A 113552-nucleotide genomic window follows, 5' to 3' on the forward strand; every position below is an offset into this window, starting at 1 on the left:
TCGCCTTGGCGGCCGGTCAGGACGGCGGCCTTCAGATGCAGGGCGCCGCGCACGGCTTGCGTGGCGACCTCGCCGTCGTCGTCCAGGTCTCGAAGCGCCTGCTCCACGAGCCGAACGCCGCGGTCATGGCGTGCCGCGTCGGCCATCAACTGGGCGCGGTTCCATCGCTCGATGGCGACCTCTCTCGGATCGCCGGACTGCGAAGCGGCTGCCGCCATACGGGACAGACCGAGCCGGGCGAGGTCATTGAACCCGATTCGATGAGTGACGACATAGACGGTCCGGCAGACCTCGGAAAGCACCCAGTGGGCGCGCTCCCGGTCGCGACCGGGGGTGTCATGCACCAGGACGAGGTGATTGGCCTCCGCGATCAAAGCCGGTAGATCCTGTCCGATCTGGACGAATCGGCCCTGCGCGCGTCTTTCGATCAGGTCATGGAGTTCTGTTTCCAATATGGGCAGCGGTCGCGGCGGCGGATCGTCCTCCGAAGGGTGGACATCCCAGCCGTCGAGCGCGACGGCGATAGGGGCTAGCAGCCTGTCCAACTGGTCCTTCTGAAGCATGTGAATGTAAGGCTGCCCGCGCAGCGTGGCCATGTCCACGCCGAGGGCACGGGCGACCGCCGCGAGGATGGGTTCGCTGGGGTACCGGTCACCGCTCTCGATTCGCGAGAGCATCGACGGGGAGACATGCGCACGTTTCCCGAGGTCCCTGAGCGAATATCCACGCAACGCACGCAGCTCAGCGATACGCCCACCAATGCCCTCGTGCTCACGCTTGCCCTGATTTGCCTCGTACATAGGCCTCACCCTCGCCAGGAAGCATCGAGGACTTCAGGCTACGGTGTGCGGCTTTCTCCCTGCCATGAACGGGTAATTACTTCTGCGGGCGGTGGCAGCACGTTCACGACTTCTACCTTGAGATCACGACTCAGAGGGACCTTCTCGTGGACGATCTACGCCAGCACATCCGCGAGATCGTCGAACGCTAGGCGATTGCTTCAGCCACAAGGAGATCTCAAATGGCGCGTATCGGTATAACCGGCCACATGAATCTGAGTCGTCATTCAACGGACCTGGTATATGAGGCTATATGTGCACACCTACGCGTCGCAAAAGGCGAGGTCGTAGGCGTGTCCTGCCTGGCCCGCGGCGCGGATTCCCTTTTCGCCGCAGCGGTCGTCGAGCTGGGGGGAAGCCTGCGGGCGAGGCTGGGTTGTCGGCCAGGATCCGGGCGCGCTCGTGCAGCTGGGCGTAGCTGATGCGCTGACCTCGGCCACGACGGCGGTCCGGTCCGGGTGCTGGCGTACCTGCTCCAGGAAGGGGGCGTGCAGGAGCTGGTCGCCGCCGAGCGCCGGTGGCAGCTGCGGCGGACAGGCGTTCGTAGACCTCTGCAACCCTACTCAGCGGGAGGCGCTGCAGCATGCGAGGCGTCTTCTCTGTGAGTACCCTGACAGGAGAGGTGACGAGGCCGGCCGCGTGCGAGCGCCGTCTCGTTCGGCCGAGGCGAGCTGTCTGGCTGGCGACGAGCACCAGAATGGATGACATGAGCGCCCTCGCAACTTCGCGGCGCCTCCTCGCGCGCGATGTCCTTCGCGCGGCCGTGACGACTGGGCTCACGGTCGTGCTCGTCATGGTGGGGGCGTTCTCGCTGTCCGGGTCGGGCGACCGGGTGACCGACGTGCTCGCTTCGTGGTGGCCTGTGCTCCTCGTCCTCGTGCTGCAGGGCGTCGCGCTGGTCTGGTCGACGAGGGCTCCCGCGGTCGTACTCGTGATCGTGGCCGTGACACCGTTCTGCACCGCGTTCCTCGATGTCGCACAGATCTCCACCGTGACGATGATTCCGATCATGGTGGCCGCGTACCTGGTCGGCACACGGAGCGATGGGGCACCGCGGCGAGGCGGCGTTCTCGCCGCCGCTGTCGCCGTGACCGCGACGGCGCTCATCGACGCCCTGCAGTCGATGCCGCCGTTGTTCGCCGTGCTCACCTCGATCGCGCAGCTTCTCCTCGTGCTCGGCGTGCCCCTGGTGATCGCGTTCGTCGTCGTCGCGCGCCGGCGCCTGGTGATCGCGCTCCGTGCCGAGAAGGAGGCGCTCGAGCGGATGCAAGAGGCCCTTCTGCAGACCGCGATCGCTCAGGAGCGCGCCGGGATCGCACGGGAGTTGCACGACATCGCCGCGCATCACATGTCAGGGATCGCGCTCATGTGCGCCGCCGTCGAGCGCCAGGTCGACACCGAGCCCGATGCGGCCAAGGCCGGCCTGCGGCAGATCAGAACGCAGAGTCGGCTCGTGCTCGGTGACCTCCGGCAGGTGGTCGGCCTGCTTCGCGGGGGCGCTGAGCGCGGCGTCGAAACCCACCGGATCGACGCCGTCCGAGACCTCGTCGCCACCAGCACGGCGGACGGTGAATCGGTGGATCTTCGCGTCACGACGCGATCCAAGCACACAGCTGTCGGAGACGATCTCGGCCCGCTCGCCCACCTCGCGGGCTACCGGATGGTGCAGGAGTCGCTCGCGAACGCCGCGCGTCACGCGCCCGGCGCCCGGCGCGAGGTGCATGTCGATGACACCGCACCGGCGTCGCTGCTGATCACCGTGCGTAACGGTCCCGCAGCGCATGCCCCCGACCCTGAACCGACCGAGGGCTTCGGCCTGCGCGGGATGCTCGAGCGGGCGGAACTCGTACACGGCGTGCTGCAGTACGGACCGACGCCGGAAGGTGGGTGGCAGGTGTCGTTGCGGCTCCCGCGCGCCGAGCCGACCGAAACGCGAGAGGCACCATGATCCGCGTCCTGATCGCCGACGACCAGCCCCTCGTGAGGGCGGGGCTCGCGGCGCTCCTGAACACCGAGCCCGATATCGACGTCGTCGGCATCGCCGCCGACGGGGACGAGGCGCTGCGCCTGGCCGCCGAGCTACGGCCCGATGTGGCTTGCCTCGACATCAGGATGCCGAGACGTGACGGCATCCGGGTCGCGCAGGCGCTGTGCGGTGCCGAGGCGGTGGAGCCGATCCCGGTCCTGGTGCTCACCACCTTCGACCTGGACGAGTACGTGTTCGGTGCGTTGGAAGCAGGAGTCTCCGGATTCCTGTTGAAGGACGCCGATGCCGAGCAGATCGTCGGCGCGGTGCGGAGCGTCTCGCGAGGACAGGGCGTGATCGACACGATGCTCACCCGCCGTGTAATCCGCGAGTTCGCCGAGCGTCGTCGGCTGCAGCCGGTGACGGCCGACCGCGCAGACAGCCTGCTGACGGCCCGCGAGGGTGAGATCCTTCTGCTTCTCGCTCAGGGCATGTCGAACGAGGAGATCGCCGCCGAGTCGCATGTCGAGGTCTCCACGGTGAAATCCCACCTGGCGCGCATGCTCCCCAAGATCGGGGTGCGCTCACGGCTCCAGGCGGTCGTGTGGGCGTATCAGAACCGCATCGTCCGGGTGCCCGACAGTGATAACCCCGCACCTGCATCGAAAGACGCAAGGCCGTGATTTCGTCCTAAAGCCGCTCGTCTCGGTGAGATGCGATTTCTAGCATCGACGGCGGTGGGAGACGCCCACTGTTCGAACATGTGGAGATCGTGATGTCCGACCGCATCGGCGCAAGGCGCCAGGACGCCGTGAATCGGGACGCCACCGAGTTCACCGCCGAGAGCGCACCGCGCGAGTGGACGGCGTCCGCCCGCTCGATGCCGCGCAGGCAGCAGATCACGGGTATCGCGCTGTACTGCCTCATCGCCTTCGGGCTCTGCTGGCTGGTCTGCCTACCGCTCTGGACAGGCCCTGGTCTCTCCGACCCGGCTCTCCTGACGATCTGCGGAGGGATCGCCATGTTCACGCCGGCGCTCTCCGCCATTCTGATCGTCCGTTTGGTCGAGCGTCGATCGTGGCGTCGCGGGAAGTCGCAGATCTCGCGTCCCGACGGTCACGCTCCGGAGCGCGACACCGTGCTCGCGAGTCTCGGCCTGCGGATGAACGGCGGCTTGGTCCGACTTCTCGGCGCGCTCGCCATCGGCATGGTCGCGCCCGTCATCCTGCTGGTGGCGTCCCAGCTGCTCGCGGGTGTTCTCGGCACCTTCGATCTCGACCTCACCTTGCGGCAGGCCGCAGCCGACCTGGGACTCCCGGCAGGCACCTCGCTCCCGCAGACCTGGCTAGCCTTCGGTGGCAAGCTGCTGACGGCGATGGTACTCGGCGGCGCGATCAACCTGATCCTCGCTCTCGGGGAGGAGCTCGGGTGGCGCGGCTACCTCATGCCCCGGATTGAGCAGCTGTGGGGACTCCCGGCCGCCATCGTCGCCGGGGGCGTGCTGTGGGGGCTCTGGCATGCACCGTTGATTCTTCTTGGCTACAACTACCCCGATGCGGTGCCGTGGGCCGGGCAACTCGCGATGATCGCAGCATGCATCGGGGTAGGAGGCTTCCTCTACTGGCTGACCATTCGCTTCGGCTCCCTGTGGCCGGCGGCGCTCGCCCACGGGGTGAACAACGCTACATCCGCGCTGATCATGACCTCACTGCTGGCCCCTGGGGCGACGATCGACACCGTGAACGGCTCAGCCATGGGCCGGCCTGGATGGATCGTCTACGGCACGGTGGTCCTCGTCGGGTTCGCGCTCATCCGCCATCGACGTCGTGCCCTCGTCACCGGTCACTGACCCCGAACCCCAGCCGGTGCTTCTCGGAGCGGATGACCACCAGCGGGTGGCCGTCCTCGTGGGCCGTGCGGTCGTACCAGAAGCCGTCGCGGCTGAGCGGGCCGTCGCGACCGCCGCCCCAGTTGGGCGGGACGAGGTGGAACAGGGTGTCGATTCCCCAGTAGACGATCGGAGTGTCGCTCTCGTCCTGGATGGCCCTGGCCAGGGTTGTCTTGCCCGAACTCGACGTCCCGTTGAGGAAGATGACCCGGCCGGCGTGTGCGGCGTTCGGCATGCCGGCCACTGTATCCACGACGGCACTCACCTGCCTTGAGACAGGCGGCGGCACCTCCTTGCCTCTACCTCGGGATCCTTCCGGCCCCTGGAGAGGACGGCTGACGATCCGGGCAGGCAGCCGTTCAAGTGTTTCGCCCAGTAGATCCCCAGTCACATGCAAGTGGGCGTTTCTAGGTTTCTCTCATGCAGCCGCCGGGCCGTTCGAGAGCCTGCGGCGCCGGTCCTCTGAGGGAGGGCCGGGGAGTGAGGCCGCGATCACGCGGCGGGGAGGAACGATCATGTCGAAGATCACTATTGACGACCTGCCTTTCGAGGGTGCGGAGCTCGGCGACGCCGAGCTGGTTCAGGTGGCGGGCGGCGCGAGGCCGGAGAAGCACTGGGAGGCCAGCGCCTGGACCCTGAACGACGTGCCCTACGAGTGGTGGCTGATCTGATCTAGCGAGCGGGCATCCGGATGCCCATGGCGCGGTGGGAGGCGAGAAGCGTCCCACCGCGCCGTCAGGGCGGACCAAGTGCCGCGTTTCGGGCGGGGTGCACCGCGCGCTGTCAACAGACCAGCAGCGCGATCAAAGAAGACGGACGCGAGCGGCGCGCGTTCAGGGTGGGCTGGGTAGTGGGGTTTCGAGGCGGGGCCGAGAAGTGATAATGATCATGAGTTCGCGCGGGGACGGGGCCGCCGAGAGGGTGCTGGGGGCGCTGCGGCGGCGTGGGGCCTATCTGGTGGGTTCGGACGAGCCCTCGGGCGGCGGGACGCCGGGTTCGAAGGCCGGTGGGGCGCCGGGTTCGAAGGCCGGCGGGGCGCCGGTGCTGTGGTGGGACAACGGCGACTACCCCGCGCGCAGCCGGATCACCGCGTCGTTCACCGGCGGCGAGCGCCGGCTGCTCCTGGACACCGATACGGGCACCATCGACCTGTCCCAGATCACCGCGGTGTGGCGCAGCAGGCCGAGCGGCCCGCAGGCGGCCGGCACCGTCACCGAGCCGAGCCAGCGCGCGCACGTCAAGCTCCAGGCGGAGGTCATGCTGGACGGGGTGTGGAGCCTGCTGAACGCCCGCTGGCTCCCCGGGCGCCGCGCGGACGAGCTGCGCGCCCACAACAAGATCTTCCACCTGGCCCGCGCGATCGACCTGGGCTTCTCCGTGCCCGACACGACGTACACCAACGACCCCGCACACCTCGTGGACGCGTACGAGTCGGCGGCCGGGCGGCTGGTCGCCAAGCAGATCGCCTCCGACCGGTTCCAGATCGACGGCGCCCAGCACCGCGCGTACACGACCGTGGTCACCCGCCGTCACCTGACCTCCCGGCACCGGCTGCGGCACGAGCCGGTCATCCTGCAGCCGTACGTCCCGAAGGCCGTCGAACTGCGGGTGATCGTCGTGGGGGAGCGGGTGCTCGCCGCGGAGATCGACGCGTCGGCCTCCAGGGCGGCCAGGGACGACTGGCGGCACTACGACAACGACCGTGTCCGGTACGGCCCGCACGACCTGCCCGCCGAGGTGGCGAGGCGCTGCGCCCGGCTGGTCGCCGACGTCGGCCTCACCTACGCCGCCCTCGACTTCATCGTGACGCCCGGCGGCGAGTACGTGTTCCTGGAGCTGAACTCCAACGGTGCGTGGGGGTTCGTCGAACTCTGGGCAGGGCTGCCGGTCAGCGACGCGATCGCCGACTGGCTCATGGACGGAGAGAAGCCGTGACCGATTTCGCCGAGGCCCTGGAATCCGGGGCCGACCTGTTGCTCTCGCTGCCCCGCCGCCGCTCCGGCGTCGCCGCCGCACGCCGCGCGGCGGACGAGTGGGCCGCGCGGCACCCGCGGACCCGGGCGCGGCTGCTCGTCGACCAGCGCCCGGGAACGCCCGTGGTGGACTACGACCTGCTGCTCGACCATCCGGGCGGCGGCACGGTCGCGCTGACCGCTCCGCCCGAGGACGGGGTGCCCTGGCTGATCGACCACTCGACGCACTGGGCCGCCGGGTACCTGGTCAGCGTGGACGACGTGCACGTGTCGGTGCCCCAGGCTCTGACCATGCTGCGCTCGCTGTCCCGGCGGGACGCCTCGCCGTACGAGGACATCGTCGACCAGTGCCTGCTGTCCGCGGCGGCGTCCGAGGACGGCGCGCCGCTGAGCGCGGCGGAACTCCAGGCGACGGCGGACGAGTTCCGCCGCGGCCGTGACCTTCGCGACCGCGCGTCGACGCTGGCCTGGATGGCCGAGGCGGGTATGTCCGGCGAGCATTTCGAGGCGTACATCGCGGGGATCGCCCGCCGCCGCCGGTTCCGCCGTGACAAGGAGGCCGAGCTGGCGCCGGGCCATCTGGCCGCGCACCCGGGAGATTTCGCCCGCGTCAAGGCCGTCTGGGTCACCGGCGCGAACAAGACGATCGCCGACACCGCGGACGAACTGCTCACGAGCCTCGCGCCGGGCGGGCTTCTCACCGGCCCCGTCTCGGACGCGCCGCTCTCCGGCCCCGCCTCGTTCGGTGAGGCGGTGGTGACCGTCGCGACCCGCTGGGAGAAGGATCTGCCCGAGGCCCTGCGCGGGACGCAGCCCGGCCAGGTCGTCGGGCCGGAGAAACTGTCCAGCGGCGGGTTCCTGACCGGCGCAGTCCTGTCCAGGACCCCCGCCGCCGGGGACCCCGAGACGCTTGACGCCGCCGGGCGCGCCGCGTTCGCCGTGTGGCTGGGGCAGCGCCGCGCCGCGGCCACGGTTGAATGGCACTGGTCGTGACCGGCACCGACCACACGCGCCCGATCCCACGGCCGCGTCCCCCACAGGGGGCACCGGTCGCGGGGAGGAGCGGCGTGTACCGGGAGGAGGCGCTGCGCAGCCGGGCGGCCTCCCGTGCCGCGGCCCCGGTGCCCGTGGTGATCAGCAGCCCCTCGTTCCTCGCGTTGTGGCTGGTGGTGGCCGCCGTCGTCGCGGGCGGGGCCGTGCTGACCGCCCTGGCGCTGAGGGCGGTTTCCTGATGATGCGCCGCCCCCCGGTCCTGTTGCAGAACACCGACACCGAGTGCGGCGCCGCCTGCCTGGCCATGGTGCTCTGCCACCATGGCCACCGCACGACCCTGCACCAGGTGGCCGAACGGCTCCAGGTCGGCAGAGACGGGCTGAGCGCCAAGGCCATCGTGGACGGCGCCCGTGACCACGGCCTCAAGGCGCGGGCCTTCTCTCTCGCGCCCGAGGACCTGGCGCGCGTGCCGCTTCCCGCGGTCGCGCACTGGGAGTTCAACCACTTCGTGGTGGTCGAACGCTGGTCGCCCGACCGGGTGGACATCGTCGACCCGGCGCGGGGCCGCCGCAGGCTCACCGCGGAGGAGTTCGGCGCCGGGTTCACCGGCGTGCTGCTGGTCTTCGAGCCCGGTGAGGGATTCCGCCGCGGCACGTCCTCGATGGCGAGCGCCTGGCGCCGCGAGTTCGTCCGCACCCTGTTCCGGCGCCGGCGCGGCCTGCTCGCACAGGTGATCGCGGCCTCGCTGCTGCTGCAACTGCTCGGGCTCGCCCTTCCGCTGTTCTCCGAGCTGCTGATCGACACCATCGTCCCGTCCCGGGCGGCCGAAGTGCTGTCCTTGCTGGGCGGGGCGGTGCTGCTGGCGGGGGCGGCGCAGTTCGTGATCGGTTACCTGAGGGCGGCGCTGCTGGTGGCGGTGCGGGCCCGGGCCGACCAGGAGCTCACCGAGAGCGTGGTCGGTCATCTGGTCGCGCTGCCGTACCGCTACTTCACCCGGCGCGGCAAGGGCGACCTGGTGACGCGCGCCGCGAGCGTCTCGACGCTGGGCGACATCCTGACCGGCCAGGTCGTGGCGGCGCTGCTGGACGGGCCGCTCGCCGTTGGGTACATCGTGCTCGTCTACCTCTACGACCCCGTCTTCGGGCTGGCGCTGACCGGTCTGGCCCTCCTCCAGACGCTCCTGCTGCTGGCCACCACCAGCCGGATGGCCGCGCTCACCCAGCAGGAACTCACTGCGCTGTCCGCGTCGCAGGGCAGCCTCATCCAGACGATCACCGGTATCGAGACGCTGAAGGCGTCGGGGGCCGAGCGGCAGGCGGTCGAGCAGTGGGCGGCCCACTTCGCCCGGCATCTCAACGCCGACGTGCGCACCGGCCTCACCCGGGGGCTCCTGGACTCCGCGTTGTCGGCGATCCGGGTGGTGGCACCGCTCGGGCTGCTGTGGCTCGGCGCCTGGCGGGTACTGGACGGTCAGCTCACCGTGGGCACGCTGATCGCGCTGAACGCCATCGCCGTCGGCGCCCTGACCCCGCTCGGCTCGCTGATGACCGGCCTGCAGAGCCTGCAGCAGGCGGGCGCGCACTTCGACCGGCTGTCGGACATCCTGGCCTCCGAGCCGGAACCGAGTGACGGCATCGAGGTGCTGCGGCTGCGCGGCGCGGTGGAACTGCGGGAGGTGGGGTTCCGGCACGACCCCCGCGGTCCGTGGACGGTGAGGGACGTCTCGGTCTCCGTCCGTCCGGGGCAGAAGGTCGCCCTGGTGGGTCCCTCGGGGTCGGGCAAGAGCACGCTGGCCAGGCTGCTGCTGGCGCTGCACACCCCGGTCACGGGCGAGATCCGCTACGACGGCGTCCCGGCGTCCGAGCTCAACCTGCGCACCCTGCGCCGCCAGTTCGGCGTGGTCACCCAGGATCCCGCCCTGTTCAACGGCTCGATCAGGGAGAACATCTCGCTGAACGACCCGGGTGCCTCCCTGGACCGGGTGGTCGCCGCGGCGCGGCTCGCCGCGCTCCACGACGAGATCGTGGACATGCCGATGGGGTACGAGACCATGCTCACCGACGGCGGCGGACTGTCCGGCGGCCAGCGGCAGCGGCTCGCCCTCGCTCGCGCCGTCCTGTCACGGCCGAAGGTGCTGCTGCTCGACGAGGCGACCAGCAACCTCGACAGCGCCACCGAGGCGGTCATCGAGGCCAACCTGAGCCGGCTCGTCCAGACCCGGATCGTCATCGCCCACCGGCTCAGCACGATCAGGGACGCCGACCTGATCCTCGTGGTCGACTCCGGCCGCATCGTCCAGCGCGGCACCCACGACGAACTGATGGCCATGGGCGGCACGTACGCCCGGCTCGTAGCCGCTCAGACCGTTCCGTCCGCGTGAGCCGCCGCGTTCTCCCTCTCCGAGCCGTACAACCTGGTGCCCTGCCTCGGCTCCACCCATGCCTTCGGCGGGTCGGGGTAGACGACGGAGGCGATCGCCCGGTTCGTACGTGAGCTGCCCGCCCGTGTTCGGCTGGGCTGAGGCGCTGCTCCTTCCCTTCGCGGAAGGGGTCCCAGGTGCCGGCGGGGGATGTCGTCACGTCCATGCACGCAGTTTCGCGCCCGAAGTGTCCCTCCGTCATGGGACACATGTCCCGAATATCCCAACCGCGCAGCGCCCGGTCATCGGAGTGGAGCCCGCAGATCGTCGCCGTCTTCACCCGTCCCGCAGCCGTCGCGGAGTCACCCATGTTCCTGCGTGTCGCGATCACCCTGCCGACCTTGGCCCTCTTCGCCGCGCCGATCACCGCCGGACTGTTGCCGTCCACGGCCACCGGTGATCCTTGCTCGACGCGCGCAGTTCCGCCGGCCTGATCGTCCCGTCTGTCGTCGTCCGGCCCGTCAGGGGAAGGCCCCGCCGGGCGACCGGCGGGGCCTTCGGTGGCCGACCTGCGGGGAGAACCCTCAATTGAACGGGTTGTCGTAGAACGCGGAATTAGTGTGGTACGTGCTGTTCGGGGGGTTGAAACGCACCCCGTCCACAGTGAGCGTCACGTTGTCGACGGTGCCGCCGGGCGTCACCTCGCCACCGATGAGGTAGGCCGTGTACGGGCACTGGGGGATGCTCACCGGGGTGCCGCCACCCGCGTACAACGTGGTTCGGGCGCCGCCGTTGACGGACGCGAACAGGCTGGGCCGGGTGTAGCTGGACTGCTGACACATCGCGATCGAGTAGCGGTACTTGGCGTTGCCGTCGTCGAACGCGATCGACCCGTACGCCCCGGACAGCTTGACGCCTTGCCCCCACACCTCGATGTTCACCGTCCGGTCGGGCCCATACGTGGCATGCGCCGGGGCGACCGCCACCACGAGCGCGGCGACCGTCATCAGAGCGATCGTGAGAACCCTTGAAAAACGTGCCACCAATTTCTCAGCCTCTCTGCGGCGGATGTCACTTGGACGCGATTATTTTGGTGGGCTTTCGGGCTGTCCAGTGGCCAAATATTGAAGAAAATGTAACTCCTATGGATTCAGGATGTTTCGGGTAGGACGCGTTTCGCGACGTCCGCGAACTCCGAGAGGCGGCCCATCGGGTGGGTGTCCACTGGTGGAGTTGCAGACACGGCTGGGCACCGAGCGCGCCCAGCGCCGCGAGCTGGAGGACACCCTGGCGCGCGAACGCCGGGCGCTGGAAGACCGGGTCAGCGCCCAGGGGAAGCACATGATCCATTCGTCTACGTAACGCCTAGACATTCTCAATGTTACGGACGTAACTTGGCCTCGTGACGATCGATACGAGCAGCGGCTGGATGCTGATCAGCGTGACGACCGCAGGAGCGGCCGGGACGTTGCGCGTGCAGGTATGGAGGAAGCTGCGCTCGCTGGGCGCCCTGTACCTGCAGCAGTCGGCCTGCCTGCTGCCCATCCGGCCAGAGGTGGAGCGCGAGGTGCGCCGGCTTGCCGATCGGGTGCGCCATCACGGTGGCAGCAGCCGGGTGCTGCGCATACAGCTCACCGAACAGGCCGAGGAGGATCAGGTGATCGCGGAGTTCAACGCGGCCCGGGACGCCGAGTACGCCGAGGTGCTGGAACGCCTGCCCGCCTTCCGGGAGGAGTTGGCGCGTGAGCGCGAGCGTGGCCGGACCAGCTATGCCGAGGTGGAGGAGTCGGAAGCCGACCTTGAACGATTTCGCTCCTGGTTGGGAAAGATCGCCGCCCGGGACTACTTCGCCGCACCGACCGGCGCGGCAGCGCGGGCCGCGGTCGCGGAGGCGGCTGCGGACCTGGCCGCCTTCGAGCAGGCCGCGCTGTCGGCCGAGATGCCGGCCAGGCCCGGCTCTGCGACGACCGTCGCGGACGAAAGCGGGCGGCTGTGACCGGCTGGTGGGGATGGGACCTGTTGATCGGGGTCGCAATCGCGCTGCTGGTCGCCTGGGGCGTACTGATCGCGGCGCTGGCGATCCTCCGTCCGCGTGGCGGGTTGCTACGCGAAGCGCTGCGTCTGCTGCCCGACGTGCTGCGCCTGATACGCCGCCTTGCCGCCGACCGCACGCTGCCGCGAGGGGTACGCGTGCGGCTCGGGCTACTGCTGATCTACCTGGCCACACCGTTCGATGTAGTGCCGGACTTCATCCCGGTCCTGGGGTACGCCGACGACGCCATCGTCGTCACCGCGGTGCTGCGTTCGGTGGTGCGCCGGTCCGGCCTGGAGGCCGTACGGCGGCATTGGCCCGGCACCGAGGACGGCTTCGCTGTGCTGTGTCGTCTCACCGGCCTGAGGTGACCTCGAAACCGCCTCACCTGCCCCGCTGCGTCGGCCAGGCGTGCGGCAGCGCCCGCGGGTCCCCGTGGTTCCCCTTGATCACTGCGGCATCGGGCACACAACGGGCACGGTCCTGATGGAACTATGCCGCACCAAGCGTCCGCACATAGTGAACCCCCGGCATGTCCTTGATCGACTCACCGATGGTCTTTATGGCCCGGCGGTCCGTCAGCTTGACATAAAACGACTCGGTCATCTCTTCCAGGGCGACAGTGGTCGCGTCCTCGGGTTCACGCTGAGTGAAGTGCTCGCGGACTTTCTTCCGATGAGCATGGTCCTCGAAGTAAATCTTTTCCACTCCGTCGATATCCCAGAGCCGGTCGACTATGGCCTGCTTCTGCGCCTCCGTCACGGACCGGTCGTGCACGCCAGTGCACACTAGTCCGGGACCAGGGGAGCAGAGGTCGATGGCCACATCCGCCTTGCCATCCCAGAAGTCCGGAACCACGGGGGCGACGTAGCGAACTCCAGGGATTGACACGACCTGCTCCGCCACGCGTGCGTAGTCGTCCCATCGACTTACCGTCCCGGCGAAATTCCCCGGAGCGGTGGCGGTAGCGAGATGCGGAGTACCGAGGCCGGTTCCGTCGAGGATCCGCGACGTCCACACCCCTTCGGGCTGCCCAACGGGAGGCATCTGCTCGAGCTCGCTTTGGGATAGAACGATGGTGGCGCTTCCTAGGAAGCGAATGGTGGTGACCCCGGTTATGGCTCGCAGGGCCGCCTCTATCCTGGTCGGGTTCCTCGCGGCCTCGTTGCCCGCCGGCGGGCAGGCGGGCCCGCCGATAATCAGCTCGTTGCATAGTCCCACAGCGAAACCGTGCTGCTCGGGCCATGGACCATCGGGGGGAGAAAGCGGCCTACGGGACAGGTCGCGAAGGTACCAGGCGCCGCCGCCGGACCCGCCCAGCAGCACAAGCACCGCTAGGCTCACGAGCAGTAGCCTGCGATGAGCGAAGACCCACGAGCGTAACCACGAATTCCGGGGAGCGTCGCTTCCGAACGATAACTCCTCGGCCTCGGACGATTCGGTTGGCGTGTTCACGCCCCCACTCTTCCGATCTTCCTCATCGCGGGTCAACTGCTCGTCAGCCCGATGAGTGCTGGTCCGCTACTGCGACAAAGCCCACCCAGGTCGGACCTCTGCTCAGCGCCCATATCCATAGATCAACTTCTCGTGGTTCCGTTCGGTGAACGGAGTTTGCGGTTAGCAGGCATACGCGGTCAGACTTGAACGGCTCTGGATCACCTTGGACTGCAACCCAAAGCATCCGCCAGGGAGGCCAGACCTTCTCATCCGTGCGGAAAGCCTCCTTTGACCAGAGTCCCGCAGCGGGTAACACTGCAGCGTGCACTCCCAGGAGCAAGCTATGCAGGTCGTCAACGAATTGAGCGGCCGGATTTACACGGCGTTGCGCGACGGTGGTCTCGATGCCGAACCCGTCGTCGAGCTGGCCTGCCTGCTGTATGAATGGGGCATACGCACGCCTGCTACCCGGGAACTCCTCGAACGCCCCACCGCCCACCTGACAGCGCAAGACCTGACCCGGCTGGGCGAGGATCCGTGACACCAACTTCGAGCCGACCTTCGCGCTCGAACCGAGTTTGTGGACGGCGCTGAAACAGGCGCTGAAGATGGTGTCGCGCGACATTCAGGCCACGGGAATCACCGGAACGCTCCGGCTGGTCATCCCCGACTGGGACCAGAGCGGTCAGGCGTGGGTGGAGTTTCAGGGCATTCACCACGGCAACGGCATTCGGCCCATCGCGGGAAGCGACCCTCAGTGGGCGCTCATGAGCGTCGCTGACGCCACCCAAGAAGTGATCATGGAGATGATCTGGAGAGTCTGGCCGGTCTGCTCCGCGCACGGTCTGGGCCTGCGCGCTGAGCTGGAACACGAGATGGCCGTTTGGCGATGCGCGGGCGCCGGAACGCATAGCGTCGCGCCAGTGGGTGAGTTACCTCCCGAACGACCTTAGCGATCTGCTGGTCGGTCACTTGTGCTCACCCTTGACGACTTAGGGTGATCAGCCACGCCCCCGGTGAGCCAGGGTGAGGAACGAATCCTGGATCTTCGACCGCCCCTGACCACATGCGCTGGCCGGCCACAGCATGGCGATCGTCGCGTTGCATGTGTGCGGCGGCGCATCCCTGGTCGGCGGGTGCGCGCGGTCGCTCTGAACGCCTCTGGACCACCCTGAACTGCAACCCAAACTGCAACCCGGATGCCCGACGATCGCCACGGCATCGCGTCTGGCCGGCATCGCATCGCGGCGCACAAAGATGCATGCGTACGGTAATTGATCAACTACTGTCCGTTGTGGCATGGTGCTTGAGTCTTGATCAACTCTTCTGGGAGGCAACCATGCTTGCTCGCCGTCTGCTGGCCGCCGCCGTCATCTCCGCCGCCCTGGGCGCGGTCACCCCTCTGCCAGCGCTGGCCGCTGATCACGAGCCCACCAGCCGCACCACCCTGGTCAATACCCCAATGTGCGTCGACGTCAGCAACAACCGTGGCAACGGCACCCTGATGTACCAGTGGCAGTGCGACAGCAACAACACCAACCAGAAGTTCGTCATCGAGGACGGCCTCATCAAGGTGGAAGACACCATCGGCAAGAGCCAGGTGATGTGTCTGGACTCCTCCAACGGCCGAACCAACGGCACCCGGGTCTACCAGTGGCAGTGCGTGAGTAACGCCAACCAGCTCTGGGTCATCAAGAGAAACCTGATCATCCTCAAGTCCACCCTCAACTCAGCCAACCAGCTATGCCTGGACGCCACCAACGGCCGCGGCAACGGCACCCAGGTGTACTTGTGGCAGTGCGACTTCAACAACACCAACCAGAAGTTCGTGATCAAAGACGGCCAGATCGTGATCAAGGACACCCTGTCCTGATCTCTGGCCACACCCGGCACCTTCCCGATCTACCGCAGGGCATCAGCGGCAGGCAGGACAGCGGGGCCCGGTTGCCCGGTGGGCCGGGACTGAGGAACGAAGCCCCGGCCCACCGATCGCCCCCAACCCCGTGTGATGGCCGGCCACAGCATGGTGATCGTCGTGCTGTATTTGTGCGGCGGCGCCTCCCTGCTGCTGTCACGCGGCAAGATCGACATGAGTATCCGCCAGCGTTTCGGCTGGTGGGGGAGGGGTGGGCCGCTAGGGACTCGAACCCTGAACCTACGGATTAAAGAAGACGATTCGATCAAGCTCCGAGGCTCTGACCTTGTGGTCCGGTGTCCATGGTGGTTCGCCAGAGCCCGTCGTCGTCCGCGGTCTTGGCTGTGGCTGTACAGCCAACTCAGCGAACAACCAGGGATGACCTAGCCGGTGGGTGAACATGCCGCCTTATTCGTAGATCGTGGCAGCTCCCAGGGCGTTAGCGAAGAATGACCACGTCGCGTCCTCGGGAGCAGGACGACCGGTGTTCCTGTAGTAGCCAGGGGATGAACTGATCCATGCGGCCAGTGCCTCGAGGAAACGGTCCAACCGGTCGTTCTCCCACGTAGCGCCGTTGATCAGCTCTCGCTGGAGTTCCTCCACGTAGCGGGCGAGATCTTCACGGGAGTTGACCGCTTCAGCCGCGTTAGGTGATTCCATGGATCCATGCTTGCAAAGACGCGCACCGCTCGCGCTCGACCTGCATCTTCCCAGGTCAGGTGGCTGATCGTGCTTCCCGTTATGCCCCTCCATTCCCTCTTGATCACCGTCCGATCGGGCACGCCACGGGCATGATCTAGGTTCCGTGGTGTAGCCACAGTTCGACGGCCTCGCGCATGGACAGCCTTGGATGGCCACCCGCCTTCTGGTTCGCCAACGCCTTCCTCGCGCCGACACCCAGGTGCTACTTGGTAGCACCAGATGGCACGCAGAGGTAGAGTTGATGAGTGAGCATTCCGGAGCCCGACCACTCCCATCAGATCTCCCAGCGTGATCTGCGCAACCGGTCAGCGGAGATCATGGATGGGCTGGAACGCGGAGAGCGGTACGCCGTCACACGCAACGGCCACCACATCGGCGATCTGGTCCCCATCCGCCGCCGACGCCGGGCTGTCTCACGGGCCGAGTTCGCCGTCGTGTCCCGCGGCATGCCTCGCCTTGACGACCGAAAGTACCGCGAGGACATGGATCACCATGTCAATGACGACCTCTACGACCCTTACGACCGCGCCTACAGCAGAGGCGAGTTCGCAGAGGACGGGGAATGACCCCCACCCAAGGGTTGCTCGACACCAACATCCTCATCCTCCGCGCCGGAATCGACCCCGACGAGCTACCCGACGAGATGATGATCAGCGCCATCACCACCGCAGAGCTGTCGGTCGGCGTGCTGGTGGCCACCGGGGCGCAGGAACTCGCCCAGCGGATGAAGATCCTTCAGGCCACCGAAGCCGAGTTCGACCCCCTGCCCTTCGACGACACCGCCGCCCGCGAGTACGGCCAACTGTGCACCGCCGTCATCGCCGCCGGCCGCAAACCCCGCCCCCGAACAGCGGACCTGATGATCGCCTGCGTGGCGATCGCGAACCGGCTCCCCCTGTATACCTGCAACCCGAAGGATTTCAAGGGCCTGGACCACCTGCTCACCGTGGTCCCGGTCACACGGCCACGGTGAGGCAACGTATGTCCTCTGCGACGCAGAGGGGAATCGTCGGCTACTCGTCTGATTCACTGAAGATCCTGATCAGTTGAGCAGTCGGGTTCACGCGCGTGCCGCAGCCAGCGGCGTTCGGAGGTGTAGCCGAGCAGTGCCGACGGCACCGCCAGCGTGACCAACTCGGCGTCGCTAAGGATCGGAGCGATCTCCGATGCCGACCTTCGGCCGCCAGGGAGCCGGCTGCGGGGTCCACGCCGCGCCACGCCGCAGGAATTGCACAATCAGGTCACGTACACGGCCAAGTAAGCTCGCATCCGCTACCGTCACCGCCATGCCCCTCGCCTTGATTCCCAGCCCTTCCGAGGGGGTCTGGCATCTCGGATTCATCCCGATCCGGGCCTACGCGTTGTGCTTCATCCTCGCGATCGTCTTCGGCATCTGGCTTAGCGAGCGCCGCTGGCGCGCCCGCGGTGGCGAGAAAGGCACGATCAGCGACATCGCGGTCCCTGGAGTGGTCTTCGGTCTGATCGGCGCTCGTCTCTACCACGTCATCACCGACTGGCAGACCTACTTCGGCCCGCGCGCGATCAAGGAGCCCTACCGGGCGCTGTTCATCTGGGAAGGCGGGCTCAGCATCTGGGGCGCGGTCGCCCTGGGAGGCATCGGCATGTGGCTGGCCTGCCGCCGCCGGGGACTGTCCCTCAGCGCCGTGGCCGACACGGTCGCGCCCAGCATCGCGTTCGGGCAGGCGATCGCCCGCTGGGGCAACTGGTTCAACCAGGAACTGTACGGCAGTCCGACCACGTTGCCGTGGGGCCTGGAGATCGACCAGGCGCACGGCGGCCAGTGGGGCGTGCTCTACCACCCGACGTTCCTGTACGAGTCGCTGTGGGACGCGGCGCTCGGTTTAGGACTGATCCTGGCCGGCAGGCGGTTCACGCTGCGCCACGGCCGCCTGTTCGCCCTCTACGTCGCCGGCTACACGTTCGGGCGGTTCTGGATCGAGGGGCTGCGGATCGACCCGGTTGGCGGGGTGGACCACGCGGTGACGTTCCTGGAGCTGCGGATCAACCAGTGGACCTCGATCGTGCTGTTCGTCGGCGCACTGGTCTATCTCTGGGTGACTCGTGACAAGGACACCGAAGAGATCGTGGTGCCGGCCTCGCACAAGCAGGACGGCGGGGAGACCGCCGATCTGGCGCATCCAGCCGACCCTGCCGACGCGAAGGAGGACACCCGCCGAGCTCCAGGAGGCTCTTGACGGCGCGGAGCCTGGTTCATCGCTGCTCCTGCGGCTGCACCGGCGCTTGGCCGGCACGACGTGGACCTCCTCTTGCTCACTGGATGCCGGTGCCGGATGAGCTCACTTCCTTGGACGCCGAGGCCAGGGGTCGGGCCGCGTCACCGGAAGCCAGACATGATAGTCACGTAGTTTTCACTCACCCTCGCCCCACAGTGATCGGCGAGGGTGAATCTTACGAGGTGGAGCCTAGGGGAGTCGAACCCCTGACTTCCTGCTTGCAAAGACGCATGCCGATCTTGCATGATCTGCAAAGACTCTGCTCGGCGTCGTGATCGCATTCCTTTTGACTCCCCACCGTTCCCTCTGTTTCCCGCCCTATCGGGCACTCGACGGGCACGGCAGTACCCTCGTTGGGACGGCCTCCGGCATTGCGCCGCGCCTCCCCGCATGGGTACGGCTTGGCGTGCCAAGCCGTAGGCGATCGGGCACGAGCCGGGGACGCTGGATAGCACCGGAGGCCGTCCTCACCTTGGCATGCGATCAAGCCCCACATCTCGCGCAAAGCGCGCGGCTCCCCCTGCCTGATCGTCCCGTCTGCCGTCGTCCCACCCGTCAGGGGAGCGGGCCAGGGCCAGGGGGTTGTGCTGTCTCCCCGGACCTGGCCTCGCTTTACGGGCGGTCCTCGATCAGCACGGGCTCTTCCGTCACGGTGATGGTGTCCCCCGGCCTGACCTGCACGGTGGCGCCGTCCAGCCGTCGAACGACGTGAGCATTCGGGCCCGCGGTGGTGTCGGCCGTCCCGGAGATCGCCCACCGGATCGTCGCGGTGTACTCCCGGTCGGGCTCGATCACGGTGAACTCGCACTGCCACACGTTCTCGGGGAGATTGATCGCCAGGCCGCGTCCGCACGATCGACTGTGGGCGTGAGCGAGCCACCGCTGCAGTTGCTCAACGGCCAGCGCGGCACGGGTCGGAGCGCCTCCCTCGGCCTGAAGGACGATGGGGATCTTGGTGCCGCCCCAGTTGTAGAAGTACATGCGCTCGAGGTTGACGTTCCGCGCCCACAGCCCGGTGAGGAAGAAGCGCACCGCGTAGTTTCGCGCCCTGGTCTCGTCCAGCGGTCGTTCCAGGGGGATCGAGTAGGTCGTGCCCGTGCTCCACAGGCGCGGCTGTATCCCTACCTCGTGCATCGTCCGATCGACCATGGTCGCGAGCTCCAGCATGCTCTCGGGCGGATCGGACGCGGTGCGTTGGTGCAGCTTGATCCCCGCGACGTCGCAGTGGTCGTACCCTCCCAGCTCGGCGAACCGCCGCAGCACACTTCGCCCCTCAGGCGTCCATAACTGCCCCATCCCCGGACAGACGACCGTGGCCTTGGGGTCGGCCTTTCTGATGATCACGCTGGCCCGTCGCGTCATCTCGACCAGCGTCTCGACGGTGCCGGCGTAGAAGCGGCGGTCGTTGCCGAGCACCCACAGCTCGTACGCCGCGATACGCCCGCGGTAACGCCCGACCAGGGCGCGCACGAACGCGTCCCAGTCGGCGAGGTCGTCGGGCGGTGCGGCCTTGGACCCGTCCGGGTACGGCGCTGCGGGACCCCCGGGGCTCGCCCACCCGGGTGTCCCGCCGAGCACGAACAGCACGGGCAGCCCGGCGTGGTGGGCGCCCGTGACGAGACGGTCGAGGACCGACCAGTCGTACTCACCGCGCTCGGGCTGGATCTGGGCCCAGCGGGTCTCGCTGTCCCACAGCCGCACGGCGCCGACCCGGAAGGCGGGCATGGTGCCGGTGGAACTGTTCATGGTGACGCCGAACAACGTGCGCGGCACAGGGGCTGGAGGCCTGGTCCAGGCGGGCCCGGTGATCCACTGCGGCTGCGCGGCCGGACGCGTGGGCGGGGGCGGTGTGCTGGCCGTGAGCACCGCCAAGCACACGATCGCCACCATCGTGCTCAGGAACGCGAGCCCTTGACGCGCCCCCGCCCACTTCGGCCACCGGGGCGCGGCGCCCGAACCGCCGACCTCGGTGACCCCCCAGCCGGGACCGATCTCGACGGTCTCGCCCCCACCGGTAACCGCCGTCTCCCCCACCGGAGGGGGCACGGAGACGACGAGCGTCTCCTCCGCGCGGGGCACCGCAGAGGTGATGGGCGGCTTCTCCGCGGCGGACACCAGCGAGGTGACGGCAGGATCCCGCGTGACGGTCGCCGATGCCGCGGCCGCGCCGCCTTCACCGACCGCGCCGCCCTCGCTCGATACGCCGCCCGGGCCGGTCGCGCCATCACTGCCCTGGCCGGATGCGTCGCTCACCGCGGGCGAGCCGGATGTCACGGCTTCGGCGCTCGGGGGCGCGGCCGCCTGGGCCCACAGCCCGTACAGCTCGTCCAGCTCCGCCTTGTCCGCGCCGCACGCCCTCGCGATGCGCTCGAGCGGGCCGTAGCTGTCAGGGACGATCTCGCCGCGGCAGTAGCGGTGGACCGTGGACCGGCTCATTCCGGTACGGCGCCCCAGAGCTTCGTACGTGCGCCCGCTACGCAGCTTCAACTCGGACAGCAACTCGGCCAGCCGCTCCGCTGACACTTGCCACCTCATCTCGCATCGGCCCGGAATGCGTGGAGTATCCCAGGACGACATGAACGACACACGTCAAAGCCTTGATCATTTCCCGCTGTCCCTGGACTGTCCCAACCCATTGCCAGAGCAACACGCGTGTTGCCGCTCTGTCTGGAGTCAGTCCGGGCCACGCCGCCGAAAGCCCTGGCGCAACGTGATCTCCGGCGACACCAGATGGCACAACCCCGACAGCCAGAAAGGGCAGACGGATGACCATCAGAAGACGCGTGATCCCCTCCGCGCTCCTCGTCCTCGGCGTGCTCGGCCGTGAAGGCGTGAACGCTTTCCTCGCCGATGGGAAGGCTGCGTTTCAGGAGGTCTTTCACTTTCACCTGCATGTGTTCCCCAGGTTCGAGGGGGATGGCTTCCGGATAGACGCCAACTGGGGCACCAGGGCGCGGAGTCTGCTCGATCAGGAATCTAAGGCGGTCCAGTCCGGCTTGGCAGCGCTGGGATTCCCCCCAGGGGACACGAGCACCACACGTGATCTGCCTGCCTGACATCAGCACTCTGCTCGGCGGTCACCACCGCAGCCCGTCGGACTGGGGCTGAGGTACGAAGTTCCAGGCCTCCGATCGTCCTCAACCAGGCCCGCCCTTATGCAATGCACGGAGCACTCTCGGAAACTCGTGATCATCTCGAAGTCGGAGGCTGCTCGAACAGCACCCGAAAGAAGGGAGCGGCGTGGCTGGGTGTCGACGCACGGCACCGCGACATCACAGGCTAATAGCCCTCAAGTCGCCCTCATTGGCTACCGTCGAAATATGACCCTTCACTGCTATGTCTGCCTGGGGCAGAAGCGAGCCAGCGAGGCGTACACGATTATGCGGGGGTACACATTCTGCCTCGATCACGTCCAGCAGGTCATGGCCGATAAGAGGACACGGCATCCCAGTCTCGACGACTCGGCGTTCCGCAGAGATCTCCAAAGACTCATGGAACTCGGCCAACCTGGCAGGGGCGGCGAACGGTGATCATTGCGCCGTTGATCGGCAAGCAGATCGACAGCGCGGCTTGGCTCGGTGCGGCGGTGCGGGCCGGTGGTTGTGATCCTGAGCGGTTGTGTGGGTGTTGCAGTACCCGCCCAGCCCCTGGTTCTCCCTCGTCCTCCTCGGAGCTGCCGATCCACAGGGCGAGGCCGCCGTGTCAAGGGTCAACGAAGTTGATCGCTAAGCGACGCCGAAGGCGCCCTTGTCTCGGCAGCCTCAACCGGGGCACTCGACCAGCGAGGAGGACGAGATCGTGCCATGCTCCACTTCCATGCGAGTATGTACACATGGCCGGCACAGCCTGCTCGCATGAAGGACTCGCATTGCTCGTGGGACGCGAAGTAAGTGCGGTCTCTTTTGTGCGTGACTCCGTGGAGCTGCATTTTGATGGCATGGTCCTGCGAGCACTCGCAGACCCTTTCGGTCTGTACGGATGCTCGGGTTGGCGGTTTCCCAAAGGAAATGCGCTTGTCGTCATGCGCTACTACATCGGCAAGGTGATCGACGAATACGAGCTGCTACCGGACAGGTTCCTTGCGGTGGACTCCGGTGAGCACCGGTTTGCCGTTCCATTGGACCCTGACTCCCGCAAAGGGCCGGAGGCCGCGCATCTCGTGATCCCTGAAGACGCCATCGAGGGCCGTCAACGCGCGTTGTGGATCTGGTAGACCAAACGCTACGGGGGTGCGCAGGATGGTGTCCTATGCCGTGTCTGCTCGACAAAAGATCCATCGCGATCAGCGCTGATGGTGAGCCTGTCGCGAATGCGTGCACTTCGTGCCGGGGCAAGGGTCGGCGCTACGTCCGGGCGCATCGCACGAACGGTACTGCTTGGCTGGATGGCGAGCCCGTGGCACTGCGCCGGGTCGAGTGCTTCGACTGCCACCCCGATCCCAGCGGCGAAGCGGCGTGACGAGCCTGATCTACATCCCCATCTGAGGAAGGGACGTCGGCGTCGTGGCGACCACCTACGAATCCACCGGACCTGTACTCGTGGCTGTACAGTCAGGCCAGGAGCCTGCCGCTGATCAAGGACCGGCTCAGCGACTCCATGGACGGCATTTACCTGCGCGACCGGAATACCGGCAGGCTGGGCAGCCCCAACGCCGACAAGATCACCGCGACCAACTATGCCCTGGAGAACCTCGCCATCGTGGAAGAGTTCACCGGCATCAGGGTCCGCACCGATACCCAAGAACACTGCACCACCTGACGCCGGACCAGCGCACAGGAGGAGACGCACCGCAGACGCCCCTGGCATCCGTCATGCTCTGGCTCCGCCGCTCTGCATCGTCAGGCGGACATCAGGGTGACCGGTCGTCCGGGAGCGGGGGAAACGAGCAGGTGGTCGAGACCGGCTTCGACGAAGGCGGTGTGCACGTCGGCCTGGGTCTCGGTGAAGTGGCTCCAGCCCTCGACATGGAGCGGCACGACGTGCCGGGCTTTCAGCAGGCGCGCGGCGATCACCATCTCGGCGGCGTTCAAGGTGAGCCGCTCGTCGATCATGGGGACGCGAACGGCACCGCCGAACAGCAGCGCGACGTCGATGGCCGGGAACCGCCCGGCGATGAGCTCCACGTACTCCAGCGAAGCGTTGTCCCCGCTGACGTAGATGGTGGGCGACCCGGCGCCGGTGAGCATGAAGCCGGTGACCTGACCGACGATGGGCTCGCATCCCGGCGGGCCGTGCAGGGCGGGAACGGCGGTGACGCGAACCGGGCCGACGTCGTGGTGTTCCCAGGGGCACAGGGGAGTGACGCCGGTATTCACGGCGGCCGCGGGTGTGCTCAGGGTCAGCGGCGCGGCGGCCATCGCCTCGCGGCCCAGCTTGTCCAGGTTGTCGGGATGCTGGTCGTGGCTGAGCAACACCAGGTCCACCTGGCCGATGTCGGCGGAGGAGAGGGCCGGGCCGATGGTCTTGGTGAGCGTGAGCGGCCCGACGGGGTGATCTCCCGGCGGATCGAAGGTCGGATCGGTGAGGATGCGCAGCCCGCCGAGTTCCAGGAGGGCCGTCGGGCCGCCGATCACGGTGATGGTGGTCGTCATGAGCAACTCCGTTTGCCGCGCGCCGTCGGGCATCGTGCGAACCACGTTAACCGAGCGGGACGCGAACCGTCTCCGGCTTGTCATGGCCGCCGCCGGGCGGCGGCCATGACAAGCCGTCTTCACCACACCGCGCTCGCCAGGTCTCAGGGACCGTCAGACGGGCAGTACCCGCAGGGCGGGATAGTTGACCGAGTTCAGGTACAACTTGTCGGTGCCGTGTTCCTTCTCCAGCTCCAGGACGAACCGATAGCGGTAGACCCCCGGCTTGGCGTCGCTCATCACCGCCCCGGCCCAGTAGTAGTAGACGGCGGTGTACTGGTCGCGCATCCGGTCGGGAGCGCCGTAGACCTTGAGTTCGGTCATGATCCGGCGCTCGGCGACATCGTCCTCGTCGCCCTTCTCGATGTCGAGGAAGACCAGGTTGTTGATCTTCGGCATCGGGGGCCAGGTGCCGTCCGGACGGCGGTGCATGTCGATCGGGCGGACGATCCAGTTGATCACCTGCCCCTGCTTGCAGATGGTCTCCAGATGGTCGCTGCCCTGCCCGACCCCGCCGACGCTGTTGTCCATCATGTAGAGGCAGCCGTCCAGGGACTTCGTCGCGGCGGCCTTCTCCATGTCGACGAGGGTCACCACGTTCAGCTGGACGGAGTTGAGCTGGCCGCGATCGGCGAAGTCCGTGGCCGTGTACGCCTGGGTCATCGGCCTTCCTTTCCTTCGTCGGCGGGACCGGTCAGGGCCGGCCGGGCGGTGGAGGTGAACGGCGTGCCGACGGTGCCGAGCAGGAAGGAGAGCCGGTACGGTACCGGTTTGGTCAGGTCCTGCTTGACCTCGGCGGACCAGAACACGATGTCGGTGCCGGGATACACCTTCCGCGTGGGCTCGGCGATCCGCGGGTCGATCTCGATTTCGGCGAGGGCCACGTAGGTCTCGCACTCCAGCGGGATCACGTTCCACAGCAGCGTGTCGCCCTTGCGTACCCGGCTGTGCAACTCGGGAGTGCCGAAACCGGAGGACCCGGCGGCCTTGTTGGTGTCGTAGAGGTAGAGGTTGTCGTCCAGGTTCTCCGACGCCAGCGCGGCCACGGGGTCGACCACCGCGGTGATCGTCACAGGCCGTGCGGGCCGGTGTTCGGACTGTCGGTTCCTCGGGGGCATGTGGCTCCTCTGTTCGAAGATGCTCCGGTTCGGGCCGGGTCAGCCGGCGGGAGGGACGGCCGGCAGGGGGAGGACGCCCAGTCCGGCGCCGGTGAACGCGTTGCGCTTCGGGTCGTTGGTGATCTTGAGGCTGGACTCGCAGGTCAGATCCACGGACTGCCAGACCAGCTCGTTGTTCTGCTCGACCAGCTCGTGCAGCTGGACGTGCACCGTGTACGGGTAGACTCCCGGCCGGCTCGTGTCCACGGTCGCGGCCCAGTACCAGCCGTCGTAGATCATGTCGGGCGACCCGTACTGGGCCGGGTACATGATCTTCTCGGTGACGGCCTGGCCGGTGATGTCGGTGATCACCGGAGCCGGATAGTTGTATGCGGCGGCGCTGTTCGTGGTCTTCCCGGTGACGTCCAGCAGCTTGGCCGCGGTGAGGCCACGCCCGCCGGCCTGCTTGCGGGGACGCTTACCGACCCGCTGCCGCAGCCGCGTGAGCTCGGCGCTGCTCGCCTCGCCCTCGCCGCTGAGCGCGGCCAACTGCTCCAGCGTGCGCCGGTCGTGGGCGCGTTCCTGCTCGGCCAGGTAGTTGCGCGGCACCGTCGGGGGGATCGCCCCCAGCGCCGCGGGCAGCCAGTTCAGCACCTGCTCGGTCGCCTGTGACCCGTCGAGGAAGTAGGTGCCGGGCACGATCGTCACCAGTTGCCCGGTGCCCTCCCCGACCGAGCCGAGGAACTTCATGTTGTCGAACCAGTATGTGTTGCCGTCGAGCGACCGCGTCCGAAGCGCGTTCTCGACGTCGAACAGCACGATGATCCCGTGTTGCTGTGCCATGAAACCGCCTTTCGCAGAACGTGGCTCACACGCGCAGCAGCGCGGGCGAGTCGATGTGCAGCACGCTGTTGGGTCCTTCGTGGAGCTTGAGCGACAGCCGGTAGCGGTACGGGACACCGGGCACCATGGAGTAGGGCACGACGCCCTCCCACACCAGCAGGTCGTGATTCTCGTGCCCGTCGGAACCCGTGGCGTCGGGTGCCGGAACGGCAGGGGGCTCCACCGGGTATGGCGGCACGCCCGGGTCGTCCGAGGGCGGGACGGCCGCGCCGGGCAGGAACTCGATGGCCTGGATCTCGACCGGAGTCTGCACGTCCACGTGGATGGGCGTCCACTGGACGACCTGTCCCGGGACCACCGCCGTGATGAGGTCGGGGGTCCCCTGATGCCGGCTCCCCGCCGAGCTGTCGTCGACCAGCGAGATGTTGCCGTTGTGCAGCGTCCGGTCGGACAACGCCCCGACGGCGTCGACCATCACGACGATGCTGACCTTTTCTTTCATCGATCCTCCTTGTCGGATTTCATGGGCTCACAGGCCGCCACGTGCTCAGCCCCGGTCCCTGACCAGCGGCGTCTTCCCGACGGCGGTCCGCTCGATCTGCGGCGAGGAGGGGGGTACGAACACCAGCCGGAACTCGTATCCGGTCTGCTCGATGGCCACCGCGTTCGCCTCCCGGTCGTTGAAGAGCGACAGGGAACTCGGCAGCGCCTGCGTGAACAGCCGCCGCGTCCCGCTCGGGCCGAGGGCGTGCTCGACGGCCGCGGCCGTGCCCTCGGCGTCGTCCACCGCCGCCAGCAGGGTGAGGGTCCGGTCCTCTCGGTGGTTGTGGAACTGGACCTCGTGCGCGACCAGGTCCAGGTCGACGCCGGACACCGAGCGCAGCCGCCCGCGCAGGGCGGCGTAGGCCAGCGTCGCCGAGTACTGGCTGTCGTTGAGGTGCAGCACATCGGCGGTGCGCCCGGCGAACTCGAATCGCTCGGTGCGTAACCCGGGCCCGTCCAGGGCGGGGCGGCGGATCATCCGATCGCCGAGCTTGAGCCGGAGCAGCGGCGTCTCGTCGGCGTGCAGCCGGGTGACGACCAGCTCGCCCTCCTCGCCTTCGGCGACGGCACGGCCGTGCTCGTCCACGATCTCCACCAGGTGCAGCCCCGGCACGGCGGAGAGCGCCGGCGAGGTGTGGTCGAGCTGGAGCCCGACGCATTCGGCCTGGGTCGCGGCGAAGTAGCTGAGGATCGACACGTTGGGGAAGAACGCCTGCAGTTCGTCTCGCTTGCGCTGCGGCAGGGAGCCGCTGCCGTACATGGCGACCCGGAAGCTCGCCCTGGCCTGCGGCGCGAGGCCCGCACCGAGCTCGGGCAGGAGCGCGATGCTGGCGGTGATGCCCATCAGCGCCTTGTGGCCGGGGTAGGAGAACATGTGCTCCAGCACCGGTGCGCTCACCGGTCCCGCGCCGATGTAGTTGACTCCCGGGACCTGGGCCAGAACGCCGCCGACCATGGTCCCGCTGCTCCACATCTGGTAGTCGGCCAGGGTGGTGAACAGCCAGCGCGGCGCGGGGCCATTCAGGTAGCGGCCGAGCTGGTAGGCGCCCATGAACGCCCCGGCGATGCGGTAGGTGTCGCGCAGTTCCCGCAGGGAGTACACGATCTCCAAGGGCATGCCGTCACCGGTGCCGCCGCTGGCCACCACCTCGAACCCGCCGCGGTCGAGCGGCACGACCATCCCGGCTCGCGCGCCCATGAACATGTCCCGCTGCACGGTCTTGTCCGAGAGAGGGATCCGTTCCCACTCGGACATGTCGGCGGGGGCGTTGCGAATCCCGAAGTAGTGCAGCCGCTCGCGCCACAGCGGGTTGAGCAGGGCGATGCCGACGAGTTGCTGAAGCCGGCGGAACACCAGCGCGTTCTGGAGGCCGAGCGGGGACTCGCAGTACGGAATTCCGGTGAGCCGCCCGCACTCCTCCAGCTTCTCGCTGAACGATGGCAGCCGGGTGACGTCGTCCACGGAGCGGGGCCGCAGCTCCTCCTCCGGGATCAGTCGTGCCGCCAGGTCCGCCGAGGCGGTGATGTCCAGATCCGTCATGGTCATGAATGACTCCCGTCGCGCTGGTCGTGCCGGGCCGTGGCGCTCGCGCGCAGCACTCGTTGCCCGATGTCTCTGATTTCGGCGATGAGCATGGCCAGGTGGTCGGCGTCGATCAGGTGGTTCATCACCACCACGCGCAGCGCCGCCACCCCGTCGATGTCGACCTTGGAGATGAAGAAACGCCCGCCGTCCCGAATCCGGTTACGGATCTCCAGCTGCAGCCGGTGCACGGTCGCCGGGTCCAGGCCGTCCGGCTGGTACCGGAAGCACAGGATGTTGGACTCCGGTTCGTGCGCTACGGCGAAGTCCGGCTCGGTGGCGACCATCTGGTACGCCTGCCGGGCCACCGCGCACAGCCGGTCGATCTTCTGCGCGAACAGCGCCGGGCCGTAGACCGACCAGACCGTCCAGAGCGGCATGATCATCGGACGCTTCGTGCACTCGAAGTTCTTGTCCGCGCTGTCGTAGGCGCTGTAGACGTCCGGTTCCTCGTCGAAGACGTAGCTGGCACGCTGCCGGAACGCGCCGCGCGCCGCCGTCTTGTCGCGGTAGAAGAGCAACGTGCACGGCGCCGGCATGAACAGCATCTTGTGGGCGTCCCAGGTCAGCGAGTCGGCCTGCTCGATGCCGCGCAGCTTGTGCCGGTACCGGTCCGACAGCAGCAGGCTCGCCCCGTGCGCCCCGTCCACATGGAGCCAGAGCCCATACCGGCGCGCCAAGGCCGCGAGCTCCTCCAGCGGGTCGAACGCGCCCATCGACGTGGTCCCGGCCGAGGCCACCAGGCAGAACAGACGCAGGCCACGCCGGTGCGCCTCGTCCAGTACCGGGGCGGCCAGATCGGGGCGTATCCGCCCGGCCCGATCGACGGGGAGCCGGACGATCTGCCGTTCTCCGATGCCTAGCACGCCCGCCGCTCGCGTCACGCTGTAGTGAGCCTCCTCGCTGACCGCGATGGCGGGGCGCCCCGGCGTGCTGCCGGCGCCGGCCGTCCAGATCTGCGGGAAGGCGCGGTTGCGGGCGGCGAGCAGCGCGGTCAGGTTGGCCAGGGAGCCCCCCGAGGTCGTCACCATGGCGAACCGGTCGGGGTCCCAGCCGATGAACCGGTTAAGTTCCTCGGCCATGAGCCGCTCGGCGACGTTCGGGAGCTGCCCGGCCTCGTAGAAGGAGGAAGGCTGGTTGACCACCGAGCCGACCAGGTCGATAAGACTGGCCAGTGGCACCACGCCGGAGAACTGTCGGCCCATGTAGCCGGGTGAGTAGACCGGGATACCGGTCTCCGTGTACAGGTCGACGATCTGGTTCACCCGATCGGCGTCGAAGTCGGCGATGCCCTGCCGTTCGAGGGTCATCAGCTCCCGCGCGGCCTTCAGCAGCGCCTCCGGATGCAGGAGGTCGAGTCCCCGGACCGACCGGTCGCCCAGATACGTCGTCAGGTGTCTGACGATGTTCACGGCGCCGTCGTGGAAACGTCCGGGGTCGAAGGCCGCGGTGAGGCCCGGCGTGGGTGACTGGGAGCTTTCACCGGTCGCCGGCTTCGGAAAGGAACTCTGGACATCGGAAAGCGAACTCGTCACGGAGGGGACTCCAAAATGATCCGGAGTCGAGAAACGCTCATATGGTCGCGTTCGGCTGGGAATTTGGGCATGGTGAACTGAATTCCCGTGCGATCACATGAAGTATCTCGCGAATAAATGATGTCTGCGGTGAAACGTCGAGAGGGGAAGAGGTCCTCGGCGTCCGGGACGCGAGGTGGTATTCGTGCCCTTGCTGACCTGGCTTGACTGGTTGAATCGGTCCAATACCTGGGCGGAAGGCCGATCGATGACAGTGGCAGGTCGCGCGAGGGGACTCTTAACTCTCGGGTGGCGCTACGTTCAAGCAGCTCGAGCCGGTTCGGCGGCGATGTCGTCGACGATCAGGAGCTGGTGGAGGTCCATCGTGGCTGAAACACGGTGAATCCAACCTTACTCTCACCTTTCGCAATCGGCGGCATGCTTGTCATGTAGACGACCTAATCATCGATGACAGGGCTGACGCAAGGCCTCAGATGGAGATGGAATGGCAGGTTCGGGCCACGGTTACTCATGGTGATGGAGGTGTGGAAATGTTCTGTTAGTCCTGGTTTATCAGAGCTTATGAGTTTTTCTCGCGAACCTTGATCAAGCTCGGCGTTCGAGGTCGTCAGCTCGGCGGGCGATCGCCCAAAAGGGACACTATTGGCGTGTCTGGTTGTATTTGCCAGAACGTGGTAAAACGCCCGACGCGGTGACGTATCTGGCTTTTAGGGCGTGTCTACGCTAAAGGGGGGCACGTCAGGCGCTCTCGGGCGGTGCCTGCTTCACCGAAGCCGGGGCGATTCACCTGCTCATACCGGAGATCCTGGTCGTTACGGTGCTCTCCCTGGTGATCGTCGGCCGGGGCCTCTCGCTCTCGCCGCTCTTCTGGGAGAGAATTCAGTCATGGCTTCCCCGCATTGGCGCTGATGCTCATCCTCGCCGGCTTCGAGCCGACGGCGTTTTCCGAGACGAGGCTAAGGACCTCGGATGCACCATCCCGCGGGCCACCTACGCCGCAGTCATCGTGGTCGCGCTCTTCCACACCTTCACCGGCTGGGCGTTCGCGATGACCTCGCTGTTCGTCTCGGCGCTCGCGTTCCACAACGTGCTCACCCGTTACATGCACTCGATGTCCGGGGCCGAGGTGCTGCCCGCGGCGTTCGGCCGGATCCATCCCGTCCACGGCTCGTCGTACGTCGCATCACTGGCACAGACCGCGCTTCCGGCACTGCCGGCCGTGATCTTCCTGGTCCGGTCTGTCGGTCGTGGTCTATCTGGCGGTGCGCCGGACCGTGGTCCCCTCCTGGAACCGCTGGATCGCCCCCGGCCTCGGGCTGCTCGGCCTGGTGCTGGTCGGCGTGCTGATGGTGATGAACTTCCCGCTGCTTCTGGGCGAGGTCGATCCGGACAGCGGCGACCAGACGTTCAGCGGCAAGGTCTTCTTCTACGCGCTCATCGCCGCCTTCCCCGTATGGGGGGCGGCTCAGGCGGCCCATGGCCTACGCGACGGTCGTCGAGAGCGTCGAGTCGAGCGGCTCGACGCGGCCCCACCCGAGAGAGGATCCCATGACCACCCTGACCACCCCGGTTTCCAGCCTCACCGCGACCGAGATCGAGCGGACCGCCGCCCTGGTACGCGAGGCCGGCCTGGCCGGCGAAAGCGTCCGCTTCGTCTACGTCGGCCTGCTCGAGCCGCACAAGCAGGAGGTACTCGCGTTCCAGGCCGGAACCGGGCCAAGGCCAGACCGCCGGGCGCGGGTGCTGCTGCTCGACACCGCGACCGGCGACGCCCGGGACGTGACCGTCGATCTCACCGCCGGCGCGGTGGCCGCGATCGTCGACGTCGACGGCTCCCACGGCGGGATGCCGATCCTGGTCGAGGAGTTCATGTCGGTCGACGGGATCCTCGCCCAGGAGCCGGCCTGGGTCGACGCGCTGGCCAAGCGCGGCCTGACCACGGAGCAGGTGGTATGCGCGCCGCTCTCCGCCGGCGCCTTCGACCTGCCCGGCGAGGAGGGCAGGCGGATCATCCGGGTGCTCTGCTTCGCCACGTCCGACCCCGACGGTCACGTCTGGGCGCACCCGGTGGACGGGCTGAGCGCCTACGTCGACCTGGTCGAGAGGAAGGCGACCGAGGTCCTCGACATCGGTGTCTTCCCGCTGCCGGAGGAACTGAGCAAGTTCCACCTCCCGGAGGGGCGCCCGGCACCGTTGGAGACCTTAAGACCCATCGAGATCATCCAGCCCGACGGGCCGTCGTTCCAGGTCGAGGGCGACCGGATCACCTGGGCGAACTGGTCCTTCCACTTCGGATTCGACGCCCGCGAGGGCCTGGTGCTCCACCACCTGGCCTACGCCGACCCCGACCACGACGGCGAACTCCGGCCGGTTGTGTACCGCGCCTCTATCGCCGAGATGGTGGTGCCGTACGGAGATCCGGCGCCGGTCCGGTTCTGGCAGAACTACTTCGACACCGGCGAATACCTCTTCGGCCGGTTCGCGAACTCGCTCACCCTGGGCTGCGACTGCCTCGGCGAGATCCACTACGTCGATGTCGACCTGGCCGACGAGGTCGGCAACGTGCGGCGGATCCCCAACGCGATCTGCCTGCACGAGGAGGACTACGGCACGCTCTGGAAGCACACCGACATCTACACCCCGAACTCGGCCGAGGTCCGCCGCCAGCGCCGTCTGGTGATCTCGTTCTTCACCACGATCGGCAACTACGACTACGGCTTCTACTGGTATCTCTACCTCGACGGCAGGATCGAGTGCGAGGCCAAGCTCACCGGCATCCTCTTCACCTCGGCCTACCGCGGGTTGCGAGAATGGCCCTACGCCAGCGAGGTGGCCCCGGGCCTGGGCGCCCCGTTCCACCAGCACCTGTTCAGCGCTCGCCTCGACATGATGGTCGACGGCCTCCGGAACGCGGTCGACGAGGTCGACGCGGTCAGGGTGCCGGTCTCGCCGGAGAACCCGTACGGCAACGCCTTCAGCTACGCCCGGACCCGGATCGCGAGCGAGGCCGAGGGGGTGCGCAGTGCGGACGCCTCGGTCGGGCGGACCTGGCACGTGGTGAGCACCGAGCGCACCAACCGGCTCGGTCAGCCGACCGGCTACGTACTGCGCGCCGAGCAGAACCCGACTCTGCTGGCAGACCCGTCCTCGTCGATCGCCGCGCGGGCGGCGTTCACCACCCGGGATCTGTGGATCACCCGGTACGCGCCTGAGGAGCGGTATCCGGCCGGCGAGTTCGTCAACCAGAACCCGGGCGGCGACGGTCTGCCGGCGTACGTCGCGGGTGACCGGCCCCTGGACGGCGAGGACGTCGTGCTGTGGCACACCTTCGGCGTGACCCACTTCCCGCGGCCCGAGGACTGGCCGGTGATGCCGGTCGACCATGCCGGATTCTCGTTGACGCCGTACGGGTTCTTCGATCGCAACCCCACGCTGAACGTGCCCGCCAACGAGGCCAAGCACTGCGGCGGACACCGTCACCACGGCGACTGAGAGCTTGCGCGCTCGCGCACGCCCCGCCCGGCCTGATCGTCCCGTCTGCCGTCGTCCCGCCCGTCGGGGGAGCGCCCCTGGCCCCTGGTCTGCTCGGCTTGTCCGGGACGACGGTGGGCGTGACGATCGGGGCTCACCTCGGCCGGCTACGGCCTCCAGGAGACGACCAATGATCATCCCGGAGCCGGAAAGCCCCCGCCGGAGACATCTCGACTTCGCACTCGTGCCTTGCCCCGCTCATCGCATTCGGACAAATAACAGATAGGGGATTTGGCGCCTCAAACTTATATATTGCAGCCAATTTCCGCGTTTGGGAAACCCTGGAAGATCTCTAGAAAATCTCCCAAGAACCACATATCCTTCGCTATGGCGCGTTCCAAGGGGGGGTGCGTCCTCCCCAAATGGGGAGAAATGAAGGGAGTCGACATGCCGGATATTGACCTCGGGCTGGCCAGTGACTGGGAGGAAGGTGACACTCACGGCCGAGTCAAGTTGGTCCAGAACCGGACCTACCCGAACTCTCCGAAGCGGGACGTGCTCGTCAGCTCACCGGTGAGCATCGAGCTTTCGGTGAACACAAACTTTTCCAGCTCCCAAGAGTCTGACAAGATCTACTTCACGACCCACCATGGGTCGACGAAGAAGATCATCGGGATCCTGGACTCCAATGGGGACCTCTACATCGCCGGCCGGGTGATAACGGACCAAAAGAACCTGTCCTTCTAGTAGCGCCATACCTCGTGGCGCGTGGGCACTGGTTCGTCGGCTGGCACAGCCCCGACCGGGCGACGACCAGCGCGGCCGATAGCGTCCGCCAGGACGACAAAATGCTCGCGGCCGGCAGCGACGCACCAGTGCCTGTGCGCGACACCTGATCGGGGTCGGCGGAGTTCCCGTCGGCCTCGATCGGTAGAGGGAAATGACTACCTCTGCTCGGATAGGGCTCGCACCGCCTCGAAGAGGTGTGTTGTGTCGATCGCAAGATATCGAGCAGTTGTCGACGCGGAAGATGATTGCGCTCCGAATGCTCATGCCGGCAAGATGGCGGTGGATTCGCGCCATCGGCGTAAAAGTCCATCGAAATGGTCAACCTAATTGGGTGGTACGTCCGCTTCTTTAGCCTCCTGAGGGATCTCCCGGGTCGTTCCTGCTGAAGTTGTCGAAATCGACGTCTCCGCTAGCCGCCGCTAGCCATTCGGAAGTTGTCGCTCAGCCCATCCGTTGCCATCTCGAAGGCGGGCGCAGTCGCATGCGGGAACGTTCATCGCGTTCACGCCTACCGTTAGCGCATCGAAGCGATGTGCGGCCACGCTCGGCAGTGATTTAAATCACACCTGCGGTGAAGTCAGGGGAACGCAAAGTTGCCGCTTCCAGCGGCCCCACCCGAAACCGGTCAGGCCGCCTTGCCGGGCGTCGCCTGATCGGGGACCTGCTCGGCGTACTCGTCGCGCAGCCGCTCGCAGTCGGCCAGGAAGCGTGCCGCGGACTCGAACAGCTCCCGGGCGAACCTCACGTGCGTGCCGGACACGACGGTGTCGGAGGTCGGGCCGCGTCGTCCCCGTCCCTGAGCCGACCCTGGTCGCGCTTCGCAAGCACAAGCGTGAGCAGGCGGCCGAGCAGCTCGCGGCCGGCGGCAAGTGGCAGAACCGCGGGCTCGTGTTCGCCTCGACGATCGGCACTCCCAGCGAGCCGGGGAACCTCGGCACGCGGTGGCACAAGACCAGGGCTAAGGCGGGGCTCGACTGGTTGCGACTGCACGACCTTCGCCACGCCTGCGCCGGTCGTGCTGGAGACGGTGTACTGGGACGCCGGGACCGCCCGACTGCTGCCCCGGCTGATCAAGGGCCGTACCCGCGGGCCGGTGTTCGTCGGGGACAGCCGGAATATGGGAGAAAGAGATCGTGCCCCGGGATAGCCGCTGGTCAGCGTCGTGAGAGTCCTGCGAGGGGCGGTCGATAGGCCTCGACCGGGGCGGCGAGGAGCTGCAGGACCTGCCGGGCTGCTTCTGCGTCTCCGCGAGCGGCTGAGAACAGATGATCGGGAGAGCGCTGTCTAGGCCGCATGCTCGACAGCGCTCCTCTCACTGCGCGGGGAGGGCGGCGGCGTTTCCTCCAGGGCGGTTGAGCGCAGCGCTCCGCCTGCGGCGGACCAACATCCGATGCACGATGAAGTACTCTGCTACAACCGCGTTGACCAGCACGGACGCCCACACACTCGCGGTGTAGAGGTCATTGAAGCTCAGCGTCGGAACGGCCTGCTGTACCAGCAGCCCGATGGCGAGGAAGAGACGCAGGCTCACCGCGGCGAACGTCAGCGCGTAGTTGCGGATCATCCAGACCCGGTGCACCTGCACATCCCCGCGCCGGATGGCACGGTAGCCCTGGTAGAGGCTGTACAGCCAGGCCGCCGACAGCAGGTAGAACGCGACCTGGACGGGGAAGCCGCTGATCGAGACGGTGGCCGCGAACAGTGCGGCGGCGGTTGCCAGCACGATGCTGACCATGTAGACGCGCCCGGCGATGCGGTGGGCCTTGGGGTAGCGGGCGCGCAGCCGCTTGTGGAACTGGAAGGGCCCGATGATCAACGCGAGGCCGCCGGGGACCGCGTGGATCACGATCGACAGATAGTGCAGGGCGACGTCCGCGTTGAGTGGGATCTTGCTGAGCGAGGTGTCGCCCGTCAGGTAGGGCGGTACGGCGAAGCCGGCGATGCCGACGGCGAGCAGGGCTAACAGGGTCCAGAGGATCTGCGGCCGGCGGCGCCGGATGGTGGTTGCAGTCATCTCGCACTCCTTTGTAGTGAGTGGTCACTATCAAATGCCGAAAAGAAAACGCTCAGCCCGAGGCCAGAAAACGCTCGGCCCACGGCTCCCGCTCAGCCCGGCCCGGCAGATCCATCGCCGCGGAGACCATGTACAACATGCCCTCGGCGATGAAGGAATGCGCCTGGTCGGCGTCGAAGCCCGGCATGGCCTCGACCTTCTCGAAGATCTCCCGGGTCGAGCGGGCCATCAGATCGCGAATGTTGGGATCCTCGCAGGCCGCATACCCCTGAAGCATCATGAGCATCATTTCGCGATCCGCCATGAGACCAAACCAGGCGTCCATCATCACGGGCATGGAGTCGGCCCCGGCGTCACTGCCGCGCCGGAGCATCTCACGATCGATCGTCTCGAACAGGCGGACAAGAACGGCCAGGAAGAGCTCCTTCTTGGTGGAAAAGAGCCGAAACAGGTTCGGATGCGAGATGCCGACCTGCTGGGCGATCGTCACCGTGGACCCGCCGTGCAGCCCCTTCTGGCTGAACTCGGCCAGCGCGGCTTCGAGGATCTGCTCGCGCCGCCGACTCGCGTCCACTCGGGGACGCCGCCCTTCCATCACTCTTGATAGTAAACAGTCACTATCAAGAGTCCGTCAATACAGCGACCACGAGACCGCAGCCGCCGAACCGATCCGAGCACTCCTGTCAGCGCCCGCCGAGCGCCCCGGGCGAATGCGCAGGGCTTCGGAACGTTCTACGCGAGACCCTCCAGAACTCCGACCCCCCCATACCCAGACCTCCCGCGGCCATGGTGCGGGCGTCCAGGGTCACTGGGTGTCGGCGATCAGGCTGTTCTGGGATTCGACGTACTTGAGCCGTCTCCCCGCCCGAAGCTGCGACGTGCGGAAACGGGCTTGCGAGACGCATCGGAACGGAAAGTCACAGTCGTATCGACCCGGGCGACGACTGGGACGAATGGAAGGGACTCCTAAGGGACGCCGGGGTCGAGAAGGACGCCCGCGTTCACGACGCCCAGCACACGGCCGCCACTCTGCTCCTGGAGCAGGGCGTGGACATCAGCGTCGTGCAGGAGATCCTTGGACACTCCTAGCTCACCACGACCAAGCGGTACACGCACGTCACGTCCAAGCCGGCGAGCGAAGCGGCGGCGCGGATGGGCCGGGCGCTGTGGGATGACTGAGGCCGACGACTGCAACCCGCTGCTGACAACTGCAACCCGAACTGCAAACCCTGGGCAGGATTCCCGATCATGAGATCTGGGAGTCTGCCCAGGTCGTTGAGGGTGGGCCGCCAGGGACTCGAACCCTGAACCTACGGATTAAAAGAAGACGATTCGATCAAGCTCTGAGGGTCTGGCCTGGAGGCGAGGTCTCCATGGACGTTCGTCGATGTCCGCTGACGTTCGTCCCCTCGGCTGTAACTGTGGCTGTACAGCCAAGGCTCCTTGACGATCGGACCGCTTCCTTATCAGGACCACCCGGCGTGTGATCAGGAGCTTGTGTCCTGCTCCGGGATGGTGCCGGGCGGTCGTGATCGTGAGCGGTTGTGCGGGGCTGTTGCAGTACGCGTTGCAGTAGCTCGCCCGTCGCCTGGTTCTCCCCCGTCCTCCTCGTAGCTGCCGATCCCCAGGGCGAGGCCGCCGTGTCAAGGGTCAACGAAGTTGATCGCGTAGCGACGCCGAAGGCGCCCTTGACTCGGTGGCCTCAACCGGGACACTTGAGCAGCGAGGAGGACGGAGACACCGATGGCACGACTGCCGCCAGGGGTGGCTTGCGGCAAGTAATGAGGGGATCCTTGCGGCATGTCCTCTGAGGTCCCACGAACAGTTAAGGCAGTGGACACCGCCCAACTCATTCGACTTGACGCCGAGGCGGTGGCATGTGGGCTGAGCCGCAAGCATGGTGTCGCATGGCTGTCCGAGTATGCCGATCGCACGGCGACCCACTACCTGTGGCCAGCGCTCGTTCATAGGCTGAACCACCGGCCTGAGTATTCGCCGCATTGGCGCTGCATGGTGTTGTTGACCGTACGAGACGGTCAGCAGATCTTCTCGCTGTTGGACGTTTTGCCTGCTTCTTTCGACCAGTTGCCGGAGAACGTTGACGCGGTGACGAAAAAAGAGGTCGCTCACAAGCTGATGCACGGGCCACTGCCAACGCAGGCGGAGTGGGCCGACCGCAACGGCGGCAGCTAGCCAGCGTCGAAGTTAGAAGATCAGGCGAATCGCTACCCGAGTACCTGCGGCCCGAGCCGCCGGCGGCCGGGACCGGCCCCCAGGCCGCACGCCCGGCCGCCGAGCGGGCGCAGGGCCGGGCGACGGCGCGCAGCGCCGCCGCCCCTTGATACTCACAAGAACAATTCGGCAGATCACCGCGCTTGGGCGGCGTCGCCTGTCAGGTGCTGGGCGGAGTGAGTTGAGCCATGTCGTTGATGATGGCGTCTGCTCCGGTCTCGTGGAGGTGATGTTCTTTGCCGGGGGTGTTGGCGTAGCCGATGCTGAGGATTCCGGCGGTCTTGGCGCTTTGGATGTCGGTGACCGAGTCGCCGATCAGGACGGTTAGGGCGGGGTCTGCGCCGAGGGCGCCGAGGGCCTGGGTGATCAGGTACGGGTGGGGCTTGAGCAGGGCCGGGTCTTGGAAGAGGGCGCGGGCTGAGATGTGGTCGAAGTAGCCGAGTAGGCCGTGGTTGTCGGTGTAGGTCTTGATGGCGGCGTCGGAGTTGTTGCTGACCACTGCCAGTCGTCGGCCTGAGGTGCGGAGCTGCTTGATGACGTTGGCCGTGCCGGGGGTGGGGGTGGCGGTGAGGGCGGCTTGGAGTTCCAGGCCGCGTAGCCCGGCTTCGACGGTTTCGGCGACCAGTGGGCCGGCCGTGGGGGCGTAGCGCAGGATCTCCAGGGGGTCGACCTGGGCGCGGATGTCTGGGGGCAGGTCGAGGCCGAGAGGCGCGAGGTAGTCCCGCAGGGTGGCGGCGATGGTGGGGGCCGGTAGTGCCGCGAAGATGTCGCATATAGGGCCATCGAAGTCGAACAGGACGTGTTTGACGTCGGCGAGCAGGCGATGGACGTGGGCAGGCTCTGAGATCACCCTTTGAACTCCCGGCTGACGGTGTTCCACATCGACTCGAACCATAGACGAGACTGCTTGACGTACTCGCGTCCCGTGTCGTTATCGGCTGAGTGGTGGAAGATCGCGGCGTCTTTGCCCATGAGGTCGTAGATGCCGCGTGTTTCGTCGCCTACCTGAAGTTCGTAGCGCTGGATCGGGTAGAAGCCGAAGAAGGCGTCCTGGTCGTTGATGATGTAGAGCTTGAACAGCGGGGCGGCCTGGTGGACCCGGATTTGGGCGGTCGCTTTCTCGATGGCTCCGCGCGTTGCCAGCTCGTTGACCGAGTCGAGTATCGCGGTGGCGTGGCGTCGTGTGATCGTGGTGGCGCGGGCGCGGAAGTCCGGGTCGTCGGTGAGGTCGTCTGCCTTGCAGGGCAGGGTCATCGGCTTGGTGGTGTCGGGCAGGAGAAGCCGGATGGCCAGGCTCTTGGCGCTGAGCTGCCTGTAGCGGATCTTGTCGAGTGGTTCTTGGAGCACGCCTTGGAGCGTCTCGCCGGAGAAGCCTGCGAAGTCGATGGACACGTGATCCCGCTCGAACGCGCGCTCCAGGTGAGGCCGGAGTCCGATCGGTGGGACGACGGCAGGCAGCGCCTCCGGGATGTGCGGGTCAGGTAGGGGTGTCGTCTCGTGCCCATGGCCGGCGGTGCCGTTGGGTGCGGGGGAGAACAGGGCCTCGGCGGTGTGGCCGGGGAACATCGCCTCCAGCACGCGGCAGTGATCGGCATACGGCAGGCTCTTGAGCTCGCCCGTGAGCCAGCGGTGGAGCTGCGCGCGGCTCGGCCTGGTGTTCTTGAGGTCGGGCGCCACCCTTTTTGCTGCTTTGTCGTACTCCCGGCAGAACACCGCATATGTCTGCCAGTGGCGCTGGCGTAGTAGCGATTTCAGCAGGATCGACTGATCAGCCATGAGCCGTTCCTCGATATCAGGGGCGCCGGTAAGGCCAGGTTACCGGGCTGGCAGGCGAAACGAGGAGACATAGACGAGACAAGTAGAGACACCACGACGACACACGGCACATGAACGCTATCGAGATGCGACGCCACCTGCGGAAATGCTTGTGGCATGGCTCAGCGGCGTGAAAATCCATCGACTGATTCCCCGATTCGGCGTGCATTTGCGGTGCTCACCGATGGTGAACCCGCGGCGAATGTCTGCACCTCGTGCCGGGGCAAGGGCTGGCGCTATGTCCGGGCGCATCGTGCGAACGGTGCCGCTCGGCTGGACGGTCAGCCCGTGGCACTGCGCCGGGTCGAGTGCTTCGACTGCCCCGATCCCAGCGGCGAAGCGGCGTGACGAGCCTGATCTTCTCCCCATCTGACGAAGGGACGTCGGCGTCATGGCCGCCACCTACGAATCCACCGAACAGGCGACAGCGGCCTACTACGGCGCCTTGCTGGGCGGGCTGAGCGACGCGCTCAAGAGGCACGACATCGTCGGCCGAGTGGTGCGGGTGATCCGCCTTCGACTGCGGTTCGACGAGTACTACTCCCCCGAGTACGTGCCGCCGGTACTGGAGGTCCGCGGCCCCGACCGGCAGGTGCGGGCGACGGTGACGGTCGTCCAGGGAGTGAGTGAGCCCGCTTACTCGGTGCGCCCGGCCGATGGTGAGCGCTACTACCTGTTCCCGGTCTCGGAGGGAGCGGTGGCGCTTGCGTTCCTGGTGGCAAGGGCGAAGGACTGGCAACTCACCTCATGAGCGTGCCCGTCCTCGCCCAAGTCCAGGAGCGGCATGGGCGTACCTGGCAGATCATGGACTTCTACGGCGGGTGGATCGCGATCCGGCGTCATTCCTGGTCGACTCGTGCCGAGCGCTTGGGTATCCGGAATGTCCTGGGCGCTGACACCTTGGCGGATCTGGCGGCCCGGCTGGATGAGCAGTCTCAGGCTGAAGCCCGGCGTAAGAGTCGGCCTCTCCCAGATCGGCCGGATGAGGGCGGGGCCGCTTCGTCTGCGTAGTGTTCGGCATGCGTTTGAGCTTCCACGGTGATTGGCCGTGGGGGCTTATTCGTGTCTGTAGGCGCGGCCAAGTTGGCGGATTGGAACTGTGCGCGTAGGCGCTGGTATGGGGTTCGCACGGGTTAGCTGTCCTGCTAACGTGCTTGATTAGACAGGCAGGATGAATGCGAGGGGCCGGGATGTCGTTCGAGTACACACCCCCCAAGTACGCGCAATTGATCACCGAGATGGAACGGCGGATCGAGTCCGGGGAGTACCCGCCCGGCTCCCCCCTGCCGAGCGAGCATCAGTTGATGGCCGAGTTCGGGATGGCGCGACCTACGGTGGTCAAGGCACTGGGGGTCCTGCGAGACAACGGGTGGATCATCACCCAGCAGGGCAAGGGCCGCTTCGTACGTGGCCGGCCCGCCCTGGCCGCGGGAGGGCATCCGCGCACCGGACGGGAACTGCTGGACCGCAAAGAGATCCCGGCCACCACCCGGCTGGTGTCGGTAGGCCTGGTCAAGGCTCCCCGGCGGATCGCCTCCTACCTCGGCATCGACAGTGCGGCGTCGATCGTGCTGCGCAAGACAGTGGTACATCAGGGTGACCAGCCCTCAGAGATCGTGGCCGCGTGGCTGCCCGCCGAAGTGGCTGAGGGGACGGCGCTGGCGGCCTCGACGGAGTTGCCGCAGGGGGTGCGGCGGCTGGTGGAGTCAGCGGCGGGGGTGGGGCTGGATCACATCATCGAGCATCTGACCGCGCGTAACCCGACCAAGGAGGAACGGGACCTGCTCGGGGTCTCGGCGTCGGCTGCGCTTCTGGATCTGTACGCGGTGGCCTGTGACGCCACCGGTAGGCCTTGGGTGGTGCTTCAGACGGTGCTGCCGGGGGATCGTCACGAGTTGGAGGACGCCTATCCGATCCGGTAGCGCATGTCGGGGGTTTCAGGTTTCCCGCTCTCCGCCCGCTTGGTTTGCTTGACTAGCCAAGTGGGCTTCGCGTTTGATGGAGTCCGCGTCGTCCCTGATCGCCTGTGGGGCCACGCCCAGGACGGTGATGAAGACGCTGGGCCACAGTCAGATCGGGCTCACCATGAACACGTGCGCGCATGTCCTGCCCGAGGTGGAGCGGGCGGCCGTCGATGCCGTGGCCAAGAAGCTGTTCGGGTGATGAAACGAGAGCGAGGGTCGGCCTCCCCGAATCGGGAGTCCGGCCCTCTGGGCTGTAGTAAGTGGCTGTAGTGGCGGGCGAGCCAAGATCCACAACAGGTGTTTGGGCTGGTGGGCCGCCAGGGACTCGAACCCTGAACCTACGGATTAAAAGTCCGCAGCTCTGCCATTGAGCTAGCGGCCCATATGGATTGCAGGGTACTGAGAGTACCGTGCCTTACGCGACTGGTTAGACGGTTGCCGGGTCGATGGTTGTGGTGTACCTCCGGTGACCGGGTTCGTGTTTCGTCATGTCCCATGTTATGGATGTCATGGATTCGGTGCCCTCGGTACGGCAAGGGTCGGGAGGAGCCGTCCCGCTCGGTGGAGGGCGTCCCTGGTCCTCGTTCCCTGAGAGGGGAGGGTCCAAGCCTGGCGGGAAGGCGTTGGGGCTTCAGGGCGTCACCAGGGTAGGGCCAGGGGGAATCCCGATGTGCGAAGAGAGCCCCCGAGGGCAGTCTTGAGACATGAACGAGATGAACCTCCACGGCCACTCCACAGTCAAGGAACTGCGTCGCACCCGCCAGGGCAGGATCGTCGCCGGTGTCTGCTCCGGCGCCGCCGAGTTCATCGGCATCGACGCCAACATCCTCCGCATCGGGCTCGCCATCGCCACCTTCTTCGGTGGCCTCGGCGTGGGCATCTACGCCGTCGCGTGGCTGCTGATCCCCGAAGAGAGCAAGCAGACCTCGATCGTCCAGGACCTGATCGGCAAGCAGAAGAGCGACCCGGGGTCGACCTGGCACCAGGCCGCGTCGTACTGGGAGCAGGGCGTGAACAAGGCCCGTAAGGAGTGGGGTCCGCGGGACCAGGCCCCGTCCTACCCTGCTCCGGCTCCGGCTCCGCAGCAGCCGGCCGCCCGCCCCGCCTCCCCGGTGGACGAGCCCCCCACGACCGTCTAACTCACCTGGGTGCGGACCCTGGTGATTATCTCGGCACGAGACTCGGTCCAGAGCATGGCCAGTAGCGCGGCGACCGTGAGCCCGGAGGCTCCGGCGAGCGCGACCACCGGCTCTGGGCCGAGTGCTTGGGCGGCGGCGCCCCCGATGAGGATTCCGATTCCCTGGGCGGCCAGCAGGCCCGACTGCACCAGCCCGAAGGCCTGCCCCCGCCGGTTCGCCGGCACACACTGGACGAAGGCGGCGTTCGCCGCGAGCTGGTAGGCCCCGCCCATCCCGGCGAGGACCCACAGGGCGAGGACGACGGCGAGAGGCGGCCGTAGCGCGCATCCGATGAGCGGGGCGCAGCTCAGCATCGCCATCCATCCCATGACGCGCAGGCGCCCCGTAGGTGTCACCATGCGGCTGAAGATGAAGGCCCCGAGCACCGTCCCGGTCGGCATGGCGGCCATGAGCAGGCCGCTGATCAGTGTGACGTCCCGTGGATCGTCGCCCAGCGTGGCGGCGTACGGCACGGCGATGCCCTCGGGGAGCACGTAGAAGCCGCAGAGCCACGCGAACATCACGAGCGTCCTGAGACGCCTGTCACCGAAGACGAGGCGGGCACCGGCCTTGGTGGAGCTCCATATGGAGGCGTGGGCGCCGTCCTCGGGGTCGGGCGCGGGACGACTGCGCACGCCGACCGCGAGGATCAGGGCGGAGATCAGGAAGGTGAGCGCGTTCAGGGCCAGGCCGCGGTGCGCGCCGATCGCCGCGATCACCCCGGCCCCGGCGGCGAACCCGAGCATCTGCACCGCCTGGTTGGTCATGTTCTGCAGGGCGGAGCCCGCGACGTAGCGGTCGCCCTCCAGGATGTCGGGCAGCAGCGCCGCCCGCGCGGCCGTGAACGGCGAACTGAGCAGGACCACGCAGAAGACCAGGGCGCACAGCACCGGGAACGGCATGCTCGGCACGGCCATGAGGCCGACCAGCCCGGCCCGCACGAGATCGCAAATGATCATGACGCGGCGGCGCGCGAAACGGTCTGCCAGCCCCGCGAGCAGGGGGCCGCCGAGGATCGGCGGCAGGTAGGTAAGGGCGTAGACGGCGGCGGTGGCGAGCGCGGAGTGCGTCCTCTCGTAGACGAGGATGGCCAGGGCAACTTGGGCGAGTTGGTCACCGAGGAGAGAAAGGCACTGACCGCCCCATAGCGAACGGAACTCGCCAATGGCGATGACCTCGCTGTACGTGGCCTGGCTTTCGGATGCGCGGCGGTGCCGCCCCGGCAGCCGACCTGGCCTCGTCGCCGCCATATGTCTCCGCTGGGCTCGCTGGGCCGTACTGACACACCGTGTTCAGTATGTCACCAAGGGTGCCCGGTCCGCTCGCGGTTGGCCAACCCGGAAGGCATGAAGAATCACGCGGCCGTTCCGTTCTAGCCTGCTATTTCGTGAAAAATCAGGACTCTGGACGGCGGCTCGCGCCGACGCCGGCGACGAATTCTGGAGCCCTGAGCTCGCGCGGGGACGGACTCACCAGCCGAGCTCGTGCAGACGGTCATCATCAATGCCGAAATGATGTGCTATCTCATGGATTACGGTGATTTGCACCTCTTCGACGACGTCCTCTTCCGTCTCGCAGATCTCGCAGATCGAGTTGCGGTAGATCTCGATCCTGTCCGGCAGGACCCCGGAGTACCACCCGCCACGCTCGGTCAGCGGGATGCCCGTGTACAGCCCTAGAAGCCCCGGCTCGGGCGGATCGTCCACCACCACCATCACCACGTTCTGCATGACCTCGGCGAGCTCGGGCGGGACCGTGTCCAGCGCCTCGGCCACAAGCTCCTCGAACTTCTCCCGCGAAACCTCGATCACCGGTCAATCGTGTCACCGCCACACGACAGCGCGCGAACCGGCTGCGTGGACGCCTCGTGGATCACGTCCCGGCCGGCCCGGACGCGTCCTGACTGTGCGCGACACTCCCGATGACTCTTGCGAGCTATGAGAGTTTCCGCGATTTCGGGTAGGCATGACGACGATGAACGTCACGCGCTTGAGGAATACCGCTAGGCGGCTGAGCGAACGACGCGCCGTGCGCCGGACCGGCAGTGTCCTGGTGATCGGCCTGGTAGCCCTGGCCGGAGCCTGGCTCGGGATCGCGCTCGGCGCCAACGTCAGCACCGCCGTGGGCCCCGCGCAGATCGGGATGAGCCTGCAGCCGTCCTGGGGCGGTCAGACGGTGCTCGACATCCGCCCGCTCGGCACCCTCAGATTCGACTCCCATCACGGGCCGATCCGGCTGAGCCTGAGCCTCGACGGCATCCACGCCGACGTGGCCCAGCAGCTCCTGGAAAGCCCGCGCTGGGCCGAGACCCTCCCGGACCTCATCGAGGCCGACCTTCAGGCCGGGCTGCGCGAACTGCTCGTCAGAGCGGCCGTGTGCGCCGTGGCCGGAGGCTTCCTGACCGGGCTGATCGTCTTCCGCCGGTGGCGGCGGGCCCTGTGGACGTCCCTGGGGAGCCTCCTGACGGTGGGTACGGTCGCGGCCGTGTCCGTCATGACCTTCAACCCCGCGTCCATCTCGGAGCCGCGCTACACGGGGCTGCTCACCGGCGTGCCCTCGCTGATCGGCAGCGCCGAGTCGATCGTGACGCGCTTCTCCGAGTACCGGAACCAGCTCGCCAAGCTGGTGACCAACGTCTCCCAGCTCTACCACGCGGGGACGACGCTGCCGGTGTACTCGCCGGACCCGAACACCCTCAGGGTCCTGCACGTGTCGGACATTCACCTCAACCCCCTCGCGTGGAACACGATCCGCTCCCTGAAGGAGCAGTTCAAGATCAATATGGTGATCGACACCGGGGACATCGCCGACCACGGGACCAAGGCCGAGAACAAGTTCGTCGAAGAGATCGGCAAGCTCGGCGTCCCGTACGTCTACGTGCGCGGCAACCACGATTCCATCGGCACCGAGCGCGCCGTCGCCCGCGAGAAGAACGCCATCGTGCTGGACGGCACCGCGAAGACCGTGGAGGGCCTGCGCATCTACGGGGTGGGCGACCCCAGGTTCACGCCCGACAAGACGGTCGACGTCAAGTCCGACGCCGAGATGCTGGCCGAGCTCGGACGAACCCATGCCAATCGCCTGACCGCCGACCCGGTCCCGCGTAAGGCGGCGTCCTCGAAGGGCTCGCGCAAGTCCATGCAAACCCCTGCGCCGGGGGCCTCCAAGACCCCGGGGGAATCCACGCCCGGCCCCACACCTTCCTCCACGACGCCCGGCCCGGCCGCTCAGAAGATCGTCGTCGATCTCGTCGCCGTCCACGACCCCACGGTCGGACGGGGGTTCGCCGGGGCCACCCCCCTCGTCCTGGCCGGCCACGTCCACCAGCGGTCCACCGAGATGCTCGCAGAGGGCACGCGGCTGATGATCCAGGGATCCACCGGCGGCGCGGGCCTGCGCGGCCTCGAACATGACGAACCCACGCCCATCCAGGCGTCCGTGCTCTACTTCGACAGGGCCACCCACCGGCTCCAGGCATGGGACGACGTCACGCTCGGGGGCCTCGGCGAGCAATGGGTACAGATACAGCGTCGCCTGGAAGCCGAACCAGGTCGTACAATTTCTCCGGAGCCGGTTCCCAGCCCGTCACCAACGGGAGGGAGCGGCGCCACCGCGACACCGTCCAGAGGATGACCGCTTTGGCATCGGGGTACGAAGTCCCCTATGCTTCAGAAGTCCCCGACGGAAGGCGTCACGGATCCAGGGCGAGAGTCCTGAGCCCCCATCGTCTAGCGGCCTAGGACACCGCCCTTTCAAGGCGGCGGCACGGGTTCGAATCCCGTTGGGGGCACGTGCGAGCGAAGGCTCACCGGCACGACGGAAGGTCAAAGACCTCCGGAGAACTGGTAGGCTAAGCGAGCGCAAAGAGCCCGGGGCAACGCCCTGGGAGACGAGCAAGGTCCTGTAGAGCAGTTTGGAGTGCTCGCCACCCTGTCAAGGTGGAGGTCGCGGGTTCAAGTCCCGTCAGGACCGCTCTGGTAGGTGTCATCTCACCGCCGGGTCAGGTAGCTCAGTTGGTACGAGCGTCCGCCTGAAAAGCGGAAGGTCGGCGGTTCGACCCCGCCCCTGACCACCTTTTGACCAGCGAAAACCCCGAACTATGATCACGGTTCGGGGTTTTTACATCAACCGGTACATCAACCCGCTAGCTGATCTCTTTTCCTAGACGCTTGAGTGCCTTCGTTTTCTCTTCCAATGACGCATGCGCGTACACGTCCATTGTGACCTCTATGGCGCTGTGACCGACGATTTCGCGTACCACGTGCGGAGGTACGCCCAGGTCCAGGAGGAGTGAGACCGCCGTGTGCCGGATGTCGTGGAACCGGTACGTCTCCAGCCCGGCCCGCTTCCACACCGCGTAGAAGTGGCGCAGGAGGTTGCGCGGGTCGATCGGCAGGCCGGACGAGGTCGTAAAGATCAACCCCGTGTCTCTCCAATCGGATCCAGCTTCCGCCTTTTCCTCCGATTGGATCTTGCGCCGTTCCTCCAGAGCGGTGATGCAGAAGTCGGGCAGTGGCACGACTCTCTTTGACCGCCTGGTCTTGGGAACGTTGATCCGTAGTTCGACGGCGACTCGTTGCAAGGTCTGTTCCACCCGCAGTGTGCCTGCTTCCAGGTTCACCGCGGACCAGGGGAGTGCGAGGATCTCACCCTTCCGAAGGCCGAGCAGGGCCAGGGCGTAGACGGCGTGAAGCCGGTCCTTCTTGACCGTGACGAGCAGGTCTTTCACCTGGGTTCGGGTGAGACCCTTGCCCGCCTCGTACTGCGGAGCCTGAACGGTGACGAGCTGCGCGACGTTACGGGGGATGATCTCTTCCCGTACCGCGTTTTGTAGGGCGTTGCGTAGTACGGCGTGGATGAGTTGCACCATCCGGGCTACGCGGCCTTGAGCTTCAAGCCGCCCTCACCGCCACCCCCACCCCCGGCACGGCCAACGTCATCAAGCAGCTCCGCACCTCAGGCCGACGACTGGCAGTGGTCAGCAACAACTCCGACGCCGCCATCAAGACCTACACCGAGAACCACGGCCTACTCGGTTACTTCGACCACATCTCAGCCCGAGCCCTCTTCCAAGACCCCGCCCTGCTCAAGCCCAACCCCTACCTGATCACCCAGGCCCTCAACGCCCTCGGCGCAGACCCCGCCCGCGCTGCGCGCCGTCGCCCGGCCCTGCGCCTGCCAGCGCACGCCGGGCGTGCGGCCTGGGGGCCGATCCCGGCGGCGCGCAGGACTCCGGGCCGTCACCGCACACCCGCCGCGCCGCACCCACGCCACCCGCTGGCCTCTGGTCGCGCCGCCGCCCCAATGCAGCACGACGATCGCCACGGGGTGGCCGATGTTCCGCCGTGGTCGGGGGCGATCGCAGATCCGGGGTTCGTTCCTCACCCCGGCTCACCGTGCAGTGCGGTTGGCAATCGTCGAAACCTCATGGAGGCGGCTCCGGACGCGAACAACTTTCAAGGCCGCACTGCCGAGCTGTGGAAACGGGCGAAGCACTCAGTACTCGAGAACACCATGGGCGACCACGACGTCACTTGACGCGTTCGGCCGCACCTCGGCGATGCGCTCGGCCAGCAGCAGCGCAGCGGCAAGCCCGCCCTCCGACTCGTCGCCAACCAGCCCCAGCTCCTCCCGGTGGGCCAGGAAGTCCTCCGGGATGCCGTCCTCGTCGCCGGGAAACAGCGGATCGAAGGACAGGATCCTACGGCCGTCGGCGTAATGGTCGAAGGACGCGAGCCTGTTCACGTTGACGAAGACGCTCGCCGCGACCGTCCCGGCCGACAAGGATCGCAGCACCTCGTCCAGGCTGCCGGCGTAGCCGTTCTCTTCGCTCAGAATGGTGCCGCCCTCGGCTGACCGGGCAGAGATGAGGCCCTCATCGATATCGCCTTCCTCGTCATCGCCGTCGAACACGTCAATGCCAAGGCGGGCCAGCGCCTCGTGCGGGGTAAGGCCGCGGACGAAGGTCGCGCAGAATGCCTCGTCATCGAGCCAGTCGTAGCCGCTCATGGGAATCCTGTTCTCTCGGGATGGATCATGGAGATCCTGGCATGAGAGCCCGACGAAAAGTCGGTACGACCTTGAGAAGCGGCAGCGGGCTCATCCTCGCGTGCCGACGTCCTGAGCACGGCCCCCATGGGCAGCCTGACCTGGTCGGCTCGTTGGCCTAGCCAGCGGTACTCGCGATCTCCAGCGTGCCACACGTGCCAGATCTAGCGGTGATCAAGGGAGCAGCAGGGAAACAAGGCCGGCAACGAAGAGAGCCCCTGACCGGAATTTCTGCTGGTCAGGGGCTCTCTTGCCCTGCTGTGGCAGGTGATGGGTTCGAACCATCGTAGGCTGAGCCGACGGTTTTACAGATGTCCTTGCCCTTCACTTGCCTCACCTGAAGCGCGGCTCACTGACCTTGGCCGCCGCCACTCCCGGATTAAGCCGCGGGCCAAGTGCTGGAAGAGCAGCGCCCCCAAAGCGAAGATTACGACGCGCCCCCAGAGGGGATCGTCACCGGACACTGCCCGAATCATCGCGCCGAGACCCCAGAGAAGTCCCAAGACAGTTCCCACGAACGCAAGAGCACGCCCGACGGCTGTATGCATGAGCCGAGTTTCGCAGCATTCCTCGGCCTCGTCACCTACGGACTTGGTTCCTCGGCCCCGGCCCACCGGCGAACTGGGGCCTGCCTGTTGCTGATGCTTCTGGTACATCAACCGCTACATCAACCCGGGCCCACACCAGCCCACGTACCCACATGTCAGCGATCACCTGGAGCCGAGGTCAGGCCGTAACGCCGAGGTGGGCGATCATGGTGCCTACTCCTGAAAAGCGGAAGGTCGGCGGTTCGACCCCGCCCCTGACCACCCCACCTGAACAGGCTAAATGCCCCGAGCAGGTCATGCCCGGGGCATTTTGATCTCTAGTGACAGCAACACTGACAGCAACGTCGGTGAGGCCTGTGCGCCGTGCTTAAGTCGCGGAGTTCTCAGACTCAGCTATCCGCTCAGCTATTGCGATCAACTGAGCATGATCTGAATTAGGCATGTTGTGGACGTATGGCTCTAGGCGAGTGCTTGCTTGGAGACCCCGAACCACTCTTCAACGACCATCCGGCGGAGCGCTTCTTCGCTCACCCACAGCGCCCGCGCGATGTCTCCGAACTCTTCAAGTTTCGGCGGACCCACGTAGAGGCCAACTGCGACTCGCCACCACCAACTGGCCGATCGAGCATAGTCGCATCTCCGTGCCATCGCAGAAAACGAAATTCCCAAGATCTGATTGAGAAAACGAACTCTGTCGGCAAAAGGGGTTGCCATTGTTTTCCTCCAATATGGCGAGGTGTCGAGGACGCCTCAATGGAGCCATATCGATATAACAAATAAATATCGCAAAAATCACGATCAAATCACGGTTAATGATAGCCAGATGTATCCGACCATAAACAGTCTGGAATCAGAGTGGAATAAACAAGCACCCCACGACGGTAGGTCCTGGGGCAGTAGCAACAGGATCAATTCGCTTGGTGGAGAGCATCGCCAAGTTTGCCGAGAGCTTGGCGCTTGTCGTCCAGGGAGGCGTGGGCGTAGATGGTCATGGTGACCTCGATGTCGCTGTGGCCGACAATGTCGCGGACGACCTGGGGCGGGACACCGAGGTTGAGCAGGAGCGTGACGCAGGTGTGTCGGAGGTCGTGAAAGCGCATGTCGCCGAGGCCGGCGACCGTCCGGATAGCCTCCAGCTCCGCCGGAGGTTGTCCGGTTCCATGGGAGCCCCGCGGTGCGAGGGGAAGATTCGTGCGGAGCGTCAGCGACGCCATGACCGCTTCGCGGACCAGTGCTCTACCCTCGTTGTTGTGTTCCTGGACGACTGGCGCGAATGTGAAGCTGATCTCAGCGAGACGCAGCGGGCCTTCATGACACGGATCGAAACACGGATGGCCGAGTGGTCAGCGGACATATGGCTAGAGCACACCGACGAAGGCGCGTTTCCCATCATCTTCGTCGATCTCAAGGCACCAGGCGAGAATCTTAGCCTGCTCACGGCCGGCGTGTGGGTCCAGAACGGCTGCATCCACGCAGACAAGCTCCACAACCAGCTGTTCACCCTGCCCGATGAGCCCACCAGCCTTAGCCTCACCGCTTCCGGTCCAGCGGACGAACTGGCGGACCGCGCCGGGGAGTGGTTCGACGCCCTGGTACGCCGCCGTGTTGTGCGCTACGAATGGGTTTATCAGGGGCGGCTTTACGCCAGCCGGTATCTCTTCTCCGACACTGGCGAAGGGTTGTGTCAGATGTACAACCACACGCTTGCGCCGCCAGGGCAGCGGGATCGGCTGGTGGCCGCCGGCCACACGAACGGCCGGGGCTGGATCGATACGCGAGGACTTGGGAAACCAGATCGGATCATCACAACATAGGGCTGCTGCTGGGCAGGCCCGTTTGGGTAGCCGTAGCCGGGCTGCTGCGGGTACTGGTCGGTCATCGGGGGCTCCACAAGGGGGAGGGATGGGCCAGATCGTTGACGGCCCGCGCGGCGCTGGGGGTTACTTGAGCCGCCGAGCGTTCAGCGAACGGTGACCGCCTCGTGACCCGATATCGCGATCAAGGCATCTACCAGGTGTTTTGAACAGCTTCCGCCTATGCGCATGTCGCTCCTGTGCGATGTGCGTTGATGCAGGTGGCTACGTCGCCTCACAGCCGTAGACCTGAAAAGCGGAAGGTCGGCGGTTTGACCCCGCCCCTGGCCACATCACCTGAACAGCCAAAACGCCCCGAGCAATCAAGCTCCGGGGCGTTTTGATCTCTAATGACAGCAACCGCCGCCTCCGCTGCTGGGTCGTCCATGGCAGGCTGATGCTCGTGTGGTTACTCCCTTGGCCTGTGGCGGAGGATCCGGGTCAGGGCACATGAAAACCTGGCGCAGCTCATTCAGGTCAGCCGGTGCCGCCGGGAGAGATCAGGCCGGTCTCGTAGGCGACGACCACGGCTTGGGCACGGTCACGCAGGCCGAGCTTGGACAGGATGCGCGTGACATGGGTCTTCACCGTGGCCACGCTGAGGGTCAGCCGGTCGGCGAGTTCGGCGTTGCTCAGGCCGGTGGCGAGCAGGCGCAGCACGTCCAGTTCCCGAGGCGTCAGCTGGGACAGATCGCGGTGGAGGGTGGGCTTCACGTTGTCGCGGCGGGCGAAACGTTCGACCAGGCGGCGGGTGATGGTGGGCGCGAGTAGGGCGTCGCCGGAGCGCACCAGGCGTACCGCGGCCACCAGGTGTTCGGGGGTGACGTCCTTGAGCAGGAACCCGCTTGCCCCCGCGGCGAGCGCGGCGTACACGTAGTGGTCGAGGTCGTAGGTGGTCAGGATCAGCACGCGGGTGTCCTCGGCGCCGCCCGCGAGGATCCGCCGGGTGGCTTCGAGGCCGTCCATCTGCGGCATCCGGATGTCCATGAGCACGACGTCGGGCCTGGTACGGCGGACCGCGGCGACGGCTTCGTCCCCGTTGGCGGCCTCGGCCGCCACTTCGATGCCGTCGGCGGCGAGGATCATGCGGAATCCCGTGCGTACCAGTGCCTGGTCGTCGGCGATGACGGCGCGCAGCCGTTCGGTCATGTTGTCCTCCACGGGACGCGGGCCTTGATCCGGAATCCGCCCCCGGCAGTCCGTCCGGCGTCCAGAGTCCCGCCGTAGACACCGAGCCGCTCGCGCAACCCGATCAGCCCCCTGCCATCGCCGGTCCTCGGTCCGGCGCTCCGTGCCCCGCCGGTGTCAGTCACCTCGATCTCCAGCCAGTCGCCGTCATGACCGATCGTCACGAACGCGGCGGCCCCGGCCGCGTGCTTGATCGTGTTGGTGAGGGCCTCCTGCACGACGCGGTAGGCGGCGAGGTCCACTCCGGGGGGCAACGGCCCCGGCGGCGACACCTCGACACGCACCGGCACGCCGGCGGCGCGGACCCGTTCCACCAGGGCGTCGAGTTGGTCGAGCCCGGGTTGGGGTTCGAGGCCGTCGGAAGGCCCGTCGAGACGCTCGCCGCCCGGGCCGGCGAGCAGGCCCATGACATGGCGCAGTTCGGCCATGGCGGCCCGGCCGCCGGACTCGATTGCGAGGAGAGCCTGCTTCGACTGCTCCGGCTCCACGTCCATGACCTTGCGGGCCGCTCCGGCCTGGATCACCATCACGCTGACATTGTGGGTCACCACATCGTGGAGTTCGGCGGCGATCCGCGAGCGCTCCTCCGCGACAGCCCTGAGCATGGCGTCTGCCTGCGCCTGCTGCAATTCGGCGAGCCGATGCCGGCTGGCTCCCAGCTGTCGCCGCCAGAAACGGACGAAGCTCCCGAAGACGCCGACGCTCAGCAGGACGACGAACGGCCCCATCCAATTCGGCAGCGCAGGCGCGACGTCCCGGAAGGCGCCACCGGCGAGCCCGGCCGCGAATACGAGGCCACCCATTGCCAGGAACCTGTTACGGCTGTAGGCGACGGCACCGTACGCGGCGACAGCGCAGGTCAGCACGGTGATCCAGGTGGCACCCGCGTGGGTGGCCAGCGCCGCGGCCAGCACCATCCCGAAGGTGGTGAGCGGGTACCGGCGTCGCGCGGCCAGCGGCAATGCCGTGAGGGCCACAAGGAACGCGGGCGGGTCGTAGGGCTGAGGCTGGGCAGGCGCGTTGCCGGATGGGTCGCCAGGGGGTGGGAGTGGGTCGTTGGACAGGACGCCAGGAGGTGGTGGGTAGCCGGCCGGGGAATCAGGAACCGGCGGGCGATCAGGAACCGGCGGGCGATCAGGAATCGGCGGTGGGGGTGGGTGGGTAGGTCGGAGCCGCAAGTACTCGATCACTTCGGGCTGATTCGCGATAGGGCCGCTCACCGGATATTTCACCGATACGGTCACCGCGATGACCGTCAGGACGATCGCGACCACCACGTCGGCGGCGAGTGCTCTGCGAGACGGCCTTGGAGGTCCTTCGCCACTCAGGCCCAGTGTGTCCCGGGCGCCGCGCCGGTCCGGATAATCCTCATCCAGCCGGCTGTCCAGGTCGAGCACATGCCGCCACCACGGCAGTCGTTCACCGGTTTCCACCGGCACATTGTCACCGCCTGCCTGTCCGTCACGCATCGGCCGTTGTGACGGGGCTCACGGTCTTGGGGAGTACATCGCAGGGATGACCTGACGGCCCTTCGTTCTCAGGAGGTACGCGATCTCGGCATGACGGCTGACGCGCACCGGCAAGGGCAGTGCCTAGTTTCGTTCTCGCCATCACGCCGCTCTGACGCCACATCCTCGACCGTGGCCGAAAGCGTCGAGGCGCTGTTCATGCCCGCCTTTGGGACCACCTCTCAGGAGGACACAGCGTGACTTCTGTTCTGCAGGCCCAAGCACTGGGCAAGAGGTACGGCAAGCGCTGGGCGCTGCGCGAGTGCACCATCGACATCCCGGCGGGCCACGTCGTCGGGTTGGTGGGTCCCAACGGAGCCGGCAAGACCACGCTGCTGAAGCTGGCCGGCGGCCAGTTGGAGCCCACGACGGGTGACATCACGGTGCTCGGCGGGCGGCCTGGGAGCACGCATGCGCAGCTGGCCAGGGTCGGGTTCGTCGCCCAGGACACTCCCCTCTACGCGGCACTGACCGTTGCCGAACACCTGCGATTGGGCGCCCGGCTTAACCCCCGCTGGGACGCTGCGCTCGCGCGGGAGCGCATCGGACAGCTCGGCCTTGTCCCCGCGCATCGGGCGGGCAAGCTGTCGGGCGGCCAGCGCGCCCAACTGGCCCTCACCCTGGGCCTGGCCAAACGGCCCGAACTGCTGATCATGGACGAGCCGGTGGCCTCGCTCGACCCGCTCGCCCGCCGCGAGTTCCTGCAGGTGCTGACGGAGGCCACCGCCGAGCACAAGCTGAGCGTGGTGCTCTCCTCCCACCTGGTCTCCGACCTGGAAAAGGTCTGCGACTACCTGATCGTCCTCGTCGACTCCCGCGTCCGGATGGCCGGGAAGGTCGACCGGTTACTGGCCACCCACCACCGCCTCACCGGCCCGCGCCGCGATCCCGACCGGCTCCCCGCCGACCAGCACGTGATCTCTGCCGGCCACACCGACCGGCAGAGCACCATCGTCGTCCGTACCGACGCCCCGATCCACGACCCCGCCTGGACGGTCAGCCGGCTCACCTTGGAAGACCTCGTCCTCGCCTACATGGATAAGCCCGCGGAGAACCGGCGGGCCGCCGTGGAGGTGCAGCGATGATCTGGCTCACCTGGCGCCAGTTCCGCGGCTCGGCCGTGATGATGGCCGCCGTACTCGTGGTTCTCGCCGCCGCCCTAGCCCTGACCGGCCCGAATCTGGCCTCCGGCTACGCCGCCGGGATCGTCGGCTGCACTCCGGACGACACCTGCGACCAGTTCTTCGACCAGTTCTTCGACGGACATCAACTCCCCTTCGTCGCCGTCAGCTTCGTCGTGCTGGCCCTGCCCGCTCTGGTCGGGCTCTTCTGGGGAGCACCGTTGATCACCCGCGAGCTGGAGGCGGGCACGCACCTGCTGGTGTGGAACCAGAGCATCACCCGCGGCCGCTGGCTGGCGGTCAAGCTCGGGCTCGTCGGTCTGGCAGCCATGGCTGCCGCCTGCGTATGCGGTCTCGCGGTGACCTGGTGGTCCGATCCCCTGGACAAGTCGGCCGTTCTGGACCTGGCTCTGATGGCTCCTCTGGTGTTCGGCGCGCGTGGCATCGCCCCGATGGGGTATGCGGCCTTCGCCTTTGTCCTCGGCGTGACCATGGGCATGCTCGTACGCCGCACGCTGCCCGCCATGGCCCTCACCCTGGTCGTCTTCACCGCGGTCCAGTTCGCCATGCCGCTGCTGGTCCGGCCTCACCTGATGCCCCCGGTCACCGCGACCTTCGAGCTCAGCCACGTGAACGGGGGCGGCATCCACATGCAGGGGCAGGGAGGCGGACCCGTGTACATATCCATGCGGCCGGGCGTTCCCGGCCGCGCGGGCGCCTGGGTCCTGTCCAGCGACCTGCTCGATTCGTCCGGACGTACGATCGCCGGCATGGGCGAAGAAGTGCCCCTCCCCATATCCGCGACGTCGGGACCCTGCGCACCGGCAGGGGGACCACCGGGCTTGGACCCGTGCTGGGTCGAGATCAACCGGCTCGGCTACCGGCAGCAGGCGACCTACCATCCCCTGGAGCGCTTCTGGCCCTTCCAGTGGATCGAGACCGGGATCTACACCTTGCTCACCCTCGGTCTCACATGGTTCTCCTTCTGGTGGATCCGGAGACGCCTGTTATGACCACCATCAGGACTGCGGCCGCCGTACTCGCCCTCCTCCTGGCGGCGGCCTGCACGGCGCCGACGCCACCGCGCACCCAGGCGAGCACGGCGGGCGCAACGGCCTGCGCGCGCCCCCAGGGACGGCTCGGGACCGAGACGGCCACCACGATCGACGTCATCGAGCAGGCGTACTTCTGCATCCTCGGCAACTACTACAGCGGCCCGACGCTTGACGCCCGCTCGCTGCTGACCGCCGGTTTTCTCGCCCTGACCCAGGAGATCAACCGCGACGGGCGCGACGTGCCCGACGCGACCATGCCGTCACTGACCGGCGACCGGGAAGCCGACTGGGCCGCCTTCGAGGCCGTCTACCGTAAGATCACCGATCAGGTGCCCGACCTGCGCGACAAGCCGGCCGTCGTCACCCTCGAAGCCATCGTGGCCGCCCTCGGCGACGACCACGCCCGCTGGACGCACGGCGTCAACGTGCCGCCCGACTACTACGACGGAGACGGCTACGGCCTGGGTCTCCAGGCGAACGTCAGCAGCTCGCAGATGGACGGCAGCACTTCCCGCGTGGCCCTTGCCCCGCTGTTCGTCACCACCGTGCTCGGCGGCGCGGCGCAGGCCGCCCGGCTGCGTCCCGGCGACGTCATTGAAGCGGTCAACGGGTCGGCACCGTTCATCGACGGCGACGCGACCCCGGCGATCGCCGCGCTCTATCGGGAGTATCCCAAGGCGCGCCCGGTCGAGTTGCGGCTCCTGCGACAGACCACCGGCCGCCGCTGGACGGTCACGCTCAAGCCCGGCCTCTACCCGCGTGATCCGGCCAACCTGCGGGTGGTGAGTTCGAAGCTGCTGGACGACGACGTCGCCTATGTCCGGATGACCGGATTCGTATCCGCCTCGTCGAACAGGGTGCTCAAGGCGATCTCCAGGCTGCGAACCGGCCGGACGCTGTCCGGTGTCGTGCTGGATCTGCGCGGCAACGGCGGCGGCAGCCCCGTGGAGGCGACGCGGCTGGTGAGCGCGTTCGTCCACGGCAAGATCACCGCCTACCAATGCACCGTGGACGACAGATGCGCGACCGCGCGGACCGACGACACCGTCGAACTGCTCCACCTGCCGCTGGTCGTGCTCATCGACCACGGCTGCGTCTCGGCCTGCGAGCACTTCAGCGCCGCGGTCAAAGACCTGCACCTCGGCCAGTTGGTGGGCACCAGAACCGCCGGCGTGATCTCCGGCCCGGCGCAGTCCTACCTGCTCGCCAACAACACCGTCCTGAGCTTCCCCGACAGGCACCACCTGGGGCCCGACCGCGAGGTGATCGACCGGATCGGCGTGCCGCCCGACCACGACGTGCCCCTGACCCCGCAGGACGCCGCCGCCGGGCGCGACCCCGCGCCGGCCAAGGCCCTGACCTTGCTGCACAAGTGAACGGACCTCTCCATGAGACAGACCCTGGCAGTCGCCGCGGGACTGGTCGTCCTGGCCGCATCCGCCTGCTCCGCACCCACCCCGCCCCGCTCCGACGCCCCGCCGGCCACGTCGGCCGGCCCCGCCACCCTGCCCGCCCCCACCGGCCCCCACCCGGTCGGCACCACCGCCCTGTACCTCAAGGACACCTCCCGCCCCGACCCCTGGGACCCCGACGCCGACGCCAGGGAGCTCAAGGTCACCCTGTGGTATCCGGCCGAGCAGCACGACGGGCAGCGCTCGCTCTACATGACGCCGAAGGAGTCGGAGCTGCTCCTGAAAGGCTCGGGGATCGCGAGCACGCCGTACGACACGCTGAGCAAGACACGAACCAACGCCGTCAAGGACGCAGACCCCTCCGGGCGCAAGCTTCCGCTGGTGGTGCTCTCACCCGGCTTCACCAAACCGATGGGCACACTCACGTCCCTGGCCGAGGACCTGGGCAGCCGGGGCTACGTCGTGGCCGGCATCGACCACACCTACGAAAGCTACGCCACCACCCTGTCCGACGGCCGGGTCGCCGAATGCCTCGCCTGCGACAGCAACAGCGACCCGGGCTTCGGCGCCGGACTGGTCCAGGGCCGGGCCGCCGACGTGTCCTTCGTCCTCGACCAGCTGACCTCCAAATGGAAGCATTCCGACCTGATCGACCACAAAAGGATCGCGATGGTAGGCCAGTCGATCGGCGGGGCCAGCACCGTGGCGACCATGGTCAAAGACCCACGCATACGCGCCGGAATCGACATGGACGGCACCACCTACGCTCGGATCCCCAAGAGCGGCCTCTCCCGGCCGTTCATGTTCCTGGGTGCGCAAGAGCATGTCCCGGGCGGCCACGACAATTCGTGGGACCGTGACTGGAAGCTGCTGACCGGGTGGAAGCGCTGGCTCGTGCTGTCGGACGCCGAACACCAGTCCTTCACCGACATCCCGCTGGTGGCAGACGTCCTCGGCCTCGAACCTCTCCCTGGCATGCTGCCCGCGGCCCGTGGCGCAGAGCTCACCCGCACCTACGTGGCCGCCTTCCTCGACCAGCACCTGAAGTCACGGCGGCAGTCCCTCCTGGACAAGCCGTCATCACGCTACCCCGAGGTCAAGTTCTGCCCTGCGACCTGCGGTCAATCCTGAGACCCTGCGCATCCTGAGGCTGTCGGGGGATGTTGAAGACCGCCGAAAGTCCTCCACCTCCACCCTTGAATAGCCCAAACGCCCCGAGCTGCCACGCTCCGGGGCGTTTTTCGTGTTCTCTGACGGCAACGGCAGTGGACGCTCAGGTCCCCCGGTCAGGCTTTCTGATCAGGCCTTTCTGATCTCCATACAGCAGTCCTGTACCGGGGCTCACCCCCACGGGCGTGGGGAGGACGCCGGTCCAACTCCTGGTCGCCGTATGGCGCTGGGCCTGCACCGTCATGGCGGTGCAGGACCAGCGCGGTGGTGTCACTTAGGTGATGCCAGGGTCAGTTCACTTGATGACTGCGAGGGCGTCGACGACACCAGCGCCGAAGAAGCTGTTGTCGTCGGCGGTGCCGGTGCAGGCCGTAGTGTTCTGCGGGCACGACTTGGATTCGGTCCGCGCCTTGAGCTCGCTGATCATCTTGGCCGGCGACCATGACGGGTGCGCCGACTTCATCTGCGCCATGACTCCGGCGACGTGCGGGCTCGCCATCGACGTACCGCTCTTGGTGCCGTAGCCGTCGGCCCCCGTCCGGGTGTTCCACGTCGTCGAGTAGATCGACGAGCCGGGAGCCGCGACGTCGATCTTGCCGAGGCCGTAGTTGGAGAAGGACGACCGGACACTGTCCAGCGTGGTGCCCACGCGCTGCAGGGACCCGACCGTCACGACACCGTCGAACTCAGCCGGGATGTCGTTGCAGTGGTTGTTGATCGTGCGCACGGTCGGTGTCGGCGCGTCGTTGGGGCTGCCCCTGTCCACGGTCTTGTTGGCCAAGTCGTAGTTGGAGTTGCCCGCCGCGGCGACGTGGACGACGCCCTGCTTGGTGGCCCACTCCACGGCGCGCCGGACGGCCTCCTTGCTGGCGGCCTGGTCGGGCTGGTCGTCACACCAGAACTCGAACGGGTCGATGTAGTAGGAGTTGTTCGTGACGTCCATGTGCTTCAGGCCCGACCACATGAAGCCGCAGACGGCGTACTCCGGGTAGATGTAGCCGTCGTTGTTGACGACCTTGACGGACGCCATGCGCACGCTCGGCGCGACACCGACGATGCCGATGTTGTTGCGGGCGGCGGCGATGGTGCCGGCGACGTGCGTACCGTGGTCGCTCGTCGTCGGGCGCCAAGCCAACGGCGTCTGATCCGGACGGCCGACGTTAGTGCAGTTGACCGAGTTCGCGACGTCGATGTTGGCCTTGAGGTCCGGGTGTGTCGGCGAGATGCCGCTGTCGAGCACCCCGACGAGGACGTTGCGGTTGCCGTCGGAGATCGCCTGCGCCTGCGGGGCCTTGATCATTCGCATGTCCCACTGGACGCCCTCGTTGGGGTCGAGGCTCTCGCCAGGCTGCGGGTCGGACGGGATGTCGCCGTTGACCGGCTTCTTGGCACCCTTCTTGTACCCGCTGGCGCCGGGGCCCCACGGCGGGGCCAGGTCGGTCGGCGTCCCCTCGGAGACCCCGGCCGTGCGGGTGGCGCCGACGGAGGCGACCGCGTTGCCACCCTCGGCGGTGACGTTCGCGCGGAAGGCCGCGCGGTCGGAGTGGGCGACGACCACGCCGATCGCGGGCCAGGACTGGACGACAACACCTCCGGCGGCCTCGACCGCGCGCTCGACGAGACGAGTTTGGCCGGGGTTGGCGATCCGGGCGTTGACGACGTAGCTCATGAGCATCCCGTCGGGGATGTCCACGTTGACCGGTGTCGACGTCGGCTCGTCGGTGGTGGCCGCGCTGGCCGAGTCGATCGCGCCTCCAAGGAAGGCGGCACCCACCATGGCGAACGCTACGGCGGTGGCCGCGAGGCGTCGCTTGGGGAGGGCATGCTGCATGCGTTGCTCCTTGAACGGTGAGGCCGCGGCACCCATCGCCGCGGTCTGGCTTGCCCCGATTCCGAAAGCCCGAAATCGCCCCGAATCCGGCCTTTAGAATTGATTCGTGACGGTAACAGCTCGGTCATAAGTCGTTCAAGAGTTCACCACTGCGGAAGGCCGACCGGACCAACCTGCTGGCCGGCGATCAAGCGCACAAGATGGTCATCTTCCGAATGGCGCTTCCGGGCTTCGTGTGCGTAGCGGTGGGGTGATCAAGCGCCAGGGCGCAGGATCGGGGTATGCGCGACACGGAGCTGTACCAGCACCTGCTGGGCTGCGATCAAGGCCGGGCAAGCCGCCATGAAGTTGAAGCTCAACCGGGTCGCCGAAGACGTCGCCGAACTCAAGTCCGGCCAAGTCGAGATCCGAGACCTCCTCGCGCGCCTCGAGGGAGTCCGGTCGTAGCGGTACCCGCGTTCGCACTGGCCCGCGTAGCCTGAACGTAGCGAGCCCTGGCGTGGGAAAGCGCCAGGGCTCTCAACGTTCGTCACGGGGTGCGCGGTATCTCCGGGGCCAGCGCATGAAATAGCCCTCCGAAGATCCCCATGATCGTCACCACGATCATGGGGACGACGAAGACGTAGCCAAGGGTCAAGCCGGCCACGGCCAGCCCGTGCCCCCCTCGGGCGCCCGTCCTGGTGTCACGAAGTGCCGCGTGGCCACAGACAACGGCGATGACGCAGGGAATTCCAAACAGGCACCACCCGCCGAAGACCCCGAAAAGACCCCACACGAGGCTGGACGTCGCGTAACCCGACATGGGCACGACCTGCGCAGGGTAGATCAGCTGAGGCGCCATGTAGGGCGGCTGCTGGCCTGGCCCGTTCTGGTATCCGGGCGGGTAGCCGTAGCCCGGCTGTTCGGTCATCGCTGCGCCCAGGCGAGATGCTCGGAGGTGGCAGCGGTTACGCGTGCAGGGGGGCGCATGGACACTCCAAGGGGTGAGACGAACATGGGCAAATCGGTGACGGTCGGCCAGCCATGGCGGGTTACCGGGGAGCCTGCAGTTCAACTAATGGTGACCAGCCCGTGACCCGGATGCGGGACGCCGTGCTCGCGACAGGGCAAAAAGTGTGTCGCGTGGTGGATGTCCTCGTTGCTATGGTCTGAGCCAGCCGACTGCGGGACTTCGGTGCGACTTCCGGACTCGTCTCTGAAGCGATGCTTCGCAGTTTCGTGCCCTCATTCCCCGGTCGGCCTCACCAGGGGGCACTGATGGACACCTTCGCTGACCTCGTCGCGTGCGAGGACCTGCTGCTGTTCGTCAACGCCGCGATCACCGCGACCGGCCAGCGCGAGTTTCACAGCACGCAGGGCGAGCAGCGGCTGTCTCTGGAGTTCCTGCACTCCTATATCGAGGTGAACTATCCCGATCTCTACGCCGCGACGCTGGCCCTCGACATCAACGACCACAACGCAGCACTGATCATCCGTAACCTCCTCGCCCGCCCGGGCGCGGGCGATGGCGCGCTGATCGCGCGGCGGCTGGAGCGCATGTCGCCGCCGCGTGTCTACGGCCTCTTCCAGCGATTGCGACGCGATGGGGTGAACAACCGGCGGACCCGGGCGATAATCCGTGACTGGCTGGCCGGGCGCCCGGATCTGGCCTTCGACGCGGTCAAGTACCGCACCGCACTCAAGGAAGCGGTACGGCACGCCCACCTGAAGCTCCCCGACGAGCTCGCCACGTTCCTGTTCGAACCGCGTAGCCGCAGCAGGTTCGGCACCCCGATCCTGGACACGTGGCGGCGCGCGCACTACGAGCAGGCCGCCCTGTACGACTTGCCGTACACGGTCGCCGAGGGCTTCGCGGCTCGCCACGGCATCAGACGCGAGCTGTTCCTGGAGCGGATCGCGTCCCGGATGACCAGGTTGGAGCGGCTACGCCTGGACAACAGGTTGGAGCGCACGCGCCCGGAAACCGATGCGGATCTGGCCGCGATGCCGCTGGTCAGGCTTGCCTCCTATGCGTTATCGCTGCCCTTCGAGCAGCGGGCTGCCCGCCGTACCGAACTCACGACCGCCTTCAGGACGTCGGCGCGGCGCGCGGCTGCGACGCGCGCCGGGACCTGGGGCCGGGTGGCGGCGGTGCTGGACGACAGCTTCTCGGCCTACGGCTCGGCGGCCAAGCGGCGGCGGCCGCTGGCCGTCGCGGTCGGCTGCCACTTTCTGCTGGAGGCCTTGGCGGGGGAGTATCGCGGGCTGTGGCTGTCGGGCGGAAGCGACCCGCTGATGGCGCACCCGGTCGGCCCCACACCGCTCGGGCAGCGGATCATCGACGCGCTCGAGACCGCGCCCGACCGGCTCGTCATCGTCTCCGACGGCTGGGACAACGCCCCACCGGGACTTGCCAACCAGGTGCTGCGCACGTGGCGGCGCCGCCTCGACCCGGAGCGGAAGGTGAGCATCGTGCACCTCAACCCCGTCTACGACGCCGAGGACTTCGACGTTCGGCGGCTGGCCGCGAGCGTGCCCACGGCGGGGATCCGCGACGCGGAGGACCTGCCCGCGCTGGTCGAGCTGGCCCAGTTCGCCGAGGGCAGGACGGGCCTGGCGGAGCTGCGCGCCCACCTGACCGAGAGGGCGGCCCTGCGTTGATCGACCTGACCGGTCTTGAGACCCGGCCCGCGCAGACCTGGGGCGGGGTACGGCTGGTGCCGCTCGTGCGCCGCGAGCCCATCACCGACCTGCGGCTGCACATGACGCTGTACGGCGATGAGCTGTCGGCGGTGGCGTTGCCCGACAAGACGACGTACTGGGCCTACATCCCGCACGCCTTCGTGGCGACGTGGACCGGAGACGGGACACCCGCCGCGGCGTACGGTACGCAAATCGGCGAGCCACAACGCCGCATGTGCGTCAGGCGCCACCGCCGCATGGCCCGCCGCGCCGATGGCAACAGGCTACGTTTCCTGCCCCTCCACCTGGCCCTGGAAGGCTTTCTCGCCCTGCACTTCGGCGGGCCGGAGATCGCCTGGGAGGAGTGGTCGCGCCGGGCGATCACGCACGGCCTCTCCCCGCGCGCCGAGGCCGCCTACGCCGGTGCCGAGGTCAGCGGGCTCGATGACGCGCTGCGTGTCTTCGAGATCCACCCCGGCCAGTGCGGGCTGCTGATCTACGTGGCCGACGCGCTCGCAGGGGCGAACGTCGTGCCGCACCCCGAGGACTACCGGGCGCTGCACCCCACGCTCATCCGCGACCTCTACGGCGAGCTGATCTACGAGTACGCCCACTTCCACTCAGTCCGCGACTTCCCCGCCGTAATCGACGAGTCCGCCGTACGGTCGCTGGCCGACCTGCGCGATCAGGCCGTACGTCAGGAGCGGGCCTGGGCGTCCTTCCACGACACGGTTATGGCCGGCGCCCTGCTGACCTCGCCGGACCGGACGGAGGAGGTCCAGCGGTTCGGGCGCTTCACTCTCTCGCGCTTCCTGCCCACCTTCGAGCCGCGGCAGGAGAACCACATCGGCGAGACCATCACCACCAGCGACGGTCGGCTGGCCTACCTCAAGACCTTCCGCCTGTCGGAGGCGCAGGTCCGTCGCGGCTACCTGCTGGGCAGGCTCGCCGCCCACGACTGGCACCTGGAGCGCACCGCCGCCGCGCTCGGCACCGACGGTGCCGGCCTGGCGCTGCGGATCGAGCGCGCCGGCTTCGGCCACCTGCTGCGCCAAGACGTCCTGGACGGTTACCGCTCCGCCCGGGCCCGGCAGTTCGACCGTGCCCCTGACCACCATCCTTGAACAGCCCGAACGCTGTCCGGGGAGCCGGCAGCGAGCTGGGGGAGATCTGGGAAACTAAGGCTGTCTTGACAAGTTAATTTTTCGGAAGCTAGTCTTCTGGCATGCAGGACATCGCCGTGATCGAGGACCCGGCCGCCGCCGAGGTTTCGCTGGACCCCATCCGGGCTCGGCTGCTCGCCGAGCTCAGCGAGCCCGGCTCCGCCACCATGCTGGCCGCCAAGGTCGGCCTGCCCCGGCAGAAGGTCAACTACCACCTGAAGACGCTCGAGGCGCACGGGCTCGTCGAGATGATCGAGGAGCGGCGCAAGGGCAACGTCAACGAGCGCATCATGCGCGCCACCGCGGCCTCCTATGTGATCTCGCCGACCGCGCTGGCGTCGGTCGAGCCCGACCCGGCCCGGTCGCCGGACCAACTGTCGGCGAGCTGGCTGCTGGCCGTCGCGGCCCGGTTGGTCCGCGACGTCGGGGCGCTGATCACCGGCGCCGCCCGGGCGCGCAAGCGTCTGGCGACCTTCGCCATCGACGGCGAGGTGCGCTTCGCCTCGGCCGCCGACCGGGCCGCGTTCGCCCAGGAGCTCGCCGGAGCGGTCACGGCGCTGGTGTCCAAGTACCACGACGAGTCCGCCGAACAGGGCCGCGACCATCGCGTCGTCGTCGCCCTCCACCCGAGCAACCCCAAGCAATAAGGAAGCCTGATGACACACCCGTTCGAGCTGAGCCTGGAGATCGAGCTCGAGGCCACCCCCGAGCAGGTCTGGGACGCGATCGCCACCGGGCCGGGGGTCGACTCCTGGTTCATGGGACGGAACGAGTTCGGCAGGTCCGTCGGCGGCGACGTCGCCCTGACGATGCTGGGCAATACGGAGCGCGCCACGATCACCGCCTACGAGCCGGGCGCCCGCCTCGCCACCCGTACGCCGGAGGCCCCCGACGGCCGGTTCTCGGCGTTCGAGTACCTCATCGAGGGGCGTGAGGGCGGGACGGCCGTGCTGCGGCTCGTGCAGAGCGGCATGCTCGGCGACGACTGGGAGACCGAGTTCGAGGCGATGAAGGCCGGCTGGCCCATCTACCTGGAGACCCTCAAGCAGTACCTCGCGCACTTCACCGGTCGCACGCCGTCCGTCACGACGGTGTTCCGGCCCGGCGCGGGCGGCTCGGACGCCGTCTGGAAGGTCGTCACGGACTCGCTGGGCGTCACGCCGGACGTCGGCGCGGGCGCTGCGGTCCGGCTCCCGGACGGCTCCGCGGGGGTCGTCTACTTCGCGAACCTGCCCGTCAACCTGGGCGTCCGGACCGGCCAGGGCCTGTACCGGTTCATCTACTCCGGCGACGACCGCGGCGACGTCCTCGTGCTCGGCCACCAGAACTTCGCGGGCCGCGACGAGCAGGCCGCGTGGGACGCCTGGATGGCCGAGCGCTTCGGCTGACCGGCCCGTCCCTTTCCGCGCGGTCCGTCGTACGCACTGACGGCTTTTGGGCCGCGCCGCACGATCACCCCTGGCACCACGGGCGGATTCGTGGTGCCCGAAATCACTCACGCAACCCCGACAGGAGACATCCCATGCGCATCGTGACCGTGAGCTTCATCAGCCTGGACGGCGTCGTGCAGGCGCCGGGCGGCCCGGACGAGGACACCGACGGCGGCTTCGCCCACGGCGGCTGGTCGTTCCCGTTCTTCGACCCGGAGATCGTCGGCGGCGCCTTCGACGACGCGATCAGCAAGGCCGGCGCGCTGCTGTACGGCCGCCGCACGTGGACGGGCATGGCCGCGGCGTGGCCGGAGAGCGCCGGCGACCCGTTCGCCGACCAGATGAACTCCATCGCCAAGTACGTCGTGTCCGACACGCTGGCCGACGACGAGCTGACGTGGAACAACACCACGCGCATTCCCGGCCGTGAGGCCGTCGACCGCATCCGGGAGCTGCACAAGGCCGACGGCGGCGACCTGCTCGTCATGGGAAGCCCCACGCTCGTGCGCACCCTCCTGAGCGAGGGGCTGGTCGACGAGCTGCGGCTCATCACCACGCCGGTGATCCTCGGCGGCGGCAAGAGCATCTTCCCCGGCGACGGCACGCTGCGCACGCTGGAGCTGGTCTCCACGGTCACCAACGACAAGGGCGTGAACGTGTCCACGTACCGGACGGTCGCCGAGAAGTGACCCCATCACGGGACGTCGATGACCTCGATCGTCCAGGGGCATGACGCCGTGATCTCCAGGTGGAACGTCCCGGCGCGGTACTGCGGGGTGGTCTTGTCCGCGGACTTGCCCGTCTCGTTCGCGGCCAGGTCGACCAGGGACGTTCCCTCGGTGATGCGCGCCGAGAAGATCCCCGTGCCGATCACGTCGCCCGAGCAGTTGTAGGTGTAGTGCAGTTCCCATGACGCGTCCACGGTGAACTGGGCGGTGTTCTTGGTGCCGTTCCCGTTGTCGGTGAGCAGCGTCCTGCGCGCGCCGGGCTGCGACGCCGGGTCCTGAGACGGCTGCGTGGCCGGTGGGGCCTGGGACGGCTGCGTGGCCGGCGGGGGCTGGGACGGCTGCGTGGCCGGCGGGGGCTGCGTCGCGGGATCGGTGGGGGCCGTGGGGACGGTCGCCGGTTCGCTCGCGGCGGGCTGCGACGGCGGCGGGGCGGCGGTGGAAGGCCGCTGGGCGGCCGGTAATCGATCGGTGGGCTCGAGCGAACCCGTCGCGCCGACGGTCACCAGGGCCGCGGTACAACTGAACAGCACCACCACGGGCAGGCCCACGGCGAACAGCCAGAACAGCGGCCCGCGGCCCGGCCGGGGCGGTGGGGGCGGCGGCGGGTAGCCGTAGCCAGGAGGCGGGCCGTACGGGGGCTGGCCGTACGGGGGCTGGCCGGGGCCGTGCTGGTATGCCATCTGTGACTCCGGGGACGACGGACGTTTCTCTCGTGGACGGGCGGCGTTCCCCGGAGGGTTACCGGCAGATCCGAGCAGAGATCGGATCGTTAGTCCCGCGCGGTGATCGGATCGTTGGTCCCGCGCGGCACCTCGGCGGGCGGTACGGAATGATGTGCGGCGGTGGGTGATGGAACGACCGCACAGGAGACCACGATGACCGACCAGGCCGATCAGACGATCAAAGTGTTGCGCGCCGGGCTCGACGAGTTCGCCGCGCTGGTGGACGGCTTCACCGACGAGGACCTCGCCCGCGTCTCGGGCGCCTCGGAGTGGGACATCTCGCAGGTGCTGAGCCACCTGGGCAGCGGCGCGGAGATCAGCCTCGCCGCCCTCGACGGGGCGCTGCGCGGCGAGGGCGCGCCGCAGATGGACTTCATCCGCGGCGTGTGGGCGCGATGGGATGGGATGTCGCGCGCCGAGCGCGCCGCGGAGGTCGTCGGCGTCAACGAGGCGCTGGTGAGCCGGTTCGAAGGGCTGGACGAGGCGGCGCGGCGGGACCTGCGCGTCGAGCTGTGGTTCCCGGTCCCCGCGCCGGACGTGGCCGGGTTCGCCGGGATGCGGCTCAGCGAGTTCGCGTATCACACCTGGGACGTCAAGGTCGCGTTCGACCCGGCCGCGACGCTGAGCCCGGAGGCCACCGAGCTGATGGCCGACGGCATCGCGAGCTTGATCGGTTTCGCCGGCAAGGCCGACCGGCTCGGCGGGCGTGAGGTGGCCGTCGAGGTGCGCACGACCGCGCCGGAGCGGTCCTTCGGCCTGGAGATCCGCGACGCGGTGCGCATCGCGGACGTTCCCGGCGCGCCGGACGCCGTCCTCGCCGCTCCCGCCGAGTGGTGGCTGCGCCTGGTCTCCGGCCGCCACGCCCCTGAGCACACCCCGGACGGGGTGCGGCTGACCGGGGACGCCCTCACCCTGGACGACCTGCGCGCGGTCTTCCCCGGCTTCTAATGGGAGCTACCGGGTCGGTCTGATCAGGCAGACTCGGTGCCTGGTAGCACCGCCGGTGAGTGAGCGCTCTCCGCTTCTGGGCCGTTTGAGCCCTTGGGTCAGACCGTGCGCACGGTGATCGTTTTGGCGGTGCCGGACTGGTCCGCCAGGCGTTCGAAGGTGAGGGTGAGCTCGGGGCCGGTCGTGGCGGCGGTCAGGTGGGGATCGCGCAGGAGGACCGCGGTCACGGGGCGGTGCCAGGTTACGGTCAGCTCGTCGAGGGTGCGGCGGGGGTCGGACACGGTGAGCGTCGCGATTCCGTCGCCCTGCTCCCGGACGAGCACCGCGCACGGGGCCGACGCGGTCAGCGCCCCTGCGCCGCCGCCGTCCCGGCCGGACGGGTCGTCGTTCTCACCCCAGGCGCCGGCGTCCCCACCAGAGGCGCCGTTGTTCCGGGCGGAGGGGCCGTCGTTCCCGTCTGAGAGGTCGCCGTCCCCATTGGTCCGGCCAGAGGTGCCGGTGGAGGTGCCGGCGTGCCAGAAGTTGACGGCCGTGATCCCGAGTGAGGGGACGTGGACGCCCTGCCGCCGGGCGGTGTTGTCCAGCACGCGCACCCACCCGGCGGCGGTCGCGCGGGCCCGGGTCCCGGCGCGCCCGGCGCCCGGCAGCAGGACGTACGCGTAACTCGCGGACACCGGGTCGGCGCCGTGGTCCAGCCAGAGGGTGGCGTAGCTCCGGGTGACGCTCCCCGGGCCGGTGCGCTCCTCGCGGAGGGTGCGCAGGCGGGGACACGCGAGCAGGACATATCCGCCATGCCCATCCAGATGCGCCCAGCCCTCGCGCTCGTCCACGGTGAGCAGCGCGTCGGTCCGGCGGTTGTCCACGATCGTCTCGACGGGCACGCCGTCCGCGCCGGTGATCCCCGCACCCAGGCAGACCACCGCGTCGTCCAGGAAGAACCACGACTTGAAGGCCTCCATCGTGCTTTCGAGGCCGTTCAGGTGCTGGCCGACGGTCGCGTACACGCCGTCGGTCGCGCCGCCGACCCAGCGGCCAGGCGGGCACGTGTCCCCCCACCCCTCACCGGCGCCGTCGGGCAACCGCAGGGTGGAGACGGTCGTGCCGGGCAGGCGGTACGGGTCGACGGTGGTCCAGAAGGAGTCGGAGTACTGGGCGCCGTGCCCCCCGGCCCACCAGTAGAGCATCCCCGAGCCGGTGTGCCAGCCGCGCAGGTTCTCGCCGTTGCCGTGCTCGTAGTGGCCGACCCGGTGTGACGCCATGCTCAGCGCCGCACACCAGCCCGGCCGGCGGTGGACGGCGCGGGCGCTCATCGTCATGAGCCGGTGCCCCGGCGGTTCGGCGGACGCGGGGACGGTGTCGTCGTCCAGGATCGCGGCCAGACGGGCGTGGAACGCCAGGTCGGAGGACTCGGCGGCCGTGAGCATGGGCCGCTCGGTGTCCCGCAGCGCCCACCCCTTGACCATGCCCCGCCAGCGGGCCCGCTCCTCGCCGGAGGCCGACTCCCCGAGCAGCAGCACCGCGGCGGCGATCTCGCGTCCGCGCTCGTGGTCGCCGTACGGGGTTCGGGCGACTCCCCGGCCGCGCACGAGGTCCATGCAGAAGCCGTCGTGGACGAACGGGGCGAACGACCGCTCGACGGCGTCGAAGACGACCTGCCGGTTCGGGTCGGCGACCTCCCAGGGCGTGCCGCGCAGCACCGCGAGCAGCGTCGCGACGCCCGACAGCAGCGACACGCCGTACGCGCCCTGGTAGGGGACGGTCGTGTGCTGGATGAACGAGCCGTCGCGGTAGAACCCGTCGCCCTCGGTGACGTACGGGAAGACGGGGGAGAGCGCGGCGACGGCCCGCGCGGCCCTGCCGGGGTCGGAGGTGAGCATGGCGCGCAGCAGCGTCACCACGCACAGGTCGACGCGGTTGGCTCCGGTGCTCTTGTCGCTGTAGTGGTCCAGCACGCTTTCCGGGACGAAATGGTCGACGGCGTCCCGCAGCGCGTCGCGCCGCGCGTCCCCCAGGTGCGGACCGATCAGCAGGGCCGCGTCGAGCAGCTTGCCGGGGACGCCTATCCGCCAGTGCCACCAGTTCCCGTACGGCTCCGCGCCGGCCGCGTACACCAGCCGCCGGTAGTGGTCGACGCCGGCCGCCACCGTCGCGGCCAGCCCCGCGTCCCCGGTCACCCCGGTCCCCGGCAGGACGTACGCCCGCGCCATGGCCCGCAACCGCCCCGGCGTGGCGACGAACGACGGGAACGGCTGGTCACGCCAGAGGGACCCGGCCGCCGGCTCCATGGCATCCCCGTACGCCACCGCCTTGGCCCCGAAGTCCGCCAGCCTGCTCCGATACGGCTCCCGAGCCGCGTCGAATCCCGCCCCCACGCTGACGTCCCGCCACCGCCGCCGCAACACCTCGAACGCGCCCTCCGGAGCGGCCCCCACGGCCCGTGCCCCGGCCGAGGACCGCCCTGACAGCAGCGCTCCCAGGGCCGCGACCCCACCGACCTGGAGGAACAACCGCCTGGAGTACCAGCCCACCGGCAGATTATGACCCAGACGATCACTCCCCGCTCCGGATCCCACGCCGTGTCCCTCGCGCGGTGACTACCGTGGACGGGTTCTCCGACGCGGGAGGGATCCATGGCAGGCACGTACGACGACACGGGCACGGACGGCGAGGAGGCGCTGGCCGGGGACGGTGTCACCCAGGGCATCGTGTGCGTGGCGGGCACCGTCCGCCGCCCGGTCCGGCCCTTCACGGCCACCGTCCAGGCGTACCTGGCGCACCTGCGCGCGGTGGGCTTCACGGACGCCCCCACGCCGCTCGGCTACGACGACCAGGGGCGCGAGGTGCTCTCGTTCGTGCCCGGGGACGTCCCCGGCGAGCCCCTCCCGGCGGACACCGCGCGCGAGGAGGTCCTGGTCGAGCTCGCGCGGCTCGTCCGCCGGCTCCACGACGCCGCGCAGGGCTGGACGCCACCCGAGGACGCGGTCTGGGGAGGACTGCCCGGGAGGCGCAACACCGACGCCACCTCCGACGGCGAACCCCAGGTGGTCGGGCACCGCGACTACTGCCCCGGCAACGTCGTCTTCCGCGACGGACTGCCCGCGGCGCTGATCGACTTCGACCTCGCCAAGCCGACGAGCAGGGTCGACGACCTCGCCAACGCCCTGTACTACTGGGCGCCGCTGCTCGACCCGCGGGACAGATCGCCCGCGTACGCCGATCTCGACGTCCCCCGCCGCGTCGCCCTGTTCGCCGGCGCCTATGGCATGACCGGGCGGCAGCGGGAGGTCCTGGTCCCGGCGGCGGCTCGTATGATCGGCCGGTTCCACGTGAACATGCGGGCCGCCGCCGAGGTGGACCCGGTCTTCCGGCGGTTCTGGGACGAGGGCGCGAGGGACCGGCTGCCGAGGGCCGAGTCGTGGGTCCGCGAGCACGGGCCCGCCATCACCGCGCGGCTCCTCGCCTGACGCCGGACGTCCGGCGGGACGCGACGGGGAGGCTTGCCTAGGCTGGGGAATGACCGATCATGCGTTCCCGTGACTCGGGGGTCTTCGACGGGGTGTATCTGGTCCCCGTGTCCCGGTACCGGGAGGTGGCCGCACGCCTGGAGCTCCTGGTCACCTGATGGATCTCCTCGGCGTTCCGCCCTGGGACCCACCAGCGTGGGCGCCATGTGCGAAATTTCATGATGCGTAGTTGATTGAGAGGGCGGGTTTCAATGGACAAGCGTGTTCTCGGTGACGGCGGGCCCGAACTGTCGGTGGTCGGCATCGGGTGCAACAACTTCGGGTCGCGCATCGACGCGGACGCCGCCGCCGCGGTCGTGCACGCGGCCCTGGACGCCGGCATCACCCACTTCGACACCGCCGAGATGTACGGCGGCGGCAGGTCGGAGGAGTACCTCGGCGCCGCGCTCGGCTCCCGCCGTGACGACGTGATGATCGCCACTAAGTTCGTCCCCCGGGAGGGCGCGTACCGGCCGGGGGCGCTCGCGGACCACATCCGCAGGTCGGCGGAGGGCAGCCTGCGCCGCCTCGGCACCGACCGCATCGACCTCTACTACCAGCACTTCCCCGACCCGGACGCGCCGATCGAGGAGGTGCTGGAGACGCTGGACGAGCTGGTGCGCGCGGGCAAGGTCCTGCACGTCGCGTCCTCTAACTTCTCGGCCGGGCAGATCGAGCGGGCGCAGGACGTGTCCACTGGGAAGGGATGGGCGCGGTTCACCGGCACGCAGATCGAATGGAGCCTGCTGTCCCGCGACGTCGAGGAGTCCATCGTGCCGGCGGCCACGGCGGCCGGCGTCGGGGTCGTCCCCTACTTCCCGCTGGCCTCGGGGATGCTGACCGGCAAGTACCGCCGCGGCGAGGAACTCCCGGCCGGTAGCCGCCTCGCGGGCAACGTCGACTATGCGGCCCGCCTCGCGACCGGCGAGAACTTCACCAAGGTCGAGGCCTTGGAGGCGTTCGCCGCCGAGCGCGGGCACACGGTCGTCGAGCTGGCGATCGGCTGGCTGCTGGCCCAGCCGTCCGTGGCCTCGGTCATCGCGGGCGCCACCCGGCCAGAGCAGGTCGCCGCCAACGCGGGCAGGGTGTGGACGATGACCCCCGAGGAGGCCGCCGCCATCGCGTCCCTCGCCCACTGACGCCCCCGGCGCGGCCACGGCGGTGCGGGTCCGCGCCGAGCGGCGGTGCGGGCTCGCGTCGAGCGGCGGTGCGGGCTCGCGTCGAGCGGCGGTTCCGGTCGCGTCGTTCCGCGCCGGTCCGCGTCTCAGCCGCGCGGCGCGTACATGATGACGAGGACGCCGAGCACGCAGACGGCCGCTCCGATGACGTCCCAGCGGTCGGGCCGGAACCCGTCCACGACCACGCCCCAGATGAGCGACCCCGCGACGAAGACCCCGCCGTAGGCGGCGAGGATGCGCCCGAAGTGGGCATCCGGCTGAAAGGTGGCCACCAGCCCGTACAGCCCGAGCGCGACGAACCCGGCCCCTGCCCACAACAGCCCGCGATGCTCACGCACCCCCTGCCAGACCAGCCAGGCCCCGCCGATTTCGGCAACGGCGGCCACCAGGAACAACAGAAGCGAACGTGCGACGGTCACCCGGCAGAGTCTAAAGAATGAGTCCGAAGAGGGTTGTCCCAGCCGGCCGAGCGCCGTCCGGGGCCCGCGTGGGCGAGCCCTGGCCAACGAAGCCTACGTAGGGATGCCCGGGATCATGGGACCCCCGTACGTCATCCAGATGGCGGTCGTGAGAACTCCGCCCAGGACCGCGGCTCCGATGGCGCGGATGTACATGCGTTTCTCCTCGTTGGACGGGGACACATCTTCGTGCCCGTGATCACCCTAGAGGTTTGGCGTGATGAACCATGACATCTAGGGATCTCGCCACTACCGCCGAATTCCGCCTCAGGGTGCGCATATTGATAGCGCGTGAACATGGACAACACTCGTCGCACCCATAGGGAGTTGTGCCGCCATCCGATATCCGTGTTCGGCCCGTCCGGCCGGAACATCGGCCGGCATTCGCCGGAGTCGCCGCGTTGATTCCCATAAGTCCGTGGGATGGAATGTGCCGGTATGGCAGGGGCCTTGACGAGGGCTTCCAGCAGAGGCAAGCATGTAGAGGCCCTGTCGGTCGCTTATTCGATCCATTCGGCAATGGTCTCCTGAGTGTGCGGGCGCGCTCATGACTAGCGCGGGACGGTGAATGCCGGGTAGCGGGAAGAAGGAGAAAGCCGAGGGCCAGGTCAATGAACTGAGCGGGACCGTCCACGGGCCCGTCGTTCAGGCGCGAGACGTCCACGGCGGAATTCATCTGCACCACGCGTCCGTCCCGTTGCCCAAGCCGGGGCAACTGCCCCCGGCCGGTGCGCTGGTCGGCCGGGCCGCGGTGCTCGCCCGGCTGGACGCGATGCGCGCGCGCCAGAGCGAGGCGGGCGTCCCCATGGTGGTGGTGGTCAGCGGGCCTCCGGGGATCGGCAAGACGGCGGTGGCGCTGCACTGGTCCCAGAGGCGGCGGGCCGGCTTTCCGGACGGCCAGCTCTTCGCTGACCTGCAGGGACACGCCACTGCCGACTCCCCGGTGCAGCCCACCGAGGTGCTCGGACGGTTCATCCGCGCCTTCGGGATCGCGCCCGAGCGCATTCCCGCCGGGCTGGCGGAACGTTCCGCGCTCTACCAGTCGCTGGTGGCCGAACGCCGCCTCGTCGTCGTGCTGGACGACGCCTTGTCGGCGGCCCAGGTCGGCCCGCTGTTGCCGGCCTCGGTGAACAGCGTCGCGGTCGTGACGAGCCGGTGGCGGCTGGCCGGGCTCCTGGCACGTGGTGCGCGGGCGGTGCACCTCGACCGGCTGGCGACGGACGCGTCGCTGGAACTGCTGGAGAGAACCGTGGGCGAGGACCGGGTGCGGGAGGACCCGCGGGCCGCCCGTGAGCTGGCGGAGTTGTGCGCGCGGCTGCCGCTCGCCCTGTGCGTGGCCGCCGCCCGGCTGGCCGCCCGGCCGCACTGGCCCCTGGCGGGGATGGTCGAGGCGCTGGCCAACGAGCGGCAGCGCCTCACCGCGTTGTCGGTGGAGGACGACATGACGATCCGCGCCGCGCTCACGCTCTCCTACCAAGGGCTCGCCCTGCCCGAGGCCGCGCGCCTTTACAGGCTGCTCGGCCTGTTCCCGGCGGTGACGTTCGACGGCAGGGCCGCCGCCGCCATGGCAGGGCTCCCGTTCGCCGAGGTCCGGCTGCTGCTGGAGGTGCTGCTGGACGCCAACCTGCTGGAGGACGTGCCGGGCGGAGGCTACCGCTTCCACGACCTGACCCGGCTGCACGCGGGGGAGCTGGCCGAGCGGGAGGACCCGCCCGCCGCGCGCGACGAGGCCGTGCGCAGGGCACTCGACTGGTTCCTGGACGGAGCCGCCGCGGCGAACCGGACGGCGATGCCGTACCGTCGCGTCCGGCGCGACGCGGTGGTCTTCGACCCCGCCGAGCCTCTCACGTTCGCCGACGCCGCCGAGGCGCTCGACTGGCTGGAGCGGGAGTTCCACAACCTGCGGGCCGCCGCGCGCACGGCCTTCGAGCGTGGCCTGTTCCCTCTCGCATGGCAGCTCGTGGACGGAATGTGGCCGTTGTTCCTCCACCGGGGACACCACGCCGAGCGCCTGGAGGTGGACCTGCTGGGCCTGGCGGCGGCACGCGCCGCGTCCGACTCCCACGCCGAGGCCAAGATGCTGAACCGGGCCGGAATGGCCCTGCGCACACTGGGCCGGCTGGACGAGGCCGCCGACCACTTCGGCCGGGCGCTGGAGATCTGGCGCCGTGAGGGGAACGCCCAGCGGGTGTCGGGCGCCCTGCGCCGGCTGGGGTTCGTGGAACGCGACCGGGGGCGCACCGGCCAGGCCGTCGCCCTGTTCGAGGAGGCCCTGGAGGGCTACCGGGCGGAGGGAGTACCGCGCAAGATCGCCCTGGCGTTATGCGACCTGGGCGACGCGCTGATCGGCCAGGGCCGCCAGGAGGAGGCCGTCGCACGTCTCATGGAGGCACGACGGCTCCTCGCGTCCGAACCCGACGAGTACAACCGGGCCCGGGTCCTCATCCTGCTCGGCAGGGCCCGCCTCGATGACCCTGCCGCCGCGGCCGGTCTCCTGGAAGAGGGGCTGCGGAACATGCGGCGTATCGGCTCGGACACCGGGGAGGCGGAGGCCCTTAAGGCGCTCGGCGACCTGGCGGTCCGCGATGGGCGGCCACGGGACGCGCGCGGCCACTACGAGCGGGCGCGGGACCTGCTCCTTCGGCACGGAGCCGATGTCACCTGGCTGACCGGCCTGCTGGAGGGCCTCGCCGGCGCCTGACGGTCACGTGCCCCACCGCCCGATGACCGTGGGCGGCATGGACGCGTTTTTCAGGGCCGAAAGCTCCTCGCAGGTCAGGGACGCGGATACCGGCGCGCGGTGCCCGATCTTCCAGCCCGCGTGCACGACTGCTGCCTGTAACGCGCGGATCGGATCCTCCGTGGCGGCCCAGACATGAAGGAACGTGCCGAACAGCGCGTCGCCCGCCCCCAAGGTGTTGACGACCTCCCTCGGGGTGACGGCCTCCACCCGGATCAGGGTGCCCTCCCGGGTGGCGGCCAGCGCGCCCTGTCCGCCGAGCCCGATGCCCGCCACCCGGCAGCGGGGGTACCGGTCGAAGAGCCTCTCGACCCACAGCGAGGGCGAGACCGGCAGGCATTCGTGGCTGCAGAAGATGATCTCCGCGCTCTCCAACCACGGGAGGTTGTAGGCGTCGCCGAGATCGGTGATCAGATGGACGTCCACGGCGATGGGGACGCCGAGCCGCGCCGCCGGCCGGACCAGATCGCGGACGAACTTCGCGTTCGTCATGACCAGCAGGTCCGCCTCCTGGGCCTGTGACGCGAAGAGGTCCCACGGGTAGGTGACGCCGTTGACCGGCGCCAGATGGGGGAAGCCCATGCGGCGGCCGTCGGGCGTCACGAGCGTCACGCCCGACGACGACGCGCTTCCCTCAACGATCCCCGGGCCGAGAAGGCGCTCGCGGCCGAGTTCGGCGGTGATCGCGGCGCCCGCCGCGTCCCGGCCGACCACGCTGCACAGGCGGACGTCGTCGCCCAGCGCCCTCAGGACCCGCGCGATGTGGCCCGCCGCCCCGGACACCCCGGTCTCGAGCCAGCGCGGCGCCCACGTGGGGGCGTACCGCACCGGGAACTCCTGTATCCCCACCTGCGTGTAGAAGCTGACGGCCCCGGCCACGACGATCCTCCGGCTCACGCGGACATCCCTTCCGCGCCCGACTCCGCGCCCGACGGCACGCGACGCACCAGCCGGATCCGTCCCCGCCCCGCCACCTCGAAGGACGACGCGAGCCGCTCCTCGGTCCTGCCGGTGTAGCGGCCGGCGATCACTGTGGCGGTGGCGAGGCTTTCCAGCGGCATCCGCGCGGCCCACCAGCCGTACAGGAACGAGCCGTACACGGCGGGCCACGGCCCGGCGGCGGCCTGGAAGCCCGCCGCACCGGTGATCGACACGAGCGGGCCGTCGCGCAGGGCGGCCAGGCATCCGTTCCTGCACCTGGCGACCACCACCGCGCAGCCCGGATGCCCGTCGAGCACGCCGGGGCCGCAGGGCGGCGCGGCGACCTCGGCCGGGCTCGCGCCCACCAGTACGTCGGCGACCTCGTGCGCGTCTCCGGCCGCGGGGCCGCCGAGGTCCGCGACGATGTGCGTGTCGCCGAAGACGCGTTCCCCGGGAGACGGCTCGCAGCGGCGCGGCCCCCGGGTGACGAGCATGAGGTACGGCGTCCGCAGCGAGCCGCCGCGGGGGATGACGAGCACCGCCGGCGCGCCCGGCAGGCCGCCGGTCGTCCCGGCGGACGACGGGGGCCGGGTGAGCCGCAGCGCGCGCTCCAGCCGGAACAGCCGGATCTCGACCAGTTTCTCTAACATGCGGGATCTCTCCATTGCCGACGTGCGCGTCATTTGACGAGGTAGGGAAGGGCGGCGGGCCTGGCTGCCGGGACGATCGACGGCCGGCGCAGCTTCAGCAGGCGGTAGATGAGGCTGTGCATGTTCTCGTTGAACTTGCCGGGCGCGGAGGTGATGCGTTCGGTGACCCGGGAGTAGTGGCCCGGCCCCACCTCCGTCGCGGCCTCGATCAGTTGCTCGCGCAGCGACCGGCGCGGGGAGACGCGGGGAGCGATGGCCGCGAGGTGGGTGAAACCGGACGCCGGGTCGACGGTGGTGTGCGGGTACTGGGCGAGCATGACCGGCGCCCCGGTCGCCGCGCCGTACAGAGTGGCCGACCCGTGGTCGCCGACGACCCAGTCGGCCGCGGCGAGGACCCCGCGCCAGTCCGCCCCGGGCGGCACGACCATCAGGCCCTGCCGCAGGCAGTCGGCGAGCCAGGTGCGGATCTGCCAGACGCCGTGCCCGAACCAGGTGTTCGGGTGGAGCAGCGCCACGACGCGGAACTCCTGCCGGGGCAGCTCGGCGACCAGTCGCGCGATCACGTCGAAACGCCGGTTGAACAGCGACTGCGTGCCCCAGGTCGAGGTCACCACGACCAGCTTCTGGTTCTCTCCCACAGACAGCGCTCTGCGGTAGTCGTCGCGGTGCGGCAGGCTCGCGACCAACGTGTCGTACGACGAGTCCCCCACGACGACGCCCACGGGAAGCGCCTCGGGGCAGGACCGGCCCAGCCGCTCCAGCTCGGACTCGTGCGGCAGGACGATGGCCGTCGGCACCACGGCGCCGTCGTGCAGCAACCGCTGGGCGTCCAGCCCGTACGCCGGGCGCGCGCCCGTGTTGCGGGCGGCGTCGCGGGGAGCGGGCACGAGCTTGTTGAAGCCGGCGCCGTGCGGCATGACGATGAGCGGCGCGTGCACCTCGTGCAGCGCGCCCAGGCTCGCCGCGATGGCGAGGTCGAACCGCTGTTGCCGCGTCGCCTGGAGCCAGGGAAGTGCTATGCCTTCCAGGCGATCCATGAACCGTTGGACCCCGTTCCCGAAAACATCCGGGGCCATGGTGAAGACGACCTGAATTCTCAGGTCCGACTCGACGAGACGAATCGCGTCGAGGAGTCGCTGTCCCGAGGTGACGGTGTGCACGACCACGAGAACCGACTTGCAGCCCTCGCGCGTCACCCACCGGCGGGCGTCAAGCCCGATCGGGACCCGGTGCCATTCGTGTTCATTCATTTGTTCGACGTGCCCCCTTGGTCCAGCCTTCGGCTGCGGCGATCCCTGCATCGCCTGCTTCGAGCGTGAGGACCGGACCTTGCGGAAACCCTTGCGGTGCTCTTGCCGTCGGCTCGCGGCCTCGCACATATAGGGGTGGCGGGCCGTTCGTCGTGCGCTTACTACTGGATCTGACTTGCGTTCGGTGAAAAAATGTCAGGCCAGAGCCGTAAGGCAGGTCCCGCGGAAAGGGGCTCGAATGGAATTCCGTATTCTCGGTCCAGTCGAGTTTTGGTCCCAAGGACAACGGTTAGACCTGGGCTGGGCCCGAGAACGCCACATTTTGGCCATCCTTCTCATGAACCTGCGAAAGCCGGTCACGGTGAAGTCGCTCGTCCGCAACCTCTGGGAGGGTACCCCGCCGGACAAAGCCCGCGACCTTCTGTACAGCGCCGTGACCCGGCTGAGGAGGGGACCGTTGAGCGGTGCCGGCGAAGGTGTGAGTCTGCGCAATATCTCCGGGGCCTACGTGCTCGATACCGATCCTCAGAACGTCGACTATCACCGGTTCCGCACGCTCCGGTCGCAGGCTCGCGCGCTGACGGAGGCTAGGGAGACTGTGGGCGCCATCGGCGTGTACCGGGAGATGGCCCGGCTCCGGCGCGGAGAACCCCTGGCGGGACTGTCAGGCGCTTGGGCGATCGGAACCCGCCGGAACCTGGAGGAGGAACTGCTGCTCAGCACCGTGGACCGTATCAACCTCGAGATCCGGCAGGACGTCGGCGCCGACCTTCTGACCGAACTGGACGAATTGATCAAACGATTCCCGTTCAACGAGAAGCTGGTCGAGCTGCGAATGCTGGCGCTCTACCGAAGCGGCCGCCCGACGGACGCTCTCGCCGCCTACCGCCAGGCTCACCAGCGCCTGGCACGCGGCGTCGGCATCCAACCCTCCCCAGCGCTCCGGGAGGTGCATGAGCGCATCCTCCGGGGCGATCCGGCGCTGCTGCCCGAGCCCGGGCCTCGCGTCCACAGGGGGCGAAACAATCTTGTTCACGACACCGCCGCCTTCACGGGACGGACGGCCGAGCTCGATCAGATACTCAGGCGGCAGGCGCGGAAGGACGCGGTCACCGTGATCGCGATCGACGGCATGCCGGGTGTCGGCAAGACCGCGCTGGCCGTGCACCTGGCTCACCGGCTCACCGAGGAGTATCCGGACGGGCTGCTCTACCTCGACCTCCACAGCCACGACGCCCGGCAAGAGCGGATGGACCCGGTGACCGCCCTCGGTCGGCTCCTGCGCGATCTGGGCGTCACTTCCGTCAGGGACGGGCTCGACCCCGTCCCGCATGGGCTTGACGAGCGGGCGACGATGTGGCGCACCTATCTCGCTCACCGCAAGGTTCTCATCGTTCTGGACGACGCCGCCGGTCATGAACAGGTCAGGCACCTGCTCCCCGGAGTGCCTGGCTGCCTCGTGCTGGTCACGAGCAGGCGTCGGCTGGTCGGGCTGGACAATGCCCAGCCGCTGTCGCTGGACGTGCTGTCCCCCGAGGAGGCCGTCACGCTGTTCGGCAGGGTCCTCCGGCGGCGCCGTGTGACCCCGGAGGAAGAGGACGACGTCGCGACCGTCGTCCGATTATGCGGGTATCTGCCGCTCGCCATTCAGATGGTGGCGAGCCGCCTGGACCACCGGGCCGCGTGGACCGTGGCGGACCTCGCGGACCGGTTGGAGAAGGCCGGCCGGCTGCTGGGGGAGATCCGGGCCGGGGACCGAGAGATCACCGCCGCCTTCGAGCTGTCGTTCCTGGATCTCGCCCCGGACCAGCAGCGGGCCTTTCGACGGCTCGGCCTGCACCCCGGGGTGGAGCTCACCGCCCGGTCGGTGGCGGCGCTGCTGGGGTACGAGGCCGCCGGCGCGGAGAGGTTCCTCGAGGAGCTCATGGACCACCACCTCATCGCCGAGCCGCGACGAGGCCGGTACCGGTTCCACGACCTGATCCGCGAGTACGCCCGCCTCCTGGCCGAGGAGGAGCCGGAGGACGAAAGAGAGGCCACGATCGAGCGGGTCCTCGACTATTACCTGTTCACGGCCGACGCGGCGGACCGCCTGCTCTATCCGTACCGCCTTCGCGGCCCGATCGAGGTGCCCTCCGCGGTGAGCGTCGAGCCGGCCGTCCGTACTGCCCCCGAGGCGCGGGACTGGCTCGCCGTGGAGCTGCAGAACCTTCTCCTCGCCGCTCACTACGCCGACGCTCACGGGTCGAGGAGACACGCGGCACTCCTGGCGCGCGTGCTCGGCCGCTATCTGGAGTTGTGGGGGCCATGGGCCGAGGGAGCGCGACTGCACGAACGTGCCGTGATGATGTGGCGGGACATCGGGGATCAACGGGCGCTGGCGTACGCTCTGGCGGACCTGAGCGTGTTGCAACGGTGTTCCGGTCACTACGACAAGGCGCTCCGCTCGGCGGACGAGGCGCTCGAGATCCAGCGCGCCGCCGGTGACAAGAGGGCGGTCGCCGATCTTCTGGACCAGAAGGGCCTGGTGCACGGGTACCGTTGGGAGTTCGACGTCGCCTTCGGCTATCACGAGCAGGCACTGGACCTTCGGAGGGAAAGCGGCGACCGTTACGGCGAGGTGGACACCCTCAACTACATGGCGAAGGTCCACTACAACCGAGGGGATTACCCCAAGGCCGCGCGCGACCTGGAAACTGCGCTGGAACTGTGCCGGGAGGCCGGCGACCGGGGACGGCAGCGGATGGCCCTCAACAACATCGCCAAGTTGGAAACGCGGCGCGGTGAGTATCGCTCCGCGCTCCGTCTTTACGAGGAAGCCATGTCCGTCGATCCGGTGATGGGTCCGCAGAACGAGGCATCCTGGCTGAACAACGTCGCTGAGGTGTACCGGCACCTGGATCGGTACGTGGACGCGCTCGACCACTATCGGAAAGCGTTGGAAGCCTATAGGGAGATCGGCGATCCGCAGAGCGAGGCGGAGGTACTGAACAATATCGGCAACTGTCTTGTTTGCATGGGGAAAGACGGCGAGGCGCTCATTCACTACCAGAGCGCGCTGCACATCGCGATCGAGATATCGAGTCGCGGTGAGGAGAGCGAGGCGCTCCGGAATATCGGGACCGTCCACCATCGCGCGAATCGCAGTGATTCCGCCCTTGACTATTTTGAGAAGGCGCTGCATCGGGCCAGAGGAATCGGTGACGTGTACCGGGAGGCTCGTGCGCTCGATGAAATGGGCGCCACGCTCGCCCGTACCGGTGAAGCGGCGAGGGGGAGCGCATACTGGAAGCGGGCGCTTGACCTGTACGAGCACCTGGGCGTGCCCGAGGCGGACGCGCTCCGGCGGCGGCTCGCCCGGCGGGACGGTGTCGCGGGGTCGTGAGCCGACCGCCGGTTCGGAGCGCTTCTGCCATCATGGTCGTCGTCCGGAGATCGGGTGTCGTGGATTCAGCTTAAGTAGCGTTATGTACTGATATGGCGCATCGTTCGCCATTTGGAACGTTGTATAGCGATAAATCGGTCCTTTCGCATAATTCGGATAGCGCTGACGGCATCCCATAAGATCGCTGTCGAACAGCTACATCTAACGCGAGCGGTTCTCGCGGAAACCATATGTGAAAGGAACTCATGAAATCCGGTGGCGCTGTGGCGAAGCTCGCGCTCGCCCTCCTGGTGGCCTGGGTGTGGATGATCAACCAGCCGCCCGCCAAGCCCACGGTGTCGTCCGTGGCCGCGGTTAGCACGATCTCGGCTCCGTCGGTCGTAAGCCCGCACGGTTCGGCTCGGTTCACCGGTTCCGTGTGAACGCATGAAGAGTGGGGGAGGCCGCTTGGCCTCCCCCACTCGCGTGTTGATCCGGGGTGGTGTCGTCGGTAGGGCACACCCGAGGCGCACCCTCCACGGTTGATGAAGGGTGCCCCGCGCCCAGGTCAGGCGTACTGTTCGAGTTCTTCTGGGGTTTGGTCTACGTAGCCCTGGCTTACTTCGATGATGACGCCGTCGGGGTCGCGTACCCAGACGGTTTTCCAGCCGGGGATGTACTCGTCGAACTTCAGCGGGCCCAGGGTGATGTGGGCGTCGTCGCCGGCGAGGGCGAGGAAGGCGTCCACGTCGTCCACCTGGAAGGCCAGGTGGCGGGCGATGCCGGGGGTCGCCGGGCCGTCGTTCTCCGCCTCGGGGGCGGGTTCGGCCGTGGAGGGGAACAGTTCGAGCAGGGCCTCCCCGCGGCGGAGGAAGATGATGCGCGTGCCCTCCGCGTCCGCGACCCTGGCCCGCCGGAACCCGAAGTAGCGGGTGTAGAACTCCTCCGTGGCCTTCTGGTCGCGGCAGTTCAGTCCCACGTGCGACCAGCGCAGCGTGTCGGGCATGGTCGGCATGGTCACCGCCTCACTTGCCGAGGATGGGCGCGAACGGCACGCTGTCGTGGAAGTTCGACATGTAGGTGATGAGGCCGTCCGTGACCACGAAATAGTTACAGACCCCGGCCTCGATGGACGCGCCGCCGGTCGTCACGGCCGAGATGTGCGACACGACGGCGGCCTGCTCGCCCTCGACCACGATGTGGACGGGCTTGTTGGCGAAGGACGCGTACGTCTCGGGGAAGCCCTTCATCATGCCGCGCAGGGTCTCGCGGCCCTCGACGTGCCCGGCGAGCTGCTCGTCCATGACCTGGTCGGGTGCGAACAGGTCGCACCAGGTGTCCCAGTCGCCGGCGTTGGCGAGCTCGTAGTAACGGGTGATCACTTCTCTGGTTTCCACGGTCTTCCCTCAGGAGACGGGGGCGCTGTCCTGCACCCAGGTGGGGAGAGGGACATCGATCTGGCGGAGCAGGGTGAGCAGGTCGTCGACCGCCCACCGTTCGGCGAAGCGGCCGTTCTCCACGCGCCAGAGCTCGTGGGTGTACCACTCCAGGGCGTTGCCGGTGGGGGCGACGCCGAGGAAGGGGCCCACGTGGCGGCCGGTGAGCCGGATCCGGGTGAAGACGCGGTCGCCGGTGGCGACGATCTCCTCGGGGTGGGCGACCATCTGCAGGGCGTCGATCACCGCGCCCAGGTTGGTCTGGTAGATGGACAACCCCTCGACGTCGACGAGCCCGGGGTGGTGGTCGACGAAGTCCTCGGTCATCACCTCGTCGAGCCGGTCGAGCTCTCGCGCGTTGAAGAGCTGCGCGAAGCGCTGGTAGAGGAGCTCGCTCATGCCGACTCCGTCCTGCCGAGCACGAGGTCGGCGGCCTTCTCGCCGATCATGATGCACGGCGCGTTCGTGTTGCCCGCGACGATCTGCGGCATGATCGAGGCGTCCGCGACGCGCAGACCCTCGATGCCGTAGACGCGCAGCTTGTCGTCGACCACGGCGCCGTCGCCCGAGCCCATCCGGCAGGTGCCGGTGGGGTGCCACAGCGTCCCGGCGTTCTGGCGGACGTACTCGGCCAGCTCGGCCCGTCCCGTGACGCCCGGCCCGGGGGCGATCTCCTCTTTGACCAGCCCGGAGATGGCGCTGGTGGCGGCGAGAGCCCGGGACAGCTCGATGGCTTCGACGAAGCACTGGACGTCGGCGGGGTCGGTGAGGTACCGGGGCTGGACGATCGGCAGCTCGGACGGGTCGCCCGACTTCAGCGTGACGCTGCCCGTGCTGCGCGGCTGGATGATGACCGGGGCGAAGGTGAAGCCCGGCCCCTCGCGGTCGTAGGCGGGGGAGACGAACTTGATGCTGCCGAAGGCCATCTGCAGGTCCGGCGGCTGCTCGGCCGGCTGACCGCTCGTGTGGGTGAAGAAGCCCGACTCGGCGATCAGCGTGGGGACGAACGGGTGCTCTTCCTTGCTGAGGTAGCAGACCCCGGCGACCATGTGGTCCTGGAGGTTCTGCCCGACTCCGGAGAGGTCGGCGACGACGTCGATGCCGTGCTCGCGAAGGTGCGCCGCCGGGCCGATGCCCGAGAGCATGAGGATCTGCGGCGAGTTGAACGCGCCGCCGCACAGGATCACCTCGCCGTCGGCGTACGCCTGCCGCGTCGTCCCGTCCGTCACGTATTCGACGCCGACGGCGCGGCCGTTGCTGACCAGGACCTTCGTGACGAGGCTGTCGCTGCTCAGCGTGAACCGCTCGTGGTCGAGGATGGGCCACAGGTAGCCGGTGGCGGTGCTCGACCGCTGGAGGTCGTGGGTCTTGCTGGTCTGGTAGTAGAAGACCGTCTCGTCCTGGTCGGCGGCGGCGTTGTAGTCGAACCGCGGCCCCTGGTCCTTGAGGCCGACCTCCCTGCCGGCGGCGAAGAGCCGGGTGGACACCGGGCTGGGGCGGTTGTGGTACAGCACGTTGATCGGTCCGCCGACGCCCCGGTACTCGGAGGGGCCGTCCTCGAAGTCCTCGAGCCTCTTGAAGTACGGCAGCAGTTCCTCGTACGACCAGCCCTCGTTGCCGAGCGCGGCCCAGTTGTCGTAGTCGAGGCGGCTGCCCCGCACGTACAGCATGGCGTTGATCGAGCTGGAGCCGCCCCACACCTTGCCGCGCGCGATGGGCACCGTACGGTCGTGGAGCGCCGGCTGCGGGGCGGTGACGTAGCCCCAGTCGATCTCGCTCGGGCCCCAGAGGGACACGGTGGACGGAACCTTCTCGTCGTGGATCTCCGGCCGGCTGTCGCGGCCTCCGGCCTCGACGAGCAGGACCGTCGCGTCGCTGCCGGTGACCAGCCGGTTGGCGAGGGCGGCGCCGGCCGAGCCCGCGCCGATGACGATGAAGTCGTACGTGTCGCCGCTCATGCTCCCGCGTCCTGCTTGACGAAGTCGGCGGCCCGCTCGGCGACCATGACGACGGCGGTGTGGCAGTTGCCGGTGGTGACCTCGGGCATGACGGAGGCGTCGGCGATGCGCAGCCCGTCGACGCCGTACACGCGCAGCTGGGGGTCGACGACCGAGAGCGCGTCGGTGCCCATCTTGCAGGCGCCGACGTAGTGGTAGTAGGAGCCGAGGTTCTGCTTGACGAACTCGGTGACCTCCTCGCGGGTGGACACCGTGTCGCCAGGGGTGACCTCCTTGACGCCCCACTCGGCGAACGCGCGTGTGCGGAACAGGTCGCGCGCGAGCTCGAAGGCGTCGACCATGCGCTCGCGGTCGGAGGGGTGCGACAGGTAGCGGGGGTCGGCTAGGGGCGCGTCGAGCGGGTCGGCGCTGGCCAGCCGCAGCGTGCCGCGCGCGAGCGGGCGCACCAGGCCGGGGATCATGGTGACGAGCTGCGGGTGCGGCTGGGGCTGGAACTGCGCCCTGTGCACGAAGCCGATCTGCAGGTCGGGCAGGGGCCAGCCGCCGGAGTTGGCGAACAGGCAGACCTCGGACAAGTTCATCGCGGGGTCGGGCGCGGCCCGGTCGGTCATGTTGACCGGCGCGACGATCAGCACGTGGTCGTGGTAGTTCTCGCCGACGCCGGGGAGGTTCACGCGGACGTCGATGCCGAACTGCCTGAGGTGGTTCTCCTGCCCGATGCCGGACAGCATGAGCAGCTTGGGCGTTTCCAGGCCATTGGCGCAGAGGATGACCTCGGAGTTCGCGCGGGCCTGGACGGTCTCGCCGCCGCGCACGAACTCGACGCCGACCGCGCGGTCGCCCTCGAAGATGAGCCTGGTGGCGCGCGAGTCGGCGCTGAGGGTCAGGTTGGGGCGTCCGAGGGCCGGCAGCAGGTACGCCGACCGCACGCTGAACCGCTTGCCGTCCTTGATGTCCAGGTGGTGCCACCCGGCGCCGGTCAGGTTGGCGTTGAAGTCCTCGGTGGACGGGTGGCCGAGCTCGGTGGCCGCGTCGAGGAACGTCTGCGACAGCGGGTTGGGGCCGTGCTTGCTCGCGTTGATGACGTTGACCGGGCCGCCCGTGCCCGCGGTCGGGTTGGTCCGGTCCTCCTGGTTCTCCAGCTTCTGGAAGTACGGCAGGACCTCGTTCCACGACCAGCCGGTGGCGCCGTGGTAGGCCCAGTTGTCGTAGTCCATCTGGTGACCACGCAGGTGGATCATGTGGTACAGGTTGCCGGAGCCGCCGATGCCCTTGCCGGCGGCCAGGTAGACCTTGCGCCCGTCGAGCGCCTCCTGCTCGGCCGTCCAGTACGCCCAGTCGATGGGGGTGAAGTGGTGCTCGGCCCAGCGGTATGGAACGTCGACGGTGGCGGGGATGGTGTCCGAGCCGGCCTCCAGCAGCAGGACCGTCGCGTCCTGTAATTCGCTGAGCCGGTTGGCGATCACCGAGCCGGACGCGCCCGCGCCCACCACGATGTAGTCGTAGGTGTTCGTCACGTCACTACCTCACTTCTCCGCCGGCGACAGCGGGGTCAGCGCGCCGACGCGGTACTTGACGATGGCCAGGCCGTCCGGCGTCTTCGCCAGATCCCAGACCTGGGTGGCACGGAAGCTGTTGCGGCTCCCGTCGGAGGTCGTGGTGGCCGTCCAGATGACCGTGACGTCGACGTGCACCGTGTCGCCGTCGTCACGGGCGTCGAGCCGCTCGACCACGTGCACCTGATCGGTGAAGGACTCGCCGACGACGCGGTACCAGTCCTGGAAGTCGTCGTGGCTGCGTAGCGTGCGCTCGGGGAAGGCCATCTCCAGGTCCCGGTCGACGACCAGGGGAAGCAGCCTTTCGACCGGCTCGTGGGCGCTCAGCCGGTCGAACCACCGCTGCGCGAACTCGGCGGTCTCCGCGTCCAGCGCGAACTGATTGGCTGGCATTATGCCACTCCCTTGATTAGAACGGAATTTAATTATTAAGTCGGAATTGCCCCTTTGGGGCGCTCTGGCGGAAAAGCAGGAGCGCACTCGGATAAATGCACGTAGTGCTGTGCAGGGACTTGACACAGTGCCCTTGCGTTTCCATGAATCCCGTTCTCCGGCCGATACGCGCCCCCATAGCCTCGACGCTGTAGGTGAATGTCCGTTAACGAGGGGGATCGCCCATGCGAGCTCGATCGATCGCGGCCGTGCTGCCAGGGGGTGAGGCCCGCCACCCTGTGCTTCTGCTGTCCTTGGGCACCTTCGCCCTGGGCACGGACGCCTTCGTGATCAGCGGCGTCCTGAACGAGGTCGGACGCGATCTCGGCGTTTCACTCGGAGTCGCAGGACTGCTCATCACCGTGTTCTCCGGCGTCTACGCGGTGTCCGCTCCGATACTCGCCGTACTAACCGGGAATATGTGCCGTCGGCAGCTGCTGTTGTTGAGCCTCGCGGTGTTCATCGCGGCGAATGTGCTCGCCGCCGCGGCGCCCAACTTCACGGTGATGGTCATCGCCCGGGTGGTCGCCGCGATAGGCGGCGCGATGTACACCCCGGTGGCCGTGAGCGCCGCCGCGACGCTCGCCGCGCCGTCCGAGCGGGGCCGCGCCCTCGCCGCGGTGGCGGCCGGGATCACGGTCGCCAACGCGCTCGGCGTGCCGCTCGGCACGCTGATCGGTCACGCGGTGCAGTGGCGGGTGACGTTCGTGTTCGTGGCGATCCTCGGCGTCGTCGCCTTCGTGGGCCTCTCCCGCGCCCTGGAGACGATGCCCTCGCCGGGCGTCGCCTCGCTGCGCCAGCGCATCGCCGTCGCCACGCTGCCCGGGGTACCCACCACCCTGCTCGGCACCTCCCTGGCCATCTGCGGCATTTTCACGCTGTACACCTACCTGACGTGGTTCGCCGACCAGAGCGCCGGCGTCGGCGGCGGCGCCATCACCGCCATCTACCTCGTCTTCGGCCTCCTAGCGGTGGTGTCCAACCTCACGGCCGGGGTGCTCATCGACCGCACCTCTCCGACGCGGGTGGCGCTGCTCTCGATCGTCGGGCTGGCCATCGTCTACAGCGGTCTGTCGGTGTTCGCGGGCATCGGCGTCTCCGGCACCGCCGCGGCGGTCACCCTCGGCGGGCTGGTCGCCGTGTGGTCCATGATCGGCTGGCTGTTCAACCCCTCCCAGCAGCAGCGCCTGCTCACGGCCGCCGGGCCGCAGGGGACGATCGCGCTCTCGCTGAACGCGTCGGCCCTCTCCACCGGCCAGGCCGTCGCCGGCGTCATCGGCGGGCTCATGCTCAGCCGTGGCCCCGGCCAGCTCGCCCTCGCGGCGGCCGCCTGCGAGGTCCTCGCCGTCCTGGCCCTGGCCGCCTCGGCCATGGCGGCACGGCGGACGTCTGCGGTCCCCGTCCGCCCGTTCGCCACTCCCGTCCCGTCCGCGGCCGAGTCACAGACGCCCTAAGGGTGTCCGACTTAACTCAATAAATAGGGGTTGATCCGGCGTACGCCGGGCAGGAGAACGGCGCGCACCGGGTCTCTTGCCCGGCTTACGCTCGTACTGACCTGGTCAGAAATGGTCAGTGTCGCAAGTGGCATCGAGAGTGCCACCACAAACAGGCTCTGTCCACCCCTGTCTTGCTGCAACAGGCTTGTGGCGAACACGCTTCGAAAGCGGATGTGGGGTGTACGCAATGACCTCAGCCACTGCCATATCGACTAGAGAGGCATCGCCGGCCCGCGTGGTGGAGCTGGCTTCCTTGTGCCGGGACCTTTTCTCCTCTTTCACCAGGTCTGACCAGCGACGATGGGGGGAGGTGTACGTTCGCGGACTGCTGTCGGTTCAGGGCAGGAAGTCCATCCGGCGAATGGCCGAGCAGGTCGTCGGCTGGGAGGCCGAACAGTGCCTCCAGCAGTTCGTGAACCAGAGCCCCTGGGACTGGGTGCCCGTGCGGCGCCGTCTGGTGGAGCATGCCATGTCGGCCGTCCAGCCGAAGGCCTGGGTGGTCCGGGAAGCGGTGATGCCCAAGAACGGATCCAGCTCCGTCGGCGTTGACAAGCAGTACGCGCACTCCATCGGGCGGATGATCAATTGCCAGATGGGGCTCGCGGTGTTCCTGGCGGGCGACGCCGGCGCCGTCCCGGTCAACTGGCGGCTCCTGCTGCCGCGTTCGTGGGACGACGACCCCGGTCGCCGTAGCCGCGCGCACCTGCCCGCGGCCGAGCGGCACCGCTCGCGCTGGGACCTGTTGCTGGACGCCGTCGACGAGATGACCGGGACGTGGGGCCTGACCCCCGCGCCGATCCTCGTGGACGCGTGCCACACGGCCCAGGTCGAGCCGCTGCTGGCCGGTCTGGAGGAACGCGGCCTTCGCTACGTCGTCCAGGTCACCGAGGGCACCCGGGTGGCCTGCGGGCCGCGCGCCCGGTGGTCGGCCACGCTCGGCGAGCTGGTCGCGCAGCGGGCCAGGCACGACGCCGTCATGCTGAGCCGCAGGGACGACCTCAACGCGACCACGTCACGGTTCGTGGCGCTGCCCCTGACGGAGCTGGCGGGACTGTACGACGTCGGGCCCGGCGGCCCGTACCGGGGTTCGCGCAGGGTGCTGGCCGAGTGGCCGGTCAGCCAGCCGGACCTGCGGGCGATCTGGCTCACCAACCTGAGCGGCTCACGCCTGCTCGATCTCATCGGCCTGCTGCGCCTCGGCAACCGCACCGACAACGACGTCGCCACGCTCGGCGACGGTTTCGGGTTGCGGCACTTCGAGGGCCGGTCGTTCCGCGGCTGGCACCACCACGTCACGCTCGTCTCGGTCGCCTTCGCCTACCGCCTCCTGCGGCGGCTGGAGGAGCGTGATGAGGCCGACGTGCGCCTGTGGTCGCGTGTGTGACATCGCACCACGACGGCGGCCGCGCCGCCGTCCGCTCGACCGCCGTCGGCGCGCCGCACCTGGCGCGGCCGATGGCGCCGGCAACCGTGCCGGACCTCTCGCGCCGGCACTGACCCCGTCCGTGCGCCTCCTCCTCCCTGGTACCGACGCGAGGTACCGAGGAAACAGGAGAGAACAATCGGGTGCGCAGGGGACGGGGTAATTTCATTGGGGTGCTCGGATGGTGGAAAGTACAGATTTCTTGTTCCTCGACGCGTGGTTGTCGCCGTTCTGTGAAGACATTTTCTCCTCTTTCGCGCGTGCGGACCAGCGCCGCTGGGGCGACGTTTACCTCCAGGGGCTTCTCACCGTGCCGGGCAGAAAGTCGATCCGCCGGATATCCGACCAGGTGGTCGGCCGTCCGGTGGACCAGTGTCTCCAGCAGTTCGTCAACCAGAGTCCCTGGGACTGGCAGCCCGTCCGGCGCAGGCTGGCCGGGCATCTCGCCGCGGCCTTCCGGGCGAAGGCGTGGGTGGTCGAGGAGGTCGCCTTTCCCAAGAACGGGGCGAACTCGGTCGGAGTCGCCCGGCAGTTCGCCCACTCGGCGGGCCGTCTGATCAACTGCCAGCTCGGCCTCGCGGTCATGCTCGTCGGCGAGAGCGGAGGGTGCCCGGTGAACTGGCGGCTGCTGCTGCCGAGGAGCTGGGACGACGACCCCGCCCGCCGGGCGAGGACCCGCATCCCCGCGCACGAACGTTACCGATCACGGTGGGATCACCTGCTGGAGGCGATCGACGAGATGGTCCTCGACTGGGGTCTGTCTCCGGCGCCCGTCGTCGTGGACGCGCGGGTGACGCCGCGGGTGGAGCCGCTGCTGCGGGGTCTGGAGGAACGCGGCCTGCACTATGTGGCCCGTGTCGGCGAGACCGCGCTGCTGCGCGGGCGCGCGGCGGGCTGGGCCTTCGGCGCCGAGAACGTCGCCAGCGCCGCCGGTGCGGCCTGCGCCGTCCAGGGCGGGCGCAACGGCACGACGCTCAGCGGCCGGGGCCGCGACAAGAAGAACGGGTCCCGCCTCACCGCCATCCCTCTCGACGTCCCCGCGGGCCCGGTGGAGCTCCGCCCGCGGCGCCCTGCCCAGCGGTTCATGACCGTCGAATGGGCTCAAGGCAAGAGCGGCCCCAAGGCCATGTGGCTGACCGACCTCGGCGACTCCCGGCTGTCGGAGGTCGCCGACATGATCGACCTGCGGCGCAACGCGCTCGCCCAGCTCGCCCTGATGGACGCGGAGTCCGGGCTGCGCCACTTCGAGGGCCGGTCCTTCCGGGGCTGGCACCACCACGTCACGCTGGTGTCGGCGGCCCACGGCTACCGGCTGCTCCGCGGGCTCGACGGCGAGCTCGCCCACGCAGGACCAGGAGGTTCCCGTGGGTCCAACGGCTGACGCTCCGCCGGGCCTGACCGCCCGGCTCCGGGAGATCGAGCTTTTCGCCGACCTGACCGACGACCAGCTGGGCTGGCTGGCCGAGGCCGGGTCGCACATGTGCCTGAACGACGGGGACATCCTGTTCAGCGAGGGCGAGCCCGCCGACCGCTTCTACGTCCTGCTGGGCGGCGAGCTGCTGTTCACCAAGGTGTTCGGCGGCCAGGAGCACGTGCTGACCAAGCACATCGCCGAGCACGTCCCCGAGCCGCTGCTCGTCCAGTACGACGGTAAGCGGCGGGCGGCGCACCAGTTCACCGGCGAGCTGCCGCTGCTCACCGACAGCGGGTACATCGCCACGGCCATCTCGGCCGGCGGCACCGAGCTGATGGCCTACGACAAGCAGACGTTCCTGGACATGCTGACCCGATGCCCCCAGGTCAGCCGGGTGCTGCTGCCGGTGCTGGCCTGGCGGATCCGCACGGTGGAGCTGGAGGCCGGGCGCAACCGCATGCTGGAGGGCCTCGGCACGCTGGCCGCCGGACTGGCGCACGAGCTGAACAACCCGACGGCCGCGATGGTGCGGGCCGCGGGCGAGCTGCGCGGGACCGTGAAGGACCTCACGGAGGCCGCCATGCGCTGGGGGCGTCTCGCGACGTCCTCGGAGGCGCGGCTGCTCAACCGCATCTGCGACAGCCTGCACGAGGGCGCCCCGGCCGGGAAGCCGCTGAACGTCCTGGAGGCCGCCGAGGCCGCCGACGCGGTCATGGACTGGCTGTTCGACCACGGCATCGAGCGGTACTCGGACATCGGCACGGCGCTGGTCGACCGCGGCCTGGACACCGAGATGCTGGAGGAGATCGCCGCCGCGGTGCGGCCCGAGGTCCTGGAGGCGGCGATCGCCTGTCTCGGCCTGATCGTCCAGGCCCGGACGATGGTCGAGGACGTCGCCGAGGCGGGCCGGCGCATCGAGGCGCTGGTGGACACCACCAAGGCCTACACCAACCTGGACCGCGCCCCCGTGCGCGACGTGGACCTGTGGGAGGGGCTGGAGGCGACGCTGGCGATGCTCGCCCCCAAGCTCAGCGGCGTCCGCGTGCGCAGGCACTACGGGGACGTCCCGCTCGTCACGGCCTATCCGAGCGAGCTGAACCAGGTGTGGACCAACCTCATCGACAACGCCGTGGACGCGATGGAGGGCATCGGCGAGGTGCGCATCAGCACCCGCGTCGAGGGCCACCACGCGCTCGTGGAGATCAGGGACAGCGGCCCCGGCATCCCGCAGGCCGTGCTGTCCCTGCTGTTCCAGCCGTTCTTCACCACCAAGGACACCGGGCACGGTACGGGCCTCGGCCTGCACCTCAGCCGGTACATCGTGTCCCACCGGCACGGCGGCACGATCGACGTGACGTCCGTGCCGGGGGACACGCGGTTCCTGGTCAGGCTGCCGCTGACGCGGGGTCAGGCCTCGGCGCGGTAGCGGTGGATCATCGCGACCGCCATCGCGCCCTCACCGACGCTGGAGGCGATGCGCTTGATGGACTTGGCCCGGGCGTCGCCGGCGACGAACACCCCGGGCATGCTCGTCTCCAGCGGCAGCGGCTCGCGCGGCAGGTCCCAGCCCTCGATCCCCTTGCGGGGGCCGAGGTCGGTGCCGGTCAGCAGGAAGCCGTGCTCGTCTCGGACGATGGCGCCGTCGAGCCACTCGGTGCGCGGCCGCGCGCCGATGAAGGTGAAGACGTACTCCGCGTCCTCGGTCCTCTCCTCGCCGGAGGACAGGTCGCGCAGCGTGATGCGTTCCAGGCGGTCGTCGCCGTCCGCGGCGACCAGGATGGTGCGGGTCAGGACGTCGATGTTGTCCTTGCGCCTGATCTCGTCGATCAGGTACTGCGACATCCGCGCCTCCAGGCCGTCGGCGCGGATCACCATCGTCACGTGCCGCGCGTGCTTGGCGAAGTGCAGCGCGGCCTGGCCCGCGGAGTTGGCCCCGCCGACGATCCAGACGTGCTGGCCGGTGCAGAGCGTGGTCTCCGACAGCGTGGCGCCGTAGTAGATGCCCGCGCCCTCGAAGCGCTCGGCCCCGGTCGCGTCGAACCGGCTGTAGGACAGGCCGGGGCACAGCAGGATCGTCCCGGCGCCGATCTCCTTGCCGTCGTCGAGGTGGAGGACGCCCGCGCGCCCGTCCCGGCGCAGCCGCACGACCTCGACGGGGGAGAGCAGGTCGACGCCGAACCGGCGGGCCTGCGAGACGGCCCGGCTGGTCAGCTCCACGCCGGAGATGCCCGACGGGAACCCCAGGTAGTTCTCGATCCTGCTGGAGGAGCCCGCCTGTCCGCCGGGGACGTACGCCTCCAGCAGCAGCGTGGACAGGCCCTCGGACGAGGTGTAGACGGCGGCGGCGAGCCCGGCCGGACCGGCGCCCACGATGGCCACGTCGTAGTGCGGGTGCCTGGTCTGCATGGCCAGCCCGAGCTCGGTGGCGAGCCGGCTGGTGGCGGGCTGGACGAGCCGCCGTCCGTCGGGAAGCTGCACCACCGGGAGGTCGGTCACGGGGGTGTCCTGGGCGGCCTCGGTGGCGTCGGTGAACTTGAAGGGCTGGCGGTGGCGGGTGAGGAAGTCGCGTACCCGGTGGGTGGCCGGCGCGAACGGCTGGCCGATGACCGTGATGCCGCCGTAGGGCGCCTCGTAGCTCGACTGCCAGTCGGCCAGCAGCTCGTCGAGCACCGGATACAGCCGCTCCTCCGGGGGGTCCCAGGGTTTGACCAGGTAGTGGTCGAGGCGGACCTCGTTGATGGCGGCGATGGCCACGCTCGTGTCGGCGTAGGCCGTGAGCAGGACCCGGCGCGCCGACGGGAACCGGTCCGCGGCGGCGGCGAGCAGCTCGATGCCGGTCAGCTCGGGCATGCGCTGGTCGGAGAGGATCAGCGCGGGCTCCTCGTTGCGGTCGCGGAGGGAGCCGAGGATCTCGAGCGCCTCGGCGCCCGACCCGGAGGTGAGGACCCTGTACCGGCCCTGGTAGGCCCGGATGAGATCACGTCGTATCGCTCGGAGCACGTGGGGGTCGTCGTCCACGGCGAGCACGACCGGGCGGTGCGGCTCAGGCATCAGGGCGTCTCCGATCGCTGAAGGCAGAGAGGGGCTGGGCGTTTCCGCGCGCGCGTCGGCGGGCCATGATTTGGCCAGGCCACATCACTTTAACCCGCATTTCGGGGAATGCGTTCCGGCACATGACGAAGTATCGGCAGATTTTCCCGTCCACTTTGAGGACTTGACGGAATAATCCGACTTCAGGAAGTGAGCCCCACCCCCGCGGGCGGCCCTTGTAGCGAAATATCCAAATTTGGTTGAATTCGGTCGCGGGACGATTGTCGATCGACAGGAGCCATCGATGCCGCGAAATATTCTTATCCTTCTCTCCGAGTACGGCTACTGGGGAGAAGAACTCCTGGGACCGCTGACCGCGTTCGACGAGCGGGGATATCAGAGCGTCTTCGCCACCGCCACGGGAAAGCGCCCGAAGGCGCTGCCCCCGAGCCTCGACCCCGGGTACATCGACCCGCCGCTCGGGCGCGCGGTGACCACCCCCGAGGTCGCGGTGGCCGCGCGCCGGCTGGACGAGTCCGACCGGCTGGACGCCCCGCTGAGCCTCGCCGAGTGGATCCCTGACCGGCCGTACTTCAGCGAGGACGGTTTCATCCGCAAGATCGAGGCGTACTACCGCGACATCGCCCGGCTCGAAGAGCAGATCGCGGAGTACGACGCCCTCACCATCGTGGGCGGCAGCGGCCCGATCGTGGACCTCGCCAACAACGGCCGCGTGCACGAGCTGATCCTGGCCTTCCTGCGCGCCGGCAAGCCGATCCTCGCCGAGTGCTACGGCGTCGCCTGCCTCGCGTTCGCCCGCGACTGGGAGAGCCGCGAGAGCATCATCTGGGGCAAGCACGTCACCGGGCACTGCAAGGAGTACGACTACAAGGACGGCACCGGCTTCATCGGCGTCGACTTCAACATGGGGCCGCCGCCGTACCCGCTGGAGTACATCCTGCGCGACGCCACCGGCCCCGACGGGCGCTACCACGGCAACGTGGGCAAGGAGACGTCCGTCATCGTCGACTACCCGTTCGTGACGGGACGCTCGACCCCCGACTCGTTCCTCTCGGGCCAGAAGCTGGTCGAGGTCCTGGAGTCCGGCCTGCGGCGCTACGGCTGGTGACCTGATGACGCCCCCGGCGCCGTTCCTCGTCCATCTTGTGATGACGTGAGGTGCAACGTGAGTGAAAAGCGACTGGCCGGTAGCACGGTCGCGATCTTGATGGAGAGCGACTTCGTCGAGCCCGAGATCCACTACTACCAGCGAAGGTTCACGGAGGAAGGTGCGCGGGTCGAGTTCCTCACGCGGCTGTGGGGCCAGGAGTCGATCACCTTCCACGGGCACGAGTACGGGAACCCGTTCACCGTGTCCGGCGACCTGGAAGCGGTCGACGACGACAAGCTCGACGAGTACGACATGTTCATCGTGCCCTCGGGCATCGTGTCGGACCGTCTGCGTTACACCGACGACGTCAACCAGCTCGCCCCCGCCGTCCAGCTTCTGCGCCGGGCGTTCGAGCGGCCCAACCTGCTCAAGGGCATCATCTGCCACGGCCTGTGGCTCGCCGCGCCGATCCCCGAGGTCGTGCGGGGACGCCGGCTGACCTGCCACAACAACCTCGTCGGCGACGCGCGCAACATGGGCGCGATCTACACCGACCAGGACGTCGTCGTCGACGGCGACCTCGTGACCGGACGCAGCTTCAACCACTGCCACGAGTTCGCCCGCATGATGATCGACCTGGTCGCGGCCGCCCGCGCCCCCAAGCCCCGCCTGCTCGTCACGGCCGGGGCTGGAGCGGCCGGCTCGACGCCGGCGGCCCTCCCCGAGATCACCGGCAACGGCTCGAACGGGCACGGCAACGGAAACGGGAATGGGAACGGGAACGGCGCGACCGCGGTGATCTCCCAGCTCGTCGCCCCGCCGGCCAACGGCAACGGCCGCACCGCGCTGGAGCGGGCGACCCCGCAGCGTCCCGCCGGCTACCAGCCGGACTTCACCTTCTCGGACCTCGTGGCCGGCTACATCACCGGCTACGACCCCGCCAGCGACACGATCGACCTCAAGACCAACGAGGGCAAGGCGATCCAGGCGCGGCTGACCTCCACGACCTCCGCGGAGTTCCTGCGCAACCTCGGCGAGCCGTACGTCGACGCCACCGGCCACCTGGACGAGCTCCTGAAGCCCGGCGGGTACCTGTTCGCGTACGGCATCCACTATCCCGAGAACGGCGCCTACACCTTCGAGGCCAAGCGTGTGGTCTTCCTCGGCAGGCAGCCCGACGAGTACAACTTCGAGCGCCCCGACTGGTGGGTGCGCCAGCTCAGCGCGCTCGCGAAGTTCTACCGCAAGGCGCAGTTCGGCGAGGGCACGATCGACTACGCGAACTACCGCACCGCGCTGCGGCTCGGCGGCGAGAAGAACGCGGGTCAGAAGGGCGTGCAGGAGACCGACACGATCTCCCGCCTCGTCTACGGCATGGCCTCGGCCTACATGCTGACCGGCGACGAGGACTTCCTGGACGTCGCCGAGCAGGGCACCGCGTACCTGCGCGAGCACATGCGCTTCGTGGACCGCGACGAGGACGTCGTGTACTGGTACCACGGCATCGAGGTGCGCGACGGCACCGAGCACAAGCTGTTCACCTCGGAGTTCGGCGACGACTACGACGCCATCCCGATGTACGAGCAGATCTACGCGCTCGCCGGGCCGATCCAGCTGTGGCGGCTCACCGGCGACCCGAAGATCCTCGACGACGCCGAGGGCACGCTGCGCCTGTTCCGCAAGTTCTACCACGACCCCGAGCAGGGCGGCTGGTACTCCCACATCGACCCGATCCTGCTCAGCCCGCACCACGAGTCGCTCGGCCCGAACCGTTCCCGCAAGAACTGGAACTCGGTGGGCGACCACGCGCCGGCGTACCTGACGAACCTGTACCTCGGCACCGGCGACCCGCGCCACGCCGAGATGCTGGAGGAGACGTTCGACCTGATCGTCAAGCACTTCCCCCAGGAGGGCAGCCCGTTCGTGCAGGAGCGCTTCCACGCCGACTGGTCGGCGGACCGCTCCTGGAGCTGGCAGCAGGACCGCGCCGTCGTCGGGCACAACCTCAAGATCGCCTGGAACCTGATGCGGATGATGGCGGTCCATCCCAAGGACGGCTACCGCCGGCTCGCCGTCGACATCGGCAGGAAGATGCCGGAGTTCGGCGCAGACCCGCAGCGCGGCGGCTGGTACGACGTCGTCGAGCAGCACCTGCAGGAGGGCCAGGAGCTCCACCGGTTCGTCTGGCACGACCGCAAGGCCTGGTGGCAGCAGGAGCAGGCGATCCTCGCCTACCAGATCCTCGCCGGGCACACCGGGGACGCCGAGTTCCGGCGCCGGGCCCGCGAGTCGTCGGCGTTCTACAACAGCTTCTTCCTGGACCACGACGAGGGCGGCGTCTACTTCAACGTCCTCGCCAACGGGCTTCCCTACCTGCTCGGCAACGAGCGGTCCAAGGGCAGCCACTCCATGAGCATGTACCACGGCGCGGAGCTGTGCTTCCTCGCCACGGTGTACCAGCGCCTGCTCCTGGACGACGAGCCGCTCACCCTGCATTTCCGCCCGAAGCCCGACGGCTTCGCCGACCGGATCCTGCGGGTCGCGCCGGACGCGCTGCCCCCCGGCCGGGTGCGGCTGGACTGGGTCGAGATCGACGGCCGGCCCTACCAGGATTTCGACGCCACGGCGCTGACCGTGAAGCTCCCCGACTCGAAGAACGCCCTCAGGGTCCGCGCTCACCTGTCGCCGGTTGGCAACTAGGAGGAGTCATGCGACTCAGTACCGAGGTACGCGGTGACGTCACCGTCATCGCGCTGGAAGGTTCGCTGGACAGCCGGACGGCGCCCCAGGCGCAGCAGGAGATCGAGGCCCTGTTCCCCGAGGAGGGGCTGGTGCTGCTGGACCTCAGCGGCACCACCTACATGTCCAGCGCCGGCCTGCGCGTCCTGCTGCTGATCTACCGCAGGGCGCAGAACGGCAGAGCCCGCCTCGCGCTCACCGGGGTGCCCGAAGAGGTGCACGACATCATGGCGGCCACCGGGTTCCTCGACTTCTTCACCGTCGCGGGATCGGTGGAAGACGGCGTCAAGGCGTTGACGGTATGACCGCACGCCCGGCGATCGAACGGATCGACGCCTACCCGACGCGCTCGATCGGCGGCTTTTCTGTGCGCGCCGGACGGCCGCTGCCGTTCGGCGCGACCCCGGTGCCGGGGGGCGTCAACTTCTCCGTCTACTCCAACAACGCGACCGCGATGACCTTGGTGCTGTACCGGGCGGGCGAGCCCGAGCCGATGGCCGAGCTACCCTTCCCCGACTCCTACGTCATCGGCGGCGTCTATTCCATGACCGTGTTCGACCTCGACGCCGAGGGCATCGAATACGGGTACCGCGCCTACGGCCCGTTCGACCCCGAGCGCGGCCACAGGTTCGACCCCTCCGTCGTGCTGGCCGACCCCTACGCGCGGCTCATGAGCGACGCCTCGACAGGGCCGCGGCGGTCACGGGTGGCCTTGGACGACTTCGACTGGGAGGACGACAGTCCGCTGCGCCTCCCGCACGAGGATCTCGTCATCTACGAGCTGCACGCGCGGGGCTTCACCAAGAGCCCCACCTCGGGGGTCTCGGCGCCGGGCACGTACGCGGGCCTGATCGAGAAGATCCCTTACCTGCGCGAGCTCGGCGTGAACTGCGTCGAGCTCCTGCCGATATTCGAGTTCGACGAGAACGACAACCCCCGTTCTCACCCGGTCACCGGGGAGCCGCTGTCCAACTACTGGGGTTACAACACGGTGGCGTACTTCGCGCCCAAGGCGTCCTACGCCTCGACGGGCCGGTACGGGATGCAGGCCGACGAGTTCAAGAACCTCGTCAAGCAGCTGCACAAGGCCGGCATCGAGGTCATCCTGGACGTGGTGTTCAACCACACCGCGGAGGGCAACGAGCACGGGCCCACGATCTCGTTCAAGGGCCTGGACAACGCCACTTACTATATGCTCACGCCGGACGGCCACTACTACAACTTCAGCGGCACCGGCAACACGCTGAACTGCAATAATCCCGTGGTCCGCGGGTTCGTGCTCGACTGCCTGCGCTACTGGGCCTCCGAGTACCACATCGACGGCTTCCGGTTCGACCTGGCGGCCATCCTCGGCCGCGGCCCCGACGGCTCGCCGCTGTGGAACCCACCGCTGCTGGAGTCCCTGGCCTACGACCCCGTGCTGCGCGACTGCAAGCTGATCGCCGAGGCGTGGGACGCCGCGGGTCTGTACCAGGTCGGCAGCTTCCCCAACTACTGCCGCTGGTCGGAGTGGAACGGCCGCTACCGCGACACCGTGCGCCGGTTCGTCAAGGGCGACACGGGCGTGGCCGGCGACCTGGCCACCCGCATGGTCGGCTCGCCCGACATGTACGGCCGGCGCGGGACCTCCGCCACCATCAACTTCGTCCTGTGCCACGACGGGTTCACGCTCAACGACCTGGTGTCCTACAACGAGAAGCACAACTACGCCAACGGCGAGGACAACAGGGACGGCGACAACAACAACCAGTCGTGGAACTGCGGCCACGAGGGCCCGACCGGCGACCCCGAGATCATCGCCCTGCGCGGCCGCCAGATGCGCAACATCCTCATGATCCTTCTGGCGAGCCAGGGCGTGCCCATGATCCTCGCCGGGGACGAGGTCGGGCGCACCCAGCAGGGCAACAACAACGCCTACTGCCACGACAGCCCGCTGACGTGGTTCGACTGGGACCTGGTCGAGCGCAACGCGGACCAGCTCCGCTTCGTCCAGAAGGCGATCCGCTTCCGCCAGGCCCACCCGGTGCTCCGGCGCGGCCCCGCCTCGGCGGTGAGCTGGCACGGCGTCCGCCAGTGGACGGCGGACTGGTCGGAGGGCTGCCGCGTGCTGGCCGGCATGTTCGACGCGGGCGCGGACGACTGCGTGTACGTCGCCGCCAACGCGCACTGGGAGGGCCACAGCCTGGAGCTGCCCACGCCCCCCGCCGGCACCGCCTGGCACCTGTTCGCCGACACCTCGGCCCCCTCGCCGCTGGACGCGCACGAACCGGGCGCCGAGCCTCCGCTCCAGAACCAGTCCCGCGTGGAAGTGGGCCCGCGCAGCGTCGTCGTCCTGGTCGCTCATCGCGTCCAGGTGGACCAACGAGACAACGGGAAGGAGGAGTGATGGCGTTCAAAGTGAGGATGCAGATCGAGGGCAGCACCGCGACCATCAGGCTCGAAGGTGAGCTCGACGGCCGCTCGGCCCCCGAGCTCAACGAGCTCGTGGTCCGGGCCGCGGACCAGCGCGTCGAAAGGCTCGTGCTGCTGCTCGAAGAGCTTTCCTACATGTCGTCGGCCGGGATCCGCTCGCTGGTGTTCGCGCACCAGAAGATGCCGGAAGAGACGGAGATCCTGCTGGTCGGCACCCAGCCCGACGTCGCGGAGACCATCCGGCTGACGGGCTTCGACCGCAGCATCGTCATGCGGGAAACGTTGGAGGCCTGATGTTCGCGTGCCGGCTCGAGGTCGATGGCTCGGGCGCGTCCATCGCCGGGCCGGTCGGCGATTTCGTCGGCGCGCTGGCCGAGCGGGCCGGACTGGCGACACGTCCGGCCTACTGGCTGAGGCTGGCCGCCGACGAGATCACCACCAACATCGTCCAGCACGGCTATCGCGGGCGCGACGGTGTGGTGGACCTCGAAGGGGGCGTCGACGCCGATGCGCTGTACCTGCGCATCGAGGACGACGCCCCTGCCTTCGACCCCCGGGCGTACGATCCCGCCCCCCGTCTCGCCGTACCGCCCAGTGTCCGTGAGCTGGGCGGGTACGGCTTGATGCTCGCGCTCGGCAAGGTGGACGAGTTCAGATATCAATACGTCGGGGGGCGCAACCGCAATACGTTGATCATGCGGCTGACCACCTCCGGCGAGGCACATGGAGGAGTCGATGCCGAACGCGCTGGTGGTGTTTGAGGCCGAGTCGGTCATGCCGCAGGTGGTGGCCGAGCTGGACGAGGTGCTGCGCGCGGACGGGTTCGACGTCGCGCACAGCAGCCCGGACGATCTGACGATGCGCACCGAGACGTCACCACAGCCCGACCTGCTGATGGTGTCCGCCTCGCTCGGCCTGCAACGCGTGGCGCTGGTCGGCCAGCACTTCATGGTCGACGGGCGGATGCCGACCATCATCTCCTTCCCCGAGGACGATCTGGCCGCGCTGGAGGAGTGCGTCGAGGGCGGGTTCGACTACGTGACCCCGCCCTTCCGGCGCACCCTGCTGCGCAGCCGGATGAACTCGTGCCAGGAGAGGTCGCGGCTCAGCTCCACGGTCGAGGAGATGGCGGCGCTGGCGAGCCTGCGCGAGTACGAGCGGGATCTGCACATCGCCCACGAGATCCAGTCGGGGTTCCTCCCCGAGAACGTTCCCGTGCCGGAGGGCTGGGAGGTCGGGGCGCGGTTCCGCCCGGCCAAGCAGGTCGCCGGCGACTTCTACGACGTGTTCACCATCGTCAACGGCCGCAGGCTGGCGTTCGTCGTGGCGGACGTGTGCGACAAGGGGATCGGCGCCGCGCTGTTCATGGCGCTGATCCGCACGCTGCTGCGGCACACGGCCGAGCACACCGGGGCGTCGCGCCTGGTGGAGGACGAGTTCCTGCTGTCGGTCGACGGCGAGGGGGCCGCCGGGTCGGCGGCGCCGCTGCTGTCGCTCGGGGCGGGACCCCTGGTGCAGGCCATCCTCGGTACGAACAGGTACATGGCCCGCAACCACCTCAAGCAGGGCTACTTCGCGACCATGTTCTTCGGCGTCCTGGACCCGGTCTCGGGCGTCGTGCTCTACATAAACGGCGGCCACAACCCGCCGGTGGTGGTCCACGCCGACGGCAGGCGCACGCTGCTCCCGCCGACCGGCCCCGCGGTGGGCATCCTGCCCGACAGCTCCTACACCCTGGGGTACGTCCAGCTCGACCAGGGTGACACGCTGTTCGCCTACACCGACGGCGTGGTGGAGGCCCGCGACATCCAGGGACGCCTGTACGGGATGCCCAAGCTGGTGGACCTGCTGGAGAACGACAGGCGCCGCGACGCCGAGACGATGCTGGAGGAGGTCGACGCCTCGGTGCGGCACTTCGCCGGCCACGCCGAGCAGAGCGACGACATCACCATGCTCGCCCTGCGCCGCACGCCGCCCGCGGGTTTCGCGGGACCGTAACGCCGTAACACGGCATCGGATATTCGCCCGAAAACGGCGAGGCCCGGCGCCGGACGCGATGGCAGCGTCCGGCGCCGGGCCTTTGCGGTCGTCAGGTCCGCTCGACGGGGACGGCCGTAACCGCCTCGTACAGCTCCCCGGCGAGGCGGCCCAGCGGGCGCGGGCTGAGAAGCTCGCCGATGCGCACCTCCACGGCCAGGTCGGTCTTGACGCGGGCGCTCAGCTTGGCGGCGAGCACCGAGTCCAGGCCGTGCAGGGTCAGCGGGACCTCCGGGTCGAGCTGGTCGGGCGGCAGGCCCAGGAACTCGGCGAACCGCAGCATCAGGTACTGGCTGAACGCCTCCGGCGAGGACGTCGCCAGGTCCGCCCCGTCGTAGGGGGCGTCGGCGCGGGCCGGCTCCACGAAGTCCGGCTCGGCCACCGGCGCCGGCCGGGTGTCCGCAGGCGGGTCGACCCAGAAGCGCTTACGCTGCCACGCGTACGACGGAAGCGGGACGTACCGCCCGCCGGGGTAGATGCGCTCCCAGGCGGGATCACAGCCCCGTACGTAGGCATGCGCGAGGCCGTGCAGCAGGGACTCCTGCTCCGGTTCCTCGCGGTGCAGCGACGGCACCGCCGTGGCGTCCGCCCCCGAGATCGCGATCTCGTCCTCGATGACCGCGCTCAGCAGGGGGTGCGGGCTGATCTCCACGAACAGCGTGGGGGTTTCGTCGGCCAGCACGGCGCGGATCGCGGAGGCGAAGCGCACCGGGCGCCGCAGGTTCTCCATCCAGTAGTCCCCGTCGAGCACGGAGCCGTCGATGACCCGGTCGAGCATGGTGGAGTGCAGCGGCACCGCCCCGGCCCGCGGGCGCAGGGACGACAGCGCGTCCAGCAGGGCCGGCCGCACGGGCTCGACCTGCGGCGCGTGCGAGGCGTAGTCCACCTGCACCTGCCGGCAGAAGACGCCCTGGTCGCGCAGCGGCCCGATCACCTCGGCCATCGCGTCCGGGTCGCCCGCGAGCACGCACGAGCGGGAGCTGTTCACCACGCCCACGCACACCTGGCCGGACCGCTCGCCGATCGCCTCCCGCGCCCGCTCCTCGTCCAGGTGGACGACCCACATCGCGCCCGAGCCGCTGAGCCCGTCCAGCAGCACGCTCCTGCGGCAGATCACCGCGGCGCCCTGGCGGACGGTCAGGGCCCCGGAGACGGTCGCCGCGGCGACCTCGCCCATGCTGTGCCCGATGAGCAGGTCCGGCGTGACGCCCCAGTCCTGCCACACCGCGGCCAGCGAGACCTGCACCGCCCACAGCGCGGGCTGCACCTCACTGGTGGCCGTCAGCGGGGTGTCCTCGCCCAGCCGGTCGATGACCGACCAGCCCAGCTCGGCCTTGATCGCGCGGTCGCACTCGCGCATGCGCCGCGCGAAGACGCGGTTCTGGTCCATCAGCTCGCGGCCCATGCCGACCCACTGCGAGCCCTGCCCCGGGAAGACGAACACGACCCGGGACGGCCCGGACGCCCGGTAGCTCCCGCCGACCACCGACTGGGGGGAGGCCCCGGCGCCGAAGGCCCGCAGCGAGGCGGTCACCTTGTGCCCGCCGCCCACGACGGCGAGCCGCAGCTCGTGGTGGCTCCTGCGCGCGCCCGCGCTGTGGCAGATGTCGTACAGGTCCGTCCCCGGGGTGTCGAGGGCGTCGGCGTACCGCAGCGCCATCTCCGGCAGCGCCTGGGAGTCGCGCGCCGACAGGGGCAGCAGGAAGGGCGTGGAACTCGGCTTGCGCCGCGGTGCCTCCACCACCGCGGGAGCCTCGGCCAGCACGATGTGCGCGTTCGTCGCCGACAGGCCGAACGAGCTGACGCCCGCCACCGCGGGGCCCGGCCGGTCGGGCCAGGGCTGGGTGCGCCGGGCCGGGCGCAGCGGCATGCCGGGCTCGTCGAACAGCGGATGGGGTTGTTTCACGTGGAGCGTCGCGGGAATGATCTTGTGCTTGAGCGCCAGCGCCGCCTTGACCAGGCCGATCAGCCCGGAGACGCCCTCCCCGTGGCCGACGTTCGACTTCGCGGAGCCGACCAGGCAGGTATGCCCGGGCTCGCGTCCCTCGCCCATCACGCGGCCGAGTGCGTCCAGCTCGGTCAGGTCGCCGCGGGGGGTCCCCGGCCCGTGCGCCTCCACGTAGGCGACCTGGCCCGGTGCCACGCCCGCGTCCTCGTAGGCGTCGCGCAGCATCGCCTCCTGGCCGTCCACACCGGCCGCGATGAGGGTGCCCGACCCGCGTCCGTTGCTGTTGACGGCCGAACCGATGATCGTCGCGTAGACCTGGTCGCCGTCGGCCAGTGCGCGGGAGAGCGGCTTGAGCACGATGCTCACCGCCGCCTCGCTGCGCACGTACCCGTCCGCGCCGGCGTCGCCGAACCGGCACCGGCCGGACGGCGAGAGCACCCCGGCGTCGGCGAGGCTCAGGTACAGGTCGGGGGCCAGCAGCAGGTTGACGCCGCCGACGATGGCGAGCGTGCTGTTGCCGCTCCACAGCTCCCTGCACGCCAGGTGGACGCTCAGCAGGGACGTCGAGCACGTGGCCTCCATGCCCATGCTCGGCCCGCGCAGGTCGAAGAGGTAGGAGATGCGGCCGGCGAGCGTTCCCCAGTTGCCCGCGCCGACCGCGGCGTGCATGTCGTACAGGCCCGCCCTGCGCAGGATGTCCCAGTAGTCGGACGGCAGGCAGCTCGTGAAGACGGCGGTCCTGCTCCCGGCCAGGCCCTGCTGGGAGATGCCCGCGTCGTCGATGGCCTCGGCGGTCACCTCGATGAGAAGGCGGTGCTGCGGGTCGATGCGCACCGCCTCGTGGGGAGAGATCGTGAAGTACGAGGCGTCGAACTGGTCGATGTCCTGCAGGAAACCGCCCGCGCGCGCGGGGATGCGGTTCCACCATTGCGCCGTCGCCTGGGTGGTGTCGCTGGAGGCGAACCGTTCCACGGGGATCTCCCCGACGGTGTCGCACTCTCCGACCAGGACGTCCCAGAACGCGGGGACGCTCGACGCCCCCGGCAACCGGCACGCGGCGCCGATGATGGCGATGGGCTCTCGGGGGCTGGGGGTGCTGTTCATGCGGCCTCCACTCCGCCTGTGACCTTTGTTCTCCCCTGGCCGGTCAGCGTGGATATCGCGACCGCGACGTCCCATCCGGAGTTCTGCTCGCCACCGTGGAAGTCACTCGCCAGGAGAGTCGCTTCGCCGGACCTGCCGGCGAGCAGGAGCGCGTCGATGAGACACGCCGTGATGTACGGCGACAGCCACGGCGGCCCGGCGTCAACGCCGCAGTTGCCGAGCGCCAGCGCGCGTCGCAGATGGAACACCGCTTCGTGCGGGTCGGTGGCGATCGTCGCCGTCGCCCGCGCGGCATGAACGAAAAGCGCCGTCTCCCGGTCGTCCCGGTCGACGTTCCCGATGCCCGCCGAACCCTCGGACCCGCGGCCGGTGAGGGCCTGGATCCAGGACCGGTAGGCGAGATACCGCCCGCCTGGGCGGGGACCGCGCAGCAGCGCGGCCTTGAGCAGGAAATCCTCGGCTCCCATGGGCTGACCGAGCCCGAAGGCCATGGCCATCGCCTTCGCCAGCGCGAGGTGCGGCGTCGTCTCAACGGTGTCGTCGGGCATCGAGTCCAGGAAGTCGACGACGTCCTGGGCCCGGCAGTGGAGCAGCAGCAGGTGGGCGAGCACCGGGGCGACCATCTCCCCGGCACCGCACCACACCGCCGCCTTGCACAGTTCGTGGGCGCGTTCGAGCTGGAGCTCGTACCACGCCTGGGTCGTGGCCTTGGAAAGGAGTTCGAGGGACCTTCGGGTCCCTCCGGAGGTCCAGGTGCTCACCTCGCGGAACTCCCAGAGGTTGTTGCGGAGGACGAAGTGGACGCCGAGGTCGCACGAGGTGATCAGTTCACGGAGCAGAGCCGGGCTGCCTCCCGAGGCGGCGTGCAGCGCCTCGGCCGTGGCGTGCCGGACGTGGCCGCCGATGATGTCGGCCAGCAACGTCGTCACGTCGTCCAGGGCCAGCGGCGGCAGGTGGACGTTCCGCCGGTGCGGCTCGAACCGCAGGCTGTCCGCCGGGTCCGGGTGCGGCACGGAGCCTTCGGGCGCGGTGGTCACCAGGAGCGTTCCGGCCCCCCGCCTGCACATGTCCCGCAGGCTGAGCAGCGTGGCGTGATCGCTCAGGTGCGCGTCGTCCACCACCAGGAGCAGTTGACGCCCGTTCGCGGGGACGCGGGCGGCGACCCCGGACGCAGGTTCCGAGGCCTCGACGCGGACGATCTCGAAGGACGAGGCCTCCTCGGACTCGAGCGCGCGCTCGAGCAGGGCCGTGCGGCCCATGCCTCGTTCACCTTCGATGATGATCGGGCCGGCCACCCGGGCGCGCAACGACACGCGGATGCTTTCGAGCTGCTCATTCCGGCCCACGAAATTCCAGTGCATTGTGGTCCCCCAAATTCCCCAGGCCGCGTTAACACGCCGGACTTGCCTGGGGACGGCAGGACCGATCGAGCGTCACCATGGCCTGGACGTTAATCAGGGCAGACGACATTGGAAACGTCCGGCTCCGTGACTGCTCGGTCGTCGTTGTCGCGCGTCCCACGATCAGCCAGACGGAATCCAGGCGTCAATCCAAAGATGACGGAATCCTACGCCGTATTGGGGAAAATGCTATACAGAGGTATTCGGAGGGCCGTCGATGGGCAGATGCACCACGATGGAATGGAATGGACTGTCCATGACACGCAGCACCGCGATTTGGAATGTGCAGGTCCCGAGCCCCGGCACGTCGAGCGTGCGCGGGCGGACGTGCTGCTCACGGACATGCTGCTCGTTCCACCACATGCGGAACTCCGGGCTCTCCCGTTCCAGCTCGCGCACGAGCTGGTTCATCCGCCTGTCGGCCGCCCGGCTCGCGTATGCCGCCCGCAACCGGGCCACGACGTCGCGGGTGTCCTCGGCCCAGCCGATGATCCGCTCGCGCGCCTCGGGGGCCGTGAGCATCCACCTCAGCATGCTCCTGCGGCCCTCCGGCTGCTCGCCGAAGTCGGTGTACCAGTCGGTCGTGGCCTTGTTCCAGGCGAGGACTTCACCGTATTGATTCGCCGCGTAGACCGGAAAGGGGCCGTTCCCGGCGATGCGGGTCACCTGCGTTACCAGATGCCTGCCCTCGTCGTCGAGATCGCTCGGAATCTCCGTCGCGGTCCGGCCGAGGGCGAGTTGGTGGATGTACTTCCGCTCGTCTTCCTCCAGACACAGAACATTCGCCAGACTGTCGAGCACCTGCGGCGACGGGTGGATGTCCCGGCCCTGCTCCAGGTACGTGTACCACGTCGGGCTCAGGCCCGCGAGGACGGCGACCTCCTCGCGGCGCAGCCCCTGGGTACGCCTTCGGGCGCCGGCGGGAAGACCGACCTGTTCAGGGGTTATGCGTGCCCGGCGGTTGCGTAGGAACCGGGCGAGCTCCTGCCTTCTCTCGCTACTGCCGGACACGAAGTCTCCCCTGCACCTGACGTGATGCGTGCCGGTCGTGCGCACGTCGCTACGACTGTAGGTCACTTACCGGCATATCGTCATCGAGTGGTATCCGGAGGTGGAGTTTTGGCTCTGGCTGGAAGCCGGGTGGGCATCGTGGGCGGCAGCCTCGCCGGCTGCGCCGCCGCCGTCGCGCTGCGCCGTTTGGGCTGTGACGTCACGGTCTATGAAAGAACCCGGGGGGAGTTGAGGGGCCGGGGGGTGGGTATTGCGCTCCCCATCGAAATGCAATACGAACTTGTTTCGGGCGGTTACGTTCTGAAAAATGTACCATTCATTTTGAATGCGGAGCGCAATTGGATGGTGGAGCTGAGTGGTCGGGAAAGCAGGCTGATCTGGCGCCAGGCGCTGCCCGCCGCCTTCACCACCTGGGGTCTGCTGTGGCAGGGCATCCGCGCCGGAGTGCCCGACGACGTCTACCACGGCGGCACGACCGTGACCACCGTACGCGCCGACGTGGAGGGCGGCGAGCTGGGCTTCGCCGACGGCTCCACCGAACGGTTCGACCTGCTCATCGGCGCCGACGGCTACCAGTCCCGACTACGCCGGCTGGTCAACCCCGGATCCCGGCTGAACTACGCCGGATACGTCCTGTGGCGCGGCACCTGCGACGAGAACCTGCTCACCGACCCCGTCCTGCGGGAGGTGACCCGGCGCGGCGCCGTGACCGCGTGCTTCGACGGCGGCCACGCCATCCTGTACCACATCCCCAGCATCCCCGGCTTCGAACACGGAGCCACCCCGGGCGGGCGCCTGCTGAACTGGGGCGTCTACGGCGGGCTCCCCGCCTGGTTCCGGCTGGAGGGCGAGGCCTGGATCCCCCCGGGACGCGTGACCGACGACCTGGCCCGCCACCTGCTCCGCCTCGTCGACGAACGCCTCTCCACCGGCTGGCGCGAGCTCGTCCGTAAGACCGGGACCGCGGGCATGGCCATCCAGCCCATCTTCGACGTCACCACCCCCACGTACGTCTCGGGCCGCGTCATGCTCATGGGGGACGCCGGCACCGTCGCCCGCCCCCACACCGGCGCCGGGGCGGTCAAGGCGCTGCGCGACGCCCTCGCCCTCGAACGGATCGCCGGCGAGCACGGCACCTGGGCCTCCGCGCTCGCCGCCTACGACGCCGAACGCTGCCAGGAGGGCAACGCCACCGTCGAACTCGGCCGCCGCATCGGGCGCGCCCAGGTCGAGGACACCCCGCGCTGGGCCGACATGACCCAGGCCGACTTCCAGAGGTGGGTGCAGGAGGCGGTCGCGAACCGCTCGCGCTACCTGTACCCCGAACTCGGCGACGATTGAGCCGGTTTCGGACCCGGCTCGGGCCGGCCTGCGTGGCACTACCACTGCCATCATCAACGCTCTCTGGGCCTCCTCCTTCTCACAGCGCACACTTGGGATCGGAAAGGGGGGAGGACGCCTGAATGGGGACCGGTAGGACCTACGCGCGCCGCATCACCTCGTCTTCGGGGGTGGCGCGATGCACCTGATCGTCATCGCCGCCGGTGCCGCCGGAGCCGTCCTCGTCCTGATGGTCTGGCTCAGCGTGCTGCGCACCGTGCTCACGCCCCGGGCGCGATCTTCGATGGTCGCCCGCGCGACGCTCCGCGTGGTCGCCCCCTGCGTCCTCGCCATCGCCAAACGGCTGCCCCGCCGCGACTCGCGCGAACGCGTGCTCGACATGTGCGCCCCGGTGACGCTGTTCGGCATCGCCGGCGTCTGGGTCGGCGCGTCCCTGCTCGGGTTCTCCCTGCTCGGATGGGCGTTGAACGGCCTGGCCTCCGGGTCGGTCGCGTGGTCCGACTTCCACGTGGCCCGCTGGCAGGGCGGCCCGCTCGCCGGGCTCGTGTGGGTCTCCGAGGCGCTGCTGCTCGCCGCCATCACCACCTACATCATGCGCTTCACCGACGCCTACGGCCGCCGCGAGCGGGCCGTCGCGCGGCTCGCCGGCCGCGTCGTCAAGTCGCAGGACGCCGACGCCCTGCTCGTCGCCTACCTGCGGACCGGCTCGCGCGACCACCTCGACACGATGTTCGGCCAGTGGACCGACTGGATGACCGACGTCGAGACCACCCACGTCGCCTACCCGGCCCTGACGTTCTCCCGCCCCGTCGGCGAACTGTGCTGGCTGGAGGCGGCGGTGACCGTCCTCGACATCGCCGCGGTCACCGAGGCGGTCTCGCCGCACTGGGCGCCGCCCTGCACCCGGGCGCTGCTCACCACCGGCTCGCGGTGCATGCAGCGCCTGGCCTCGGAGCTCTGCCTGGTGCTGCCGCGCGCCGCCGTCAGCCTGCAAGGACGTGAGGAACGCAGCTTCTCCGACACGCTGCGCGCGGCGCAGAACGTCGGGCTGCCCGCCGAGCGCGACGAGCAGGAGGCGTGGGAGGTCTTCCAGAGCCTGCGCACCCGCTACGCGCCGCACGCGCACGCCATGGAGACGTACCTGTTGTTCGAGGAGATCGGCATGGCCTGGGGGGACGACGACCTCGGGGACATGCCCGACGACGACCCTCCCGGGTTCGGCGGCGGCGTCGGGTACGGCGCCAGCGAGTACGACAGCGAGGTGCCGCCGCCCCGGCCGCCGGAGAACGGTAAGAACACGGCTCGCATGTGACATCGCCCCCTGGACGGGTGCGCACGGACGCGCGCGAGGGAGAAGACTGGAAAACCTGGACAAGTGACGTGAAGGTGGCCGTCCCGCCCGCCGGTCCCGCCTGCTGAGGCGCCATGGCGAGGCCGGCGGGATGGCGGCGTTCCGAGTCCGGTGGGCGTGTTCGGGGCGCACTTCAGGCGGCGTTCTTCCGTCGTCACTCGGAAGGGGCTCGTTCCTCACCCTTCCTCCCTCCTCCTCCAGAACACCGACGCGCCCCGAACTGTGCCTATTGCCGCGCCTTCGGCACGGCGTGTTCGGGGCGCCCTCAGTCAGTCCACGAGATCGCCCACCGTGGTGAGCTGCGTGCCCGCCGGCACGTCGTCACCGCTGCGGACCGTCAGCCGCGGGTCCACGGTGACGCCCGTCAGGCGCGTCCCCTCCTGGACGATCGCCTCGTGGCCGAGCGCCGTGTACCCGTCGAGCGTGGTCACGGCCTGGAGCGAGGACTCCACGCACGCCATCATCCCGACGTGGGTGTCGACCAGCCGTGCCGCCGGGCCGATGATCGCCCCGTCCAGGCAGGCCACCCGCTCCAGGTGGCACCACGCGTGCAGGTCGACGCCGTCGCCGACGTACGAGTCCCGCATCACCACGCCCGGCCCGATCTCGACGTCCCTGCCGATCCACACGTTCGGGCCGATCTTGACCAGGCCGGAGGCGATCTTGGCGGCCAGTGTCATCCCGCTCACCTCGTCGCGGCGCGCCAGCGAGGACGGGTGGATGGTGAGGGTGCCCGTGCCGCGCAGGCTCGGATATCCCCCGGACAGCGCGTCCACCAGCGTCGTCAGGTAGTCGCGCGGGTTGCCCAGGTCGCCGACCTTGGTGATCGGGCTGTGCCGGACCGGGTGGTCGTTGGAGACGAGCCACGGCAGCAGATCCCTGCCCCAGTCCAGCCTGAGGCGGGCCAGCGCCGCGAGCGCGGGCGTGGCGGCCAGCTCGCGCAGCCGCCGGCAGTCGATCACGTACAGGCCGGTGCTGATCGGCACCCGCGACGGGTCGGCCACCATGGCGTTGACGATTTGGAGCGGCGGCTTCTCCACGAACTCGCGGATCCACCCGTCGTCGTCGGCGACCATCGTGCCGTAGGTGCCCGCCACCTCGCGGGCCTGCCGGTGCACCGTGGCGACCGTGACCAGCGCGCCGCTGCGCACGTGGCCCTCGACGAGCTCGGCCAGGTCGAACTCGAACAGCGAGTCGGTGGGGAAGACCACGGCGAGCCCTTTGAGATTCCACTCCTCGGCCACGCTGAGCGTCGCCTGACCCGACCCCGTGTTCCACCTGTCGGCCCGGGCCCTCGAATACTGGACGCGGACGCCCAGCGTCTCGCCGTAACCCAGTGCGTCCTTGACCTGATAGCGATTCTCACGGCCGTTGGCCGCGATATAGAAATTCTCGACGCCCTGCTGGTGAAAAGAGTTGATCTGCCACTCGATGAGTGGACGCCCGATGAAAGGGACGGTCGCCTTGCTGCGCAGGTATCCCGGCCCTTCGAGCGTCAGCGGGCGGGCGCGCACGCCTTTGCCCCCTGCCAGGGCTATTCCGGTGATCTCAGACACCCGCGCCCCCGGGTGGGAGCGCGTTACGTCGGCGGCTTCGTTCGGTGGGTGGTGTGAGCGGTGTGTCGCCGGCCGGAGCGCCGCTCCGGCTCTGTGCGGACCCTGCGGGCGGGTGCGCCATGGTGCCCCCTGAGAACGGTGATGAGGAGGACGCGCTCCATTGTTATCATTCACCGTTCGGCAGTCAGATCGGGCGTGACAATATTCGATGGTATTGCGTCAGGTCGAGGTCAGGTCGCTAATTTGGTGTTTATCGTGACCGTGGGTGATCGTCCACGGTTTTCCGGCTTTATTT

Annotated in this window: 103 protein-coding genes, 6 tRNA genes and 2 pseudogenes; 64 read left to right on the top strand and 47 right to left on the bottom strand. The window is 68.6% G+C overall.

The features are described 5' to 3' along the window. Positions 1–800 (bottom strand): helix-turn-helix transcriptional regulator (locus AB0H21_RS34440; protein WP_358525322.1); only part of this gene is annotated, 800 nt, incomplete at its 3' end. A gap of 302 nt (positions 801–1102) precedes the next feature. Continuing rightward, entirely contained in the window at positions 1103–1396 is a 294-nt protein-coding gene (locus AB0H21_RS34445) for a hypothetical protein (RefSeq protein ID WP_358525325.1), read from the bottom strand. Between the two features lie 149 nt (positions 1397–1545). Between AB0H21_RS34445 and AB0H21_RS34450 the strand changes: the two genes are divergently transcribed. The 3 genes from AB0H21_RS34450 to AB0H21_RS34460 all read left to right on the top strand — a co-directional run bounded on the left by AB0H21_RS34450 (position 1546) and on the right by AB0H21_RS34460 (position 4654). Then, a complete protein-coding gene (locus AB0H21_RS34450) occupies positions 1546–2787 on the top strand; it encodes a histidine kinase (RefSeq protein ID WP_358525327.1) in 1242 nt (413 codons plus the stop codon). Then, complete coding sequence (locus AB0H21_RS34455) at positions 2784–3488, top strand: response regulator transcription factor (RefSeq protein ID WP_358525330.1); 705 nt, start codon at positions 2784–2786, stop codon at positions 3486–3488. Before AB0H21_RS34450 ends, AB0H21_RS34455 begins: the two co-directional genes overlap by 4 nt. 92 nt (positions 3489–3580) lie before the next feature. Next, positions 3581–4654 carry a CPBP family intramembrane glutamic endopeptidase gene (locus AB0H21_RS34460; protein ID WP_358525333.1) on the top strand — a complete coding sequence of 358 codons (1074 nt, stop codon included), beginning with the start codon at positions 3581–3583 and terminating at the stop codon, positions 4652–4654. Here AB0H21_RS34460 and AB0H21_RS34465 read toward each other — a convergent pair. Next, complete coding sequence (locus AB0H21_RS34465) at positions 4641–4928, bottom strand: hypothetical protein (RefSeq protein ID WP_358525335.1); 288 nt, start codon at positions 4926–4928, stop codon at positions 4641–4643. The two genes, AB0H21_RS34460 and AB0H21_RS34465, sit on opposite strands and share 14 nt — an antisense overlap. 280 nt (positions 4929–5208) lie before the next feature. Between AB0H21_RS34465 and AB0H21_RS34470 the strand changes: the two genes are divergently transcribed. From AB0H21_RS34470 to AB0H21_RS34495, 6 genes are all read left to right on the top strand, one after another. Beyond that, entirely contained in the window at positions 5209–5364 is a 156-nt protein-coding gene (locus tag AB0H21_RS34470) for a putative ATP-grasp target RiPP (protein ID WP_358525338.1), read from the top strand. 211 nt (positions 5365–5575) lie between these two features. After that, complete coding sequence (locus tag AB0H21_RS34475; RefSeq protein WP_358525340.1) at positions 5576–6628, top strand: MvdC/MvdD family ATP grasp protein; 1053 nt, start codon at positions 5576–5578, stop codon at positions 6626–6628. Then, positions 6625–7659 carry a TIGR04500 family putative peptide maturation system protein gene (locus AB0H21_RS34480; RefSeq protein ID WP_358525343.1) on the top strand — a complete coding sequence of 345 codons (1035 nt, stop codon included), beginning with the start codon at positions 6625–6627 and terminating at the stop codon, positions 7657–7659. The genes AB0H21_RS34475 and AB0H21_RS34480 overlap by 4 nt, the downstream gene beginning before the upstream one ends. A 74-nt stretch (positions 7660–7733) precedes the next feature. Continuing rightward, positions 7734–7898, top strand: a complete 165-nt coding sequence (locus tag AB0H21_RS34485; protein ID WP_358525346.1) for a hypothetical protein — start codon at positions 7734–7736, stop codon at positions 7896–7898. Beyond that, positions 7898–10039 carry a peptidase domain-containing ABC transporter gene (locus AB0H21_RS34490; RefSeq protein WP_358525348.1) on the top strand — a complete coding sequence of 714 codons (2142 nt, stop codon included), beginning with the start codon at positions 7898–7900 and terminating at the stop codon, positions 10037–10039. Before AB0H21_RS34485 ends, AB0H21_RS34490 begins: the two co-directional genes overlap by 1 nt. 248 nt (positions 10040–10287) lie before the next feature. Beyond that, positions 10288–10512 (top strand): hypothetical protein, encoded by a 225-nt coding sequence (locus AB0H21_RS34495; RefSeq protein ID WP_358525351.1) that lies wholly within the window; start codon positions 10288–10290, stop codon positions 10510–10512. A gap of 90 nt (positions 10513–10602) precedes the next feature. Here the strand turns inward: AB0H21_RS34495 and AB0H21_RS34500 are convergent, their stop codons facing one another. After that, complete coding sequence (locus AB0H21_RS34500) at positions 10603–11025, bottom strand: hypothetical protein (RefSeq protein ID WP_358525354.1); 423 nt, start codon at positions 11023–11025, stop codon at positions 10603–10605. A gap of 220 nt (positions 11026–11245) precedes the next feature. On the opposite strand from AB0H21_RS34500, the gene AB0H21_RS34505 reads away from it, so the two are divergent. Genes AB0H21_RS34505 through AB0H21_RS34515 form a run of 3 tightly spaced genes read left to right on the top strand, consistent with a single transcriptional unit; the run spans position 11246 to position 12421 of the window. Continuing rightward, on the top strand, positions 11246–11380 hold the full coding sequence (locus AB0H21_RS34505; RefSeq protein WP_358525357.1) for a hypothetical protein: 135 nt from the start codon (positions 11246–11248) through the stop codon (positions 11378–11380). A gap of 40 nt (positions 11381–11420) precedes the next feature. Further along, positions 11421–12014 (top strand): Chromate resistance protein ChrB, encoded by a 594-nt coding sequence (locus AB0H21_RS34510; protein ID WP_358525360.1) that lies wholly within the window; start codon positions 11421–11423, stop codon positions 12012–12014. Positions 12015–12037: 23 nt separating this feature from the next. Next, complete coding sequence (locus AB0H21_RS34515; RefSeq protein WP_358525362.1) at positions 12038–12421, top strand: YkvA family protein; 384 nt, start codon at positions 12038–12040, stop codon at positions 12419–12421. Between the two features lie 121 nt (positions 12422–12542). Here AB0H21_RS34515 and AB0H21_RS34520 read toward each other — a convergent pair whose 3' ends face one another. Next, positions 12543–13505, bottom strand: coding sequence for a permease-like cell division protein FtsX (locus tag AB0H21_RS34520; protein ID WP_358525365.1), 963 nt, complete (start codon positions 13503–13505; stop codon positions 12543–12545). Between the two features lie 325 nt (positions 13506–13830). Between AB0H21_RS34520 and AB0H21_RS34525 the strand changes: the two genes are divergently transcribed. The 3 genes from AB0H21_RS34525 (at position 13831) to AB0H21_RS34535 (ending at position 15360) form a co-directional block, all read left to right on the top strand. After that, positions 13831–14028: a hypothetical protein gene (locus AB0H21_RS34525; RefSeq protein WP_358525367.1), complete on the top strand. Its 198-nt coding sequence runs from the start codon at positions 13831–13833 to the stop codon at positions 14026–14028. A gap of 67 nt (positions 14029–14095) precedes the next feature. Then, a complete protein-coding gene (locus AB0H21_RS34530) occupies positions 14096–14440 on the top strand; it encodes a hypothetical protein (protein ID WP_358525369.1) in 345 nt (114 codons plus the stop codon). Between the two features lie 386 nt (positions 14441–14826). Then, positions 14827–15360: an RICIN domain-containing protein gene (locus AB0H21_RS34535; RefSeq protein ID WP_358525371.1), complete on the top strand. Its 534-nt coding sequence runs from the start codon at positions 14827–14829 to the stop codon at positions 15358–15360. Between the two features lie 450 nt (positions 15361–15810). On the opposite strand, the gene AB0H21_RS34540 is transcribed toward AB0H21_RS34535, so the two are convergent. After that, complete coding sequence (locus AB0H21_RS34540) at positions 15811–16062, bottom strand: hypothetical protein (RefSeq protein ID WP_358525373.1); 252 nt, start codon at positions 16060–16062, stop codon at positions 15811–15813. Positions 16063–16349: 287 nt separating this feature from the next. Between AB0H21_RS34540 and AB0H21_RS34545 the strand changes: the two genes are divergently transcribed. The 3 genes from AB0H21_RS34545 (at position 16350) to lgt (ending at position 18320) form a co-directional block, all read left to right on the top strand. Continuing rightward, positions 16350–16670: a prevent-host-death protein gene (locus AB0H21_RS34545; protein WP_358525375.1), complete on the top strand. Its 321-nt coding sequence runs from the start codon at positions 16350–16352 to the stop codon at positions 16668–16670. Continuing rightward, positions 16667–17077 (top strand): type II toxin-antitoxin system VapC family toxin, encoded by a 411-nt coding sequence (locus tag AB0H21_RS34550; protein ID WP_358525376.1) that lies wholly within the window; start codon positions 16667–16669, stop codon positions 17075–17077. The genes AB0H21_RS34545 and AB0H21_RS34550 overlap by 4 nt, the downstream gene beginning before the upstream one ends. Positions 17078–17390: 313 nt before the next feature. After that, positions 17391–18320 carry a prolipoprotein diacylglyceryl transferase gene (gene lgt, locus AB0H21_RS34555; protein WP_358525378.1) on the top strand — a complete coding sequence of 310 codons (930 nt, stop codon included), beginning with the start codon at positions 17391–17393 and terminating at the stop codon, positions 18318–18320. Between the two features lie 222 nt (positions 18321–18542). On the opposite strand, the gene AB0H21_RS34560 is transcribed toward lgt, so the two are convergent. Both AB0H21_RS34560 and AB0H21_RS34565 read right to left on the bottom strand, forming a co-directional pair. Beyond that, positions 18543–18619 (bottom strand) — tRNA-OTHER (locus AB0H21_RS34560). A 352-nt stretch (positions 18620–18971) separates the two neighbouring features. Beyond that, positions 18972–20882: a helix-turn-helix domain-containing protein gene (locus AB0H21_RS34565; RefSeq protein ID WP_358525380.1), complete on the bottom strand. Its 1911-nt coding sequence runs from the start codon at positions 20880–20882 to the stop codon at positions 18972–18974. A 242-nt stretch (positions 20883–21124) separates the two neighbouring features. Here AB0H21_RS34565 and AB0H21_RS34570 point away from each other — a divergent pair, with 242 nt between their 5' ends. The 3 genes from AB0H21_RS34570 to AB0H21_RS34580 all read left to right on the top strand — a co-directional run bounded on the left by AB0H21_RS34570 (position 21125) and on the right by AB0H21_RS34580 (position 23117). Next, a complete protein-coding gene (locus AB0H21_RS34570) occupies positions 21125–21415 on the top strand; it encodes an HIT domain-containing protein (RefSeq protein WP_358525382.1) in 291 nt (96 codons plus the stop codon). A gap of 776 nt (positions 21416–22191) precedes the next feature. Then, positions 22192–22572 carry a hypothetical protein gene (locus tag AB0H21_RS34575; RefSeq protein WP_358525384.1) on the top strand — a complete coding sequence of 127 codons (381 nt, stop codon included), beginning with the start codon at positions 22192–22194 and terminating at the stop codon, positions 22570–22572. Between the two features lie 383 nt (positions 22573–22955). Further along, positions 22956–23117 carry a hypothetical protein gene (locus AB0H21_RS34580; RefSeq protein ID WP_358525386.1) on the top strand — a complete coding sequence of 54 codons (162 nt, stop codon included), beginning with the start codon at positions 22956–22958 and terminating at the stop codon, positions 23115–23117. An 80-nt stretch (positions 23118–23197) separates the two neighbouring features. On the opposite strand, the gene AB0H21_RS34585 is transcribed toward AB0H21_RS34580, so the two are convergent. The 7 genes from AB0H21_RS34585 to AB0H21_RS34615 all read right to left on the bottom strand — a co-directional run bounded on the left by AB0H21_RS34585 (position 23198) and on the right by AB0H21_RS34615 (position 29466). Beyond that, a complete protein-coding gene (locus AB0H21_RS34585) occupies positions 23198–23950 on the bottom strand; it encodes an MBL fold metallo-hydrolase (RefSeq protein WP_358525387.1) in 753 nt (250 codons plus the stop codon). Between the two features lie 153 nt (positions 23951–24103). Further along, a complete protein-coding gene (locus AB0H21_RS34590; protein ID WP_358525388.1) occupies positions 24104–24652 on the bottom strand; it encodes a hypothetical protein in 549 nt (182 codons plus the stop codon). Continuing rightward, positions 24649–25047 carry a hypothetical protein gene (locus AB0H21_RS34595; protein WP_358525390.1) on the bottom strand — a complete coding sequence of 133 codons (399 nt, stop codon included), beginning with the start codon at positions 25045–25047 and terminating at the stop codon, positions 24649–24651. The genes AB0H21_RS34590 and AB0H21_RS34595 overlap by 4 nt, the downstream gene beginning before the upstream one ends. A 99-nt stretch (positions 25048–25146) precedes the next feature. Next, positions 25147–25929 carry a hypothetical protein gene (locus AB0H21_RS34600; RefSeq protein ID WP_358525391.1) on the bottom strand — a complete coding sequence of 261 codons (783 nt, stop codon included), beginning with the start codon at positions 25927–25929 and terminating at the stop codon, positions 25147–25149. A gap of 25 nt (positions 25930–25954) precedes the next feature. After that, positions 25955–26431: a hypothetical protein gene (locus AB0H21_RS34605; protein WP_358525392.1), complete on the bottom strand. Its 477-nt coding sequence runs from the start codon at positions 26429–26431 to the stop codon at positions 25955–25957. A gap of 45 nt (positions 26432–26476) precedes the next feature. Continuing rightward, positions 26477–28018 (bottom strand): hypothetical protein, encoded by a 1542-nt coding sequence (locus AB0H21_RS34610; RefSeq protein ID WP_358525394.1) that lies wholly within the window; start codon positions 28016–28018, stop codon positions 26477–26479. Further along, positions 28015–29466 carry a pyridoxal-dependent decarboxylase gene (locus tag AB0H21_RS34615; protein ID WP_358525396.1) on the bottom strand — a complete coding sequence of 484 codons (1452 nt, stop codon included), beginning with the start codon at positions 29464–29466 and terminating at the stop codon, positions 28015–28017. Before AB0H21_RS34615 ends, AB0H21_RS34610 begins: the two co-directional genes overlap by 4 nt. Before the next feature lie 1671 nt (positions 29467–31137). Here AB0H21_RS34615 and AB0H21_RS34620 point away from each other — a divergent pair. Together AB0H21_RS34620 and AB0H21_RS34625 are read left to right on the top strand one after the other, a co-directional pair. Continuing rightward, positions 31138–33081 carry a primary-amine oxidase gene (locus AB0H21_RS34620; protein ID WP_358525398.1) on the top strand — a complete coding sequence of 648 codons (1944 nt, stop codon included), beginning with the start codon at positions 31138–31140 and terminating at the stop codon, positions 33079–33081. Between the two features lie 411 nt (positions 33082–33492). Continuing rightward, complete coding sequence (locus AB0H21_RS34625; RefSeq protein WP_358525400.1) at positions 33493–33807, top strand: DUF6342 family protein; 315 nt, start codon at positions 33493–33495, stop codon at positions 33805–33807. Between the two features lie 667 nt (positions 33808–34474). Here the strand turns inward: AB0H21_RS34625 and AB0H21_RS34630 are convergent. The 3 genes from AB0H21_RS34630 to AB0H21_RS34640 form a co-directional block, all read right to left on the bottom strand. Beyond that, the gene (locus tag AB0H21_RS34630; protein ID WP_358525402.1) at positions 34475–34609 is read right to left on the bottom strand and encodes a hypothetical protein; all 135 of its coding nucleotides are present in this window, start codon (positions 34607–34609) and stop codon (positions 34475–34477) included. A 552-nt stretch (positions 34610–35161) separates the two neighbouring features. Beyond that, on the bottom strand, positions 35162–35863 hold the full coding sequence (locus tag AB0H21_RS34635) for a DUF2306 domain-containing protein (protein WP_358525404.1): 702 nt from the start codon (positions 35861–35863) through the stop codon (positions 35162–35164). Positions 35864–35915: 52 nt separating this feature from the next. Further along, a complete protein-coding gene (locus AB0H21_RS34640; RefSeq protein ID WP_358525406.1) occupies positions 35916–36458 on the bottom strand; it encodes a TetR/AcrR family transcriptional regulator in 543 nt (180 codons plus the stop codon). A gap of 332 nt (positions 36459–36790) precedes the next feature. Between AB0H21_RS34640 and AB0H21_RS34645 the strand changes: the two genes are divergently transcribed. Further along, positions 36791–36952 (top strand): tyrosine-type recombinase/integrase, encoded by a 162-nt coding sequence (locus tag AB0H21_RS34645; RefSeq protein ID WP_358525574.1) that lies wholly within the window; start codon positions 36791–36793, stop codon positions 36950–36952. 744 nt (positions 36953–37696) lie between these two features. Continuing rightward, entirely contained in the window at positions 37697–38056 is a 360-nt protein-coding gene (locus AB0H21_RS34650; RefSeq protein ID WP_358525408.1) for a hypothetical protein, read from the top strand. 199 nt (positions 38057–38255) lie between these two features. Here AB0H21_RS34650 and AB0H21_RS34655 read toward each other — a convergent pair whose 3' ends face one another. Both AB0H21_RS34655 and AB0H21_RS34660 read right to left on the bottom strand, forming a co-directional pair. Beyond that, the gene (locus AB0H21_RS34655) at positions 38256–38945 is read right to left on the bottom strand and encodes an HAD family hydrolase (RefSeq protein ID WP_358525409.1); all 690 of its coding nucleotides are present in this window, start codon (positions 38943–38945) and stop codon (positions 38256–38258) included. After that, a complete protein-coding gene (locus tag AB0H21_RS34660; RefSeq protein WP_358525410.1) occupies positions 38942–39871 on the bottom strand; it encodes a hypothetical protein in 930 nt (309 codons plus the stop codon). Before AB0H21_RS34660 ends, AB0H21_RS34655 begins: the two co-directional genes overlap by 4 nt. 430 nt (positions 39872–40301) lie before the next feature. On the opposite strand from AB0H21_RS34660, the gene AB0H21_RS34665 reads away from it, so the two are divergent. Beyond that, complete coding sequence (locus tag AB0H21_RS34665; RefSeq protein WP_358525412.1) at positions 40302–40661, top strand: hypothetical protein; 360 nt, start codon at positions 40302–40304, stop codon at positions 40659–40661. A 439-nt stretch (positions 40662–41100) separates the two neighbouring features. After that, positions 41101–41832 carry a GntR family transcriptional regulator gene (locus AB0H21_RS34670; RefSeq protein WP_358525413.1) on the top strand — a complete coding sequence of 244 codons (732 nt, stop codon included), beginning with the start codon at positions 41101–41103 and terminating at the stop codon, positions 41830–41832. Positions 41833–42181: 349 nt separating this feature from the next. Here AB0H21_RS34670 and AB0H21_RS34675 read toward each other — a convergent pair. Beyond that, a tRNA-Lys gene (locus AB0H21_RS34675) sits at positions 42182–42256 on the bottom strand. A gap of 322 nt (positions 42257–42578) precedes the next feature. On the opposite strand from AB0H21_RS34675, the gene AB0H21_RS34680 reads away from it, so the two are divergent. Further along, complete coding sequence (locus AB0H21_RS34680) at positions 42579–43013, top strand: PspC domain-containing protein (RefSeq protein WP_358525415.1); 435 nt, start codon at positions 42579–42581, stop codon at positions 43011–43013. Here AB0H21_RS34680 and AB0H21_RS34685 read toward each other — a convergent pair. Further along, on the bottom strand, positions 43010–44302 hold the full coding sequence (locus tag AB0H21_RS34685; protein WP_358525417.1) for an MFS transporter: 1293 nt from the start codon (positions 44300–44302) through the stop codon (positions 43010–43012). The genes AB0H21_RS34680 and AB0H21_RS34685 overlap by 4 nt on opposite strands. A 219-nt stretch (positions 44303–44521) precedes the next feature. Further along, positions 44522–44863, bottom strand: coding sequence for a metallopeptidase family protein (locus AB0H21_RS34690; protein ID WP_358525419.1), 342 nt, complete (start codon positions 44861–44863; stop codon positions 44522–44524). A gap of 163 nt (positions 44864–45026) precedes the next feature. Between AB0H21_RS34690 and AB0H21_RS34695 the strand changes: the two genes are divergently transcribed. The 4 genes from AB0H21_RS34695 (at position 45027) to AB0H21_RS34710 (ending at position 47124) form a co-directional block, all read left to right on the top strand. Continuing rightward, entirely contained in the window at positions 45027–46685 is a 1659-nt protein-coding gene (locus AB0H21_RS34695; protein WP_358525421.1) for a metallophosphoesterase, read from the top strand. An 84-nt stretch (positions 46686–46769) separates the two neighbouring features. Beyond that, positions 46770–46842 (top strand) — tRNA-Glu (locus AB0H21_RS34700). A gap of 107 nt (positions 46843–46949) precedes the next feature. Beyond that, a tRNA-Asp gene (locus AB0H21_RS34705) sits at positions 46950–47024 on the top strand. Between the two features lie 26 nt (positions 47025–47050). Beyond that, positions 47051–47124 (top strand) — tRNA-Phe (locus tag AB0H21_RS34710). Between the two features lie 72 nt (positions 47125–47196). Here AB0H21_RS34710 and AB0H21_RS34715 read toward each other — a convergent pair. Continuing rightward, on the bottom strand, positions 47197–47922 hold the full coding sequence (locus tag AB0H21_RS34715; RefSeq protein ID WP_358525423.1) for a site-specific integrase: 726 nt from the start codon (positions 47920–47922) through the stop codon (positions 47197–47199). A gap of 38 nt (positions 47923–47960) precedes the next feature. Between AB0H21_RS34715 and AB0H21_RS34720 the strand changes: the two are divergent. Beyond that, a pseudogene (locus tag AB0H21_RS34720) lies at positions 47961–48590 on the top strand (HAD hydrolase-like protein); the annotation flags it as partial. On the opposite strand, the gene AB0H21_RS34725 reads toward AB0H21_RS34720, so the two are convergent. Then, entirely contained in the window at positions 48549–49061 is a 513-nt protein-coding gene (locus tag AB0H21_RS34725) for a DUF6461 domain-containing protein (RefSeq protein ID WP_358525425.1), read from the bottom strand. The pseudogene AB0H21_RS34720 and the gene AB0H21_RS34725 overlap by 42 nt on opposite strands. Positions 49062–49824: 763 nt before the next feature. On the opposite strand from AB0H21_RS34725, the gene AB0H21_RS34730 reads away from it, so the two are divergent. Continuing rightward, positions 49825–49909: transfer RNA gene (locus AB0H21_RS34730), tRNA-Phe, on the top strand. A gap of 647 nt (positions 49910–50556) precedes the next feature. Here the strand turns inward: AB0H21_RS34730 and AB0H21_RS34735 are convergent. After that, the gene (locus AB0H21_RS34735) at positions 50557–50862 is read right to left on the bottom strand and encodes a tyrosine-type recombinase/integrase (RefSeq protein ID WP_358525427.1); all 306 of its coding nucleotides are present in this window, start codon (positions 50860–50862) and stop codon (positions 50557–50559) included. A 36-nt stretch (positions 50863–50898) separates the two neighbouring features. On the opposite strand from AB0H21_RS34735, the gene AB0H21_RS34740 reads away from it, so the two are divergent. Further along, entirely contained in the window at positions 50899–51462 is a 564-nt protein-coding gene (locus AB0H21_RS34740) for a hypothetical protein (RefSeq protein ID WP_358525428.1), read from the top strand. 516 nt (positions 51463–51978) lie between these two features. On the opposite strand, the gene AB0H21_RS34745 is transcribed toward AB0H21_RS34740, so the two are convergent. Continuing rightward, positions 51979–52650: a response regulator transcription factor gene (locus tag AB0H21_RS34745; protein WP_358525429.1), complete on the bottom strand. Its 672-nt coding sequence runs from the start codon at positions 52648–52650 to the stop codon at positions 51979–51981. Further along, complete coding sequence (locus tag AB0H21_RS34750; protein WP_358525431.1) at positions 52647–53666, bottom strand: histidine kinase; 1020 nt, start codon at positions 53664–53666, stop codon at positions 52647–52649. The genes AB0H21_RS34745 and AB0H21_RS34750 overlap by 4 nt, the downstream gene beginning before the upstream one ends. 728 nt (positions 53667–54394) lie before the next feature. Between AB0H21_RS34750 and AB0H21_RS34755 the strand changes: the two genes are divergently transcribed. Genes AB0H21_RS34755 through AB0H21_RS34770 form a run of 4 tightly spaced genes read left to right on the top strand, consistent with a single transcriptional unit; the run spans position 54395 to position 58916 of the window. Further along, positions 54395–55282, top strand: coding sequence for an ABC transporter ATP-binding protein (locus AB0H21_RS34755; protein ID WP_358525433.1), 888 nt, complete (start codon positions 54395–54397; stop codon positions 55280–55282). After that, positions 55279–56331, top strand: coding sequence for an ABC transporter permease (locus AB0H21_RS34760; RefSeq protein WP_358525434.1), 1053 nt, complete (start codon positions 55279–55281; stop codon positions 56329–56331). Before AB0H21_RS34755 ends, AB0H21_RS34760 begins: the two co-directional genes overlap by 4 nt. After that, positions 56328–57749, top strand: coding sequence for a S41 family peptidase (locus AB0H21_RS34765; protein ID WP_358525436.1), 1422 nt, complete (start codon positions 56328–56330; stop codon positions 57747–57749). Before AB0H21_RS34760 ends, AB0H21_RS34765 begins: the two co-directional genes overlap by 4 nt. A gap of 12 nt (positions 57750–57761) precedes the next feature. Next, positions 57762–58916, top strand: coding sequence for an alpha/beta hydrolase (locus AB0H21_RS34770; protein WP_358525438.1), 1155 nt, complete (start codon positions 57762–57764; stop codon positions 58914–58916). Between the two features lie 334 nt (positions 58917–59250). Here AB0H21_RS34770 and AB0H21_RS34775 read toward each other — a convergent pair whose 3' ends face one another. After that, positions 59251–60786 (bottom strand): S8 family serine peptidase, encoded by a 1536-nt coding sequence (locus AB0H21_RS34775; RefSeq protein ID WP_358525440.1) that lies wholly within the window; start codon positions 60784–60786, stop codon positions 59251–59253. A gap of 529 nt (positions 60787–61315) precedes the next feature. After that, positions 61316–61696: a DUF4190 domain-containing protein gene (locus AB0H21_RS34780; RefSeq protein WP_358525441.1), complete on the bottom strand. Its 381-nt coding sequence runs from the start codon at positions 61694–61696 to the stop codon at positions 61316–61318. Between the two features lie 347 nt (positions 61697–62043). Between AB0H21_RS34780 and AB0H21_RS34785 the strand changes: the two genes are divergently transcribed. From AB0H21_RS34785 to AB0H21_RS34805, 5 genes are all read left to right on the top strand, one after another. Beyond that, complete coding sequence (locus AB0H21_RS34785; RefSeq protein ID WP_358525443.1) at positions 62044–63426, top strand: hypothetical protein; 1383 nt, start codon at positions 62044–62046, stop codon at positions 63424–63426. After that, positions 63423–64571, top strand: a complete 1149-nt coding sequence (locus AB0H21_RS34790; RefSeq protein WP_358525444.1) for a hypothetical protein — start codon at positions 63423–63425, stop codon at positions 64569–64571. The genes AB0H21_RS34785 and AB0H21_RS34790 overlap by 4 nt, the downstream gene beginning before the upstream one ends. Positions 64572–64672: 101 nt before the next feature. Then, positions 64673–65257: a helix-turn-helix domain-containing protein gene (locus AB0H21_RS34795; protein WP_358525445.1), complete on the top strand. Its 585-nt coding sequence runs from the start codon at positions 64673–64675 to the stop codon at positions 65255–65257. Positions 65258–65266: 9 nt separating this feature from the next. Beyond that, positions 65267–65998: an SRPBCC domain-containing protein gene (locus AB0H21_RS34800; RefSeq protein WP_358525447.1), complete on the top strand. Its 732-nt coding sequence runs from the start codon at positions 65267–65269 to the stop codon at positions 65996–65998. A 134-nt stretch (positions 65999–66132) separates the two neighbouring features. After that, positions 66133–66729: a dihydrofolate reductase family protein gene (locus tag AB0H21_RS34805; protein WP_358525449.1), complete on the top strand. Its 597-nt coding sequence runs from the start codon at positions 66133–66135 to the stop codon at positions 66727–66729. A 5-nt stretch (positions 66730–66734) separates the two neighbouring features. Here AB0H21_RS34805 and AB0H21_RS34810 read toward each other — a convergent pair whose 3' ends face one another. Further along, complete coding sequence (locus AB0H21_RS34810) at positions 66735–67448, bottom strand: hypothetical protein (protein WP_358525450.1); 714 nt, start codon at positions 67446–67448, stop codon at positions 66735–66737. Positions 67449–67643: 195 nt separating this feature from the next. Between AB0H21_RS34810 and AB0H21_RS34815 the strand changes: the two genes are divergently transcribed. Beyond that, positions 67644–68438 carry a maleylpyruvate isomerase family mycothiol-dependent enzyme gene (locus tag AB0H21_RS34815; RefSeq protein ID WP_358525451.1) on the top strand — a complete coding sequence of 265 codons (795 nt, stop codon included), beginning with the start codon at positions 67644–67646 and terminating at the stop codon, positions 68436–68438. Between the two features lie 98 nt (positions 68439–68536). Here the strand turns inward: AB0H21_RS34815 and AB0H21_RS34820 are convergent, their stop codons facing one another. Continuing rightward, a complete protein-coding gene (locus AB0H21_RS34820; RefSeq protein WP_358525452.1) occupies positions 68537–70966 on the bottom strand; it encodes a polysaccharide lyase 8 family protein in 2430 nt (809 codons plus the stop codon). Between the two features lie 102 nt (positions 70967–71068). Between AB0H21_RS34820 and AB0H21_RS34825 the strand changes: the two genes are divergently transcribed. Next, entirely contained in the window at positions 71069–71902 is an 834-nt protein-coding gene (locus AB0H21_RS34825) for an aminoglycoside phosphotransferase family protein (protein WP_358525453.1), read from the top strand. Positions 71903–72153: 251 nt separating this feature from the next. Further along, a complete protein-coding gene (locus tag AB0H21_RS34830; protein ID WP_358525454.1) occupies positions 72154–73080 on the top strand; it encodes an aldo/keto reductase in 927 nt (308 codons plus the stop codon). A gap of 125 nt (positions 73081–73205) precedes the next feature. Here AB0H21_RS34830 and AB0H21_RS34835 read toward each other — a convergent pair whose 3' ends face one another. Next, the gene (locus AB0H21_RS34835; protein ID WP_358525455.1) at positions 73206–73538 is read right to left on the bottom strand and encodes a YnfA family protein; all 333 of its coding nucleotides are present in this window, start codon (positions 73536–73538) and stop codon (positions 73206–73208) included. Positions 73539–74145: 607 nt separating this feature from the next. On the opposite strand from AB0H21_RS34835, the gene AB0H21_RS34840 reads away from it, so the two are divergent. Next, positions 74146–76278: a tetratricopeptide repeat protein gene (locus AB0H21_RS34840; RefSeq protein ID WP_358525456.1), complete on the top strand. Its 2133-nt coding sequence runs from the start codon at positions 74146–74148 to the stop codon at positions 76276–76278. A 3-nt stretch (positions 76279–76281) separates the two neighbouring features. Here AB0H21_RS34840 and AB0H21_RS34845 read toward each other — a convergent pair whose 3' ends face one another. The 3 genes from AB0H21_RS34845 to AB0H21_RS34855 are packed head-to-tail and all read right to left on the bottom strand — an operon-like array spanning position 76282 to position 79138. Next, positions 76282–77214 (bottom strand): carbohydrate kinase family protein, encoded by a 933-nt coding sequence (locus AB0H21_RS34845; RefSeq protein ID WP_358525458.1) that lies wholly within the window; start codon positions 77212–77214, stop codon positions 76282–76284. Then, complete coding sequence (locus tag AB0H21_RS34850) at positions 77211–77888, bottom strand: hypothetical protein (RefSeq protein WP_358525460.1); 678 nt, start codon at positions 77886–77888, stop codon at positions 77211–77213. The genes AB0H21_RS34845 and AB0H21_RS34850 overlap by 4 nt, the downstream gene beginning before the upstream one ends. 29 nt (positions 77889–77917) lie before the next feature. Then, the gene (locus AB0H21_RS34855; RefSeq protein WP_358525462.1) at positions 77918–79138 is read right to left on the bottom strand and encodes a hypothetical protein; all 1221 of its coding nucleotides are present in this window, start codon (positions 79136–79138) and stop codon (positions 77918–77920) included. A 337-nt stretch (positions 79139–79475) separates the two neighbouring features. Here AB0H21_RS34855 and AB0H21_RS34860 point away from each other — a divergent pair, with 337 nt between their 5' ends. Further along, a complete protein-coding gene (locus tag AB0H21_RS34860) occupies positions 79476–82523 on the top strand; it encodes a tetratricopeptide repeat protein (RefSeq protein WP_358525463.1) in 3048 nt (1015 codons plus the stop codon). A 245-nt stretch (positions 82524–82768) separates the two neighbouring features. Continuing rightward, on the top strand, positions 82769–82945 hold the full coding sequence (locus AB0H21_RS34865) for a hypothetical protein (RefSeq protein ID WP_358525465.1): 177 nt from the start codon (positions 82769–82771) through the stop codon (positions 82943–82945). Between the two features lie 125 nt (positions 82946–83070). Here AB0H21_RS34865 and AB0H21_RS34870 read toward each other — a convergent pair whose 3' ends face one another. Genes AB0H21_RS34870 through AB0H21_RS34895 form a run of 6 tightly spaced genes read right to left on the bottom strand, consistent with a single transcriptional unit; the run spans position 83071 to position 87845 of the window. Further along, positions 83071–83517: a VOC family protein gene (locus tag AB0H21_RS34870; protein WP_358525467.1), complete on the bottom strand. Its 447-nt coding sequence runs from the start codon at positions 83515–83517 to the stop codon at positions 83071–83073. Positions 83518–83527: 10 nt separating this feature from the next. Then, positions 83528–83899, bottom strand: a complete 372-nt coding sequence (locus AB0H21_RS34875) for a nuclear transport factor 2 family protein (protein ID WP_358525469.1) — start codon at positions 83897–83899, stop codon at positions 83528–83530. Between the two features lie 9 nt (positions 83900–83908). Further along, a complete protein-coding gene (locus AB0H21_RS34880) occupies positions 83909–84337 on the bottom strand; it encodes an ester cyclase (RefSeq protein WP_358525471.1) in 429 nt (142 codons plus the stop codon). Continuing rightward, positions 84334–85896 carry a GMC family oxidoreductase N-terminal domain-containing protein gene (locus AB0H21_RS34885; RefSeq protein WP_358525472.1) on the bottom strand — a complete coding sequence of 521 codons (1563 nt, stop codon included), beginning with the start codon at positions 85894–85896 and terminating at the stop codon, positions 84334–84336. Before AB0H21_RS34885 ends, AB0H21_RS34880 begins: the two co-directional genes overlap by 4 nt. After that, positions 85893–87413, bottom strand: coding sequence for a GMC family oxidoreductase N-terminal domain-containing protein (locus tag AB0H21_RS34890; RefSeq protein WP_358525474.1), 1521 nt, complete (start codon positions 87411–87413; stop codon positions 85893–85895). Before AB0H21_RS34890 ends, AB0H21_RS34885 begins: the two co-directional genes overlap by 4 nt. Before the next feature lie 9 nt (positions 87414–87422). Further along, complete coding sequence (locus AB0H21_RS34895; RefSeq protein ID WP_358525476.1) at positions 87423–87845, bottom strand: hypothetical protein; 423 nt, start codon at positions 87843–87845, stop codon at positions 87423–87425. Between the two features lie 224 nt (positions 87846–88069). On the opposite strand from AB0H21_RS34895, the gene AB0H21_RS34900 reads away from it, so the two are divergent. The 4 genes from AB0H21_RS34900 (at position 88070) to AB0H21_RS34915 (ending at position 93643) form a co-directional block, all read left to right on the top strand. Continuing rightward, positions 88070–89338 (top strand): MFS transporter, encoded by a 1269-nt coding sequence (locus tag AB0H21_RS34900; protein WP_358525478.1) that lies wholly within the window; start codon positions 88070–88072, stop codon positions 89336–89338. A gap of 229 nt (positions 89339–89567) precedes the next feature. Then, positions 89568–90764, top strand: coding sequence for an IS701 family transposase (locus AB0H21_RS34905; RefSeq protein ID WP_358525480.1), 1197 nt, complete (start codon positions 89568–89570; stop codon positions 90762–90764). 220 nt (positions 90765–90984) lie between these two features. Then, complete coding sequence (locus AB0H21_RS34910) at positions 90985–92184, top strand: transposase (protein ID WP_358525482.1); 1200 nt, start codon at positions 90985–90987, stop codon at positions 92182–92184. After that, the gene (locus tag AB0H21_RS34915; RefSeq protein ID WP_358525484.1) at positions 92168–93643 is read left to right on the top strand and encodes an ATP-binding protein; all 1476 of its coding nucleotides are present in this window, start codon (positions 92168–92170) and stop codon (positions 93641–93643) included. The genes AB0H21_RS34910 and AB0H21_RS34915 overlap by 17 nt, the downstream gene beginning before the upstream one ends. On the opposite strand, the gene AB0H21_RS34920 is transcribed toward AB0H21_RS34915, so the two are convergent. Beyond that, positions 93625–95268 carry an FAD-dependent oxidoreductase gene (locus AB0H21_RS34920; RefSeq protein ID WP_358525486.1) on the bottom strand — a complete coding sequence of 548 codons (1644 nt, stop codon included), beginning with the start codon at positions 95266–95268 and terminating at the stop codon, positions 93625–93627. The two genes, AB0H21_RS34915 and AB0H21_RS34920, sit on opposite strands and share 19 nt — an antisense overlap. Positions 95269–95551: 283 nt before the next feature. Between AB0H21_RS34920 and AB0H21_RS34925 the strand changes: the two genes are divergently transcribed. The 7 genes from AB0H21_RS34925 to AB0H21_RS34955 are packed head-to-tail and all read left to right on the top strand — an operon-like array spanning position 95552 to position 103507. Continuing rightward, positions 95552–96376 carry a type 1 glutamine amidotransferase domain-containing protein gene (locus AB0H21_RS34925; protein WP_358525487.1) on the top strand — a complete coding sequence of 275 codons (825 nt, stop codon included), beginning with the start codon at positions 95552–95554 and terminating at the stop codon, positions 96374–96376. A gap of 57 nt (positions 96377–96433) precedes the next feature. Beyond that, positions 96434–99058, top strand: coding sequence for an AGE family epimerase/isomerase (locus tag AB0H21_RS34930; protein WP_358525489.1), 2625 nt, complete (start codon positions 96434–96436; stop codon positions 99056–99058). An 8-nt stretch (positions 99059–99066) separates the two neighbouring features. After that, positions 99067–99402, top strand: a complete 336-nt coding sequence (locus AB0H21_RS34935; RefSeq protein ID WP_358525491.1) for an STAS domain-containing protein — start codon at positions 99067–99069, stop codon at positions 99400–99402. Beyond that, the gene (locus tag AB0H21_RS34940) at positions 99399–101483 is read left to right on the top strand and encodes an isoamylase (protein ID WP_358525493.1); all 2085 of its coding nucleotides are present in this window, start codon (positions 99399–99401) and stop codon (positions 101481–101483) included. Before AB0H21_RS34935 ends, AB0H21_RS34940 begins: the two co-directional genes overlap by 4 nt. After that, positions 101483–101803, top strand: coding sequence for an anti-sigma factor antagonist (locus tag AB0H21_RS34945; RefSeq protein WP_358525495.1), 321 nt, complete (start codon positions 101483–101485; stop codon positions 101801–101803). Before AB0H21_RS34940 ends, AB0H21_RS34945 begins: the two co-directional genes overlap by 1 nt. Then, positions 101803–102270: an ATP-binding protein gene (locus AB0H21_RS34950; RefSeq protein ID WP_358525497.1), complete on the top strand. Its 468-nt coding sequence runs from the start codon at positions 101803–101805 to the stop codon at positions 102268–102270. Before AB0H21_RS34945 ends, AB0H21_RS34950 begins: the two co-directional genes overlap by 1 nt. Then, on the top strand, positions 102245–103507 hold the full coding sequence (locus tag AB0H21_RS34955) for a PP2C family protein-serine/threonine phosphatase (protein ID WP_358525498.1): 1263 nt from the start codon (positions 102245–102247) through the stop codon (positions 103505–103507). The genes AB0H21_RS34950 and AB0H21_RS34955 overlap by 26 nt, the downstream gene beginning before the upstream one ends. A gap of 91 nt (positions 103508–103598) precedes the next feature. Here the strand turns inward: AB0H21_RS34955 and AB0H21_RS34960 are convergent, their stop codons facing one another. The 3 genes from AB0H21_RS34960 to AB0H21_RS34970 form a co-directional block, all read right to left on the bottom strand. Beyond that, on the bottom strand, positions 103599–106598 hold the full coding sequence (locus AB0H21_RS34960) for an acyltransferase domain-containing protein (RefSeq protein ID WP_358525499.1): 3000 nt from the start codon (positions 106596–106598) through the stop codon (positions 103599–103601). Next, positions 106595–107959, bottom strand: coding sequence for a hypothetical protein (locus AB0H21_RS34965; RefSeq protein WP_358525500.1), 1365 nt, complete (start codon positions 107957–107959; stop codon positions 106595–106597). Before AB0H21_RS34965 ends, AB0H21_RS34960 begins: the two co-directional genes overlap by 4 nt. 228 nt (positions 107960–108187) lie before the next feature. Continuing rightward, a complete protein-coding gene (locus AB0H21_RS34970) occupies positions 108188–109009 on the bottom strand; it encodes a helix-turn-helix transcriptional regulator (RefSeq protein WP_358525501.1) in 822 nt (273 codons plus the stop codon). Between the two features lie 24 nt (positions 109010–109033). Here AB0H21_RS34970 and AB0H21_RS34975 point away from each other — a divergent pair. The 3 genes and pseudogenes from AB0H21_RS34975 to AB0H21_RS34985 all read left to right on the top strand — a co-directional run. Then, positions 109034–109219, top strand: a pseudogene (locus AB0H21_RS34975) (NAD-binding protein); the annotation flags it as partial. 132 nt (positions 109220–109351) lie between these two features. Continuing rightward, entirely contained in the window at positions 109352–110350 is a 999-nt protein-coding gene (locus AB0H21_RS34980) for a hypothetical protein (protein WP_358525582.1), read from the top strand. 178 nt (positions 110351–110528) lie between these two features. Further along, a complete protein-coding gene (locus AB0H21_RS34985) occupies positions 110529–111662 on the top strand; it encodes a hypothetical protein (protein ID WP_358525502.1) in 1134 nt (377 codons plus the stop codon). 308 nt (positions 111663–111970) lie between these two features. Here AB0H21_RS34985 and AB0H21_RS34990 read toward each other — a convergent pair whose 3' ends face one another. Beyond that, entirely contained in the window at positions 111971–113257 is a 1287-nt protein-coding gene (locus AB0H21_RS34990; protein ID WP_358525504.1) for an NDP-sugar synthase, read from the bottom strand. Positions 113258–113552: the final 295 nt, after the last annotated feature.

Origin of the sequence: Sphaerisporangium sp. NPDC051011 (assembly GCF_040653595.1) — a bacterium.
In the GTDB taxonomy this organism is placed as follows: Bacteria; Actinomycetota; Actinomycetes; order Streptosporangiales; family Streptosporangiaceae; genus Sphaerisporangium.

Bases quoted from the DNA above. Each gene is read 5' to 3' on its own strand.
- AB0H21_RS34585 (WP_358525387.1), bottom strand. From the start codon at position 23,950: ATGACGACCACCATCACCGTGATCGGCGGCCCGACGGCCCTCCTGGAA.
- AB0H21_RS34760 (WP_358525434.1), top strand. From the start codon at position 55,279: ATGATCTGGCTCACCTGGCGCCAGTTCCGCGGCTCGGCCGTGATGATG.
- AB0H21_RS34815 (WP_358525451.1), top strand. From the start codon at position 67,644: ATGACCGACCAGGCCGATCAGACGATCAAAGTGTTGCGCGCCGGGCTC.
- AB0H21_RS34540 (WP_358525373.1), bottom strand. From the start codon at position 16,062: ATGGAATCACCTAACGCGGCTGAAGCGGTCAACTCCCGTGAAGATCTC.
- AB0H21_RS34625 (WP_358525400.1), top strand. From the start codon at position 33,493: ATGAAGGGAGTCGACATGCCGGATATTGACCTCGGGCTGGCCAGTGAC.
- AB0H21_RS34885 (WP_358525472.1), bottom strand. From the start codon at position 85,896: ATGAGCGGCGACACGTACGACTTCATCGTCATCGGCGCGGGCTCGGCC.
- AB0H21_RS34900 (WP_358525478.1), top strand. From the start codon at position 88,070: ATGCGAGCTCGATCGATCGCGGCCGTGCTGCCAGGGGGTGAGGCCCGC.
- AB0H21_RS34870 (WP_358525467.1), bottom strand. From the start codon at position 83,517: ATGCCGACCATGCCCGACACGCTGCGCTGGTCGCACGTGGGACTGAAC.
- AB0H21_RS34600 (WP_358525391.1), bottom strand. From the start codon at position 25,929: ATGGCACAGCAACACGGGATCATCGTGCTGTTCGACGTCGAGAACGCG.
- AB0H21_RS34715 (WP_358525423.1), bottom strand. From the start codon at position 47,922: ATGGTGCAACTCATCCACGCCGTACTACGCAACGCCCTACAAAACGCG.
- AB0H21_RS34610 (WP_358525394.1), bottom strand. From the start codon at position 28,018: ATGACCATGACGGATCTGGACATCACCGCCTCGGCGGACCTGGCGGCA.
- AB0H21_RS34660 (WP_358525410.1), bottom strand. From the start codon at position 39,871: ATGGCTGATCAGTCGATCCTGCTGAAATCGCTACTACGCCAGCGCCAC.
- AB0H21_RS34810 (WP_358525450.1), bottom strand. From the start codon at position 67,448: ATGGCATACCAGCACGGCCCCGGCCAGCCCCCGTACGGCCAGCCCCCG.
- AB0H21_RS34680 (WP_358525415.1), top strand. From the start codon at position 42,579: ATGAACGAGATGAACCTCCACGGCCACTCCACAGTCAAGGAACTGCGT.
- AB0H21_RS34450 (WP_358525327.1), top strand. From the start codon at position 1,546: ATGAGCGCCCTCGCAACTTCGCGGCGCCTCCTCGCGCGCGATGTCCTT.
- AB0H21_RS34590 (WP_358525388.1), bottom strand. From the start codon at position 24,652: ATGACCCAGGCGTACACGGCCACGGACTTCGCCGATCGCGGCCAGCTC.
- AB0H21_RS34965 (WP_358525500.1), bottom strand. From the start codon at position 107,959: ATGCACTGGAATTTCGTGGGCCGGAATGAGCAGCTCGAAAGCATCCGC.
- AB0H21_RS34830 (WP_358525454.1), top strand. From the start codon at position 72,154: ATGGACAAGCGTGTTCTCGGTGACGGCGGGCCCGAACTGTCGGTGGTC.
- AB0H21_RS34685 (WP_358525417.1), bottom strand. From the start codon at position 44,302: ATGGCGGCGACGAGGCCAGGTCGGCTGCCGGGGCGGCACCGCCGCGCA.
- AB0H21_RS34855 (WP_358525462.1), bottom strand. From the start codon at position 79,138: ATGAATGAACACGAATGGCACCGGGTCCCGATCGGGCTTGACGCCCGC.
- AB0H21_RS34775 (WP_358525440.1), bottom strand. From the start codon at position 60,786: ATGCAGCATGCCCTCCCCAAGCGACGCCTCGCGGCCACCGCCGTAGCG.
- AB0H21_RS34770 (WP_358525438.1), top strand. From the start codon at position 57,762: ATGAGACAGACCCTGGCAGTCGCCGCGGGACTGGTCGTCCTGGCCGCA.
- AB0H21_RS34825 (WP_358525453.1), top strand. From the start codon at position 71,069: ATGGCAGGCACGTACGACGACACGGGCACGGACGGCGAGGAGGCGCTG.
- AB0H21_RS34945 (WP_358525495.1), top strand. From the start codon at position 101,483: ATGGCGTTCAAAGTGAGGATGCAGATCGAGGGCAGCACCGCGACCATC.
- AB0H21_RS34500 (WP_358525354.1), bottom strand. From the start codon at position 11,025: ATGACGGTCGCCGCGCTCGTGGTGGCGGTCGCCCCGGCGCATGCCACG.
- AB0H21_RS34840 (WP_358525456.1), top strand. From the start codon at position 74,146: ATGCCGGGTAGCGGGAAGAAGGAGAAAGCCGAGGGCCAGGTCAATGAA.
- AB0H21_RS34695 (WP_358525421.1), top strand. From the start codon at position 45,027: ATGAACGTCACGCGCTTGAGGAATACCGCTAGGCGGCTGAGCGAACGA.
- AB0H21_RS34800 (WP_358525447.1), top strand. From the start codon at position 65,267: ATGACACACCCGTTCGAGCTGAGCCTGGAGATCGAGCTCGAGGCCACC.
- AB0H21_RS34465 (WP_358525335.1), bottom strand. From the start codon at position 4,928: ATGCCGAACGCCGCACACGCCGGCCGGGTCATCTTCCTCAACGGGACG.
- AB0H21_RS34550 (WP_358525376.1), top strand. From the start codon at position 16,667: ATGACCCCCACCCAAGGGTTGCTCGACACCAACATCCTCATCCTCCGC.
- AB0H21_RS34460 (WP_358525333.1), top strand. From the start codon at position 3,581: ATGTCCGACCGCATCGGCGCAAGGCGCCAGGACGCCGTGAATCGGGAC.
- AB0H21_RS34640 (WP_358525406.1), bottom strand. From the start codon at position 36,458: ATGGAAGGGCGGCGTCCCCGAGTGGACGCGAGTCGGCGGCGCGAGCAG.
- AB0H21_RS34470 (WP_358525338.1), top strand. From the start codon at position 5,209: ATGTCGAAGATCACTATTGACGACCTGCCTTTCGAGGGTGCGGAGCTC.
- AB0H21_RS34570 (WP_358525382.1), top strand. From the start codon at position 21,125: ATGACCATCAGAAGACGCGTGATCCCCTCCGCGCTCCTCGTCCTCGGC.
- AB0H21_RS34665 (WP_358525412.1), top strand. From the start codon at position 40,302: ATGGCCGCCACCTACGAATCCACCGAACAGGCGACAGCGGCCTACTAC.
- AB0H21_RS34620 (WP_358525398.1), top strand. From the start codon at position 31,138: ATGACCACCCTGACCACCCCGGTTTCCAGCCTCACCGCGACCGAGATC.
- AB0H21_RS34745 (WP_358525429.1), bottom strand. From the start codon at position 52,650: ATGACCGAACGGCTGCGCGCCGTCATCGCCGACGACCAGGCACTGGTA.
- AB0H21_RS34795 (WP_358525445.1), top strand. From the start codon at position 64,673: ATGCAGGACATCGCCGTGATCGAGGACCCGGCCGCCGCCGAGGTTTCG.
- AB0H21_RS34865 (WP_358525465.1), top strand. From the start codon at position 82,769: ATGAAATCCGGTGGCGCTGTGGCGAAGCTCGCGCTCGCCCTCCTGGTG.
- AB0H21_RS34495 (WP_358525351.1), top strand. From the start codon at position 10,288: ATGTCCCGAATATCCCAACCGCGCAGCGCCCGGTCATCGGAGTGGAGC.
- AB0H21_RS34905 (WP_358525480.1), top strand. From the start codon at position 89,568: ATGACCTCAGCCACTGCCATATCGACTAGAGAGGCATCGCCGGCCCGC.
- AB0H21_RS34955 (WP_358525498.1), top strand. From the start codon at position 102,245: ATGCCGAACGCGCTGGTGGTGTTTGAGGCCGAGTCGGTCATGCCGCAG.
- AB0H21_RS34935 (WP_358525491.1), top strand. From the start codon at position 99,067: ATGCGACTCAGTACCGAGGTACGCGGTGACGTCACCGTCATCGCGCTG.
- AB0H21_RS34455 (WP_358525330.1), top strand. From the start codon at position 2,784: ATGATCCGCGTCCTGATCGCCGACGACCAGCCCCTCGTGAGGGCGGGG.
- AB0H21_RS34910 (WP_358525482.1), top strand. From the start codon at position 90,985: ATGGTGGAAAGTACAGATTTCTTGTTCCTCGACGCGTGGTTGTCGCCG.
- AB0H21_RS34780 (WP_358525441.1), bottom strand. From the start codon at position 61,696: ATGACCGAACAGCCGGGCTACGGCTACCCGCCCGGATACCAGAACGGG.
- AB0H21_RS34920 (WP_358525486.1), bottom strand. From the start codon at position 95,268: ATGCCTGAGCCGCACCGCCCGGTCGTGCTCGCCGTGGACGACGACCCC.
- AB0H21_RS34960 (WP_358525499.1), bottom strand. From the start codon at position 106,598: ATGAACAGCACCCCCAGCCCCCGAGAGCCCATCGCCATCATCGGCGCC.
- lgt (WP_358525378.1), top strand. From the start codon at position 17,391: ATGCCCCTCGCCTTGATTCCCAGCCCTTCCGAGGGGGTCTGGCATCTC.
- AB0H21_RS34535 (WP_358525371.1), top strand. From the start codon at position 14,827: ATGCTTGCTCGCCGTCTGCTGGCCGCCGCCGTCATCTCCGCCGCCCTG.
- AB0H21_RS34490 (WP_358525348.1), top strand. From the start codon at position 7,898: ATGATGCGCCGCCCCCCGGTCCTGTTGCAGAACACCGACACCGAGTGC.
- AB0H21_RS34475 (WP_358525340.1), top strand. From the start codon at position 5,576: ATGATCATGAGTTCGCGCGGGGACGGGGCCGCCGAGAGGGTGCTGGGG.
- AB0H21_RS34525 (WP_358525367.1), top strand. From the start codon at position 13,831: ATGCAGGTCGTCAACGAATTGAGCGGCCGGATTTACACGGCGTTGCGC.
- AB0H21_RS34925 (WP_358525487.1), top strand. From the start codon at position 95,552: ATGCCGCGAAATATTCTTATCCTTCTCTCCGAGTACGGCTACTGGGGA.
- AB0H21_RS34530 (WP_358525369.1), top strand. From the start codon at position 14,096: ATGGTGTCGCGCGACATTCAGGCCACGGGAATCACCGGAACGCTCCGG.
- AB0H21_RS34635 (WP_358525404.1), bottom strand. From the start codon at position 35,863: ATGACTGCAACCACCATCCGGCGCCGCCGGCCGCAGATCCTCTGGACC.
- AB0H21_RS34605 (WP_358525392.1), bottom strand. From the start codon at position 26,431: ATGAAAGAAAAGGTCAGCATCGTCGTGATGGTCGACGCCGTCGGGGCG.
- AB0H21_RS34980 (WP_358525582.1), top strand. From the start codon at position 109,352: ATGGTGGAGCTGAGTGGTCGGGAAAGCAGGCTGATCTGGCGCCAGGCG.
- AB0H21_RS34580 (WP_358525386.1), top strand. From the start codon at position 22,956: ATGGACGGCATTTACCTGCGCGACCGGAATACCGGCAGGCTGGGCAGC.
- AB0H21_RS34725 (WP_358525425.1), bottom strand. From the start codon at position 49,061: ATGAGCGGCTACGACTGGCTCGATGACGAGGCATTCTGCGCGACCTTC.
- AB0H21_RS34785 (WP_358525443.1), top strand. From the start codon at position 62,044: ATGGACACCTTCGCTGACCTCGTCGCGTGCGAGGACCTGCTGCTGTTC.
- AB0H21_RS34895 (WP_358525476.1), bottom strand. From the start codon at position 87,845: ATGCCAGCCAATCAGTTCGCGCTGGACGCGGAGACCGCCGAGTTCGCG.
- AB0H21_RS34985 (WP_358525502.1), top strand. From the start codon at position 110,529: ATGCACCTGATCGTCATCGCCGCCGGTGCCGCCGGAGCCGTCCTCGTC.
- AB0H21_RS34805 (WP_358525449.1), top strand. From the start codon at position 66,133: ATGCGCATCGTGACCGTGAGCTTCATCAGCCTGGACGGCGTCGTGCAG.
- AB0H21_RS34860 (WP_358525463.1), top strand. From the start codon at position 79,476: ATGAACCTGCGAAAGCCGGTCACGGTGAAGTCGCTCGTCCGCAACCTC.
- AB0H21_RS34880 (WP_358525471.1), bottom strand. From the start codon at position 84,337: ATGAGCGAGCTCCTCTACCAGCGCTTCGCGCAGCTCTTCAACGCGCGA.
- AB0H21_RS34950 (WP_358525497.1), top strand. From the start codon at position 101,803: ATGTTCGCGTGCCGGCTCGAGGTCGATGGCTCGGGCGCGTCCATCGCC.
- AB0H21_RS34670 (WP_358525413.1), top strand. From the start codon at position 41,101: ATGTCGTTCGAGTACACACCCCCCAAGTACGCGCAATTGATCACCGAG.
- AB0H21_RS34850 (WP_358525460.1), bottom strand. From the start codon at position 77,888: ATGTTAGAGAAACTGGTCGAGATCCGGCTGTTCCGGCTGGAGCGCGCG.
- AB0H21_RS34765 (WP_358525436.1), top strand. From the start codon at position 56,328: ATGACCACCATCAGGACTGCGGCCGCCGTACTCGCCCTCCTCCTGGCG.
- AB0H21_RS34940 (WP_358525493.1), top strand. From the start codon at position 99,399: ATGACCGCACGCCCGGCGATCGAACGGATCGACGCCTACCCGACGCGC.
- AB0H21_RS34575 (WP_358525384.1), top strand. From the start codon at position 22,192: ATGGCCGGCACAGCCTGCTCGCATGAAGGACTCGCATTGCTCGTGGGA.
- AB0H21_RS34735 (WP_358525427.1), bottom strand. From the start codon at position 50,862: ATGGCGTCGCTGACGCTCCGCACGAATCTTCCCCTCGCACCGCGGGGC.